Below are 99016 nucleotides of genomic sequence, written 5' to 3'. Positions count from 1 at the left end.
TTTGTAAACCCAAGCCAACTGGTGTCTGTACTGGGTGCGACAAGCTTAGTCACTGAATCTGTTAAACAAAATGAAAAACAGAAAAAATCCAAAGCGTTAGCTCAAACTCAAGTGAATAAACGATTGCTTAATGAGCATGGTCTTTATACGCCACCCACCATGCTGGATGAAGCGGATCAGTTTGTGGTTTCACCAACCAACTGGGCAGGGATCATAGACCAAGCATTGGCGCCACCAAGAACTCGAAAAAGCTATCAGAAGTCTATGGTTTCCATCTCTGGAACCCGAGCTGTCATTGAAACGCGTTCGTCAAAAAACATTATGACGGTTGACGATCTTATGACGTTATTCGCGCTGTTTACCTTAACGGTACAGTACCATGATCATCACCAAAACGAATACCAACTCGACGCGACTCACGTTCCAAATAAGACGCCGTTGTATATCACCGATATCTTGTCTTTGAGGGGCAAAAAAGACAGTGGTCCAGCTCGTGATTCTATTCGCGATAGTATTGATCGTATTGAGTTTACGGACTTTCAGTTACATGAACTGACGGGACGTTGGTTGAGTGAGAATATGCCTGAGGGTTTCAAGAGTGACCGTTTCCGATTTCTTGCTCGCACCATCACAGCGTCAGAAGAAGCGCCTCGTGAAGGGGCTGATGGCGAGATAAAGATCAAACCCAATCTTTACATTTTGGTCTGGGAACCATCGTTTTATGAAGAACTACTCACTCGTGACTACTTTTTCTTGTTCCCACCAGAAATCCTAAAACAACATACCTTAGTGTTTCAGTTGTATTCGTATTTTCGTAGCCGTATGTCTCGTCGCCATACTGATTGTTTATTATTGTCTGAACTCAATCAGAAGCTGGCGAGAAATATCGATTGGCGCCGCTTTTCTATGGATCTTTTAAGAGAGCTGAGAAAACTGGGTGGATCCGAAGGCAAAGAAGATGAGTTTGATGTCAATCTGTGGGGCTACCATATGACGGTATCTTGTATGGATCCGGATGCGAAACTTCCAGATTATCAGATTGATATTCGTTGTGACGTTGAAGAGGTGCTCCGTTATTCACGCGCGCGCACTACTAACGCCGGTAAGCGCAATATGGCACCAACCTTACCAAACCCGTTGCGAAATGAATTAGTTACTCGAAAACAGTTAGATGAATTGTCGACCATCATTGATGGTGAATTTGAGCCGATTCAGCGTAAACCGGCTTCTCCACGCGGTAATTTAGGGCGTCGAGTTAAACAACGAAAACACTTGGTTGAGATCAATGCTGATGAGATCACGATCATTTTGTCCAAATATACCTCGCAAGAAGCTCTAGAACGCAGTGTATCGGCTTTGTCTGCTATGACTGGTCATTCGGTCAACTCGATCAAACAAGAGTGTTCTGAGCTCATGGAGAAGCTTGATTGGCTACGAGTTGGAGACGAAGTCGTTTCTTACGAAACGCTGAGTCGAGTGATTGAGCTGTATAACTCGCGACAAGAGAATAAGCACTTATCAATTGAGCGTTTGATTTCGGCTCTGGCCGTGAGAAAGAAAGTCTGCAAACAGGTCGTTGAAGGTCATTTTGATGAGGGTGTATTTAGAGTGTTGGATGAAGTCGCTATCTAGATAGTGCGACATAACATTCAGTTACACTCTGTTGCTTTTTATTGATGATTGTACGGTATGGCTGACACGGCTTTGACAATGTGCGGCGAAGTGGGCGCTAAGATATTTCGCGAATAGACAACCTTTAGACCTTTCTATCACATGCTTAGATTGGTTCATATTGTTACATTCATTCTGATATTTTTGCGAGTCCTATGGGCTCGCTTTTTTTTTGCGTGTTGATCACAATGAGTAAGGGGGCGATTGACAGCAGAATTGGATCTGGATCAAAGTCCAGTTTTTGCGGCTAATTTTTTCACTGTAGCGCCAGTTGCAGCAAATATCAAAAGCTATCAATTATTCTCAAATTTGCTTTCCAAAAATTATCGTTTTATCACATTCTTAAACTCTAACGCTTAACAGGCTAGGGCGGATTTGCTACAGATTAGGAATCCCCAGATGGGTTATTGTGGAGGTGCTAATGTCTATAAATTCTATCGATCATGATGAAATGACGGCCATTAAAACTAAGTGGGATAATGCAGACGATATCAAGGAAGAATCACGTCCTTCATCTCAAACAAAATCAGTGCAAGCGCGACGTCGCATCGAGGCATTAAGAGAGATCCGAGAAAGCGGATTAACCATAGAAGAAGCCAAGGATTTGGGGCTTATTCACTAAATGACTCGTGAATAGAGTAGAGGGTGGTACTGACCACCCTTTTTTTCATCTCAAACCAGTGTTTCATCTTAAACAACAGTGATATTTGAGTTTGGGGCTTTATCGGTGGTATATTTCGTCCCTAACTTATTTAACCAACCACAGTGCTATGTCTCATAATTTGTCATTGCTGCCACCTGATGAAAAAAACAAGATCGAGCTTGAGAAACAAGCATCGTTCGTGGTTTGGCAGATGAAAGAAGCGAAAGCGGGCCCAGAAGCGGTACGTGAGCAGATGCTCAAGATTAATGATGATGGTGAGAAAGCTTGGTTTGAGCAGTGCATAGAGAAGCACAAGCGCCTTATGGGTGTTATGTAAATCAAGCCTGTGTTTGCGATAATTGAATTGCCTTTACTAAAATTCTAGTCACATATTGGCGTTTCAAGATGAATGTTGATTAACAGACAGCTCATCTCGAAACGCTGACATGACCTAGATAAAATTTAAACTAGAGAGAACATCCCGATGGGAAGAAGTTTTGAAGTGCGCAAAGCCTCAATGGCCAAGACTCAAGGCGCAAAAATTAAAGTTTATTCTAAATACGGTAAAGAAATTTACGTATTAGCGAAGAATGGTGGCTGTGATCCAGAAATGAATCTTTCGCTTAAGCACCTAATTGCTAAAGCGAAAAGAGATCAAGTTCCTGCTCACGTTATTGACAAAGCGCTAGACAAAGCAAGCGGTGGCGGCGGTGAAGATTACCAACCAGCTCGTTACGAAGGCTTTGGTCCTGGTGGTGTTAGCGTTATCGTTGACTGTCTGACCGACAACGGTAACCGTACGTTCCAAGATGTACGCCAATGCTTTGTTAAGACCGGTGCTAAAATTGGTAGCCCTGGTACGGTAGCACACATGTTTGCTCACCAAGCTGTATTCCAGTTTAAAGGTGAAGATGAAGAATCAGTATTAGAAGCTTTAATGATGGCTGACGTTGACGTCGCGGATATCGAGCTGGAAGAGGGTGTGATCACCGTATTCGCTCCTCATACTGAGTTCTTTAAGGCGAAAACAGCGCTGAATGCTGAATACCCAGATCTCACCTTAGATGTCGAAGAAATCACTTTTGTACCATCAACGCACACGGCAATTGCTGGCGAAGATGAGGAAAAATTCCAGAAGTTCTTGGACATGCTTGACGATTGCGATGATGTTCAACAGGTGTATCACAACGCTGAACAGTAAGTATTTGCTAACTCGTTATCAAAGCCAGCTTTTAATGCTGGCTTTTTTTTTGTTCATAGAACTTTGTTCATGAAGCCTAGTCCATTAAGCTTTGTTCGATAAGCTTTGTTGAATAAAACAGAGCTAAACCAACATTAAGGAGAATTGCAGTGAAAGTGAGTTTTATCGGTTTGGGCGTGATGGGGTATCCAATGGCGGGTCATTTAGTTCAGGCCGGATTTGAGGTTTTCGTATTTAACCGCACGACGGAAAAAGCCGTTCGCTGGTCAAATGAATTTGGCGGTCGTCATTGTGTGACCATTGCTGAATGTGTACAGGATGCCGATGTCGTCGCGGTTTGTGTTGGCAATGACGACGATGTGCGTCAAATGACCACGGCAGACTCTGGAGCTATCTCTCATATGAAGTCCGGTGCCATACTCGTTGATCACACCACGACATCTGCTGAACTGGCAGAGGAGCTCTCCAAGGCAGCACAAGCGCGTGGAATCGGTTTTATGGATGCTCCGGTCTCTGGTGGGCAAGCGGGCGCTGAAAACGGGGGTCTTACCATCATGTGTGGCGGTGATGAGGCAACCTTTGAACAGCTTCAACCAGTATTTGCTGCCTATGGTAAATCGTCCGTGCTAATGGGTGCTGTGGGACAGGGACAGCGAGCTAAGATGGTTAATCAGATCTGTATAGCCGGTGTATTAACGGGGCTATCGGAAGGGTTATTACTTGCGCAAAAAAGTGGGCTAAATATCCCGGCGTTAGTGGATTGCCTTAAAAATGGCGCAGCGGGCTCTTGGCAGATGGAAAATCGAGCCAACACGATGGCGCAAGATAAATTTGATTTTGGTTTTGCCATCGATTGGATGATTAAAGATCTCGGTTTTTGTATCGATGAGGCGAGTCGCCAAGGGCTGCAATTACCTTTGACAGAGCAAAGTTTAGAGCGTTACAAACAACTGTCACAGCAAGGAGAGTCGCGTTCTGACACTTCCGTATTGTTGAAAGCGATCCGAGCGGACGCTGACAAATAACAAAGTTTAGACCATTGCTGACATTTACACTGTAAAGCACGGTTGGAGAGTGGTGAGTTATAACGACTGACCACTCTTATCGTGTTTGTGCTTTTGACTAAACTAGCGGCAACTATAACTTGGGTTGGTTTGCTCCAAGCCAGTGGTCGCTAAGCATCTTTTTCCAATTAGTATCGATTTCATAGAAAGTCTCAATACACGCTTGCTGTCTCTCTTCTCTAAGCTCGGATTCTATCTCGTTTAGTAACTCTGAGTGAGCTTCAGGATCGCTACCATAGACTAAGCAAAGAGTACTAAAATACCTTTGTAGGTCAAAGCTATGCTCTCCAATGTATTCATACGATTGGTAGTAGTTCGGTCTCCCCTCAGACTCTAGTGCAAACATATCTGCCGCATTGATCGCAGCCAAATCGCCATACTCGATATAATTGAGCATTATGATGGCGGCAAAGTTATCGACAGCATCCTCTTCCTTACCAAGCACAGGCAGGCGGTGGTCAGCGATATAAGCATGACCGACTTCGTGCAAAAGCGTATGAAGTAGGGTGTCTAATGCCCCTTGTTCAGCATCAGTTTGCGCTCTCTCTGCGTACTCAAGGAAGTAATTGAGCGATTCAATATAGAAAGAGTAGGGGATCAATACTTGATGTTGATCGGTATCATAAAGTGGTCCTTCATCCCCACCAAAAATAATACGCAATGGTTGATGAAAGCGAAAATAGCGATCGGCTAAGTCTCTCACGGATTCGGAGACACCACTGCTGGTGATCGCTTCTTGCGCTTGCTTATCAATGGTAGTGACGGCGACTTGATAGTCGATCTGTATTTGATCTTGGTTGGCGAAGGAAAATGCAGACCAAAGGGCAGTTAATATCAACCTCTTAGAGAGTCCCACTTTAAAACGCTTGATCCTATTGGGTATGCGTAACACCTGCACCATAGTGGTTCTCCATTGTTACTGCGCTTGAATAAGTATAAGACGCAAGCAAGCCATCTTTATGATTTATTCAAAAACAGGGCTTGCTAATGGAGGTTTGCGAGGTTGTCGAAGATTTATCAAGTCAAATTTTCTCACCGTCTATACTGATTACTGTATTAGCGATATACCCACACTACTTCTGAATTCTTCACCTTGAGGTAGCTTGGGTATAAGTCTTTGTTTTATTAAGCAAAGAGTCACGCTGTTTTTGCCTTTCAAACATAATGACCAGCAGCTTCAACGTTAACGTTAAGGAGACAAGCGATGCCCAACTCTAAGGATTTTGATGGCAATATTTCTATGTATGAAGACTTTCAGAGGCAGATCTATGGAGGGGAATTTCCCAAAGAGGGGGTTTGCGCCAGAGCGGCAAAAGCTCAGGTTGAGGCTCATATGTGGACTGATGCCAATCCGATGTTAAACCTGTCCAGTTTTGTCACGACCTTCGTTGAACCTGAGTTGAAAGAGTTAGAAATGGCTCATTCTCATGTCAATTACGTTGACCATGACATGTATCCTAAGAGCTATGATTTAGAGCAGAAAATGGTCAGTATGCTGCACGACCTTTGGAATGGTCCAAAAGATTGTGAGCCGTACGGTGCGGCGACCATCGGTAGCTCAGAGGCTTGTATGTTGGCAGGGCTGGCTCATAAGTGGAATTGGCGAGAACAACGTCAGGCTGAGGGCAAAGATGGCTCAAGACCGAACGTGGTGACTGGCGGTAATGTGCAAATTGTCTGGAAGAAGTTTATGAAGTACTTCGATGTAGAGCCGCGCATTGTTCCTTTAGAGCCGGGCAATTACTGTTTAACGGCAGAACATTTAGAGCAATACGTCGATGAAAACACCATTTGTGTGGTTGCCATTGCGGGGCAGACATTTACTGGCGAAGATGACGACATTCAAGGTATTCATGATTGGTTAGATGAGTATGAGAAACAGACGGGTCAATCGATACCTATGCATATTGATGGGGCTTCCGGCGGATTTGTGAACCCCTTTCTCTATCCAGACTACGAGTGGGACTTTAGGTTGCCACGGGTACAATCCATTAATGCGTCGGGGCATAAGTTTGGTTTAGTGAACCCGGGATTAGGTTGGGTTGTATTTCGTGATAGATCGATTTTCAACGAAGAGTTGGTGTTTTATGTCAACTATTTGGGTGGGGAGTCACCGACGGCAACGCTGAACTTCAGTCGCAATGCCGCACCCATCATAGCGCAAGCCTACCAATTCTTACGTTATGGGTTCCATGGCTACAAACGCATAATGGAACTCACGATGGAGAACACCCTGCATTTGCGCCAACGACTGATTGATAGTGGCTATTTTGCGGTAATGAATCAGACGCAGCGGATCCCTGTAGTAGCGTTGACTTTGAGTGATAAAGCAACCAAGTTTAACGGGTTTGACGTCTCTTATAAGGTTCGTGAAAAGGGTTGGGTGTTATCGGCTTATTCTATGCCGCCTAATGCGGAAAGTGTGGTGTCACTGCGTATTGTGGTTCGCCCCCATTTGAATCGAACGGCAATAAACGATCTCGCTGAGGATATTATTGCAGCTTGTGATTATCTTGAGCAGCATGGTGGTACCGCCACGCCTCCTGCTCTGCATGGACACCATAAACACTCGCATAAGTGTTAACCTCATAACGGTAAATTGAGTCCAAAAGGAAGCGAGTTCGCTTCCTTTTTCTGTGACGGTTGAAGTCACTACGATAAGGTACCTGCGGCAGATTCCCCATACTGGGGTGATTTACACGAAAGCATGATCAAGGGCTTTATCACAACCGTCGTTCCATAATGAAATTAGTCAGCGTCTCCCCTCGGGTTTCGACTTGTTGTTGTTTAACCACCTGAAAGCCAAAGTGTTGATAGAAGGGCTTGGCGGTTAAGCTAACGGCGGAGTATAAGCGAGCGATATTTTGGTTATCGGCTTGCGTGAGAATTTGTTGCATCAGCGCTCGACCTACTCCGACCGATTGATGATCCGCATGACAGAAAAAATGATCAATATAACCATCCGCTTGAAGATCAGCAAAACCGACGATCTTATCACCAATTAACGCGATAAATGGATTCATTCCATCCACGCGTTTTTGCCAGATTGCGGGGTCAATCTCATCTGGCGCCCAAGCTCTCACTTGTGTAAGTGAATAGTCACGGCTGTTAATGCGACGAATCGTCTGCTGTTTCAGTTGCCAGAGCGCACGGGCATCACAGTGCTGGTACTTTCTTATCTTGATCATACTTTTTTGTTTATCCTATCGCCCACGCCATCAAGTTGTCGATGATAGATTGTTTATCAACGTCTGTGTCAGCAGGGGATGCGGCGTTGTACCTGTGAGCAATACAATATCAACCGATGGCAGCGTGGGTAAGCTATCAATAATAGTGACTTGCCTATTCACGCTTAACTTACCCATCGCACCGACCCCCAACCCTTGAGCGACGATAGCTCGTTGTGCGGAAGCGGTATTGCAACAGGCGACAAGATGATGGTCAATCCCTTGCTTCGACAGGCTATCAATGGCCGCAGCATGATACTTACAGTCGTTTTGGAACAGAACCAGTGGCAGGGGGCGGGTTTGAATATCAAACGCTTCATTGGCAATCCAAACCCCCTTGTCGCTATCTAGCCAATAACCCTCTTCGCTATCTGGAGCTCTAGTCACGATTGCCGCATCAAGTTGACCAGCGTCTAGCGCCTCTCTTAAATTGGCACTGGGTTCACTGAATATCTGGATGGAACAAGTCGGTTCTGCGGCAATAATATTTTCAATAACACGCGGAAGAATGGTGTCGTTATAATCTTCAGGGCAACCAAGGCGCAGCGAGGTTTTATCTTGATAGCGCTTGATTTGACTGAGCGTCGTATCGTGCAACGCAACCAACTGCTCTGCGCGCGCCTTAAGTGCCAGTCCAGATTCACTCAGAATGACATTTCGACCCTCTCGTTCAAACAACTTGGTATGGGTTTCACTCTCCAACTTTTTCATCTGCGCACTAAATGCAGATTGTGTGCGGTTAATCTGCTTGGCCGCACGGGTAAAGCTGCCGGTTTCTGAAAATGCTAGGAAGCTACGTAGTGCCTCAATATCCATAAATTGCCATCCATCGATTGTGTAAATGGGTTCCATCAAATCTTTGCGCTAGTCGTCAATAGAATCATTGCTTATGCTAAAAATCAATTCATTACGACGATGACAGCGGAGGTAACCATGAAGTTATTTATCGGCAACCAGAACTATTCCAGTTGGTCACTACGAGCTTGGCTTATTTTTTCACAGCACAACTTATCGGTAGAGGTGTGCAAACTGAAATTGTTCACCGATGAGTTTTATCAGCAACTTGAGTCGATTACACCCACAGCCAAAGTGCCGACCTTGGTGGATGGCAATACCCCGATTTGGGACTCATTGGCGATTTTAGAATATGTCAGTGAGCAGCACCTACAAGGGAAAGGATGGCCTGAAGATCCGAGTCAACGAGCCAAGGCTCGTTCTCTTGCTAGTGAAATGCATTCAGGCTTTTTCGCCTTGCGCGATGAGTTGCCGATGAATTGCAGAGCAAAGCGCGTGGTGAGCCTCTCTGCTAATGCAGAAAAAGAGATTGCCCGTATTGACGCAATTTGGTCTGAGCAGATGGCGGAAAATGGTGCCGGTTGGTTGTTTGGAGATTGGTCGATTGCTGATGCGATGTACGCCCCGGTCGCATTACGATTCCAAACCTATGACATCCCCTTATCCTCGTTAGCAAAGCAGTACCAACAAAAAGTCCTCAGCAGCCCCGCGATACAAACCTGGCTTGAGCAAGCGAGTTTGGAGACAGACATTGTTGAAGAGGATGAAGCGGGCATCGAGCGAGCCTAGCGAATGGATCAACATCGCTTTTATTCGCCAAAAAGTCGCATAAATCGCCAATATAAAAAACACGCAGACAACTTCTGGAAAATCGTTAACTAATTTTGAGAAATGTGTAAGTTTCAGCGGTCTCTATTCACTAACATGCTGGTATTCAAGATTGGGTGTGAGTGAGGTTATGATGAAGTCGTTGTTTTCTTTGGTGGTGGGTTTGTTGCTATTAGCGGGCTGTGCGACGCCGGATCAATACCAAGCCGATCTGCACCAGTCTGAGCATTATTACAACTACATTCAGCCAGATTTTGATCACTATTTGGCGGCAACCGAAGACTGGCTACTGGAGAATCGTGCCTTTATTTCGCAAGATAAAGCGAGAGAGATGCAGATGAACATGCCATTTCAGATGGGCAGTCCAGATTCAGACAAAGCCATTTTATTGGTTCATGGATTAGGTGATTCACCGTTTAGTTTCCGCGATGTGGCGCAGAGCCTAGTGACTCAAGGTTTCTATGTGCAAACGCTCTTACTGCCTGGGCATGGCAGCAATCCTGCTCACATGGCGCACGCCACCTATTCTGACTGGCAACTGCTGGTGCACCATTATGCGACTATGCTTAGGGGTAACCATCAACAGGTTTGGCTAGGAGGATTCTCGACCGGAGGCAATCTTGTCACCATTCATGCGATGGAGGAGGGAAACATTGATGGGTTGATGCTGTTTTCTCCTGGTTTCCAGACCGTGACCCCTGTCTTAGAAAAACTCACACCGTTTGTTTCCCTGTTTACCGATGGTTGGACGGCGCCTGAACGTAACTTTGCCAAGTACAACTCAGCGCCGATTGTTGCAGCGTTGGCTTACTCAGAGAGTGCCAAAGTATTGCGAGATAAACTTAAGCATAATACCTTGACGATGCCGACCTTGATGGTTGTGAGTGAAGCGGACAGTGTGATTGATGCTAAGGCGCTAGCGAACTATTTCGAAAACCATTTTATTAACCCGAACAGCCAGATGATTTGGTATGGTTCTGAGCAGGCTGTACAAGGGATGGAGAACGTGGCGGTTTACTCTATGAAGCGTGACGATTTACACATCAGTACCGCTTCGCATATGAGCTCGTTGTTTGCGCCTGAGAATCGCTACTATGGTCAACATGCGGAGAAGTTAATCTGCGAAAATAGCTTTAGTGAATCAGATAGAGATGCGTGTGAACGCGGAGAACCGGTTTGGTTTTCAGCTTGGGGATATACCGAAGACAACAAGGTCCACGCAAGGTTAACCTGGAATCCTTACTTCAAACAGCTACAATCGACCATGGCAACTATGGTTCAATGATGTTCTACCAGACAAGCACATCAGCCGATAACAAGAGAGCTCGTATGACCGAACGCTTACATATTGACACGATATCGACACTGCATAAAAGCTTGGGGCTTGGACGCCCTCTGCACCCATTAGTGAGCGTGATTCATCAGAAAGAGGTGAGCGCTAAGGTGTACGGTCAAGCGGCGAATCTCACCTTTGGGGTTTATCTGCTTTCTCTTAAAGATGGCGCCAGTTGCACCTTTGGTTACGGTCAGACAACCTATGACTTCGACGATGGCACCATGACGTTTATCTCGCCTAATCAAGAGGTGAGGGTGGAATCGATAGAATCACCAGCGAACAGTATAGGATGGACTATCGCCATTCATCCCGATCTGATCCGAAAGACCGATTTAGGGGTAAAGATAGACCAATACACTTTCTTCAATTACGAAAGCAATGAAGCGCTCCATCTTTCCGAGCGAGAAATCGCTATGGTCAGTGACATTGCTCGCAATATCGAAGTGGAGTGTGATCAAAACATGGACAGCCATACTCAAAGCTTGATTTGCTCCAATATCGAACTGCTACTTCGTTACTGCTCTCGATTTTACGACCGTCAATTTATGGTGCGCGCCAATCTCAATGATGAGTACATCAACAAACTCAACCACTTCTTACATCAATACTATCAAAGCGATAAGCCCACTGAGCGAGGCATTCCAAGTGTGCAGTATTGTGGTCAACAACTAGGATTATCGCCTTATTATCTGAGTGATTTACTGAAGCAGCAGACCGGAAAAAATGCTCTTGAGCATATTCACTTGTTTTTGATCGAAAAAGCTAAAGGTCAAATGCTGAGCAGCAAGCAAAGTATCACCCAAATTGCCTACGATCTTGGGTTTGAGTACCCACAGCACTTTTCCAAGTTATTTAAAGCCAAGGTGGGCGTGACACCTCGAGAATATCGCACCAAACACTAAGTAGTGCTGAACTACGATTTCTCTTCTTGTCGGTGATGAAAGGGGCGCTGTGCAGACTCGACATCAAACCGAGAGACACAAATGTCATCATGCCAGTAATCATTGCTCCAACCTGCTTTTTGTTTTAAGTGTTGCAGGAATTGCTGCGGCTCGGGCAGCTTTTCCCAGACTTGGGGTAACAACAGTGCGCTTTTGCTGCCATGTTGAAGCACTAAGCCGCATTGGTGGGTTTGTAGGTAATCAAGCAACATGGCTTCTGACTCAATGGGTAAGCTTGTAGGCGGCGTGAGTACCGAGACTTCGATGGTTAACTCATCGGCTTGCTCTGCGACAAGGGGAGTGAAGCGTTGATCTTGACAGGCCGCGCCTAAGGCTTTTCTTTGTACTTCTTGCACCAGTGGCATCTGAGTCATTGTGGTGCCGATGCAGCCTTGCAGTTTACCGGCGACGGTGAGTGTGACATAACAGGCACCCGGTACCGTTAAGCGCGTGGGGTAGTCGCTAAGCGTCAGTGGCTCAATAGGGGCACCTGATAAATAGTGTTCAAGTGTGTGTGTGACGATATCCAACAGCACCGAGAGATCGAAGTCGGTGAGTTTTCTATTGTCCGATAAGGTAACTGGCATAACCTACGACCTTTTCTAAGGATAATTGCTTGTGTTGACTAGTGTTTATGTTAACTAGTGCTTGTGTCGAATTAGACGCAACGCTGTATTGAAACGGGTACTTCTCCAAAGCCCTCTTGAGGAAAAAGATTCTCAATGAGGTCGCGGAGGGGCTGAGGTTCATTACTGTTATGCGTCTAGGTGTATAGCTACAGTATAGATGGCAATACGGCAAGCGTGAGGTGAGTAAGCGCATTACCCACCATCAAGCCGCAAAAAATAATAATTTACATTGTAAAGCGACGAAAGGTGCGGCTACACCATTGAGTGAAGACCAATCATATTGCCTTCGGTATCCGACACTAGGCTGATAAATCCATGTTCGCCAATCGACATTTTCGGGTTATGTATTTCACCACCCTGAACCTTGGCTCGCGCTTGCTGCACCGCACAATCCTGACACGCAAAATAGACCAGAGTGCTATTGCCTCCGGCGCTAACATTGGTCATTTTGGCTAATGCGCCAGCTGCGCCATAGTGATCCATTGAGCTGGGAAAGCCCCACATTTCCAATTCGGTGTCATTTGGCGTTGCAATGGCTTCTAATTGAACCTCAAAGACGGCTTCATAAAAGGCTTTCGCTCTTGGCATATCATCAACGTAGATTTCAAACCAAGCAACAGGATTGATTTCCATGGCTCTCTCCTTGCAATCGTGTGTGGTTAACATGAGACTGTAATGAGCATAGTCAATGTTGGTGCGGGTTGTCGTGTGACCATAATTAAACTCGCTAAATTTGCTCCAATAGCAGTGATAGTTCGTAAACGATAACAAACAGAGGAGCAACTTATGGCAGAAAGAGAAACCAACCTACCGACGCACAGACTCGCGAGGTTTAGTAAGTTTGCTTCATTGGCCACCCGAGTTGCAGGCAATGTCGCCGCCGAGGGGGCGAAACAGATGCTACAAGGTCAACGTCCCAGCGCGAAAGATCTATTACTGACACCACAAAATATTACTCGCCTCACCGACCAATTGGCGCATTTGCGGGGAGCGGCAATGAAGCTGGGTCAGATGTTGTCTATGGACGCTGGTGATATATTGCAGCCAGAACTGGCGGAGATATTGGCGCGTTTGCGTTCTGATGCTGATCCATTGCCTGCCAAGCAACTCAACCAAGTGATGGAGCAAGCACTGGGTCCGAATTGGAAGTCCACGTTTGCGGCGTTTACCTTTAAACCATTAGCCAGCGCGTCGATAGGGCAGGTACACCAAGCCTACAATGATGATGGCGCAAAAATGGCGGTCAAGGTGCAATATCCGGGCATTCGCAAAAGCATTGATAGCGATGTGAATAATGTCGGCACCTTACTCAGAGTGGTGGGTTTGATTCCAGAATCTGTCGATTACAAGGGATTGTTGGAAGAGGCCAAGAAACAGTTGCATGATGAAGCCGATTATTGCCGCGAAGCTCAGTTTGCCGAGCGCTATCATCAAGCGCTTCACTCTCATCCCCACTTTGTGGTGCCGAAAATCTACCATGAGTGTTCCAGTGAATCCGTGTTAGCGATGGCGTTTGTTGAAGGCTATGCCATTGAGCAGGTCGAACATGCCGATCAAGCGACGAAAGATTTCGTTATGCATAACCTGTTGGATTTACTGTTTAGAGAACTGTTTGAATTCAAGATGGTGCAAACCGATCCTAACTTTGCCAACTACGTGTACCTAGAGCAGGAAAAGCAGATTGGACTGCTGGATTTTGGTGCGACTCGAGAATACAGCGAGCGATTCAGTGGCGGTTATCGGCAAGCTTTTATCGCCGCAATAAAGGGGGATGAAGTTGGGCTCAATCGAGCCTTGGAACAGATCGGCTTTTTTAGTGAATCCATCATGCCATCGCAGCGTCAAGCTGTGCTTGATTTAGTTAAAACCGCTTGCGAACCGATGTTGGTGGATGAAGCCTACGATTTTCGAGCCAGTGGCTTAGCGCTCAGATTACGTGAAGCAGGAACTGTATTGAGCATGGAGCAGGACTATTGGCACACGCCTCCCGCTGATGCACTGTTTTTACACCGTAAGATTGGCGGAATGTACCTGCTTGCAGCAAGGTTGGGCGCTAGAGTGAATATTCGCCAGTTGGTGCTGCCGTATTTAGATTGAGAGCAATGAAATGACGGGAGCCTTTCAAATGAAAAGCTCCCGTTGTTTACTAGAGATGACTTGCTTGAAATAGCGACTTGCTAGCCATTACTACTCGCCAGTTTGAACTTCTGGTTACTCTGCAGTTTACTTATGCTCACCTCAATAACGAGCAGAGCAATAACTAGTGCGTAAACGGTCGGGCTTGAGTAGTCCCAATCGATGACGCCACTGAGAATATCTGGAAAAACAAAGAGCAGACCGGATATTGCTAGTATCGCGGCTGGGATCAGAGCCATCAAAGCTGCGATAGGCGTACCACCCGGTATTTTGAACGGTCTTACAATTTCGGGTTCTTTTTGACGTAAGCGTAAGAAAGAGACAAAGAAGAAAATATAGGCAACAAAGCACAAAACATTGGCAAAAGAGAACAACGCCCAGAAGAGATCGTCCGCACTGCCAGAGACCATACCTAGTAACACAAGAGCAATGGTGGCAATAATGCCGGTGAGCATGTTAGCGCCATAAGGTGCACCCGCTTTGTTGGTTTTCGCAAAGATGGCTGGCATTTCGTTGTCATTAGCCGCTTCTGCCGCAGCTCGAGAAACCGCCATAACCCAAGGAGTAAGATAGGTAAACAGTCCAAGAGTTGCCAACAGAGACAGTGCAATGGTGACAAATTGACCAAAGGCAGAGTCTCCGTACAGAATTTTTAGCGTTTGAACTAGACCGGCAACGAGTGAGAGTTGATCTTCAGGGATGGCAATCAGCATGGCGAAAGCTGCTAATCCATAGAGCACGATGATGATAGCCAATGAAATGAAAATCCCTAACGGAATATTGCGCTCCGGGCGTTGAATATTAGGTCCCATGCAGGCAATGATCTCAACACCAAGGAACATATAGATCAACGTTGGAGCATAGGTGAAGGTATCTTCCATCGACGGCGTCATGGTGTCGAGATTAATCTCGTTCACTATTAGGGGCTGATCTTGTGTCAGCAAGTAGCCGCCGATCACAAAGGCTAACAAGATCGCTACCTTAGAGAAGCTGCCAATAGCGTTGATGATTTTTCCAAAATCGAGCGATGCATTAGCAACAAAAATCGTTGCCCAAACCATGACAATCGCGATACTGCATATGCCCCAAGTCGACATCTCTGGCCAAAATAGCTCTGCCAGCATACCGCCACAGATCAAAAAGATTGATGGCATCCAGAAAGGTACGTTGATCCAGTAATACCAACTGACTCGCGCGGCATTGCGTTTCCCCATCCCTCTTAGCACCCACTCATAGATACTGGTGCCGGGATAGGCTGCACTGAGTTCACAGACGATAAGCGCGTAAGGAACAACAAAGAGTCCAATGACCAGTAACCACCAGCCAAATACGCTGGGACCAATCCCTGCTGCTGGCGCGAGTGCATCGATACCCAGTAGACCTGACAACATGAAGGCGACGACGCTAAATAGCCCTAATTTTTGTTTATTTTCCATAATATTCATCCCAATTGAATTGGAGAAGCTGCCCGTCATTGGGCAAAATCTTGATACTTGCGTTTAGTGATTTAGTGATTCATTTGATGGCAGGGATCTGCTGAGTGATGCAATGGATATTGCCCCCACCGAGCAAGATGTCTCGACCCGGTACACCAACGACCTGATAAGAGGGGAAAATCTCTTGCAGAGTCTGTTGAGCTTGTGCATCTTGCTTGTCATCAAGTAGCGGAAAAATAATGCGTTGATTGGTAATCAAAAAATTCGCGTAACTGCCGGCAAGCCTTGTACCTACCTGTCGATCAATTTCATCGATGTGATCAAACCCTTGTGCTTCATTTTCAGTGATATACAAAGGACCAGGCGTTTGTAATTTGTGAATGATAAGAGAGCGACCTTTGGCATCCTTGGTTTGGCTTAATACTTCATAGGCTTTTTGGGAAATTTTATACTGTGGGTCACGAGTATCATCCGTCCAAGATAAAACGACTTCACCAGGGCGTGCAACGTGAATCAGGTTGTCAACGTGACCATTAGTATCTTCGTCGGCATACAGCCCTAAAGGCAGCCAAATCACCTTGTCGATATTAAGGTGTTGCTTTAAATGCGCCTCAATCTCGAGTTTACTCATCTCTGGGTTGCGGCTTGGATGCAGCAGACACTCTTCGGTGGTAAATAAAGTACCTTCACCATCAACATGAATCGACCCGCCCTCAAGGACTAGAGGCGCGCGATAATAGTCATCATGGTTGATATTCGCTACTTTACGGGCAACGGCATCGTCAGCATCCCAAGGCGAAAATGCACCCGCTAAGAAGCCTCCCCATGCGTTAAATTGCCAATCGACGGCTCGACGGTTGCCTTTGTCATCAACAACATAGCTGGGACCACTGTCTCTCAGCCAAGAGTCATCAGTGGTCATTTCTATCACGCGAATGTGGCTAGAGAGGCGACGACGCGCATTGTCATACTGGCGTGCCGAAACAATCATGGTAACAGGCGTAACCTCAGCAATGGCTTCCGCCACGTTGACAAATGCCGTTTGCGCGGGCTTTGCCCCCCAGTGCCAGGTGTCAGTTCGTTCCGGCCAGACAAGCCAAACTGCATCCTGTGTCTCATGCTCCCCTGGCATTCTAAAGTGGTCTTGTTTTGGGGTGGTGGTTAATTTCTTTGACATAACTTGTCTCCTATCAGTATTGAACCTTGTTGATTGCGTTTGCTGTTGATTGCGTTTACAGCGTTTGTGCTGATAGGCTGCCATCGAGTGTCGCTAAGCGTTGGTAGGCTTTGGGAACTCGATCTCTAAATAGACCCCAACCGCGACGTTCAAAGTCGATGGAATCTAAATCAAAGCTATAAACTATCACTCCGCTTGTCGTGCGATCCATTTCTGCAACTTTGGCGCCGGTGTGATCGGTAATGAACGAAGTGCCATAGAAAGTCATTTCGCTTTCTATCAACTGTGCTTGTTCGCTTCCGATGCGATTTGATGCAATAACAGGTACCATATTGGCCGCGGAATGCCCTTGCATGACGCGTTGCCAGTGCGGTTGAGAATCAAGTTCTGGTTGACGAGGCTCACTGCCGATAGCGGTTGGGTAGAGAAGCAATTCAGCTCCTTGCAACACCATGTCACGGGCGGCTTCTGGGAACCATTGATCCCAACAAATACCCACTCCGATTTTGGCGTACTTGGTTTGCCAAACTTTAAAGCCAGTATCACCTGGTGAGAAATAGAACTTCTCTTGGTAGGCATCGGCATCGGGGATATGCGTTTTACGATACACACCAAGAACTTCGCCGCTCGCATCAATGATGGCGATAGAATTAAAACTCGCCTGTCCAGCACGTTCAAAAAAACTCACCGGGATCACAACATCGAGCTCTTGGGCAAGTTGTGAAAAGTGCTGAATTGCAGGGTTGTCAGTGACGGATGTTGCTAATTTCATATGCGCTTGGTCTATCTCGATACAAAAATAGGGTGTTTCGAAAAGTTCTTGTAATAGAATGATTTGCGCCCCTTTCCCTGCGGCTTCACGCACCATTTCATCTGCTCGTTGAATGTTTTCCTCTTGTTCCCAACTACAGCTCATTTGTGTTGCAGCAACGGTTACTCTCTTGGTCATACTTATTCCTTTGTTGACGCTTTCTTAATGGATAAGAAAAACTATATCGCTCTCGAGCATTATCACGTAATGGGTTATTATCATGTTTGCATGAGATTTTTTCATAATTCAGGCGGGTAAAGGAATGTCAGTCGATTTTGACCACTTAAAAATTTTGGTTGCGCTAGATGAAGAGCGCAATATTACGCGTGCAGCCAAACGCTTGTATGTCAGTCAATCAGCTGCCAGTCACAACTTAGCGAAGCTACGGGAACGTTTAAATGACCCATTATTTATACGCACGGCTTCAGGGATGGAACCGACGCCATTCGTGCAACAAATGCTGCCGATCTTGCGCCAAGGCATTGCGACAATAGAGCGCTCATTGCAAGTGCAGATGAATTTCAATCCGGCGATAGATTCACAAACGTTTTATATTGGTGCGTGTGATTACTTTGAATTTTTTGCCATGCCGCAACTAGCAAATAAATTTAGTCACCAAGCGCCCAATGTTCGCATCTCGGTGGATATCAACTCTGAGGACGTCAAAATGGAGCGAGTGGAAAGTGGTCGACTGGATCTGTATGTTGGGGTTGATAATGTTCAGTATGTTTCCAGTAACTTTAATCGTCGCCCTTGGTTAAGTGATCCTTTTGTCGGTGTGATTGCCGATCACAAGGATATCCCTGATCGCCTTGGTTTAAGAGAGTTTGTTAGTCAACCACAAGTTCATCTGCCCATCGTGGGTAGTGCTTATGATGCGATTGATGATTGGTTGCAAAAACAGAGGATGCATCGAACTATTCAGTTTGTTGCACAAAGCTACTCGGTTTGCGCCAGAATCAGTGCCAGTTCGGGGTTGCTTTTTTGTGTGCCATTGCGTATTGCCACACAATTGATTGAGATGTTACCGCTCAAGATAGTTGAGTTGCCGGAGGGGATCCCTGAGTTGTCGTTAAGTATTCTCAGCCACAAACTCTATGACCATCAACCTGGTATCAATTGGCTCACTCAAGAGATCTTAAAATTGGATTAGAGTGGTGGCATGTTGTAGATTGTGGCGCAAAAAAAAAGCAGTCGATACCTTGTACCGACTGCTTTTTTTATAAATATTCGACGACTACGCTTTAGCGCTAAAGGTCACTTGATACTCACCAATACCTTGGTATTTGATGCTTGTTGGCTTATCAAATGCCACTTCAACGATGCCACAGTAAGAGCCTGTGATAACCGCTTCGCCAGCGCTGAAGCTAGTGCCACGGCGAGTCATAAAGTCGATTAACCAGTAAACTGGGTTTTGTGCCAGTTCATTTGGGTGCTTGCCGTCGAAGGTCTGAACATCGTCACCTTGTGAAACAGTAATGGCGATAGTTGCAGCGGCATACGCTTTGTCACGCGCGATTTCTGGACCGATAAATAGACCTTGGTTGACTAGGCAATCCGCCAGTTTTTCAAAGAACTCGGCGTCGCTGTTTTCAGCAAAACGTGATTGCATTAGCTCAAGAGCCATATGGCAAGAACCGATCGCGGCATCGATCTCTGCTGGTGTATAACCTTCCGCGCGTGCAGGAAGATCTTGTCCAAGAACAAAAGCAATTTCTGGTTCGATACGAGCAACACCGTTGTCAGCAAATAGCTCACAAGTTTCACCTTTATTCACGGTATCTGCGAAGATAGGTGCAACCACGTATTTGTTTTCAGCAAGCGGTTGTAAACACTTCCATCCACCTACTTTATCGCTACGCAGCTCAATCATTGCAGAGTGCACATTAAGCGCATCTTCAATAGTGATAGGGCGAATGTCTTCATTTAGGCGTGCAGCCTTAGTACCCGCCACACGGCGGCTTAGCAGCTCAGAAGCTGCCTCTGTGTAATTGATAGTCATATTGTATTATCTTAATGGTTGGCCTAGGGAGATATTATAGTAATTACGGCAAGGTAGAAAGTAGCAGGCGAGCAAACCGAGAGTTAGAGTATGAACTTTGTATTGCAAGTCATGACGTTAAAACTCTCGATTCATCGTTTCTAAGCAATGAGCCAGCACTTTTTCTTGTTCTGGTTCGAGGTGACGCGTTAACTCTTGAACCAAGCTGAGATGGAGTTGATTGTGGTGACGGTGGATCGCTTGCCCTTGCTCGGTCAAGCTCACCACGATGGCGCGTCTATCGTTGGGATGAGCGCCTCGTTCAATCAATTCTGCTTGTACTAACTTGTCGATTTGTACCGTGAGTGTGCCAGTGGTGATCCCGAGCTTCTCTGCGAGTTCTTTCATGCGCATAGCGCCGTGCGACCCCAATACTTCGATGGTGTGAACCTGAGCCAGTGAGTAGCCAGTTTCTTTGACGACAGATTGCTCCCAAGAGGACATCTTGTCATAAAATTCAGTCAGTAATTGGTTGAGCTTTTCTATATTTTGCATAGGCTTGAGGCGTAAACTTCCAACGTTAGATGATGAATCTTATCAAATTTAGCCAGCATTTTCTTATAGTCTTGATGGGTAAGCGAATCGCGACTGTCGATACTAATGGCTGCACTGTAGTGATCGCTGCTGACTTTCCAGATATGCAGGTCGGTGATCGTTCCATGGGGCTGGATAGTTTCAACGATGGCCTCTCGATAGGCTTTATCGATGCTTTCATCCAATAAAATTGGGCTGGTTTGCTTGATTAGGTTGAACGTCCATTTACTGATCACCACAGCGCCCACCATGCCCATAATGGCATCGAGCCAATGCCAACCATAAAATTTACCAAACAGCAGAGCAATAATTGCCAATACCGAAGTCAAGGCATCAGCGAGGACATGCATATATGCGGCTTTTAGGTTGTGATCTTGGTGATGATGATGGTCATGATCATGGTTGTGAGCGTGACCGTGATGATGGGAATGACCGTGATCATCGTGATGTCCAAGTAAAAACATACTGGCGACATTGACACTGAGTCCAATAATGGCGACCAATATCGCTTCGTTAAATTGAATCACTTGTGGATTCAGCAAGCGGTGCACCGACTCAACAAACATCAGAATCGCGACAATACCCAGTGCGATAGCGCTGGTGTATCCGCCCAGTACACTTACTTTTCCGGTGCCAAAAGAGAAGCGGTCACTGTCGCTGTATCTTCTGGCATAGTGATAGGCAAACAGCGTAATACAAAACGCCGCGGCGTGTGTCCCCATATGCCATCCATCAGCAAGCAGAGCCATTGAGCCGTAAACCGTACCGGCAACGATTTCGATCACCATCGTCACGACGGTGAGCAAAAGAACATAGAGCGTGCGCTTTTCGCCCTGCTTGTTGTAGGCGGTAAAGTTATGATTGTGGGAAGTTTGGACCATCGGGTTACAATCCTTTGTTTGATAATCAAAATATTTGACTGTAAATTTAGTTTGATTATCAAATTAAGTCAACCAACTATTTCGTATGTGCCTTGGGTTCGCATGTGCCTTGGGTTAAGAGCATCATGGGAACAGCATAAATGGAGTGTTAATTATGGCGTTGGTTGGCTAGCTAGTTAGTCGATCAGTAGATTAGTGACTTTTTTGATGGAAGTTGCGCTACACTGAGCGGTCTCGTGTTGATGGTAACAGCGGTATCAATATCTTAAGGTCGTTGGGATACCAAGTTATTTTCTATCAGCAGCGAGTGATCTCATGCTCGCTCTCATATTTTGCAAGGTTGGTAATGTAATGATGCCCCATTTATCCCTATCTCAAGTCCCCATCGGACTTAGATTTATTCTGCTCTCCGCCATGGGTTTTGCTTTTATGTCTGCCTGTGTGAAATACGTCAGCCAATATGGGATCCCGGTTTTTGAAATTGTCGCAGCGCGGGCTTTAGTGTCGTTGGTGATCAGTTATATGGATGTAAAGCGCAAGGGGATCTCTATTTGGGGGCACAATAAGCCATTACTGTTTGCTCGGGGCGCGGTTGGCAGCGCTGCCTTGATGTGTGTCTACTACTCCATTACCACTTTGCCTTTAGCGGAAGCGACCATTTTGCAGTATGTCCATCCGGTCTTTACCGCGCTATTGGGACTTCTTGTACTGAAAGAAACCATTCAGCGTTCCACCATGCTCTGTATTGCACTGTGTCTTGTCGGTTTGTTTGTTATGGTTCAGCCAACCATGAGTAGTCATGTTGGTGAAGCGTTACCGCTGTTCAGTGTCATGATTGCTTTGCTCGGTGCATTAGGAAGCTCTATCGCCTATGTTATTGTGAGAAAGCTGAGTCAAACCGAAGACAGTTCCGTGATTATTTTCTATTTTCCGCTGGTAGCGTTTCCCATCTCTATGATTTTGATCTGGGATGAGTTTGTTTGGCCAAGCTTGTTTATGGTCGTGATGTTGATTTTGGTGGGTATCTTTACTCAAGTTGGTCAATATGGACTGACCAAAGCGATGCAAACCCAAGCGGCGGGTTCCGCTTCTGCGTACTCTTATATTCAAATTGTCTTTTCAGCGTTACTTGGGGTTTGGGTATTTAACGAAATTCCGTCACTTTGGACTTACGTGGGTGGGGGATTGATTGTTACAGGCGCTCTGATTAATGTCTTTGGACCCAAGCTGCTTTTTAAGCGTCGTGATCAGGTTTAACAAAGCTCGCTAGCTCAATGAAAACGTCGGATGACAATAGAGAACAGAACCAAAGCGGCTCTGTTCTGAGCATTGGTTTCTCGTGATAGGGTTATAACTCAATAAATATCTCATCAATAGGAAGACGGGCTTTCGGTAAGCCGTGGTTGTAGTCTTCTTCTTGTTTTGGATAGCCCATCGCCAAGGCGACCTCACAAACGTAGCCGTCCAGTTCTTGTTCGAACTCTTTGCTAATCAATTCTGCATCTACGCCTTCCATCGGTGTCGAACCTATTTCAAGACGCGCTAGGGTGTGCAGCGCATTACCCAGCGCCAAATAGAGTTGTGCTTTGGTCCAGTGACCATTAAAGCCATCCTCATCGGTATTGAGCTCAGCGAATGAGTAGCCGCCGTTCAGCATGTTGTCGTACATATCGGCAGGTAAGTGACCAGACTCGACCTCAATATCCACACAGTGCCCGTATCGCTCTTTAGTAAACTTGGGATCATAGGCAAACAAAATAACATGCGAAGCTTCGAGTGCATGGTGTTGATTAAACTGAAATTTAATCGCAAAGGTGTCATGAAATCGCTGCTTCGCCTCCTCACTTTCTAACAGGATAAATTTCCAAGGCTGAGAGTTAATGGAGGAAGCAGACATGCGTATCGCTTCTTTAATGATGGCGATTTTCTCTGAGGTGATGCGCTTGCTTGAGTCGTACTGTTTAACGGTATAGCGAAAGTTAAGATCTTTGATGATGTCGTGCATGGTCGTATCCTTGATTTTTGTTGATAAAAATCGGCTTGTCGCATTGGAATTTGGATACTTTTTACCTTAGTTGATATCTCTTAGATCACCAACTTGTGGTGTAACAAAGAAGGATGTTTATCTGGAGCAGTATAACTGGCACGAAAAAAATGTTGAACATGAAAGCTGATGCACTAGGTTACAGATTGATGCACGAGGTCAACAGTGCACGAACAACGCCGCGGTGACGCGGAAGGAATACTGTATGAAACGACTACCATTTATTGTCGCAATTTTTGTTTCGGGTTTTGCTCTCGCACAAAATGGCGGGGCGCCAGATACCCGCTGCCTGTTAGATGATACGACAATCATAAAAACGCACCTACAGACCTGTCGTAAAGGAACCACCATTGTCAAGTGATATTGGTCAGTACAGGAACGTATGCGTAATGACGCCCAATGCAGTTGATTGGGCGTTTTGTTATTTAGAGTGACAGAATAGTCAGAACAGACTGTTATCGCTTAGTCAGATGAAGTAGGAGTCATAACTATTAGCTCTTTCTTTAATCAAACTTTCCTTAATCAAACGACAGCTGAATGGTTGCTGAAGCCTCATACTCACCAACGATGACCTCATCATTGGTGGTTTTAGTCGGGTAGGCTTCCAATTCAAAGGTATATTGTTCTTGGGCTACACCTACATTGGAGTAAATATCGTGATTGACTTCATTCATCGTCGTTGGATTAAGAATCGTACCAGTCCCATTGCGCTGCTTGACCACAACGCCTAGATTGTCATTGTGACTACTGCCTGCGCGATAGTTGGCTTTAATAACATGCGGATAGTTGCTATTGGCAGGTGTGGCAAACAAAGCCATTTTAACTGAGTTGTCAGCTTTAAAGTCACATACATAAGTTAAGTCGAATGAGGTTGCGGAGTAGTTATTTGGTATGGCTCCAGCGTGGTCAAAGTTATTGCCCCTAGTTGGTAGGAGTTGAACAACATGGTTTTCGACCTCCGGTACACACGTATGACTAAGCGCATCAACATCGATGTCAATTGACAGTTGCATCCAATAATCATTGGGGTTATTTACCGTAATAGGATCGACATGTTCCGATACCGTAGCGTAGATGGTGGCAATGGGCTGATTAGTCATGGTGATTTGGTTGATGACGGGCTTAAGTAGGGCAATCGTCACTTCACCTGTCATTGCGGTCTCAACCTGGAAAGGCTGGAATCCTTGATACCAGCGAGTCGCAGCATCGCCTGCAAAGCCTAGATTTTGCCCCGGTTTGCAAAGATGGTCGGTGGTTTTGTAGTTTGTATGTTTTGTGGATTGCACATCTAGGATATTCTTGGTTACCGCGCTCGCAGTTGTTCCTGCTGTAATTAAGTCAATCTCTACTTTAAGGGCGATGTAGGGGTTAATTTGGAAAAAACCTGAATCTGTAGTGCCATCAGGAAATGTCACGGTCGTTCGTGGGTATGGCACATTGGCACGAAAATGGAGATAGTCTGGGTTGGTTTGCCCATAACAACGGCAGAATACTAATCCGGTGTTAACCTCTCCTCCCGCTTTGGTGTAGCTAATAGTATTAAGAACAGTACCCATGATATTTTGTTGTGCTGTTAGCGTTCCAGTAAATAGAGAAGGGGTAAAAGAAGGCTCTGTCTCGTAGATACACTGACCAATTTCCAACGCTGCAACCTGTGCTTGGCTAAAGGCGGTGTTATAAGATGCTTGGGGTTTTGTTGACCATGCAAGGCTGATGATGAACACGATGAACAAACTAAGGCTAGCAATATATTTGTGCACGGGGGCAGCACCTGTTTGGTTACTATTCATTAATTGATACTGTATATTCATTTCGGCCACCATAGTCGTTGATCGCTAAGAAGCTTAATTCCTTAAGTTGCGTCTGCTGGGATACCGGCAGTATCACCTCAGATTGAGGTGAAAAAATCGCCAAATTATCCATTGTCGCTTTGGGTAAGTCAGGTAATTGATGGACCTTTGTTACGGCAAAATAGTATGGCGTTGGGTTTTCAAGAACGATGCCTTTTGCTGTACGTCTAGCCGTGATGTTTTTTTCAGCCGAAGGTCTGTCTTTCTTCAGGCTTTCTGGACGATAAAACAGCTTTACCTTGGTAGTGATGGCAATGGCAATAGCGTTGTTCATCTGGTTATCACTGGCTATCGGAGGGATTTCTTGCACATTGATATAAAACAGTGACTCTTGATCCTTAGACAAAGGGGCAATGTTGATAAACTTCACCTGCTGAACAGATTGACCACCGATTTTGAACAAGGCGGGGTAAATGGCGAAATAACTCTCCTGCGCCGAATGAGTATAGTTTTCGACCCAAACCTGACCGCCGTAATCTCTTTCTTCACTATTGGTGACTTGCACCTCCATACTCTTTGCCGTTTCATGATAAACAAAACGAGTCCCATCAAGACTGAATGCGGCCCATAACGGCAAGGGTATAAATAGCAGTAGGGTCAGTAGTTTACTTACAATAGACATTTTGGATCGGTTCTCCATATTGGTATGGGGTGAGGGTGCTGAGTTCGAATTGACAGCTCTGATTAGCATGACTGCTGGTTAACGTTGAGACTTTATTTTCTGCGGTTAAGCTGAATTGCACCAAGCCATTGTTGGCAACAAAAGTCATATACTTTCCAGACTCCGTCAGCAATTGCGTACCAAAAGGAATCGCTTGATTGTGTTGATCAACAAGCTTGAACATATAACGTTCAACTTTAGTGTATGGGTACTGCAAATGGTGTATGGAGTATTTAGTCGGTACTAGACGCTGAATACTGTTGTCTAACTCAATCGTTTCTTCAATGTCACTGGTGTTGACGGTGACTTTATTGGGTCGGTTCGCCGACAGGGTAATCACGGCATGACCACTGCTGTTGGTTGAGGTGCGTGAGTTAACTTTTACGTCTTTGATTGCTTCAATATCGGCGACGGCGACCGTCGTGCCTCGGTTGTTGGTAAGTGTGACGCTCTTGTCATTCCATAATCCGACCATCGATCCGGCGATACTCGCAGAGACAGTATGGCGGTCTTGGGTTTTGCTCACCGTACCACTCACGGTTGCAAGGTCACCTCGATAACTGGCTCTCGCCGTCGCCGTTTGTAGAGCTTCCTCTTGAGTACTCGTGGCACTCAATCCATAACTGGTTTTATCGTCAAGCTGATGCGAGAAATTCAGGTTGTTGACAAAGGATTCTGTACTGTCGGTGTAATAAAAACTATTGGACAAGAACTGGCGAACGCCTAAAGGCATACCCAAGTTAAATGAGATGCTGTTGTCGTTACTATACTGGTTTTCTTGTCTCGATAACGCCAGTGAATACGATATGCTGCCCCAATGTGAGCTGAGTGTTAGGTCATAACCAGTATCGCGATGACCGCTACCCCAGTAGTCTTGAGTCCATCCTGTCGCATTTAAGGAAAATAGGTCAAAGTGATTGTTGACGACCAGCTCATAGCGGTTTTTATTGCGCGTATTGTCAAAGGAGTAGCTAGGGGTATAGTTACTGAAGTCAACATAGTGCTTATCGTTGTAGTGATAACCCACAATACGCAAGTCAGTAACCGAATTGACTCTTTTTGCGTATTGTAACGACAGAGATAGACCGTTTAGCCACGAATCTTGACGGTGGTTGTAGGCGTTGGAAACACGGTTTTTTAATGAGATAGCCCCGATTTCTCCCAACGATTTGGTGATGCCTAGCCCTATCGCTTGATAGTTTTTATTAAGCAGTCCGCTACTGGTCAAGCCCAAATCATCTAAACCAATTTCATAGTTCATATTGAGAAATAGAGAGTCGTTAAAATCTAGGTTCTTTTTTGAACCGATAGAGAATGCATAACTGCTGATGCCGGGGCGAATCATGTCGGGCAGGGTTGTCATTGGGTAGATTTTAGTTTGAGTTTCGCCGTTGTCCTCGGTGATCACAAGTTTAATATCGCCGTTGCCGTTGGGTATGTAATTGGTGAATTCAAACGGACCGGGAGAGACTGTCACTTCAGTCAGCAAGAGATCATTTTGGTAGACACTTAAACGAGCGGTGGTTTGTGCTACTCCGGTCAGCACTGGCGCATAGATGTTTTGTGTCCAGTCTCTAATGCTGCTATCCGTTTGTAGTGTCAGACCGTAGAACTCAAAACTGTTAAACGTAGAAGGTTGAGCGTACAAAGTACCTGCATATAATTCACTGTTGTGTGAATACAATGAACGATAAAGCTGGGTGGAGGTACTTTCGATATTGGTGTTGTCTGTATGAGCAGACAATCGATTAAGCAGAACCCAAGGACCTAAATTTAATTGGGTTTTTGCGCTGCCATAGGCGACAGCATCTCGGTCACTATTTTTATACCAATTGAATTGATAATCCAGTTTAAAACCTGGCTCACCATAATCATATTTTACATCACGATTTCGATTATTATTGAGGTATAGTTGAGGAATAGAAATATATACAGAGCTGCGTTCTGGCTTATACTCGACAGTTGAGTAGCCGATTTCTTCTATCGCATAGCACTTGTGAACACTATTGTACCACTCCTTCATTAGTGCGTAATTGACGTTGGCTTTTTCTAACCACTTTGGGTCTACACACAGGGCCTGGCTAATAATGTTTAGTTTCGTGATGCCTTCAAAAACAGGAGTGCTATTAATATAGACTTGGTAATAATCTTCGACCTCTGGAATTGATTTGTTGCTAAGTCGATTAAATAATGACGGGTCAACCTGATTGACACCGCGAATAAAGTTGAGATTTAAACCCGAACTATGATTAGCGAGATCTATTTTAGCGATATTGATGGTGTTGACATCAGATTCACTTGTCAACTTTTCGTTATTTGCCAATACAGATAAGGCAAAGGGATAGACAATCAATAACAGCAATGCTCGCATTTTGGACACCAATATGGAATAAAGTCATTAACTAGAGGAAGACAATTAAAGCGAGGCTTTGCTTAAGCAAAGCCTCGATATAGAGAATGGTTATTTATAAATAACCGCAAAGGAGACGTCACTCTTAACGCTACCTGCTGTTGCGTTTACAACAGGATCACCATTGCCATCATCACCCGATGTATTGAGCATTTGAGCTGTGAATTCAGGTGCGAATCCAGTCGCTGGTACAGTGCCTAATGAAACAACACCAGTGTTTTGACTAATTGCTGTCGCGCCGTAAGCAAGACCAATGTGTACGCCTGTTGCGCTGCCTGTCGTATTCGCTAGACCTTTGTCACCTAAACCATTTGAACCAAATACCCAATCAATCTCTGCATCCATTCCTGTAAGTGCGTCACAAGTACCACCTGATTTTGGCTCAATGGTAAAGTTCACAGCTGGTGCCATAAGATCGGAAGGTGCCATAGTGCCTAGGTCGATTCTGTCCGACTCAACACCGTCTTGAACAGGGGTAAGGTCACAAGTCGCATCAGTTACTGCGCCGTAAAAATAGACAGTACCTGTATTTGCTTGAACTGACAGACTGCCAAGCATAATCGCGACCGCACTAGCACTAACGAGTAATTTATTTTTCATATTTTTCTTCCTAATTAAATAAAGGTTTTTCATGTTTCACATCAATAACAAACCATTTTGCTATTGAATGTTTGTGAACGGTAAATAATTTTGTACAACGTGAACAACAAATGATGCATACCAAGAAATAAAACTAGTCGTTATCAATAAATGACCAATAGATAGTGCAGTTGGTTATTTATAGCTATGTTTTTGTAATTATCACCGTGTCACTCAATATTTATAACTCATGCAAAATTGCATTTATGTAGGATTAAATAGACAAATTGGAGGTTTGATAATATTTGCTATTTTTGGAGGTGTTTATTTGTAGGAATAGGTGGAAAAGTAGATTTGGTTTCTATTTTATATTGACTATCTATGGCGAGGTTTATAATCATTGCCCACACGTTGATGGTCACTTTGAGATATATCTCTTTGGTTTTATTATATGAATGATAAATTTATGTTACTTATGTTAACATTTTTTGTTAGCACCAATTTGCTTGCGTCGGAATTAGCGGTTGATAGCCAAGATAATATTGACGATGCGATGTTTGATATTGAAGAGGATAAAGTGACTTTAGATCCGAAAAAATGGCGCTATATCACTCAACTAAAAATTGGTAAATCTGATGTGGCTAATCAGAAATATGGTGGTGACTACGGCAGTAGTGTCGGTTTTCGTTTTGGCGCAGCGTTATCCAAGCAGTTAGTGGTGGGTCTTGAATATAATAATACCGATGTTGTGGATTCGGCACGCCACAGTTTGAGCTATATGGGACCAAACATCACCTATCATCACTGGTTAAATGATGCCGTCAGTGCTTATGTTGGTACTGGGGTCGGCGTTAAGTTAACGGATAATTTTTCCCAAGATTCTGAACAAGAAACAATACGTGATGCTTTTCCCTATTTAGATATTGGTTTTCATTATCAATTATCTGAGCGTTGGCGTATTGGTGCGGGCTATCGAAATGCGTTTCGAGTCACTCAAGCGAATGACTCCTTAAATGATGTTTATATGTCATTGAGCTTTATTACAGCGGTGAATCAGCCAGAACCTAGCCCAGTTATTGTCCCAGCGCCATGTCCTGTTTGTGAGGAGGCTCCAATCCCAGAGCCAGAACGAGAACTGATGACCTTGGCTATTTCTTATTTCGATTTGAATGAAAGCCAACTGCCGCCAATCGAAGAGCAAAAAGTTAACAGCATCATTCGTACCATAGACAGTGAAAATGGCATAGAAAAAGTACGAGCCAATGTAAACACTGATGGCTCTGGTATTGCTGAGTCCAATGAAATCCTCTCCGAGCAAAGAGGAAACTATACACATGAACTCATAAAACGTGCCACGACTCTCGATGATGATGACATCATTATTCATACCCAAGTCAATGACCACTCCGAACGATTCTCTCGCTGCATGTTAATTGAAACAGGTCAGAAAAGAGCGGACTGCCTGCAACAAGATAGAAAATTAGAACTAATTCTTTACCCCCAAGAATAAACACAAACAAAACAAGGAAAATAATATGAAAAAAAAATATAGCATTGCAGCGATGGTGGCTGCACCACTGATGCTAAATAGTTATGCATTCGCCAGTGCTTCTGCCGATTGGCTAGATGAAGTTGATCATCATATTGACTCAGTGCGCTGGGAGCGCAACTTTAGCGTAGACAACAACGTTAACGTAGACAACGATTCCGATCCGGCTTCAAGAACCATCAACAACGGGCTTCGTCCAGACCTTGATGTAGAGGGCATGTGGTGGACAGGCTGGGAGGATATTGTTGGTACGACCGAGCTTTATGAGGCACAAACTTGTGCAACATTGATGGCCAGAAGCACCCCGACATTAATGCTGAAAGATGATCTTGCAGAAGACTGTGTTGAGGTCGTATTTTATGAATCGTTTGATACTGAGCGTGGTACAGGATTCCAGCCAATCTCAAGTAAAAAAACGACGCCAACGGTGGCGATCCCTTATGGTTCGTTGAAAAAATTTAACAGCTACGGTAGTGGTCCAATGTTGTTGAAATATAATTCTATTTGGGCACAAGCAGGGGCAGACCTACAAGGTTATGTGTTGTCACTGTCAACTCCATACGGAAGCGCACGAGTTGATACCAAAGGCGGTATACCACTTGCTGCAGGTAACTACAAACTGGCATTTAAAGTTAAAGCGAGTACTCATTCAGCTTTAGCTAAATTTGCTGGCGTTAGTACTCATATCTCTGGCGATTATATAGACATTCGACAAAATGATTATGTGCAGGCTTTTTGGAATAATACCCACTGGAGTACGGTCATTATTCCGTTCAGCTTAGTTGGTGAAGACGAGGTAAGGCTTTCATTTGAAGATATCTTCAATGGTGTACAAAACCGAGGCAGCATTATCGATGATATCGTTGTATATAAACTAGACGGCACGATACAATAATTTAATTAGATTATTTTAAAAAATACGACCAGCTAGGCTTTTCACGCTAGCTGGTATTTGATTTGCGTTGTTTAGGTGGGAAGATAGAGACAACTTTAATTTATTGGATATTAAGGTTGATTATAAGAAGATACAATATGAATGCCTCTAAAAAAGACAACGAATTTTCATATCGCACAATTGTAATAACTAACAATGAGCTATTTTATTGTGGAATAAGGTATTTGTTAGAAAAGCTATCGAATATTAGAGGTGTGGATTATGTTAATGCCTCTAAATTAGATACTGCAGAAATTTCAAAAAGTGATTTTATTATCTTAGATTGGGATAGCAGTAAACACCCTATCAATGAACTTCGTAAGTGTGTTGCGCTTTCCAAAAGGGTTCTGGTGTTTAGTCAACAGAGCTATGCCTTTATTGGTACTCTGTGTATCAAGTACAAAGCGGCTGGCTACATGTGCAAGCATAACACTATGATCCAGATAAATAAGGTGGTAAATCAACTGCTGCAAGGTGGTTGCCATTTTGAGGTGACGCAAACCAAATTGTCTCTGTTAAGTAAAATGGAATATCTCGTCGCAGAAAGCATATGTGAAGGCTTAACGAATAGAGAAATTGCTAATAAATTGAATATCAGCGACAAAACCGTTAGCACCTATAAAATGAGGATTTACAATAAACTGCAGATAAAATCTAATAATTTACTTTATGAGTATATTAAATGGTACTAATCATTAGAGGATTCTAATGATTAGATAACATCAAGTGATGAATTACTTTTCGACCTCTTTTAATAAACTTGCGTAGACGCCATTTAACGCAAGTAACTTATTATGATTTCCTTGCTCGACAATCTCACCGCGTTCAAGAACTAATATATTGTCTGAGTGACGAATAGTACTTAATCTATGCGCAATCGCGATGACGGTTTTTTCACTAAATAAACGCTGCATCGCTTTTTGAATCAAGTCTTCGGTGATGGAGTCCACCGAGCTGGTGGCTTCATCTAACATCATCACCTGCCCACCTTGAGCGACCGCTCGGGCAAATGAGATCAGTTGAGTCTGTCCCGCCGAGAGGTTAGAGCCGTTTTTATCCAATTGAAACTGATAACCTTGCGCCAGTTGTTCAATAAACCGATCGGCATACACATAACGGGCAGCTTGTTCAACATCAGCTGAAGTCATGTCGGGTTTACCCAGTGAGATATTAAAACTGACGCTGTTCTCGAACAAAAACACATCCTGCATCATCAGAGAAAACAGCGGCATCGTGTCTTGGCTAGAGAGCTGCGATAACTCAATCCCGTTCAGCAAAATGCTGCCTTCATAGCCTTGGTAGGTTTTGCTGATCAGCCTTAATAGGGTCGACTTTCCTGAGCCGGTTGAGCCGACTAAGGCAATTTGATGACCTTTTTTAAGGGTAAAAGAGACATTCTTGAGCACGTAAGGTGTGTCGCTGCGATAGCGAAAGCTGACATTGATAAACTCCAGCGATTGGAAGGTTTTGAGAGACTCGCTGACTTGTTGCGACGGCAGTAGGTTCAATCCTTGTTCTTCAATGGGTTCGACAAACAACTCCTCAACATGATCAAACGCGGCAAAGGAACTCTGGATGGTGGCGATCTGTGAGGTAAAATCACGCAGCGGCACGAATACCTTTTCTAGTGTATTAATAAAGGCGATAAGGACACCAAGCGTCAGGGTGTTTTGCAGGACTTGTTCTGAGCCATACCAGATCATGATCGCGATAGTGACCGAGGTAATTCCAGAGATAAACGCAAACAAGATAGCGTCGTATTTGTTGACCTTCATTTGTGCTTTCAGAAATTGATCATTAAAGCCTTTGTATTTGCGCTCAACCTCTTGTTCCGCACGATATAGCTGTACCGTTTTGACGCCCAGAAGCAGTTCTTGTAGATAACCAATCCCTTTCGCCAGTGCCGAGCGGGTGATCTTATACATCGCCCTGAGTTTATTGCGAATATAGGCGGTGATCCACATCACTGGCGGCATAACGATAAGCACGATCAGGGTCAGTTGCCAATCGATGAAGAACATCATAATCAGTAGCGCAACGGTGGTCAGTGAGTCTTTCACCAAGCCCACGATGTTTTGCACGAACGACTCGCCAATGGTCTCAAGATCTGTGGTCAGCCTTGAGAGCGTAATACCATGCGGACGATGGTCAAAATAACTGCGAGGCAGTTTAAGCACACGAGCAAAAAGCGCTGAACGCATATCGGTGATGGTATGTTGCCCGGTTTTTCTTAGGTTATAGGAATAGATGGCATCAACCACATAATTGACCGCCAACACTAACACCAGATAACCGATATCTAACCATAAACCTTGCTCGATGCCTTGGGTTAGATGGACGTCAATAATTTGAATCACCAGCCAAGGAAACAGTAGACTGCTGGCGATGGAGAGCGGCAGCATCGCGATACCGGTCCAAGCCCACGTTTTGTACTTGCTGGCAAAATGGAAAAAGTGTTTTAAGTATTGAATGTCAGCCGCTTTTAACATGCTTGCGCCTCGGTTTCATTTTGCTGTAGTTGCCAAGTATTTCGGTAGTAAGAGCAGGTTTCTAGGAGTGTTTGGTGATCGCCCGATGCGATGATTTTCCCTTGATCCAACACCATGATTTCATCCATATACTCCAACGCACTGACGCGATGTGATACCACCAACATGGATTGATGGGTCAATTGAGCAAACAGATTTTGCAGAATTTTTCGCTCTGTTTCGTAGTCGACGGCAGACAGCACGTTGTCCATGATAATAATATCGCTGGACTCGAGTAGCGCTCTGGCGATGCTTAAGCGCTGTTTCTGACCACCTGAGAGCATGATCCCTTTTTCACCCACAAGGGTGTGCTCTTGTTGTTCAAATCGTGCGACATCGTCTGCCAGTTGGCTTAACGCTAAGATCTCTGGCACCTTCTGTTTGGCGCTGGTGGACTCTGCGCTTCCAAACAGCACATTGTTTTCGATGCTGTCTGAGAAAAGGTAAGGGTCTTGCGTAATGGTGCGGATAAAGCGGCGAATATCTTGTCTGGAGAAACTCGTAATGTCGCGATCGCCAAGAAACACGCTATTGCTGGGGATATCAAGATGATGGTTTAAGCAGTTCACCAAGGTGGATTTCCCCGAACCTATTGCCCCGAGCAGCCCTAATTTCTTCCCTGCTGGAAGCGCAAAACTGATGTTATCAAGGATCGGATTGTCATCGCCTGGGTAGTAGAAAGTCAGGTTTTGTACTTTAAGGGTTTGCTTACGCAGTTGTGAGACTTCTTGTTCGGAGAGTTGTACGTCGTGCTTTTCAGGCAGAGATTCATTGAGGATGACCTGAACGCTATCGATGCCCACCATCCCACGCTGATAGAGCGAGGCAACACGCCCAAGTTGCATCAGAGGGAAAGCGAGTAATACCGAGTAGGAAAGAAAGGCCGTGATCTCACCCAGCGTTAATTCTTGGTTGAGCAGCATATAGCCCCCGAGTCCCAGTATCAGAATCTTCATGAGATTATTGGCGTAATCCAGCACTGGCATAATAAAGGTTTGGATCTTGGTGATGCGCATACGACAGCGCAGCAGCAGTTGGTTGAGCTTGTTGATTTCTTCTTCAACCCAAGGTGACATCTGCTGGTTTTTAATCACATCAATACCGGACAGGTAGTTCATCAGTTGTGACGATAGGTTTTGTAATCTCTGAAGATGTTCGATGTGCAGAGCTTTCATGCGCACGAAACCGAGTCGAAAAATAATAAACGCAATGGTAATTGGAATCACCGAGTAGAGGGTCAATTCAGGGGAGATGCGCCACATCCAGAGCGGCGTTAACGAAAGGGCAAAGAGAATGTTGACCACTTGCAAAAAGCCGACACCGAACAGCAAGCGAATACCGGTGAGATCATTATTGAGTATTGATATCAGTTTGCCCGAAGTGAATCGCTGATGAAAATTATTGGGCAGGGCATTGAGCTTGGCGAGTAAGTCATTTTTTAATACCGCTTCGGTGATGCGTCCCGGATTGAGGGCGTATACCCGCGAAAAAATGCGAGTCACAATCATCAATATCGACATCACGATCACGATCCAAACATATTGCTTAAGCTGACCGTGTCCCGATGAACTGACATCATCGACCAGATCAATCGCCAACTGGATATAGTGAGGGATCTCGACCTGCAGCCAGTTCACCGCAAAGATAAACAGTGTGGCTAATAGATAGGATTTTTGATTCAGACGCAAATAGTGAACAATAAACTGAAACTTGGTCATGATACCCCTTGAGAATTGACCGAGAAATAAACACGGAATCAAACGCGGTAGAGTGGTTTGCCCAGTGTGCTAACGGGTTAGTGTACATGGGATAAAGGTAGAACACATTGATTCTAGGCTAAAAAAGCCGCTAGAGTCAGCGGCTATAAAGGTCAATGCGTTGCTCGTCGTGTTAAGCGTCAATGTTGACCATGGATATGTCGAAATTCTTGCTTGATGGCATGGAGCATGTTGATGGCATTGTCGGCGGGCGCCTGAATGATTTTGGTGACCGGAAACGCGCCGGTTTGCTCGATTTTTATCTCGGTATCAGAGAGCAATTCAATCGTGGTTCTATCAAACTCAAAATTGCATAAGTTCACATCCATAATGGCACTCGCCCACTCGATTGCCTGTGGATTTTTATGGGTGTAAAGATTGGTTAGCACGCCGGAGCTTCCGTCCGGCATCGGCAGCAATTGATCAACAATGCCGTCGTCATCGCTATCCCAGATAAGCAGTTCTAGTTCCCCCTCTCCATCACTGAATGCATTGATGGGATAACCACTTTCATCTAGGGTAAGCAGCACTTTGGTGTGGTTTTGTACGCTGGGCGTCGTCGCTGGAGTATCGGGGGTCGCAATAGAGTCAAGAAACTGGGAAAAGGAGTATTGTAGGTAGGCGGTAACTTCTTCATTGTCATTAATATTGATGCCACTCGGCGCATCGGAGTGGGCGGTATTAATGGAGATTTCCGGCATGTCTGATAAGAAGGTTTCAAACAGTTGGATTGCTTTTTCTCGTTCGCTAAGTGTTGCAGTGACTTTACTCATATTTTTAGCCTTATCATTTGTTAAGGGGTAAAAAGACGGTGAATAAAAAGACGACAATTACTAGGGGATGATTTTGTAGAAGAGTGTTGTTCATACAGTAGCAAAGCTAGATAGAGATTCAATGCTTAAACTGGGTCAAAATTTGTTGTTGGCAGGCGTTTATATTGATTTGAGAACTATCGCGCAAAAAGAAAAAACGCCAATCAAAAAGATTGGCGCTTTGCAGATGTTGTGACTAGCGAGGTGAATTATTTCGCTGTTACAGAGAATGCGTCAACGCGAACTTCTGTTTGCTTACCGATGTCACCACCTGTTGCGATTTTAGACGCGTCAGTGATGTGTAGGCGAGTGTAGATAGTTGCTGTTGTGTTGCTACCGCTGTTGAAGTCAACAGACGCTTGACGGAATGAAGACTTAAGCTCACCTTTAGGAGCGTCAGCAAGATCACGTACGTGAATTGCTTTTTCGCCTAGAACTTTACCATCAGCACCACGCGCACCCGCGATGACGTCAGAGATAGAATCTTGACCTTTCTTATCCATTAGATAGAAAGACATCACGTAGTCAGTGTTTGGTTTTAGACCCGTAATTGTTTGCTCAAGCGCAGGCTGAGCAGTGAAGTCGTCGCCAGCGTTTCTGAAACGCATACGAGCAGAACCTTCCGTTTCAAATGCACTGTCTTTAGAACTACCAACATCGCCTTTACCAGCTTTGTTGTCTTCAACTTGAACCCATACCTTGCTGTTACCTTTGTTGGCACGGAACTCAGTTAGTTGAGGATCAACAACTAGGTTGCTTGCTTGTACTGCGCCAGCGAAAAGAGTAGAAATTGCTAGACCTAGATACACTTTTTTCATTTGAATCACCCTTACATTTTGATGGTATGTCCTTTACGGAATGTCTACATACTAATGGTATTGTATGATTTAACCTGATTTGGTAACGAGAAATGTGAACTGGGTAGGCGTTTTAATTTCACATAGTGACCTAGGTTAAATTTTCCAAAGTCTATTTGTATCAGACGAAGAGAAATATGAGGCTTGTCAACGAGCTAGGCTAATGATGAAACGGCTAATAGGATAGTTTAGACTGGGTGTTGTGCAAAAGTTGAGCATTAAAAAATGGTATAAAAAAACCCAAAGAGCAGGCTCTTTGGGTTTAGAAAGCTTCAAGCTAGTCAGCGAATCGCCAACCGATCGAATAGTCAAAAGCCTATTAGATACCTAGAGCTTGACCACCACCGATTTGTAGAGTTTCAGCAGTGATAAATGACGCATCTTCGCTGACTAGGAAAGAGATAACAGAAGCGACTTCTTCTGGTTGACCTAGACGACCTAGCATGATGCTGTCAGCCCAAGAAGCAAATACTTCTGGCTTAGTTGCTTTGATTTGTGCGTGGAACGGAGTATCGATAGTACCTGGAGATACAGCGTTAACACGGATTTTAGCTGGAGCAAGTTCTTTAGCAAGTGCACGAGTTAGCGTGTGAACGGCTGCTTTAGAAGTACCGTAGATACCTGCACCTGGGCCACCTGCGTTCCATGCTGCATTAGAAGTGAAGTTGATGATAGACGCGTTGTCTGACTTCTTAAGGAACGGGATTGCAGCGCGAGATACGAAGAATGCGCTGTCTAGGTTAAGTGCCATTACGAAGCGGAAGAACTCAGTTGTCATTTCTTCGATTGGGCTACGACCACCTAGGCCACCAGCGTTGTTAACAACAACGTCGATCTTACCGTATTTTTCACCGATAGCGTTGATGTTTGCAGTTACAGCGTGCTCGTCTGTTACGTCAAAACCGTAGTACTCAGCTTCGATACCCGCTTCTTTAAGCTCAGCAACGCGCGCTGCGCCGGTCTCGTCTTCGATACCGTTTAGAATAACAGTGTAGCCGTCTTTACCTAGACGTTTAGCAACCTGGAAACCGATGCCGCCGGTTGCACCAGAGATAAATGCAATTTTATTAGCCATGATAATATACTCTTTGAGTGAAATGGATGAATCTATTAACCATCGATTGAGTGCCGGTATAAGACGGCACGATATCTACTTATTCACGATGTCTATCTATTACTGTAATGAGCAAGTGCCTTACAACAGGCAAATGCTGGAATAGGCGAAGATAGCCGTGACAATCGTTAATAAAACATACGGTATTTTTGTATTACAAATAGATTTTAAGGGCTTTAGCACCAGAGTGCAAACCGATTTATGCGCTTGGCGACCCAGCAAATTCTCAATTCGCGGGTCAGCTCTCATTTTCCAATGATAAACTTGAGGGTATCGTCACGTTAAATCCACCACATAAGTGGGCGGTTAACTGGCTGCTCGCACATTCCCTTTTCGTAAATCATTTAACACCGATGCTTTGGGTCCATCCGCGATAATGGTCCCTTTTTCCATCACAATGACCCTGTCTACGACATCCAACATTGAGGTTTTGTGGGTGATTAATATCAGGGTTTCACTACTTTTTAGCTGTTTCAGCTGTGTTTTAATGTGTAACTCAGAACGGTTGTCCATCGCACTGGTCGGTTCATCCATAATAAGAATAGGCGGTCTTGCCAGCATCGCCCGAGCCACGGCGACCGCTTGGCGCTGTCCTCCAGATAGCATTGCGCCCCCTTCACCTACTTGGCGTTCTAAACCCGCGGGATCTTGTTGCGTAAACACCGTTACCCCCGCGCGGTTGGCGGCATCAAGTACATCGCGATCATCGATTAATGGACGACCAAGGGTAATGTTGTCGCGGATAGAGCCGTAAAAAAGGTTACAGTCTTGCGGAACACAACCGATGTTGCGTCTGATATCCACATGGTGGAGCTGATCGATATCGGTTTCATCAATGCGCACATGCCCCTCGGTTGGCTTGTAAAGCCCCATAATCAGGCGTTCCAGTGTGGTTTTTCCTGACCCAATGCGACCAATAATCGCGACTTTTTCACCGGGATTAATGGTCATCGTGAGATCGCGGATTGAGGCGACGGGTGAGTCTGGGTAGTGAAAGGTCACTTTATCTAGCTCAATTTTTCCCTGCATCACGGGACGGTGAATATAACGTTTGCCCTCTTCTTGTTCATCGGGCATTGCCATGACTTGTTCAATGATGGACATGGAGGATTTGGCTTGATTGTAGCGTGTTGAAAGCAGCGAAAGCTGAACCAAAGGTCCAATGGCACGACCGCTCAGCATGGTGGCAGCAATCAATCCACCCATGGTAAGCATGCCGTCAGAAATCAGATATACCCCAAGAATGACCATGGACACATTACACGCTTGCTGCACAAAGCCAGCGGTATTTTGAATACCATCGGTAATTCGTTTGCTCTTGATGTTCCAGTTTGCCATGTGCGCCACGGCTTCTTCCCAGCGGAATTGGTATTGGCTTTGGGCACCGAAAATCTTCACGGTTTCCAGCCCGGCTAAACTCTCGATTAAGTTGGCGTATTTTTGCGAGGCCAGTCGTGAGCCTTCATCAATGGTTTTGCGCAGCGGTCCTTGAATCAACAGGGAGTAAATCACCAGAATGACAACGCCGACAATCGGAATGATGACCAGATTCCCAGCCATCAACCAGATCAAAACCAAGAACAGGATGGCAAAAGGTAAATCAATCAGCGAAGCGACCGTAGCGGAGGTAAAGAATTCGCGAATGGATTCAAACTCTTGCAGATGGCGAGCAAAAGCCCCAACTGATGGGGGACGCGCTTCCATACGAATGCCCATCACCTTGCTGAACAGTTTAGAAGAAATCAATATGTCGGACTTTTTCCCCGCCACATCAATAAAGTAGCTGCGCATCATCTTTAGCACTAAGTCAAAGAAGAACACCACGAAAATCCCCGCGGCAAGCACCCACAGTGTTTCAAAAGCGAGGTTAGGCACCACTTTGTCGTAGACTAAGCGAGTGAATAGAGGCGCGGCAACTGCAAACACATTGATCAAGATTGAAGCGATCAATACGTCTCGGTAAATTCGTTTAGATTGCCACAAGGTGCTCCAGAACCAGTGACCGTCACGAGTTTTGAGAACCTCAGGGGAGCGCTCGTCATAGCGGAATTGCTTTTTCACCAAGAAATAGCGCCCGAGAAACTGTTCGCTGATTTCTTCGACAGGCACTGAAATCGGCACCATTCCAGATTCGAGAGTGATGATCTCCGCTTCGTTTTTCTCTTTATCTATGCTGCTGAGGACACAGGCATCTCCCCCTTTAAGCAGCAAAATGACCGGAAAAACCATGCTGGGGATTTTATCGATGCTGGCGCGATTTTCTTTGGCGACCAGTCCAGCTCTCTCGGCGGAACGAGGCAGCAAAAAGGGCGTTAGCTTTCCATCCGAGAGAGGGAGACCATTGATTAACGCTTCAGGCGAGTTAGCTAAACCATAGTAGCGACTAATATAGATCAGCGAATTCAGTATTGGGTCCTTCATACACCGGCCACCTTGTTATTTATCTACGATAAAGCCTTGGAAAATATCAACGAAATGCTCCGAGAGCAGATCGAGTTGCGTCTGAGTTTCTACGCGAGAGGCAATGGTAGTAATGCTTAAATTATGTGCCGTTCTTGAAACGGAACTTAGGGTGAACTTCTGTTTTTCATCGTCTAAATGGTGCGTATAGAGATAATCAAGCTTCACATAATCGGGTCTAAATTCATTTAGATAGGCAAGAGATTTGAAATGACGACCGTAATTGTCGACACCAAATTTAGCGCCCGCGCTGCGAAGTGCATGACAGAAAAGGGCGGTATTGTCTGGGTTATCGACGAAGCAGATCTCTGGGATCTCAAAGTGCAGCTTGTGGGTGATGCGACGATGTTTATTGAGAACGCTACTTATCCAGCGAATAAAGCTCGGCTGTTCTAGGCTACTGGCTGCAATGTTGATCGCGATAGGGTCAGCGGTGTCATCGCGTTCCAGTACCTTGATCACCGACTGGATCACGTGTTCATCAAAGAGTTGGCTAGCACCTAACTGTTCAAGCGCCAACAGGTATTGGTTCGCGGTATAGCGCTGTTCGCCGGTATCAATCGAAGAGAACACCTCTTTATGAAAGATATCACCGCTTTTGCTATTTGCGGCTTGAAATCGGAACTGTACCCAATCGTTATTGATGGCTTCTTCAACCACCATTCGCCATTGCTGTTTACCGAGAGTTGTCGCATGCGTTTGCGACGAAATATAGCCGTAATCAATTTCAGGGTTGGATTTGGCTTCCGTCAATGCGTTGTCGAGAGTCGACAGCATTTGCGAGCTATCTTTGTGTTCTTGGCTATAGACCACGCCAAGCGAGGCTTGTGCTTTACTCAGACCCGTTGGGTCAGAGCTCATGTCTTGAATGCAGCTAACGATCGCGCTGGCGACCATCTTAAGCTCGTCTTGATCAATATTGGGGAAGATAAAGCCAAATTCGTTCGAGGAGATCCGCGCGATGGTGCAGTTCGGAATATTGATGGTAACGGAAAGCAAATCCGACAGCTCTTTTACCAACTCATCACCGGCGTGGTAACCCTGATCTTTATAAGCCTCTTTGACAAACTGTGCATCAAGAATGGCTAAGCCACCTAATGAGGATTCGGATAACCACTGTTCAAGTTGGGCGGTAAAGTAGGCGCGATTACCCAATTGAGAAACCGAATCCATATACGCTCTTTCACGTAGCTGTTGAGCCTCTTTGGCTTGTAAAGAAAAGGAAATTTCAAGGTGCTTACTCATGCTATTGATTCCGTCAACGACGGCGATGAGGTCTTTGGTGTTGGGGCGTTCTAAAGGCTGACCAAATTGTTTGTTGGCGACTTGATCCATTTTTTTCACAATGGCATTGAGCGGCTTGAGGGCGCGTCGCAATATCCAAGAAATGGCAACCAGTCCCAGCAATAGAATGGCGACGAACACCAAAGCCAAGTTTTTGAACGCATGCCAAAGCTGAGAATAGGCGCTACCGGGATGACTGATGATTTCGATTTGAGCCAGTTGCAACCAACCGCTAGTGACGACTCTGGAATCCATTATCGGTTTAAACAGTTCCAAATGAGAAAACCAACTGGGCACATCATTGGGTGCAATAGGGTATCGGCGGATGATCTCTTGGTTGTTATCCAAAAAGACCAAGCGAACCGTTGAATAGGTGCTGCCATCAAATAGAGCATTAATGACGGACTCTACCGCGACAGGGTCTTTGTCTTGCAAGTAAGGAGCAAGAGCAAGACCGACCGTGTTGATGGTGTTATTCACTTCTGAGCGCTGCTGCTGCTCTAAAAAGTTTCTCGTGGTGTTAAATTCAATAACAAACACCGAGACTAAAAGCATAATAAATACGGCAATCATACCGACTACAAGCTGTCTAAATAGTGTCATAGTGATTTACTCGTCCTGATTAATCCTAATTCTCGCCAAAGCTACTTGTGATTAACGCTATTTTTAATCAACGCTATTTCTCATCAAAGTCATCTATCATCAAAGCTACTTTTCTACGAAGTTATTGATTCCGTGTTGTGACTCCATCTCAATCCATGGTTGGAATCCTCAATCTAAAGAGATTTTTGGCTTTCTAAGATGTAGATTTCTCTCTCTGTCTCGCAAGTCGTTCCATAATTTGAGTCTTGATGATTTACCCGCTAGCTGTCCTTGACTGGTTTTCATTACCCAAAGGTTTTGACCGTTAAAACTGTATATCGGCAGTAGATCGGGCCTTTGCGTTGCGGGCTTTATCTCTGCGATCAGGTTATCCAAAATCAATGGTTGCGACGTCGGCGTTGGATAGTAAGCCAGCACCATATGAAACTGGTTCAGCCTAATCGCTTTTACATAAATCAAGCGCAGCTTTTTATCTGGAACACCTAGCTCTATCAAGGAGAAATATTTTGCGATAGTAAAGTCTTCGCAATCGCCTCCGCGACTACCGATAAACTCTAAAGGTGTTGCCCAATAGTCTGTTTGTCCCCAAAAATCGATGTCATCTACAAAGGTCATCTGATTAAAAAAATCGTTTACTCTGGTGATCTTTTGTCGCTCCGGTAACTGACTGACTTCGCTGAGTTCATCTCGCCAATAGGTGACACGTTTGCCAGCTTGTTCCCCATAGGTTTTGGTGACGACTGAAATCCAACGCAATTCCTGATGGCTGTATGCCGCTACACCGCCAGAGAAAGTGATCAGGGCGGAGAACAGAAATACCATCCAACGGGGACAGCGAAAATGACACAATGTAACGATGTTTAATACCAAGGGAACTACTCTTTTAATGCATTGCTCTGAGCGCTAATAATCGGTTTAAGTAGATAATCTAACACGGTTCGTTTACCGGTTATAATATCCACAGAGGCGGTCATTCCCGGGATAATGGGCAGCTCCTCATCGTGTCCAAAATTGGTTTCATCAGTACGAACTCGCACAATATAAAAACTGTTGCCCTCTTCATCTTGGGTGGTATCGGCACTGATGTGCTCCAATACGCCATTAAGCCCACCGTACTTGGTAAAATCGTAGGCACTGAACTTTACGATGGCGTGTAAGTCTGGGCGTAAAAAGGCGATATCTTGCGGAGCAATCTTGGCTTCGACCAATAAGGTGTCTTCCGTCGGGACGATTTCAACAATATCCATCCCCGGCTGGATAACACCGCCGACGGTATTGACGTTAAGGGTTTTCACTGTCCCCGTGACTGGCGAGAGCACCACCGTGCGATTGACACGGTCTTCAAGACCCACTGCAGACTCGGTCATGGAGGAGAGTTGATCTTGGGATTGATTGAGTTTTTCTTGATTCTCCGAGCGGAATTGTTGCGCGGCGTCGATACGGCTCAGTTTTGCTTCTTGAATCGCCGATCTCAGAGCTGGGATTTTCAACTCGGTCGAAGTGAGTTCACGACGAGTATCATTGACTTGTCGTTGCAGCTTTAGCAGCTCAATTTTGGGTACTACGCCTTCATCCGCGAGCGGTTTAGTAATGTTGTATTCGTCTCTTGCCAGATTGTAGCCTTGTCTTAGACTTCGCACTCGGGATTGGATCTCAATCAATTCTTGTTGTTTCTGTCTCACTTGTTGATCGATAACCGAAAGTTGGTTCTTGAGCTTATTAAGATCTTGTCGATATTCAGCCCGCTGTCTGGCAGCCAGTTGCGGATAGTCAGCTTCAAAGGAGGGGGGGAAAGCCAACTTATCGAATTTGAGTACCACCGATTGTTGCCAGTCGTCTTGACTGACGTCCTCGTTAATGACCACACTGGTCATGGAAGCGGACAGTTGCAGTACATTCGCGGTTAGGTTGAGAACCTGCTGCTCACGTTCTCGAAAGTCGGAGCGGAAACGAGTGTCATCAATTAACAGCAGTTGTTGCCCTTGGGTAACGGCATCGCCTTCCTTGACCAGAATTTCTTTTACCAAGCCACCTTCAAGGTTTTGGATCACTTGCACCTGAGAAGAGGGGATCACTTTACCTTGACCGACAGTGACCTTATCGATTTCTGCCCAATAAGCCCAGACGCCAGCACATACAAAAAACAGCACCATTACCCATAGCATAATACGGGCGCTTGTCGGTGTATTCAGTAGTAGAGCGGCTGTTTTGTCGTCGATATAGTCAAGTTCGGCGTCAGACACTTTTTTCAGTTCTTTTTTATCCATGATTTGTCCGCTATCCCTGCTCTGTTTTAAAACCTAATACGTAGCACTAGTAGCACTTAAACACTTGCCGTTGTTATCTGAATATAAAGGCATGCTAGGGTTCGCCAAGTTACACTTAATTCGTTGATCATTCGCATAGTTATAAGACTAGGAGAGTTGAGGCTAAAAGCTACTAATCCTGTGTAATTAGTTTAATTGCCTCAAGATGTTAGCCGTTATCGTTGCTTCAGCTAACGTTGCATCCGCTTTATGACAGCAAGGCTAGAGAGCGGTTTTGTTATGGTTGACTCGGAATGACTTGAGTTATCAGAGATTAAAGCGCAGAATTTGTTAAAAAAATCGAGGAATGGATATGGCACTTGAAGATATTCGCCGTGAATACAGCCAAGGCGGATTACGCCGAAAGGATCTCAATCACGATCCCATCAAACAATTTAACCTCTGGTTAGAACAAGCGATTAAAGCCAAGTTGATGGATCCCACCGCAATGACGGTGGCAACCGTAGACCAAGCGGGACAGCCATTTCAACGTATTGTGTTGCTTAAACACCTAGATGAAAACGGCTTTGTGTTTTACACCAATCTGGGCAGCCGTAAAGCCCAGCATATTGAGCACAACAGCAAGGTCAGCCTGCACTTTCCTTGGCACAATCTTGAGCGTCAAGTGCATGTCACCGGCGTGGCAGAGAAAATGAGTGCGGTGGAAAATATGAAGTACTTTGTCTCTCGCCCTAAAGAGAGCCAATTAGCAGCGATGGCAAGTAAACAGAGTAGCCGTTTGTCAACGCGTGGTGTGCTTGAAGGTAAATATCTGGAGCTAAAACAGAAGTTTGCCAAAGGCGATATCCCAGTCCCATCGTTTTGGGGTGGTTACCGAATTCGCCCTGAATCGATTGAGTTTTGGCAAGGGGGTGAACACCGACTGCATGACCGCTTCTTGTTCAGTAAGCAGCAAGATGGCGAAAGCCAATGGCAGATTGACCGCTTAGCGCCTTAAGTGATGTTCACTGAGTTTTGGTTCAAAATACAATCACCGTAATACTACAACACTTGATCATGCTTTCAGGATGCTTGATCAAGTGTTGATCTCGATCGTTAAGGGATCATTGCTATATTGGGTCGTTAATCGTGTTATTGAGCCTTAAAGTGTGCGTAGTTGCCTCTGTTCTCTTATCTTGATCATGCTTCCATATAGAAAGTATGGGAAGAATGACTTCCTTGATCATGCTTTCATACCGGATAGAGAAAATACGATAACTGATTGAATTTATGAGGATCACACTGTGCGCGATGAGAGTAACGGCGCAGAAGTAGAGCCATAATGTTTCAGCAGAAAAGAAAAAGTGCCGCTTAGAATAAGCGGCACAAAAGTTATAATCTAAATATCGTGAGTTTATAAGGCAGGAGCTTGGGTTTCAGGCTCAATCACTTCCACTTCTTTGATCACAAAGTCTGCAAAGTCGACATCTTGATCTTGCAGTAACTCTATCTGACTGATTGAACGATAGATCCCCCATTTAGGACGTACAAAGTTGCCTGAGTTGGCATCTGAACCGGAACGCCACATCTCTAGGTTTTGTTCTGTGACCGTGATGATCGGCGTGTCTTCACCCAACTTTGTTAGGGTGACATGCAGCTTACCGTCTTCGTTATAATCCACTCGCACAAAAGCCTCAAGCCATTGATCCTCGATATCGCTGTTCCAGTCGACGCTAGAATCCTCTGTGGAGTTATATAAGGCGTTATTGGTCGTTCCGCTTTTGTCGCTGTTGTAATGAACATGGCGGATTTCTAGGTTATCAACGCCACTTTTGGTATTGGCTGTGAATGTCAGTATAGGTTGGCTGTCGTTCACCCAGCTTTCACTGCCACTATGCTTGACGGCTTTGAGTTGGAATAGGTGAGTGAAGTTAGAGGTAAGATTGAAGTCACCGTTTACGCGGAATTTCCAGCTATATTCAAAGATCTTACCCAGCGTGCCTTTTAGCTTGTCGTCAGAGTTACCATAGACTTTGATTTCGTTGCGCTGGCGGTCGTCGTTCTCTAGCTTATCTCTGTCAATGTCTTCATGGGTATGGATGTAGAATTTGAAGTAATCAAACCCTGAGTCTATATCAGAAAATTCAATGATGTGGCTCTCTGTCGGATGGTTAACATCATAGAGATCCGGCGCTTCAATCGAGCCCGTACCATAAACACTCTCAATCGTTTCATAGGCATCGAAGCCATCGGAAACATTGGCGTTCAGTGGCGTGGAACTGAGTGCTTGAAAGTAGCTGCTATCATCAATAGGGTAATCGCCACTTCCTTCGCCACCACCTGAATTATTGCCACCAGAATCGCTGCCACCGCAGCCCGATAATAGCGCGATAGCAATACTGCTCGCCAGCCAGTGCTTGGGTTTTATTTTATTTGTTAGAAAAGTAGGGTACGTCATTGATCGACTCCAGATTGTAGGTCGCGCAGAGGGAACGACTTATGTTTTTTTATTGGGTATCAGTATAAAAAAAAGGAGCAAATAGATATCTGCTCCTCTTCAAAGATTAATCACTTAACTTACTACTTTTAAAGTAATAATTTCTAAGCTGTTACTTCTTATCAACAGCCGTTTCTAGGCTGTAGAAGTGAGCTTCACCTTTACCGTTTTTAAACTGGTTGTAGATACCTGCTTTGAAGTAGCTCACCATGTCCTTCCAGTAAGTCAGGTCATGTTCCGCTTTCACAACGCCATCTAGTTTGATCACGAGTTTGTTGTTACCCGCGATCACGTCGAACTTCGTTGGTTCATCAGTCTTGATTGGACCAAGATCTAGCTTAACGTAAGCTTTCTTACACTCAGGCGTGCCTTTGTTACCGCTCTTAGAACCACAGTTTACCGTGTTGTTCTTGATGATTGCCCAGTAGTGGTCTTGTTTACCGCTGCGGTCTGCATCGTAAACGATACGTAGTAGAGGGTGCGGGATGTAACCTTCACCGTGGCTGCCTTTCTTACCGTCGAAGAAAGTACCCTTGTTGTGGATCTGAAGGAAAGTCATCTCATCACGCTTCTTCTCACTGTTTGCAACAGATTCGCGTGGGTTGATTGGCATGACTTCTGCCGTCATGCGGTAGTAAGTGTCTGCTTCACCTGTTTTGAAGTGCTCAAGAACACGGACTTCGTTACGGTTTTTATAACCTTCCATTGCGAATACAAGGGCTTCAGAACCTTTGTCCACGTAGAAGAATTCGTTTGAATAACCCGCAAACTTACCGTCTTCAATGACGTCTTTCTTGTTACCAGATTTACCCGCTGGATCAGAAAGTTGCAGTTTAGAAATGTCTAGGATTTGTGAGAACTGTGCATAATCTGCAGGAACACCACGTTCGCCAGTTGGCGCTTTGTAGTCTGCGCCGATTGCAGAAGTTGCGAATAATGCACCCGTTAGCGCGGTTGCTAGCATGCTGACCTTAAGAGGTTTCATAGAATAAGTATCCCAAAAAAAATGACAAATTTGTCAGTGACGTTACGATGGGCGCATTATAACGTGCGGTTAAGGGTTTAAATATAATCATACAATTAACTTTTGAACTAGATCTCGCTGTAGTACAAAAATGACAGAACAAAATGAGAAAACCGAGATATTGCGACCAATATCTCGGTTTTATTGTGGAATATGACGCTGATCGTTTGGTTACGCGCCATGCTATTGATAGTTTTATTTGTCGGACTTTAAGGTCAATCGTACATCAATTTGTCCGCTTTCTCTTGGTTGAACTCTTTGACGGCTTTTCGGGCTAATTGTCTAAATGGCAGGGCTTTGACCAACTCTTCAAAAGGCTGAATAGCAAACGCCCAAAATACCGAACCATCAAACACCAACACAATTAATGCGCAAAGCGGGATAGAAATCACCCACTGTCCAGTAAAGTTGATTTTGAAGACCGCGGTGGTTTTGCCTAGTGCTCTCAACACATGCCCGTGAACCGTGTTGTAGCCGCGAATAATGGGTGTAAAGATATAAAGGGGAGCGATGACCGCCAGTGCTTGATATGTCGCAGGGTCCATAACTGGGTAAATGTCTTCAATGACTAAGCTCAATCCAAAAAATGCGACAGAACAAGCAATAGAAATACCGACTGCAACATCAATGCTGGTGTCGATATCTTTAGCAAGAGTATCCATCTTGCGAGAACCGATAGCTTGGCTAATGCTGATTGCCGAAGAGTGCGCCCATGCGGTAATAAATTGTGTGCCCGCTCTAAACCACGGCCAAACCAGTGTTATAGCAACATAAGCATTGATATTAAGTTGCGAATAGAGCAACTGATAAATGGTGGCACCGATAGAAAGAATAGTGACATTGGCGGCGACAGGGAATATTTCAATAAAGTGCAAACGGATATTGGTACGCATTGCTGACCAATCCGATTGCCATTGTAAAATCACTGTTTCATCTTTGCGTAGGCACCAACTTAAAAATAGCAAGCGCAAGGTAATAGCAGCGATGCTACCCAAAGCCGCCCCTTGCACGCCCATCCCCGCAAAGTGCCATGTCGATGACAAGTTGACGCCGTGAATTAACGCATAAGAAAGCGCCGCGTTAAAAGGCATTTCTAATAGATAGCCTTTAAACGGAACCTTAGTGCGACCTAAACTGTTAAACAGCGCGGTCATCACCTGAGTTATCGCCGTATAGATCACCAGATATTTTGAGATATCAAGGTAATGACTGATTTCGCTGTGTAGCGAAGTATTATCGGTAATAGCGAGTAGCAGCGGTTGTTCAAACAGCGTCAGCAATACCCAAAACAGTGCCGCGACCGACAAGTTGATGATCATGCCCGCATAGTAAGCTTTGGAAACCGACTCGGCTTTGCCCGAACCGACGGCGCGGCTCAGCACTAATTGAGTTCCGTTTGCCAGCGCCATTTGAATACCCAGAATAAACGCCACTACAGTGGTAGCAATGCCCATCGAAGCCAATGGGATCTCTCCCAACGGTGACACCAATAAGGTATCGATCATTAGCATCGATTGCATCAACAGCGCATTCAACGCCAACGGCCAAGCGAGGGAGAGATTCTTTCTAATGTACGATTGTGCAGGCACGGTAAAACCTTAGTATTTAGACAGCAATATTAAATAGCGGTATCACCCAGAGACACAAAGCAGCCTTAATGGGCTGGATGGAAAGCGTTGCAGTGAGCTTGGGTTGAATGACAAATCAATGGTTTGGGTAACTGGCGTTACTGGGGTATTGATTTGGTGGTGGATTATAATACAAATGACGATAGGTCGGGTAGCGAAGTGTTATTTTTGCTAGTAATCGATTGAGGTAAAAAATGCCAGTCAGTATGAACTGACTGGCATTTTTATTATTTACCTTGAGAAGCGATTTTAGAACAATTCAGAATCGATATCGTCAAAGTATGAGTAAGTAGCCGTTGAGCCGTTGTCACCAACATACCACGCCATTAGCGTTGGAGTGCCATCAGCTGCTTGTGCAAACATCGCAGCACCACTAGCTTCTGTATACACAGTGTCATCAATTGTTACTGTGATTGGGTATTTGCCATCAGCATCTACACCGTCCCATGAGATTGTCACATCAATCCAAGTATCTTTAGAGTAGCTAGCAAGCTCTACTTGAGAACCAGATGCATCTCTGAACTTGATTGCGCTGCTAGTGAAAACAACCTCAGTAAAACGATTACCAGATGATGCTGATGCAGAACTACCTAGATATAGGTATGTTGCACTGTCATAGCCTTCAGTTGGAATGTATACGCTAGTTGTCACTGAGCCAGCATCTGCTGCGCCTGCTGAGAATGCACGAGCAACAACAGGTTTTGCAGAACCATCTTCGTCAGACAACCTCAGCGAGTTGCTAGCACTGTTTGCAAAATCATCACTGATAGTTGCAAAGGTTGTAGAGTTGTTAGCTGTTGTCGAGTAAGCAGAGTTAGCCTCTTCGATTAGAGCGCCTACTGTGTAAGAATCGAAGTTGTCAGTTACACCCTCTGGGTCTGTTGGCTCAGAACCGTCATCTTCAGTTGCGTTTTGGTCGCTGCTAGCTGTTGCTTCTGCTGAACTGTCGCTATATGTTTCGCCAGTACCGAAAACATAGCCTTCTGCGTAGTCATCAAAGTTGTCTTCGTGTACTACAGCGGTACCTGCGATATCTGAATAAATGTGGAAGTCATCGACATAAACTGGCGTATCTGTAGCAGTCTTATTGCCGTTTGTACCAATCTTAAATTCGATGGCAGCAACGTTTGCACCGCTGTTATTGAAGTCAAGTTCACCAAGTTCTTGTTTACCAACAGTCAGGTTAAACTTAGAAGTGTTTGAGTCCCAAGTGACAACAACATTTACCCACTCACCTGTCGTAAAGTTACCATCAATTGAAGTGAGACTACCGCCTTGACGAATTTGAACACCACTAGATTTCAGACCAATATCAACAGCAGTATTCGAGGATGATGTTGTGTTGTCATATAGCGTTGCATAGAAAGTCTGGTCTTCGTCTGTATTGTATAGGACGTTGAAAGACAGTTTACCCTGCGCAAGTTCGTCACTAAGTGTGTAGCGAATCTTACCTGAGTTTTCGGTCGATGTATCTTTAATCAGAACCGATTTGCCGTCAGTACCTTCGCCTGGTTTTGCTTCAATATCACCAACGAGGTCTTCTGCTTCAGCACTTTCTGGGTCTAAGCCATTTGCACCAGTCACATCGAATTCTGCTGTAGTACAGCTGCTTAACGTTAGGGTGTTGTTTGCAGCATCGAATTCACACGTTACTTCTTGGTCTTCGTAGTCGAAAGTCACTTCACCGATATCGGTATCAGAGTCATCGCCTTCAATAGAGTAGCTACTAGTAGTGTAGTAACTTGTCTCGTAAATTTTTACCATATCGCTGTCACTATCAAAGTGGTAAGCAACGATATCAGCAATAGCAGTCGTCGATAGACCACTTGTTGAACCGGCAGATTGGATATTCCATAAAGTATCTTCAACTGAATATACTACTGGATCAGGCGTTACTACTTCATCCGAAGACTTAGTTCCATCACCACACCCCACAAGTGCTACTGCACCTAATGAAGCAATCATCAAATTCGATAATTTCATAATCTATTTTTCCCTATTTATTGGCTACCCCAAAATTCAATAACATCAATTGTATGATTATTTCGATTGGTTACGAGGGGTAAATGATCACATCATGATTGACGTCACGCTGACATTGTTTTGACGAATAGATTTTGTGACTCACTTCATGATTATTGCTGTGGTGGACAATAGACAGAGAAAACAGGTATATACGGCAGTGGAGTGTCCCATAAACAACCGGTTGAAAAATGTACATTTTTTTGTAGCTTTGTCAGGTATATATGTCCGACAATTCCTAAATCTAACTGGTTATAAATTGACCGTTATGTATGACGAATAGATTGAACTTTAATCCGCAATACCAAGACTGTACATCAGGCTGTTCAGAGTTTGGCAGTGATACATACCGGATGTTCGTTTACAGGCTAAACTTGCTATGTACGCTTGTATATAACGACTTGATACTAAAAGGAGTTACTAATGTGGCAAGGACTACAGCAGGCAATGACCGATGGGTTTTATCAACAACCTCTCAATACGATTAAGTCCAACATCTTTACAATGTATCAGGTGGATGAAGCCCAGCTGCTCGCCCAATTGATCCCATTGGCGACCGCCACCAATGATGAGCAGCAAAGCATTTTGTCTCGTTCTCAATCACTGATCCAAACGATACGCAGCGACAAAAAAGCGATGCAGGCGATGGATGCCTTGCTGTTGGAATACAGCTTAGACACTGAAGAGGGCATACTTCTAATGTGTTTAGCTGAGGCGATGTTGCGTATTCCTGACGTTTCTACCGCCCATGCATTCATTGCCGATAAGTTGTGTCACGCCAATTGGCAACAGCATATGGGTCAATCGTCTTCAGTGTTAGTGAATGCCGCAACGTGGGGGTTGATGTTAACGGGAGGCGTGTTGCAACCTCAGCAGAAAAGCAACCTTGCCTCGGAACACAGTTGGAAAGCATTGGTCTCCAAATTAGGCAAACCTGTGGTTTATCAAGCAGTACAACAAGCGATGAAACTGATGGGGCAGCAGTTCGTATTGGGACAAACCATCGCTCAAGCTAAACAGAAAGCACGAAGCAATATAACTGACAAGCAATCGTACTCCTTTGATATGCTTGGTGAGGCGGCATTGACCGAGCAAGATGCGCAGCGATATTTCAAGGCTTACGCTTCTGCTATCGAAGAGATTGCAGCACTACAAAACGATCCTGCGCTCTCTGCCCCGTCTATCTCTATTAAACTGTCAGCGCTGCACCCCAGATATGAAGCGACTCATCGTGATCAAGTGCTTACTGAGTTGTATCAACGCTTGCTGTCATTGGTGGAACAAGCGCGACAACATGATGTCGCGGTCACCATTGATGCAGAAGAAGCCGATAGGCTAGAGATTTCCCTCGATCTGTTTGAAAAAGTTTTTCTAAATACGGTGTGTAAAGGGTGGGGAAAATTTGGTGTTGTCGTTCAGGCTTATTCAAAACGCGCGATGCCCGTTTTAGCTTGGTTGACGGCGTTGGCAAAACAGCAGCAAACCGTGATTCCCGTTCGACTTGTGAAGGGGGCTTATTGGGATAGCGAAATTAAGTGGGCGCAACAGGGCGGTTATCGGGGTTATCCCGTGTTTACTCGTAAAGAAAGTACCGATGTTTCCTATTTGGTTTGTGCACGTTTTTTGTTTAGTGATGTGGTGCAAGGCGCACTTTACCCTCAGTTCGCCACGCATAATGCCCATACGATCAGTGCCTTGAGTGTTATGGCGACCCATAATGAATTTGAGTTTCAACGCTTGCATGGCATGGGCGAGGCGCTCTATCACCATCTTGGCGTTCAATCTAAACAGAGAGTGCGTATTTACGCGCCGGTCGGTCGGCACAAAGAGTTGTTGCCATATTTGGTGCGCCGTTTACTCGAAAATGGAGCCAACAGCAGTTTTGTGCATCAAGTAATGGACAAGCAGTGTGCGATTGAGTCCCTAGTTCGTCATCCGGTGGATCAACTTAATGCTATCGACCCATGGCACAATCCGATCACGCCGCTCCCTAAAGATATTTATCTCAATCGAAGTAACTCAACAGGCATTAACCTCAATGTCGCCTCCGAGGTTGTCGGGTTTATTGAAGAAGTGAATACTTACAAGCCCGGAGAGTGGTATGGCTTTAGTTTGATTAATGGACAAGCAAAGATGGACGATGAATACAGGGTTGAAAACGCGGTATTTGCGCCTTATCAAACCGAGCTTAAGATTGGTATTCAGTATCCAAGTTCCCTTGATCATGTTTCCGAAGCTATCAAAGTCGCCAGCGACAACTTTGTTGCTTGGTCACAATTACAACCTGCTGAACGAGCGCAATACTTAACCCAATTTGCCGACAAGCTAGAGCAGAAAATGCCACTATTTGCTGCCCTGTGCCATCACGAAGCAGGCAAGACAGTTCAAGATAGTATTGATGAAGTCAGAGAAGCGATCGATTTTTGTCGCTACTATGCGCTGCAAAGTGAAAAGCTAGGGAAACAGGCGGGACCAGATTGGCAAATGCAAACAATGGAAGTGACCTATCAAGGCTCCGGTGTATGGGCTTGTATTAGTCCTTGGAATTTCCCTTTAGCGATCTTTATTGGTCAGATTGCGGGGGCGCTGGTGGCGGGTAATTGTGTGGTTGCCAAGCCTGCACAGCAGACCTCATTGATCGCCACGAAAGCCATACAACTATTGCTCTCTTGTGGGATTCCTAGTGGCGTGATTCAGTTAGTGCTTGGAGGAGTCGATATTGGTCATGCTCTCACCACTCACCCAAGTATCGCGGGCGTTGCATTTACCGGATCAACTCAGACAGCAAAAATCATTGCCCAAACGTTAGCGCAAAGATCGGTTTCCCCCGTTCCTTTTATCGCGGAAACTGGCGGACAAAATGTGATGATTGCCGACTCTACCGCACAACCCGAGCAACTGGTTAAAGATGTGATTCGCTCGGCATTTGCCAGCGCAGGGCAGAGGTGTTCGGCTTTGCGCGTACTCTTGATCCAACAAGATATCGCCGATGAAGTGATTGAGCAGATCAAAGGCGCGATGGCGCAACTAAATCTGGGTTTGCCGTATTTAGCCTCAACGGATGTTGGACCTGTGATCGACCAGACCGCTAAAACAAAATTGGAACAACATATTGAAAAAATGCGCATTGATGCGACGTTGATTTACCAATGTCCGTTATTGGATTGGCATCAGCAAGGTCATTTTATTGCACCAACATTATTGGAAATCAATGATTTAAATCAGTTAACCGAGGAGCAGTTTGGGCCAATATTACATCTTTTGCGTTTTAAAGCAGCGGATTTAGAGTCCGTCATTGAGCGAGTCAATCAATTGGGCTTTGGGTTGACCTTGGGTATTCATAGTCGCAATGAGACCACTTATCGCTGGATTGAACGTAAAGCTAGAGTCGGTAATTGCTATATCAATCGCGATCAAGTGGGGGCGGTAGTGGGGGTTCAGCCGTTTGGCGGCATGGGTTTATCGGGCACAGGACCTAAGGCGGGAGGTCCCAATTATCTTTACCGATTTACCCGACCTAGTGTGTCGATGAGGTAGATGATAATGATAGATGAGGTAGATGATAATGAAAGAAGCATTGGATTTTTCTCAACTTGCCAATCGTTGGCGATCTTGTCATGTTTTGAAACGATGTGAGTGTTTACTTTCGCTTGCCAGTCGTATGCGCAAAGATAGTATTCACAAAGAAGATAACTTACAATCGCGCCTCATCCAATATCAGGCACGTTGTACGGCGAGTCTGATCTCCGATTCGCAGCCACTCGATGGTCCAACGGGAGAAAGCAATGAATTGTATTTTGTCCCCAAAGGCTTGGTGGTGTTGCTTGTTGATAGCGAACAATGTGACATGTCACTTGATGAGCATAAACAGCAACAACTCGAAGCCGCGGCCTTGGCGATGTTAAGTGCGGCTTTAACCGCGGGTAATAGTGTGTTGTTTGTCATTAATGACCAAGCACTTTGCTCTGTGGTGGAGTCCATCAACCAGTGGTATTGTTTAGCACAACCGCTTGTTTCTGCGTTACCTATTTCTGCGTTACCGATTGTTGCTACGTTACCTACAGCGCAACTCTCTAACCAGCAATTGGCGCAAGCGTCGGTGGTGGGGTTTGTGGGGAGTCAATCGGCGTGTTGGCAACTTAATAGGCAGTTGTCACTGCTTGAGGGACCGATTATCAGTTTGGTCGCTGAGACCGATCTAGACAACATACCCAGCGCCTACAGCCCTCATTTAGCGTTACAGTTTATGGTGGAAAAAACACGCACCATTAATCTTGCCGCTGTGGGAGGTAACGCCAGTTTATTACAGAGTGGAAACTAAATGGGACACCTTTTTTGTCGCCCTTTTGCCATTCAGTCCTCTGTATTAAACGTCGATAATTTCGCCCGATAAACTCGTTATTGGTTAATAAACTATTTTTGGCGCATAAGCCTCGGTTGCGAATACTGTTTTTTTTTGTTGCGAGTAGCGGAGTGTTAAATGACGCTACTTTAGACATTGAGCCATACTATGACTTTGGATGACGTCATAGGTTTTTTATATTAAGGAAGTAATAATGATTGAAAATAGCTTTGCTATTACCACCACATTTATCGCCTATTTAGTGATGATGTTGGCTATCGGTATCTATGCCTATAAACGCACGTTAAGTTCTAGCGATTATTTTTTAGGTGGGCGTTCACTTGGACCTTGGCCTGCGGCACTTTCTGCGGGTGCATCGGATATGAGTGGTTGGTTACTGCTAGGATTACCGGGCTATGCTTATGCAGCAGGCATTGAGGCTTTATGGCTTGCGGGTGGTCTACTGCTCGGCACTTGGCTTAACTGGTTGCTGTGTGCTAAGCGTCTAAGAACTTACAGTATCACTACCGACTCGTTGACCCTACCTGAGTACCTTTCTCGTCGTTTCAACGACAATTCAAACATGATTCAGGTGATCTCAGCCTTCTTTATTCTGCTGTTTTTCCTTTTCTATACCAGTTCAGGTCTGGTCGCGGGCGGCAAATTGTTTGAGACGGTTTTCGGTCTGGACTATTCGACGGCAGTGATTGTTGGCACCATTTGTGTGGTCTCCTATACCTTATTTGGTGGATTTCTAGCGGTTTCTTGGACCGACTTGGTACAAGGTCTATTGATGGCCGCCGCGTTGCTGATTGTCCCTATTGCTGCTATGCAAGGTGGGTTTGATCAACTGACTCAAGACATGCGAGCGATTAATCCTGAACTGCTGACTCTGTTCCGTGATGCCAAAGGGCAGCCGTTAACGGCGGTGGCGATTATCTCATTGGTGGCTTGGGGCTTGGGCTATTTTGGTCAGCCGCATATTTTGGCGAGATTTAAGGCAGCGCGCAGCAACAAAGATCTGACGACCGCAAGACGTATCGCGGTAGTTTGGACTGGTTTGTCGATGTTTGGCGCTATGTTAGTGGGCGTTGTGGGGCTGATCTATATCACTAATACCGGTGGCGATGTGGCGGTTGACGGCGAGAAAGTGTTTATGCTTCTGGTCAATGCCATGTTCCATCCAGTGATTGCAGGTATCTTACTTGCGGCGATTTTGGCGGCGATCATGAGTACCGCTGACTCTCAACTCTTAGTGTCTTCATCGGCACTGGCGGAAGATTTTTATAAGCAAATTATCAACAAAGATGCGACTTCAAAGCAAGTTGTGATGGTGGGTCGTTTAGGCGTGATCGCGATTTCAATCGTGGCGCTGGCATTAGCGATGACGCCAGATAGTTCGGTTTTGGGTCTTGTGTCTTATGCTTGGGCTGGTTTCGGTGCTGCATTTGGTCCAGCGGTATTGCTTAGCCTATATTGGTCAAACATGAACCGAAATGGCGCGATTGCGGGTATTTTGCTTGGTGGCGTCACCATCGTGGTGTGGAAACAACTGAGTGGCGGTATCTTTGATGTTTATGAGATTGTACCGGGTTTTATTCTATCGACGATAGCGATTGTTGCGGTGAGCTTAATCACGGGTGGGGCCGATAATAAGGTGACTGCTCAGTACGGCACTTTCACCAAGAACTTAGCTGAATTAGATTAACGTGATGAGTCGTTGATTGATATTGAAAAGGACCAAATATGGTCCTTTTTTTGTTTTTGCCAGTTATTAATTTTCACTAAACCCAACTTACCGATTTAAATATTACTAATAGCGAAAGAGCTTAAATACAGTAAGGGTAACGCGGGAGCGATGAGTTTAGCTTGGGATCTCTTCCCAACCACAGGGAACGTTATGCACCAAATCCTCAAGTCTGTTCGGAGTCGGCAATCTTTGCTCAGATTGGATTGACATTTTCATGGCTATCTGTTGCTCAAATAACTGCCAATGACGCACCAAGGCTTGGTCGAGGTTTTGATCCGTTTCTAATGCAAGGGTCTCTTTAAGTAGCGGCACCATCGAGGTTGCACCATGCGCGTACAGCATGGTTTGCCACTTAAGTTCATGCATAACAAATGGATTGTTCGGTTGGGCTTGATTGTAACTATCAACCAAGTTCTGCACGATACTCTCTATTTCACCTTTGCTATCAATGAAATAATCTAAAAATTTATTCTCTTGGCGCATCGCGTCCACCATTAATTGGATCGGCTGACGGAGTACGATCAGTTGCGCTAACATTTCGACTGCAAATCGGTACAGTTTGACGTTGGCAGGGGTGCCTTCAGGGAGTTGCCCTAACATATGCAGCATATACTTTTGCATATAGGCATGCAGGTGATCGCTGACGCTATACCAGATCTGCTCTTTGCTGCCAAAGTGATGGCGGATAAGGCTATGAGACACACCTGCTCGCTCACTGATGTTGCGAATCGTGACTCGTTCGAAGCCTAATTCACAGAACATATCCGCGGCGGCGGTTAATATCAGAATTTTTGTCTCTTCTGCTGCAGTTGCACTGCGGCGACCTTTGCGTTTTTCCACACGTTACCTTTTTAGTTTGCACCCTGTCATTGAGCGAGAGTGAGTTGACCTGATGTCTAGCGAAATCATCGCAGTGGCATGATTGGCGAAATTGTTTTTCGACTCCTTGAAATGACCAAACCTCTTGATGTTACCAATAAGCTGCGTTGGGCATTCTATTCAATTTATGGGCTTATCGCCAAAAAAGGAATCGAATCTCTCTTTATTGGGCGGTTTTTCACACTTTTAGTGCTTATATACCCAAGTTACCTCTGACCCTCGCATCTTGAGGTGACTTGGGTATATTGCCCCGACTCGATCAATACATAGTGGTTTTTTATCACGACACTCATCTCTTTATAACTAAAGGTGAAGCGTATATGTAAAAAAATATATTGTACAAGTGTGCAATATCTATTGAGGAAATATAAATTATAATTATACTGCACAACTGTAAAGTATAATTTTTGGGATTACTGTCGATGAATACGACCTATCAAAGTCGAATCCGCAATGGTCTGCTAGTGTTACTACCACTACTCAGCACCATCGCCTTATCAGGATGCAACAAAGCTCAATCAGAGGTGACCGAGTTAGTCATCAAGCCAGTTAAAGTGGTTCAAGTGCCAGAGCTGACGTTCGCTCCAGTGAATAGTTATCTGGCGCAGGTAGATGCGACAGATCGTGCGCAACTGTCTTTTCAGGTAGCTGGGCAGATTTCTGCGGTTGATGTGAAAATGGGTGAAACGGTGCAAGCTGGCGAAGTGCTGGCAACACTTGACCCAACGGATTATCAAGTGGCGCTGGATGCTCGTCAGGCGGAGTTCAATCTTGCTAAATCACAATTTGAGCGTGCTAAGCGATTGTTTGATCAAAAACTGATCAGTGCTGATGAGTTCGACCGTCGTGAAACCCAGTATAAAGCCGCTACTGCCTCTCTGCATCAAGCGGAGTCTGATCTTGGCTATACCCAGATTATTGCTCCATTCGACGGTACCGTCTCAATGACTTATCAAAAATCCTTTGAAGTGGTCACGGCGAAACAGCCGATCCTTAATCTGATTAGCAGCCAAGACTTGGATGTGACCTTTTCGATTCCTGTCCCTGTTGTGAAGTCAATGACATTGGATCAACTCAACAAGCAGCACTTTTTTGTCACTCTGGACAGTCATCGCAAGCAACCGATTGAAGCCAAGTTTAAAGAAATTGCGTTGCAACCGGATTTAGACACCAACAGCTATCAAGTGTCGGTCACCATCAATAAACCGACCAACATTAATATTTTGGCGGGAATGTCGGGGCAGGTGCATATCGAATCCGAATCTCGTTCATATAATTTTGCTTTACCGCAAGGCGCATGGATCAATCAGCAGCAGGCTCAGGCATTAGTTTGGCGCTTTGATGCTGAAAACAGTCAAGTGCATCAAATTGAGGTCACTCTAAACGAGAACGGCGAAGTGGTCGCTGGTCTAAACAGTGGCGATCAAATTGTGGTCGCTGGCGCTAACAATCTAGTGGAAGGTCAGCGCGTTAAGTTATGGACTCGTGAGGGTGGCATCTAATGAAAAAGTCACTGTTAACTCTTTCCATGACCGCTATGCTGCTGCAAGGCTGTTTCTCAGAAACCACCATGCGTGAACTGCCGCCATTTCAGGTTGAAGCTTTGCAGGTTCAGCCGCCAATAGAAAGTCAATATCGTGAATTTCGTGGTCAGGTGGTGACGGCTGAGCAGACTGAACTTTCTTTTCGTATCCAAGGCGAAATTTCTCACCTAGTGGTTAAACCGGGTCAATCGGTTAACAAGGGTCAGGTTGTCGCCAAGTTGGTTGATGAAAAACTGCAACAGCAATATGCCGATGCTCAGGCTCAATATGAACTTGCCACCAAGCAGCTTCGTCGTGGTACGGAGCTTTATAAGCGTGAAATGGTCTCTAGCTCTGAACTGGATGAACTCACCTCAAGCAAAGAGCTGGCGAGTGCTCAATTGCGAAATATTTCTCATCAAATTGAATATGCCAGCTTACGTGCGCCTTTTGATGGGGTGATTGGCGATGTACAAAAAGAGCGCTTCGAGAACGTAAGCCCAGGAGAGCCTGTGGTGTCTATCTATCAAGATGACAAGGTGTATGTGCAGATCTCGCTTTCGGATCATATTTTGGCGTCGTTAACACCCAGTAATCGCGAATCCAGTTATCTACCAAAGGCGTACTTTTCTGGCGTTGAACAGCCCTTTGTTATGCGTTATCTCGAACACTCTAGCGAGCCTGATAGTCAATCACAGACCTATGAGTTGTGGCTAGAAATGCCGCAACCTGACCGCAAAATCTTACCGGGAACCAGTGTGTCGATTAAGGTTGATATGGTCGCCGCAGGGTTGTCGACCCTACAGGGCTATCAATTGCCAATGACTGCATTACAGGCGGGCAGTAAAGCCGGGGAGTTTTACATTTGGAAGCACCAAGATGGTATGGCTAAAAAGGTCATGGTGCATGTTGATCAAGTGAACAGCAATGGCGTCATTGTTGATGCAGGCGTCGCGCAAGGTGATGTGTTGATTCATTCTAATTTAAGAAAGCTCAGAGATGGGCAAGCCGTAGCCCTGAAGGGAAATAACTAGTATGAGCTTAACCGAATATTCAATTAAAAACCGCGTTATCAGCTGGCTGTTCGTGGTGATTCTTACTTTAGGTGGTATTCAATCATTTTTGGATTTAGGCCGTCTAGAAGACCCCGCTTTTACCATCAAAGATGCCATGGTGGTGTCGACCTATCCCGGCGCGACCTCAACAGAGGTCGAGGAAGAGCTGACCTATCCTCTGGAAAAAGAGATCCGTAAACTGCCCTATATCGATAAGATTACCTCGACCTCTTCAAACGGTCTGTCACAGATTACAGTCAGTATGAAGATGGACTACGGTCCTGACGAGCTGCCACAGATTTGGGATGAGATGCGTCGTAAGATCAATGATTTGACTCCAACGCTGCCATCGGGGGTTAACTCGGTACAGATCATCGATGACTTTGGTGATGTTTTCGGCATCATGCTGATGCTTACCGGTGATGGTTATGATTATGTGGAGCTGAAGCGCTATGCCGATTACCTCAGCCGAGAACTCGAATTGGTTGAGGGTGTGGGCAAAGTCTCCATTGCGGGTGCGCAGCAAGAGATGTTGTTTGTCGAGCTTTCGCTAGCGCGATTGTCTGCTCTGAATCTTGATATGAACACAGTGGTTGGGCTACTGAATCAGCAAAACAGTGTCCAGTCTTCCGGTGAATTGATGATCAATGGTGAGAGCCTGACGATTCGACCGAATGGCAATTTAGACTCGGTAGAATCATTAGAAAATCTAATCATTCATGGTCGGGATACCGGTAATCTTATCCGCCTTAAAGATGTCGCACAGATCTCTAAAGGAGTACAAGAAAAACCGGGTAACGTGATTACCTACAACGGTAAGCAAGCCATTAACCTTGCTGTCTCCTTTACTTCTGGCGTTAACGTTGTTGAGGTGGGTCAGGCAATTGATGCCCAGCTTTCAGAGTTGGAAAGCATTAAGCCTGCCGGTATCAATCTGGACTATTTCTACAATCAATCTGCGGAAGTGGATAAGTCGGTCAAAGACTTTGTCGTTAGTCTTGCACAAGCCGTAGGTATTGTCATTGTGGTCCTACTGTTTGCCATGGGTATGCGCAGCGGCATCATCATTGGTTCAGTATTACTGTTGACGGTATTCGGTACTTTCATTTTGATGAATATCAATGGTATCGAGCTACACCGCATCTCACTTGGCGCACTGATTATTGCCCTTGGTATGTTGGTTGATAATGCCATCGTGATCGTTGAAGGTATCGTGGTCGGGCTGAAACAAGGCAAAACCAAGTTGCAAGCATCCATGGCGATTGCTAAGCAGACTCAGTGGCCATTATTAGGGGCAACGGTGATTGCGATTACCGCGTTTGCGCCCATCGGTTTGTCTCAGGATGCAACCGGTGAGTTTATGGGTTCACTGTTCTGGGTACTGTGCTATTCCTTGTTTTTAAGTTGGGTCACCGCACTGACACTGACTCCATTCCTTGCCGACTTATTACTCAAAGATGGTGAGAAAAATGCTGAGCAGCAAGCGGACGAAGATCCGTATAAAGGCTTGTTATTTGTGGTGTTTGGTAAGCTTCTTCAGCTTGCAATGCGCTTTAGATGGCTAACGGTCGCTGCGATGGTGGGTCTTCTGGTATCAGCGGTGATGGCGTTTGGTTTAGTGAAGCAGTCTTTCTTCCCGCCATCTAATACGCCGATGTTCTATGTCGACGTTTGGATGCCGGAAGGTACCGATATCCGCACTACCATTAAGCAAACTGAGCAAGTGGAGCAGTTTATCCGCAACCAAGAGAATGTGGACTTTGTTTCAACCACGGTTGGGCAAGGTATGCAGCGCTTTATGTTGACCTATCAACCGGAGAAAAGCTATGAGGCTTATGCTCAGTTGCAGGTACGAACAACCAGTCGCGATAACATGTTTGAGTTGCTTAATAAGCTCGATAGCAGTCTACCGGTTGAGTTCACTGCGCCGACGTTTCAGTTTCGTTTAATGGAGTTTGGTCCATCGCCAGCGTCAAAGATCGAAGCTCGGATTATTGGTCCCGACCCTCAAGTGTTGCGCAATATCGCCGTGCAGGTGGAAGATGTTTTGTTGGCTGATGAGGGAGCGCGTAATGTTCGTCATGATTGGCGTGAGCGTACCAAAACATTAGTGCCACAGTTCAATGAATCAAAAGCACGTCGTTTAGGTATCTCGAAACAAGATCTGTCGAACACCTTGCAACTTGCTTTTGGCGGCAACACCATTGGTGTGTTCCGCGATGGTACACAGATGCTGCCTATCGTCACTCGTCTCACTGAGACCGAGCGTGTCGATTATGCATCGCTGCAAAATATCTCTATTTGGAGCCCAATGTTGCAAACCTATGTCCCGGTTGAGCAGGTAGTGGATGCGATTGATCTTGAGTGGCAAGAGCCGATTATTCAGCGTCGAGATAGGAAGCGTACACTGACTATTTTGGCGGATCATGATGTACTTGGTAACGAAACGGCAGCCAGTTTATTTGCCCGTGTGAGACCCCAAGTAGAAGCTCTGCCTCTGCCGCAAGGTTACTCGATTGAATGGGGTGGTGAGTACGAGTCGTCTAAAGACGCTCAAGAGTCCATGTTTAAGTCATTACCTATGGGTTACCTGTTGATGTTTATCATCACCATGCTGCTGTTTAACTCATTTAAGAAGCCGCTAGTGATTTGGTTGACGGTTCCCCTGTCTATCATTGGTGTTGCGTTTGGTTTACTGGCTTCCAATATGCCATTTAGTTTTACTGCGTTACTCGGCTTATTGAGTCTCAGCGGGATGATTTTGAAAAATGGCATTGTGTTGATGGATCAGATCAACCTTGAGTTGGATTCGGGCAAAGATCAGTATCAAGCCATTCTTGACAGCGCGATCAGTAGGGTAAGACCCGTAAGTATGGCGGCACTCACTACGATTCTTGGTATGATTCCACTGGTTTTTGATGCCTTCTTTGGTTCACTGGCGGTGACTATTATGGCGGGATTGGGATTTGCAACGGTATTAACCCTTGTCGTTGTGCCGGTATTGTTTACGATATTTTTTAACATTAAACCGACCCGATAGACCTGAGACACTTTATGATTCAAGCCCGTATTTTGCGGGCTTGACTGTTTTTGGCGCTTTCACTGGTCGGAGGTTTCGATAGTTGTCACAAAATTGACACTGTTTGACCTTGAACAGCAGACTAGCAGGGGACTGTTCTGTATAGTATTTGTCCAACTCGAAGCAGAAAAACAAATGTTAATTAAACGTTGATTTCATCTCCAACTGTTTTTGGAACTGCTCGCACACTTTGGTTATTGATGATTTTGTTTGTAGCTAAAGTTTTTACACAATACGGATTGTACTTTTTTGAGGGATTTATAGATGCCAGTTCATCACTGCCAAGCTTGTCAGAAAGACACAGCTCATAAAGCGATTATGCGCCGCACAGTTAATCATTCAGATTCAACCCTGCAAAGTTTCCAGCAAATAGTGTCTCAGCTATTGAGTGGTAGTGGTTATTACAAACTTGAGCGTCAACTTTATTGCCGAGTTTGTAATAAGCAAAATCAATCGGTTGCAACCAATATTGGACAGCAGGCTTCTCCCGCCTAAACATTGAGCTCAAGCGGTAGCCGTTTTTGGGTTATCAGTTGTAAAACGACGCGCGTTTTCTTACATTAGTGGCTTGCCGTCAAGGAAGAACAGTGTAAGTGGTAAAATCATGGCTCAATTTGCATTAGATAAGATAGATCGAGAAATTCTGCGTATTCTCAGCTACAAGGGGCGCATTCCGATCGTCGAATTAGCCAAACTGGTGAACCTCACGACGTCCCCTTGTTCAGACCGAGTGAAGCGTCTGGAAAAAGAGGGACTCATTCTTGGTTATCATGCTGAGCTGAATCCTGAAAAATTGGGACTGGATGTCCAAGTCTTTATCCATATCCGCTTAGATCAAAGCAGTTTCTCCATCTTTGAAAAGTTTGCCAAAGCGGTAGAACTTATGCCGGAAATCGAAGAGTGTTATTCTCTGTCTGGCGATTTCGATACCATGATTAAAGTGCGAACCAAAGATATGAAATCGTATCAATCTTTTATGGCGACTAAGTTGGGCACCTTGCCTGGCGTGATTCAAACCCGCAGTGAAGTAGTCATCGAAGAACATAAAACCGGCTTTGGTGTGAATCCAGAGATACTCGATATTCTGGATATTTGAGTCTATATTGCACGTTCCTTCTATCGTTTAGCCCAATGTTTGCCTGCTGAGAGTGGGCACTCTCGCCGTATCATCCCCTTGTAACACTTCATTGAGTTTTATCTGCAATACTCAGGTATATATCCGTCATCGTTACTTTTGTCATACAGACTTTTTTGTCCAATCAAACTGCTGAAAATATCATTCTTGAGACGTCCCTATTGTGCGACTGGATAGCGTTTTTGAGACTGGTTTAATTTAATTCTTCATCGAGTTCTCACTCCGGCTAATTGTCTGATATTTAGTTTAAATCTAAATTAGAAAACCGAACTTCCCTCCCTATACTATTTCAATAGCTTAAAGCCAATTAAATAGTCAATGGATCGAGTTTTCCAGATCAGGCGACCATAGTGACGCAGTTTGTGTAAAGGAGCACCGTATGGGTATTGCAGCTGTTTTAGGATTAGCCAACGTTTCGGGTACGTTAGTTCTTGATCAACAAGGACGCTTAGTGGTTCTTGCCGAAGGACTGGAACCCCGAGTAGGGGACGCAGTGCTTGAAGTGCTCAACAATGAACCCGACGCTAATCTTGTCGGCATCACCGTTATTCAACCGAATGGGCAAACTCAGTCTGCCACCATTGACGCGACATTGGCGCAGGAAGCAGCGGACATCATTGCTCAGATTGAGGCGGGCGATGACCCTACGCAAAATGCTGACCAAGCCACCGCCGCGGGTGAAGTCGCCGCTCAAGGCTCGTCGGCGACAACCACTGCCACGCTGTCACCTGTGCTCACTCAGGTCCTTGCTCAGACCTTTTTCGAAACCGTCGGTCTATCGAGCGAACTGCTCACCCCGACTCAAACTAATACCTTAATCGATATCATTACCAATGCGGCTCCTAACACTCAATTTGAATCTCGCAATTATCTCGAAGAGTCGCAAGATGGTGAGCTTAACTTGACCTATCCCACCGACGATGACGGAGATGCGTTGACCATTACCGTCACTGAACTGCCGGAGCTCGGTACCGTAACGCTGGCGGATGGTACGCCAGTGGTGGTTGGTCAGGTGCTAACGCAACAAGAATTTGAATCGTTGCAATACGATGCGCCACTGGAGTATACCGAAGGCGATAATGTTGGTCAGTTTGTTTATAGCGTTGACGATGGCAGCGGTGATGACAACGCGATTCAAACCGGTGGTGTCATACTCAGTATTACGCCTATTAATGATATTCCGGTTATTGATGAGGTCGGCTCAGGTGAAGTGACCGAAGCTGGCGTGGATGAAGAGGGCAATCCGGTCGCGACCGGTTTTATTGTTGCCAGTGATGATGATACTGATGCGGTACTTTCCTACTCGGTTGAAGACGGTAGCAGTGATTACGGTTCATTAACCGTGGATGAAGAAACCGGTGAATGGACATTCACATTGGACAACGACGCCGATGCGACGCAAGCGCTGAAAGAGGGAGAGCAAGCCGAAATCAACTTTACCGTGGTGGTGACGGATGACCAAGGAACCGCTGTTACCGAGACGCTAACCATTACCATCGAGGGCAGCAACGATCTGCCGACGATTCTCGATAGCAGTGATCTTGCAGATACCGTGGTGGAAGCTGGACATCTTGATGACGGTACTGAGGTTGCAGGAACGCCAACGGCGACAGGGACTCTGGCTGGTCAAGATGTTGATGCAGACTCGGTTCTGACATTTTCTACTACAGATGGCGACAGTGATTACGGCGAACTTGTCGTTGATTCGAATGGCGAATGGACCTTTACCTTAGACAACAATGCCACGCCAACTCAGGCATTGATGGAAGGAGAGTCTGTCGAGCTACCATTTACCGTAGCAGTAACCGACGAATTGGGTGCGACCAGCACTAGAACCTTGACCATCACGATAGAGGGCACCAATGACAAGCCAGTGTTTACGGATGCCAGTGAGCTGACCGGAGCCGTGACAGAAGCTGGAACGGAACAGCAAGGTACGTCGGTTGCGAACGGTACTTTGGTGGCGTCAGATGTCGATAATAACGCGACGCAAACCTACACCCTTGATGATGAAGGCAGCACAGATTATGGCACCATGGTGCTGCAACCGGATGGTCAGTGGACCTTTACTTTAGATAATGATTTACCTGCGACACAAGCCTTAGTCGAGGGGCAAGTGGAGCAGTTGACTTTCCCTGTCACGGTGACCGACGAGTTTGGTGCCACAGACAATGAAACCATCACCATTACCATTACTGGCAGCAATGATGCCGCGATTGTATCGGGTTTAGATTCAGGCAGTGTGGTCGAAGATAGCGGCGTAAACGATGAAGGCTTGCTGACCGAGCAAGGGCAGTTAACCATCACAGATGTGGACGCTGGAGAGGCGACATTTAACCCAGACTCCGTCACGCCGATCAATGATGATGAGGATTTTGCCCCAGTCGGTACACTCACCATTGATGAAAGCGGCGCGTGGGATTATCAGATTGATAACAGCGATCCCTCAGTGCAATCCTTACCAGAAGGTGTGACTCGCACCGAGACGTTCCAAGTTCTAACCGAAGATGGTACGCCTCATAATATTGTGATTACCATTACTGGCGTAAACGATATTCCTACCATCGTCAGCGGTGCTAATGATTCCGTTACCGAAGATGCCGACGTTGATTTAGATGATGCCGGCAATTTGGTTGCCACCAATACGCTAGTGATTGATGACGCCGACAGCGGTGAAGAAGCATTTAACGCTGGGACGGGCGCGCCTGTCGGTAACACCTTTGGTTCATTGAGTATCAATGCTGATGGCGAATGGACCTACACCGTCGATAACAGTCTAGCGCAAATCCAAGCGCTAGATGTCGACACCAGTCTGACCGAATCTTTTGTGGTGACGTCTGTGGATGGCACCGAACACACTATTTCTGTTGAAGTCTTCGGTACTGAAGACCCAAGTATTATCAGCAGTTATGAACCGGGTCTGGTGATTGAAGATACCGCGGGTATTCTCACCGATAGCGGTGATCTGGATATTGCCGATTTGGATGCAGGCGAAGCGCTGTTTAATGACAGTCTGGTTGAGCCGCAAGCGAATGGCGATGCACAAATGCCGTTAGGCACCTTGACCATCACCGAAAACGGTCAATGGTCTTATCAAGTCGACAACAGTCTCACCGGCGTTCAAGAATTGGGCGATGGCGATACCCGCGATGAAGTATTCCGTGTTTATTCGATTGATGGCAGCGTCTATCAAGATATCGTAGTGACCATTCAAGGTGTTGACGGTGTCCCAACCATTGTCAGCGGGGCAGCGGGTGAGGTCACAGAAGACGTCAATCCTGATGCTGACGATAAGCTAGTCGCCAGCGACACCTTGGTAATCAGCGATGAAGATGCGGGTGAAGCGGTCTTTAATGCCGGTAACGCCGCGCCAGTGGGCAGCACCTTGGGTTCTCTGACGATTACCGCCGCTGGTGTGTGGACGTATGAAGTCGACAACTCCTTAGCCGCGATCCAAGCGTTAGATGTGGGCGATACCTTAGAAGAATCCTTTGTTGTGACGTCCGCAGACGGCACCGAACATACCATTACCGTCGTGGTCAATGGCGCGGAAGATGAAACCTTTATCACCGACTACCAACCGGATGAAGTGACAGAAGATACCGATATTCAGGCAGGCGAATTGGTTGGTGGCGGCAGTTTAACCATCACGGATAAAGACGCCGATGAAGATGCGTTTGATATTAACAGCGTCGTGCCATTAACCAATGATGACGGTCAACTGCCACTGGGTAGCTTGACCATCACCGCCAACGGTGACTGGACCTATAAAGTGGTCAACAGCCTTGATGGCGTGCAAGAGTTGGGCGAGGGCGATACGCGAGTTGAGCGTTTTGAAGTGAGCTCGATTGATGGCACTGCAAGCCAGATTATTGAAGTCACTATCAACGGTACCGATGACGACCCCGTGATTGGCGGTGACGGTATTGGTGCGGTGATGGAAGACGCCGATGTGATGGCGGGTGATCTGCTGAAAGACAGCGGTCAATTGACCATTGATGATCCCGATGCAGGAGAGTCACTGTTCGATCCGAACTCAGTGACATCGCTGGATGACGAGGATGACTTTAGCCCAGTCGGTACACTCACCATTGATGAAACGGGCGCATGGGATTATCAGATTGATAACGAAGATCCGGCGGTTCAATCCTTACCAGAGGGCGAGACTCGCACCGAAACGTTCCAAGTATTAACCGAAGATGGCACGCCTCATAATATTGTGATCACCATTACCGGCACCAATGATTTACCTATCATTGAGGGTAATTCAATGGGTGCGGTTACAGAGGATGACCCTGAGCAGATCGATGATGAAGGGAACCTGTACTTTGAAAGTCAGGCGACCATTTCCGATGTCGATACGGATGAGGGCGCGTTTATTCCAGATAGTGTCACAGCTGACAGCGACAATTTTGATGATGGCACGCTGACGATTGACGAAGAAGGTAATTGGAAGTTCACCATACCCAATGACAGCGATAATGTGCAGGGATTGGCTGAGGGAGAAACAGTCACGCAATCCTTTACCGTGCTGACCGATGATGGCACCGAACACACCATTAATGTGGTGATTACCGGTACCAATGATGCGTCGGTATTGATCAGTGATCCAGACGAAGCGCTGGGATACGTCAAAGAGAGCGATACCCTTGTCGAGTTGACCGACAACGGAACACTGCAACTGTCAGATGTGGATGGCGTTGACGAACAAGTGTTCCAAACGACACCAAGTTCTATCACCTCAACCAGTACGCTCGACGGGGCAACGGAAGCGCTGGGCAATCTAACTATCAATGAGATAGGCGAATGGGACTACACCATTGCCAATGACTATGTGGAATATCTCGCTGAAGGTGAAACCGCACAAGAAGTGTTCACAGTTCAATCGGCGGATGGCACACCTCATACCGTCACTATTACGATTGAGGGGACCAATGACCTGCCGGTGATTGTCGGCGGCACGAGCGCAGAAGGCACAGAAGATCAAGGGTTAGACGGCAGCAATATTAAGCTGCAAGGCACCGTAGTGATCGACGATGCTGATGCCAATCAAAATACATTCCAAGCGGGCACGGGCACAGCCTCGGGTGACAATAGCTTGGGCGGTACCCTCACCATTGATGCCGCGGGCAACTGGAGCTATTTGGTTGATAATAGCCAAGATGCGGTACAGTCTCTTGATGTTGGCGACTCGGTGACAGAAACCTTTACCGTACTGAGCTTTGATGGCACACCTATCGATATTCAAGTCACCGTTAATGGTGCGGAAGATGAAACCTTCATCACAGATTATCAACCGGATGAAGTCACGGAAGATAGTGAGGTGGTCGCTGGCGAATTGGTTGGTGGCGGTAGCTTAACCATCAGTGACAACGATGCTGATGAGGATGTGTTTGATACCACTAGTGTGACGCCGCTTGCGAATGATGACGGTCAGTTGCCTCTGGGTAACTTGACCATCACCGCCGACGGTGACTGGACTTACAAAGTGGTCAACAGCCTTGACGGCGTGCAAGAGTTGGGCGAGGGCGATACGCGCGTAGAGCGCTTTGAAGTGAGCTCCATTGATGGTACTGCGACCCAAATCATTGAAGTCACCATTAACGGTACCGATGACGAACCTGTAATAGAAGGTAATGACGTTGGTGGCGTGATTGAAGACACCGATGTGATGGCGGGGGATCTGCTGAAAGACAACGGTCAATTGACCATTGATGATCCCGATGCAGGAGAGTCAGTGTTCGATCCGAACTCAGTAACGCCGCTGGATGACGAGGATGACTTCAGTCCAGTCGGTACACTCACCATTGATGAAACGGGCGCGTGGGATTATCAGATTGATAATAATGATCCGTCAGTGCAAGCCTTGCCAGAGGGCGAGACTCGCACCGAAACGTTCCAAATATTAACCGAAGATGGTACGCCTCATAATATTGTCATCACCATTACCGGTGTAAACGATATTCCCACCATCGTCAGCGGTGCCAGCGATTCCGTGACCGAAGATGCTGAGGTGGATCTGGATGATGATGGTAACTTGGTTGCCACCAATACTTTAGTGATCGATGACGCCGATAGCGGTGAAGAAGCGTTTAATGCTGGGACGGGCGTGCCTGTCGGCAGCACTTTAGGTTCATTGAGCATTGATGCCGATGGCGAATGGACTTACACCGTCGATAACAGCCTAGCGCAAATCCAAGCGCTGGACGTCGATACCAGTCTGACCGAATCGTTTGTGGTGACGTCTGTGGATGGCACTGAACATACTATTTCTGTCGAAGTCTTCGGTACGGAAGATCCAAGTATTATCAGCAGCTATGAACCGGGTCTTGTTGTCGAAGATACTGCCGGTATTCTGACCGACAGCGGTGATCTGGATATTGCCGATTTGGATGCAGGCGAAGCGCTGTTCGATGACAGTCTGGTTGAACCGCAAGCCAATGGCGATAATCAAATGCCTTTAGGTTCATTAACCATCACTGAAGATGGTCAGTGGAGCTATCAGGTCGATAACAGCCTCACCGGCGTTCAAGAATTGGGTGAAGGTGATACCCGAGAGGAAGTGTTCCGCGTTTACTCCATTGATGGCAGCGCCTATCAAGATATCGTAGTGACCATCCAAGGTGTGGATGGCGTTCCAACCATTGTTAGTGGCGAAGCGGGTGAGGTCACCGAAGATGTGTCACCTGATAACAATGGCAATCTCGTTGCCAGCGATACGCTGGTGATCAGCGACGAAGATGCGGGTGAAGCGGTCTTTAATGTCGGTACCGCCGCGCCAGTGGGCAGCACTTTAGGTTCACTGACGATCACCGCCGCCGGTGTGTGGACGTATGAAGTCGACAATTCCCTAGCCGCGGTCCAAGCGTTGGATGTGGGCGATACCCTAGAAGAATCCTTTGTTGTGACATCCGCTGACGGCACCGAACATACCATTACCGTTGTGGTCAATGGTGCGGAAGATGAAACCTTTATCACCGGCTATCAGCCAGATGAAGTCACAGAAGATACCGATGTTCAGGCAGGCGAACTGGTCGGTAGCGGCAGCTTAACCATTGCAGACAAAGACGCCGATGAAGATGTGTTTGATACCACTAGCGTGACGCCGCTTGCGAATGATGACGGTCAGTTACCACTGGGTAACTTGACCATCACCGCCGACGGTGATTGGACTTACAAAGTGGTTAACACCCTTGACGGCGTGCAAGAGTTGGGCGCGGGCGATACGCGCGTAGAGCGCTTTGAAGTGAGTTCCATTGATGGCACCGCAAGCCAAATTATTGAAGTCACCATTAACGGTACCGATGACGATCCCGTGATTGGCGGTGACGGCATTGGAGCGGTGATTGAAGATACCGATGTGATGGCAGGTGATCTGCTGAAAGACAGCGGTCAATTAACCATTGATGACCCTGATGCCGGTGAGTCGCTGTTCGACCCTGATTCAGTCACACCATTGAATGACGATGATGACTTTAGCCCAGTGGGCACACTGACTATCGATGAAACGGGCGCGTGGGATTATCAGATTGATAATAATGATCCGTCGGTGCAAGCCTTGCCGGAAGGCGAAACCCGCACCGAAACGTTCCAAGTGTTCACCGAAGATGGTACGCCTCATAATATTGTGATTACCATTACTGGTGTAAACGATATTCCCACCATCGTCAGCGGTGCCAGCGATTCCGTGACCGAAGATGCTGAGGTGGATCTGGATGATGACGGTAACTTGGTTGCCACCAATACTTTAGTGATCGATGACGCCGATAGCGGTGAAGAAGCGTTTAATGCTGGGACGGGCGTGCCTGTCGGCAGCACTTTAGGTTCATTGAGCATTGATGCCGATGGCGAATGGACTTACACCGTCGATAACAGCCTAGCGCAAATTCAAGCGCTGGACGTCGATACCAGTCTGACCGAATCGTTTGTGGTGACGTCTGTGGATGGCACTGAACATACTATTTCTGTCGAAGTCTTCGGTACGGAAGATCCAAGTATTATCAGCAGCTATGAACCGGGTCTTGTTGTCGAAGATACTGCCGGTATTCTGACCGACAGCGGTGATCTGGATATTGCCGATTTGGATGCAGGCGAAGCGCTGTTCGATGACAGTCTGGTTGAACCGCAAGCCAATGGCGATAATCAAATGCCTTTAGGTTCATTAACCATCACTGAAGATGGTCAGTGGAGCTATCAGGTCGATAACAGCCTCACCGGCGTTCAAGAATTGGGTGAAGGTGATACCCGAGAGGAAGTGTTCCGCGTTTACTCCATTGATGGCAGCGCCTATCAAGATATCGTAGTGACCATCCAAGGTGTGGATGGCGTTCCAACCATTGTTAGTGGCGAAGCGGGTGAGGTCACCGAAGATGTGTCACCTGATAACAATGGCAACCTAGTCGCCACCGATACGCTGGTGATCAGCGATGAAGATGCGGGTGAAGCGGTCTTCAATGCCGGTACCGCCGCGCCAGTGGGCAGCACTTTAGGTTCACTGACAATTACCGCCGCTGGTGTGTGGACGTATGAAGTTGATAACAGCTTAGCCGCGGTCCAAGCGTTGGATGTGGGCGATACCTTAGAAGAATCTTTTGTTGTCACCTCCGCAGATGGCACCGAACACACCATTACCGTCGTGGTCAATGGCGCAGAAGATGAAACCTTTATCACCGGCTATCAGCCAGATGAAGTCACAGAAGATACTGATGTTCAGGCAGGCGAACTGGTCGGTAGCGGCAGCTTAACTATTGCAGACAAAGACGCCGATGAAGATGTGTTTGATACCACTAGCGTGACGCCGCTTGCGAATGATGACGGTCAGTTGCCTCTGGGTAACTTGACCATCACCGCAGACGGTGACTGGACTTACAAAGTGGTCAACAGCCTTGACGGCGTGCAAGAGTTGGGCGAGGGCGATACGCGCGTAGAGCGCTTTGAAGTGAGCTCGATTGATGGTACTGCGACCCAAATCATTGAAGTGACCATTAACGGTACCGATGACGAACCTGTAATAGAAGGTAATGACGTTGGTGGCGTGATTGAAGACACCGATGTGATGGCGGGGGATCTGCTGAAAGACAACGGTCAATTGACCATTGATGATCCCGATGCAGGTGAGTCGCTGTTCGATCCTACCTCAGTGACACCGCTGAATGACGAGGATGACTTTAGCCCAGTCGGTACACTCACAATTGATGAAACGGGCGCGTGGGATTATCAGATTGATAATAATGATCCGTCGGTGCAAGCCTTGCCAGAGGGCGAGACCCGCACCGAAACGTTCCAAGTATTAACCGAAGATGGTACGCCTCACAATATTGTGATTACCATTACTGGTGTAAACGATATTCCCACCATCGTCAGCGGTGCCAGCGATTCCGTGACCGAAGATGCTGAGGTGGATCTGGATGATGCGGGCAATCTGGTTGCTACTAATACCTTAGTGATTGATGATGCCGATAGCGGTGAAGAAGCGTTTAATGCGGGCTCGGCGACACCAATAGGCAGTGTGCTTGGTTCGTTAACAATTGATGCCGATGGCGAATGGACTTACACCGTCGATAACAGCCTAGCGCAAATCCAAGCGCTGGACGTCGATACCAGTCTGACCGAATCGTTTGTGGTGACGTCTGTGGATGGCACTGAACATACTATTTCTGTCGAAGTCTTCGGTACGGAAGATCCAAGTATTATCAGCAGCTATGAACCGGGTCTTGTTGTCGAAGATACTGCCGGTATTCTGACCGACAGCGGTGATCTGGATATTGCCGATTTGGATGCAGGCGAAGCGCTGTTTAATGACAGTCTGGTTGAACCGCAAGCCAATGGCGATAATCAAATGCCTTTAGGTTCATTAACCATCACTGAAGATGGTCAGTGGAGCTATCAGGTCGATAACAGCCTCACCGGCGTTCAAGAATTGGGTGAAGGTGATACCCGAGAGGAAGTGTTCCGCGTTTACTCCATTGATGGCAGCGCCTATCAAGATATCGTAGTGACCATCCAAGGTGTGGATGGCGTTCCAACCATTGTTAGTGGCGAAGCGGGTGAAGTCACCGAAGATGTGTCACCTGATAACAATGGCAATCTAGTTGCCAGCGATACGCTGGTGATCAGCGACGAAGATGCGGGTGAAGCGGTCTTTAATGTCGGTACCGCCGCGCCAGTGGGCAGCACTTTAGGTTCACTGACGATCACCGCCGCCGGTGTGTGGACGTATGAAGTCGACAATTCCCTAGCCGCGGTCCAAGCGTTGGATGTGGGCGATACCCTAGAAGAATCCTTTGTTGTGACATCCGCTGACGGCACCGAACACACCATTACCGTTGTGGTCAATGGTGCGGAAGATGAAACCTTTATCACCGGCTATCAGCCAGATGAAGTCACAGAAGATACCGATGTTCAGGCAGGCGAACTGGTCGGTAGCGGCAGCTTAACCATTGCAGACAAAGACGCCGATGAAGATGTGTTTGATACCACTAGCGTGACGCCGCTTGCGAATGATGACGGTCAGTTACCACTGGGTAACTTGACCATCACCGCCGACGGTGATTGGACTTACAAAGTGGTTAACACCCTTGACGGCGTGCAAGAGTTGGGCGAGGGCGATACGCGCGTAGAGCGCTTTGAAGTTAGCTCCATTGATGGTACTGCGACCCAAATCATTGAAGTCACCATTAACGGTACCGATGACGATCCCGTGATTGGCGGTGACGGCATTGGAGCGGTGATTGAAGATACCGATGTGATGGCAGGTGATCTGCTGAAAGACAGCGGTCAATTAACCATTGATGACCCTGATGCCGGTGAGTCGCTGTTCGACCCTGATTCAGTCACACCATTGAATGACGAGGATGACTTTAGCCCAGTGGGCACACTGACTATCGATGAAACGGGCGCGTGGGATTATCAGATTGATAATAATGATCCGTCAGTGCAAGCCTTGCCAGAGGGCGAAACCCGCACCGAAACGTTCCAAATATTAACCGAAGATGGTACGCCTCATAATATTGTGATTACTATCACCGGTACCAATGATTTACCGGTTATTGATGGCAACTCCTATGGTCTGATGACCGAAGATGAATCTTCGCAAATCGACAGCGATGGTAATCTATTCTTCAATAGCCAAGCGACGATCTCCGATGTTGATACCGGTGAGGGTGCCTTTATTCCCGCCAGCGTGACACCGGCAGTGGGTAACTTTACTGACGGTATGCTCACCATCGACGCTGACGGCAACTGGAGCTATAAGATCCCTAACAGCAGCAGTAATGTTCAGGGCTTAGCTGAGGGGGAAACGGTGACGCAAACCTTCACCGTGACCACGGATAACAACACGACCCATACCATTTCGGTCGATATTGTCGGTGTTAACGATGCGTCAGTGCTCACTAACCCAACAGCCGCACAAGGCTATGTGCTTGAAAATGAAACTCCAGTTGAATTGCGTGATGACGGCACGCTTATCCTCAGCGATGCGGATGGCGCTGACGAGCAAGTATTCCAAACCGATCCCGATACCATCACGTCAACCAGTACCCTTCAAGGTGCCACTGAGGCGCTAGGTATCTTAACTATTAACCCTGCGGGCGAGTGGAACTACTCGATTCCAAATGGCTTTGTTGAATACTTGGCTGAAGGTGAAACGGCGCAAGAAGCGTTCACGGTATTGTCAGCAGACGGCACGCCACATGTGGTGACTATCACGATCGAAGGTACCAATGATGTACCAGAAATCATTAGTGGTGTCAGCGTAGAAGGCACAGAAGACCAAGACCTCGATGGCAGTAATATCAAGCTGCAAGGTACGGCGGTCATCGATGATGCGGATAGCAATCAAAATACTTTCCAAGCCGGTTCTGGAACGGCGTCAGGTGACAATACCTTAGGTGGCACTCTGACTATCGATGCCGCAGGTAACTGGACCTATTTGGTCGACAATAGTCAAGATGCCGTTCAGTCGCTTGATGTCGGCGATAGTGTAACCGAAACCTTTACCGTATTGAGCTTTGATGGTACGCCAATAGACATTGAAGTGACGGTCAATGGTGCCGAAGATGAAACCTTTATCACTGATTATGCACCGGATTCGGTGTATGAAGATGATGATAACGCTGACGGCGAGCTAGTTGGAGGCGGCACACTCACCATTACTGATAAAGATGCTGATGAAGATGCGTTTGATATCAATAGTGTTGTTGAGTTGGATAACGACCAAGGTCAACCGCCTCTTGGTGAACTCACTATTACAGCTGACGGCACTTGGACCTATAAAGTGGTCAACAGCGTTGAGGGTGTACAAGCGCTAGAAAATGGTGAAACGCGTGTTGAGCGTTTCCAAGTAAGTTCTATCGACGGCAGCAAAACACAAATCATTGAAGTGACCATTGTTGGTACTGATGATGAACCGGTTATTGGCGGTGATGATCTAGGTGCGGTGACCGAAGACTTTGAGGTCACCACTGAGAATCTAGTGGATCTGCTTAGCGATAATGGTCAGATTACCGTTGATGATGCCGACGCAGGACAATCACTATTCCAGACAGTAGTTACCAAGGTAGACGACGGCAATGGCTTCACTCCAGTAGGGACGTTGACCATCAATGCGCAAGGTGCGTGGGAATATGAGGTCGATAATAACGATCCATCGGTACAGTCACTGGGTGAAGGGGAAACCCGCACCGAGACGTTCCAAGTACTGACCGAAGACGGTTCCCCTCATAATATTGTGATCACCATTACCGGTGTGAACGATATTCCAACCATCGTCAGCGGCGCGAGCGATTCAGTGACCGAAGATGCCAACGTTGATTTGGACAATAATGGCAATCTGGTTGCTAGCAACACCTTAGTCATTGATGACGCCGATAGCGATGAAGAAGCGTTTAACGCGGGCACGGCGACGCCAGTAGGCAGCACGCTTGGTTCGTTAACGATTGATGCCGATGGCGAATGGACTTACACCGTCGATAACAGCCTTGCGCAAATTCAAGCGCTGGATGTCGATACCAGTCTGACCGAATCGTTTGTGGTCACCTCTGTGGATGGCACTGAACACACCATTTCGGTGCAAGTCTTCGGTACGGAAGATCCAAGCGTTATCAGCAACTATGAACCGGGTCTGGTGACTGAAGATACCGCCGGTATTCTGACCGACAGCGGCGATCTGGATATCGCTGACCTCGATGCAGGCGAAGCGCTGTTTGACGACAGTCGTGTTGAGCCGCAAGCCAATGGCGATAATCAAATGCCACTGGGCACCTTAACCATTACCGATGAAGGTGGCTGGAGCTATCAAGTCGACAACAGCCTCGCTGGCGTTCAAGAGTTGGGTGATGGCGATACCCGAGAGGAAGTGTTCCGCGTGTACTCGATTGATGGCACCGTCTATCAAGATATCGTGGTCACCATTCAAGGTGTTGACGGAGCCCCAACCATTGTCAGTGGTGAATCTGGTGCGGTGACAGAAGATGTCAATCCTGATGGCAATGACAACCTCGTTGCCAGCGATACGTTGGTGATCAGCGATGAAGATGCCGGTGAAACCACCTTTACGGCAGGCAACGCGACACCAGTTGGCAGCACGTTGGGTTCATTGAGCATTACCGCCGCGGGTGTATGGACGTATGAAGTCGACAATACCTTAGCCGCGATCCAAGCATTGGATGTCGGCGATACCCTAGATGAATCCTTTGTCGTCACTTCTGCTGACGGCACCCAACACACCATTACCGTGACGGTGAATGGTGCCGAAGATGAAACCTTTATCACTAATTATGCGCCGGATGCAGTCACGGAAGATAGTGATGTGCAGGCAGGCGAATTAGTCGGTGGCGGCAGCTTAACCATCGCGGACAAAGACGCCGATGAAGATGCCTTTGATATTACCAGCGTGGTGCCATTAACCAATGATGACGGTCAGTTGCCACTGGGTAATTTGACCATTACCGCCGACGGTGACTGGACTTACAAAGTGGTCAACAGCCTTGACGGCGTACAAGAGTTGGGTGCGGGCGATACACGCATTGAGCGCTTTGAAGTTAGCTCGATTGATGGCACCGCAAGCCAGATTATTGAAGTTACGATTAACGGTACCGATGATGACCCTGTGATTGGCGGTGACGGCATTGGTGCAGTAATTGAAGACACCGATGTGATGACAGGTGATCGACTGAAAGACAGCGGTCAATTGACCATTGATGATCCCGATACGGGTGAGTCACTGTTCGACCCTGATTCAGTCACACCACTGGATGACGATGATAACTTTAGCCCAGCCGGGACACTGACTATTGATGAAACGGGGGCGTGGAGTTATCAAATTGATAACGAAGACCTCTCAGTTCAATCCTTGCCAGAAGGCGAGACTCGCACCGAGACGTTCCAAGTGCTGACCGAAGACGGCTCGCCACATAATATTGTTATTACCATTACCGGGACCAATGACCTGCCGATTATTGGCGGTGTTTCCTATGCCGCTCTTGAAGAAGATAAGAGCGCGCAATTTGATGATGACGACAACCTCTCTTTCTCTGCTCAAGCGACTATCTCGGATGTTGATGTTGGTGAAGGGGCGTTTATCCCCGCCAGTGTCACACCTGCGGTTGGTAACTTTGTTGATGGCAGTTTAGTCATTGATGCTGCGGGCAACTGGACCTACACCATTCCCAACGAAAGCAGCAATGTTCAGCAGTTGAATGCTGGTGAAACGGTGCGTCAAAGCTTTACGGTGCTGACGGATAACAACACCACACATACTATTATCGTCGATATTACTGGTGTTAATGACAGTTCCGTGTTGATCAGTGATCCGACTGAAGCGGAAGGCTACGTGCTAGAAGACGACAGTCAGGTGGAACTCACGGACAGCGGCACCCTGATTCTTGATGATCCGGATGGCGTGGAAGAAGAGGTGTTCCAAACCGATCCCGATACCTTCACTTCAACCAGTACCCTAGTCGGTTCAAGCGGAGAAGCACTAGGCTCACTAGACATTAATGAGCAGGGTGAATGGGATTATTCGATTCCAAATGGCTATGTCGATTATCTTGGTGACGGTGAGTTCGCCACCGAAACCTTTACCGTGCTATCACAAGATGGCACACAACATACCGTGACCATCACCATTGAGGGCACCAATGATCTGCCGGTCGTGACCGGTGGTAATAGTGGTGAGGGAACCGAGGATGCTGGCCTTGACGGTGACGATATTAAAGTTGAGGGCACATTAGCCATCAGCGATCCGGACCAAGGCGAGAATACCTTTAAAGCGGGTGATGCCGTGGCAGACGCGGGCAATACCTTAGGCGGCACCTTGGAAATTGACGCCAATGGCGATTGGACCTACTTGGTTGATAATACACAACCGGCGATTCAATCGCTTGATGATGGCGACTTTATCACGGAAACCTTTACGGTATTGAGCGCTGATGATACGCCGATTGAGATCACCGTTAAGGTTAATGGTGTCAATGACCCAACCGTGATTAGTGCCCCAGTTCAAGGCAGCGTGACTGAGGATGACACCAGTCCAAACCTTGAGTATATCGGCAACCTAACCGTGACCGATGTCGATACCGGTGAAAATAAATTCGATATTGGTCGAGTGGATACGCTGAACAATAGCTTGGGCGTCGCTTCATTCGGTAGCGTCACCATCACCGATACAGGAACGTGGACTTACACTATCGACAACAGCTTGTCCCAAGTGCAGGAGTTGGGTGACGGAGACAGCTTTATTGAGTACTTCCGAGTCTACTCTATTGACGGTAGCGCCTCAGAAATTGTGGAAGTGAAAGTCAATGGTATCAATGATAGCGCGACCATTGAGGGCAACTCACTCGGCCAAGTGGCTGAGGATATCACTCTTGATAGTAACGGTGTCAATCTTAAAGCAACCGGCTTCCTTGCTGTTGAGGACGTTGATAGCGGAGAAGATATCTTCTCTACCTCGGTGAGCAAAACAGCCGATGCCACCGATGGCATGCCTTTGGGTAACCTAACCATAACCTCCGATGGCATTTGGACCTACACCGTCGATAATAGCAACACGACGATCCAAGCATTAGCCGTCGGTGAGACCCGTACCGAACGATTCTTAGTCACTTCGATAGATGGCACTGCCACCGAAGAAGTGGTGATTACCGTTCATGGTACTAATGATATTCCTACCATTTCTGTGATTAATGCCGGTTCTCCGGTGTATGAAAACTCGAGCGATACACCAGCCACCAGTGGTGACCTCGACCCAATCGATGTCGATACTTCCGATGTGCATACTTGGTCGGTGATCGGCAGCAACACTGGGCTCTATGGCTCGTTTGACCTCGACTCAGGTAATGGTACTTGGGATTACTACTTAGTGAATGATTCGGTTGAGTTTTTGCAACAAGGTCAAAAGGTCTACGAATACTTCCCTGTGGTGGTGGATGATGGCAATGGCGGTTTAGCCTATGACACTGTGCGTATCGAGATTATTGGTACTAATGACGAGCCAGAAATCTCGGGTGATAGCACCGGCTTGGTTATCGAAGATGGCGGTGCTCTAAAAGTGACCACTGGCAACCTCGAAGTTGCGGACGATGACTTGCTCGATCATGGCAATCATATTTGGAGTGTCGATGGCGGCGGTGAAGGCAGTTACGGCACACTGACTATCAACAGTGATGGTCAGTGGACCTATACCTTGGATGATAGTAAATCTAACTTTATGGAAGAAGGGGTTATCTATAGTGACGGACCATTTACCGTGACCGTTGATGACAACTTTGGTGGTACCGATACCTTTGAAGTCAATATTAATATCGAAGGTAATAATGATGCGCCGAATATAAGTGATGTCAGTCAGATCCGACTAACCGAAGATCGCAATTCTTTCCGAGAAGGTCTATTAAGCGACCAAGATCCGGATGAGAATGAAGAGCACACTTGGGTTATTCTCGATGCCAATGGTGATGAATTGGCGGTAGAAAACGGTGTTGGCGTTGGTATATACGGCAACATGTCAATTGTTGTTGATGATAGCGACGGTACTGTCAGTTGGCGTTATGACTTGCAAGTGACCGACGAACAAACGGACGCAACGCAAGCTCTAGAAAGGGGGCAGCGAAAGTTTGAGACTTTCGTTATCCAAGTCACCGATAAGTATGGCGCGGTGGATACTCAAGAGCTAGAGGTTCGTGTCACCGGCACCAATGATACACCAATCATAGAAGGTGATATTAGCGGCGATGTGACCGAAGAGACGGCGCTTGAGACGTCAGGTACCTTGCAGCCCGGAGATGTGGATCTGATAGATACCCACAGTTGGTCGCTGGATACCAATACTGGCGATTACGGCACGATGGCATTGGTCACTGACCCAGATACTGGTGAGGCGACGTGGACTTACACCCTAAATAACGATAACCCAGCGGTTCAAGCCCTACACCCTGATGATGACCCATTGACGGAGACATTCGTTGTTAAAGTTGTGGATGACTCCCGTGTTGGTCAGGAAAACGCGGATCAGGTCGATACCCAAGTCATTACCATCAATATTCACGGTGACAACGACACGCCAACCCTGTCCGGTGAGACATTTGGTAGCGTGATCGAGCCGCAACATAAGAACGCGACTCCAGAAGTGTCAGTTTCTGGTGAATTGGTTGTCTCGGATATTGATGATAGAGATATCGAAAGAGACGCATTAGGCGAGCCGGATGGTCACTGGTTTGAATTGACAGTGGATAATGGCGATCCTAACACCGATAACACCAATGAGCTGAGCACTAACTACGGAACACTTTCGGTCGATTCCGAAACCAAAATATGGACATTTGTACTCGACAACGAAAGTGACGACACCAAAGCGATACCCGCGGGTAGCACAGTCTATGAGACATTCACCGTGGTCGTCACTGATGAACTGGGTGCGAGTAGCACCATAGACGTTCAAGTTGCTATTGCGGGAAGCAATACCCATCCTCAGATTCAGAGTGCGGGAACCTATGAAGTGATTGAAGATGGGGCAGCACTACAAGGTCAGCTAGTCAAAGGTAATCCAACCGATGAGGAAATAGCGCAAGGCGATATTGGCTCGGGCGATCTAGACATTGATGATGAGGCATTGTGGCAGGTTTCAAGCAACGGCAAGTACGGTATTTTTGAAATCAATGACGCTGGCGATAGCTGGACCTATACCCTGTTTACACCAGATGATGTTAGCGATGATCCGACTCGCAGTGCGGCTTATAACGCGGTCAACGCGCTTTCAGAGGGCGAAGTCTTGCCCGAGCAAGATTCGGTGACATTGCGCGTGACCGATGAGTTTGGTGTGACGACAACCCAGACCATCAATATCGACATTATCGGTGCCAACGATATGCCAATCATAGGTGGCTACAATACCACCTTTGCGGAAGATAACCTCGACCAAGGTATTTTCTCTTCTACCGGCCAGTTGACTGATGGTGATGTAGACGCAAATGACATCCATGTTTGGAGCTTGGTGGATACAGACGCCAGTATGGGCGACTACGGCACCTTTGTTCTTCAGGCTGATGGTACATGGACCTACAATGTCGATCCCACTAAATTTGACGAGATTCAAAATCTGAATCCAACCGACTCCGATGGCGCTCAAGCGCAACAGCTGACCGATACTTTTGAGGTTCAGGTGACGGATATGGGCGGTGCTGGCATTACTAAAACTCAAACATTTACCGTCACCATTAGTGCCGATAATGATCGCCCAGAGGTGGTTGGTGTCACTCAAGGCAGCTACGTTGAGGACAGCAATACTCCGGTGTTTGGTGTCGCGACCTTATTTGATCGCGATAACAATGATCAGGCGGAGTTCTTGGTGGATGATGTAACGGGAGAAACCACTTATACCGGACTATATGGTGAACTCAGTATTGAAGCTGACGGTCAATGGACCTATACGCCGAACGCTGACAATCTACAAAGTTTGGCAGAAGGGCAGCAAGCGCAAGATACCTTTATCGTGCTGGCGCAAGATACTAATGGTGCCACCATCACCCAAGAGATCGTCGTCGATATCACTGGTAACAACGATGTGCCGACGATAGATGGCACAAACACAGGCACCGTGTTTGAAGATGGCGATCAGTTTGACCCAGATGGCAATTTGGATCTAACGGTGGCAGAAGGTCAACTGTTTGCCTCGGATATCGACCAAGATAGTCCAACCCGCAGTTGGAGTATTGTCGGAGGGACAAACGGAGACAGTGACGCAACGGGCGTCGGTGAATACGGTACCCTAACTCTGGATAATAACGGCAAGTGGGTTTATGTCCTAGACAACGACAATAGTGATGTACAGGCGCTAGACACAGACTCTGTACCACTTGAAGAGACGTTCTATGTTGTGGTGAGCGACAATATCACGGATATAGAAACCAACACGCCGGGATTCTCCGATCCACAACCCATCACCATTCAGATCTTTGGTCAAAACGAACCGGGCAGCGGTGGAGGTAATGGAGGCGGAAATACCACCCTCGTGGTGATCGATGTTAAAGAAGACACCAACCAAACAGAGACGCAAACCGTTCCTTCTGATATTACCTCTATTACGCCAGTGCAGGGCGGTTTCTTTGGAGATATTACGTTTGAACCTGTTGATCCGCTGGATCCGGATGGACAGCAGTATTGGACCTATACCCTAGACAATGACAACCCAATCGTTCAGGCGCTTGAAGAGGGTGAAACCATACAAGAGGTATGGCGCATTGGTACAGAAAATGACGGCTTCTATGAAGTGACGGTCACTATTGAAGGTACCGCCGATGCACCAGAAATCTTTGTTGGTGATCAAGAGCTGATGGAAGGGGATGTGATTGGTGAGGTCATTGAGGATAGCGCACCTTATACATCAGGACGCTTAAGTGTTGAAGATGCTGACGCCAACGAGCAGTTCGTATGGACCTTGGTTGACGATGGTGATGATGCACCCGCGTCGATTAACTCTCCGCTTGGAACGATGACAATTGATCCGAATACCGGGGAGTGGACCTATGAGTTAAGCGATGATGTGCAGTTAGCACCCGGTCAAGTGGTCTATGACTATTTTGTCGTCACGGCAACCGATACCGATCCGCTTGGTACACCTGCCGAAACAGCGGATACCAAACAGGACAGCCATCAAATCCAGATCAAGATCGTTGGTACCTCGGATAATATTGATAATCCAAACACCAATGACACTCCTCTGATTGTCGCGAAAGTATTCGACAATGAACTTGAAGATGAAAATGACTCTGGTTCAGGCACAACCGCGCCAGTAATCGGCACACTGTCGCTGGATGATCTACAAGATGAGAATGGTGACGATATCGAATCCAATCTGGGTAGTAACATTAATTGGACCTTACTAAGCGGCAGCAGCCCATACGGTACAATGGTGGTGAATGATAATGGTGACTATACCTTTACCCTCGACAACAGCAGTGCCGCCGTGCAGCGTTTAGCGGAAGGCGAGCATGTTCAAGAGGTGTTTGAGGTCTATGCCATTGATGAGTTTGGTAAAACCGTCGTTGATGATGATGGTCTGCCGCAGACACTGGAGATTATCGTTGATATTGAAGGCTTCAACGATGTGCCAACGGTCTCTACCTTTGTCGATAGCATCGTCGCCGACACTGACGATACCGATCCTCAAACGATTTCTGGTTCTTTAGAATCTAAAGCGAACGATATCGACAACGATAGTGTCCTTGAGTGGGACAACCTAACAGTGGTCGATGTCCCTGAATCGGATTACGGCACCTTAACCGTGAACCCAGATGGCAGCTATGAATTCGTGTTGGATAGAGTGCATGGGGTCAATAATGACGAGTTGCATCCAGACATTATTGCTCTTAACGAAAACGAGCCTTTAACCCTCAAATGGACCATAGACGTTACCGATAATAAATCGGCACCGGTGGAACAAGAGATTGAAATTACCATCTTTGGTAGCAACGAATTACCAGTGATCACCACATCACTAAGCGAAACCGTGTCCGAGTCTGACGCCGATGACAACACCACACCATATGATGAATCGACGCCAGATATCATGCAGTCAATTTCTCTATCTGATCTGGATAGTGCAGGCGACATGGGTGATAACGTCACCCTAGATCCTAAGAACTTGTTGGGAACTTATGGTGTATTCCAAGTCGACCCTGTAACTGAAACTTGGTCGTACACCTTGTATAACGACCCGCATACTCAAGCGCTGGCTGAAGGTGTGTCGGTGATGGAAACCTTTGTGATTCGTGCCACCGATGAGTTTGGTGGTGAAGCGATGGCATCAGTGGATGTCACAATTACGGGTAGCAATGATGCGCCAAGCATTGAAGGAACGGTCACTGGTACGGTTGTGGATACGCCAGATGCTACCGCAAGCGGTCAGTTGGTGGTAGCCGACGTTGACAACGGCGATACTCATACCTTCTCTTGGCCGGCACCCGCGGATCTTCCTGATGGCGTTAAGAGCTTCAACGTCGATGCCAATGGCGTTTGGACCTTCACATTAGATACCGATGCGGAAGTGGTGAAGAACTTGCCGAAAGGTGAAACCACCACATTGACGGTCAATGTGACCGCAACAGATCTGGGTGGCACTGGCATTGAGAGTGAAGAAAAAGCGATAGTCGTGACCGTGGTCGGCACCAATGATGCACCAGAAATCCAAGATATTGGTGTGCAGGATGTGATTGAAGATACCTTGGTGACACTATCCGGCACCTTTGATAGTGGCGACCCAGACAACGAAATCAATCCAGTAAGCCAGAGTCGCGTAGACGGTGAAGACGCCGATCAACAGACATGGCAAGTGGTTTCTGGTGACAGTCGAGGCTCGTTGCAAGTCAACGCTTCAACGGGCGCTTGGACCTTTGAGTTAGTGGACACATTCGATTACCTTGCTGAAGGTGAAACCCTTGATACGCCGTTGCAATACGTGGTTCAGGTTACGGATGAGTTTGGTTTGTCCGACCAACGTACCATTGAGTTCCAAGTGACGGGCACTAACGATCAGCCAACCATAGATGCGATCAACACCACGGCAACCGGCACTGTCTATGAAGATCCAAGTAATAGCGAAACCGATATCGCCGAAGGCACGGTCACAGTCGATGACCTTGATACCACCGACACCCACAGCTTTAGCCTTGATGGTGATAGTATCGTGACCAGTGTTCAAGGGGATTACGGTACCTTGATTCTGGTCTCCAATACCGATGACAGTGTGAGTTGGCGTTACACCCTAGACCAAACCGATGCGGATATTCTGGGCGATGGTCCGGTGCAAGAGACCTTTACTCTGCATATCGACAGTTTAGTGAGTGGGGTTAGCCAAAACGATACCTTGACGCAAGATATTGTCGTCACTATCGAGGGCGATAACGATGCGCCAGTGATCAACACTTCCGCTCCGAATCTAGCAGGCAGCGTTACCGAAGATGTCGCGATTCCGGCGACAGGGACGATTTCTGCGACAGACAGTGAGATGGATGACCTGACCTTTAGCTTCACCCCAACCGTGGCTAATCCGCAATCCCAATACGGTGCCTTTGCGATTACCGATAGTGGCGATTGGACTTACAACATCGATCCAACCGCGAGCCAAACCTTGGCGGAAGGGCAGCAAGTGGTGGAGTATTTCGAGATTGAAGTCACGGATGGTAAGTCGGTTGATACTGAAACCGTAGCGGTGACAATTAATGGTAAAAACGATGCGCCAGTAGTTGAATTAGCGACTGCCACCGCAACGGTTTATGAAGATCTGCAAGGAGGTTCAGATACCGCATCAGGCAGCGTCACCATCTCTGACGCGGACGTGACCGATAGCCACAGATTCAGCTTAACCAGTACAGGTAGCACGACCAGCATTGCAGGAACATACGGCACCTTGACGCTGGTGGCTGGAGCAACGCCGGATACGGTTCGCTGGGAGTATACGCTGGATCAAGATCTTGCGGATTCTCTGGGTGATATCCAAGTGATGGATAACTTCGACTTGTATATTGAAAGTGAAGCAAACAGCGTATTGCAAGGTGATATCATTTCTCAAGCTATCGTTGTCACCATCGACGGCAATAACGATACGCCAGTGGTCACTACAGCGCTAGGAGAAAACGAAGGGGCGCTGGTTGAAGACACCGGTCCACTATCGGCAACCGGCAGCTTGAGTGCGCAAGACAGTGAGTCAGAGGCGGTGACCTTTAGCTTTACGCCAACGGTCGACAACCCACAATCCCAGTACGGTGTGTTTAGCGTAACTTCGGGTGGCGCCTGGACCTATACCTTAGACTCTGCGCTGAGTCAGGCGCTCAACAGTGGCAGCATCACCGAAACGTTTGAAGTCGCAGTGACTGATGGCACCAATACCACATCGGAAATGGTTACCGTTACATTGCAAGGTAATAATGATGCGCCAATCATTACCACCGCCGTATCGCAACTTCAGGGCAGCGTAACTGAGGATCTCAATACCGCTCAAAGTGCGACCGGAACGTTAACGGCTACTGATCCTGAGTCACAAACCGTGACCTATAGCTTTAACGATACCCAATCCCAATATGGTGAGTTTAGTGTGACCAGTGGTGGTGTATGGACTTACACCTTAGACAGCAACAGTCAAATGCTGAATGTGGACGGGGACTCGGAATCCTTTGTGGTCGATGTCACCGACGGTGTCAATCAGACTACTGAGACCATCACCATTACCTTCAATGGCTCCAATGATCTGCCGGTGATTTCGGGTGTGTTCCTTGGCGATGTGCAAGAGGGCGTCAAAGAGACGGTCGCGGGTACATTGACGGCAACTGATGTCGACGGTCCAAGCGCCAATATCAGTCGTGTATTGAATGGCGGTGTGCTGGGCGGTGACGGTAAGTACACCAAGTCGAGCTCTTATGGCACATTGACCTTTGACCCGATGGCCGGCACTTGGATTTATCTGCTGATCGCCAGCGATAGCCTACCAAGTTTGGGTACGACGGTGTTCGACACCTTTACCGTGGACGTAGCCGATGGCAGTGGAACCGTGGTTCCACAAGAGATTCGTATCGAGATTGCCGGTAACAATGTGGTGCGTGATACCGATGACATGAGTGACCTGATCCCAGCGACCACGGAGGATGAGTGGTTATTTGGTAACGACATCCCTGAAACCGGCGGCATAACAAACGATACGACGGAACAAGATGTGTTCCAGTGGCAAGCGGGTGCACTCGGTAGCTCAGGGGACGATGTCGTCAAAGATTTTGATGTTCGCAACCCAAGTGATGCAGCGGCGCAACACGATGTTATTGACTTGAGTGCGGTGAGCTTTGATTCCGACGCCTTACTGACGGAACAGATTCTGCTCAGCGAAGTCGATGGCAGTACGGTGATTGATATCGTGACTGATAGTGTGTCTCAGACCATTACCTTAGAGAATGTTCTGCTGACCGACTTGCTCGATGTTAGTGCCACCGACTTGGCTAATATGAGTCCGGCCAATATGCTGGTGAATCTGCATCAAAGCGGGCAGTTGATGTTGCCAGATGTCATTCGCATTGGTACTTCCGGCGATGATGACGGTGATGCAACCGCAGCGTTTGCAGGAACAGCGGGCAGTGACATTATCTATGGCGCGGGTGGTAACGATATCTTGGTGGGTAACGAGGGCAATGACCTGTTCTTATTCACAGAAGCTGCGGCAGGGACAGAAATGTCACCAGCGCTACAGACGGTGAACGACTTCTCCGTCGGCGGAGACTTGCTGGATATCTCCGACCTACTGCCCGAGCACGATGACCTGAGTGAGCTCTTAAGTCACATCGAAATTGAGGTGAATGATGACGAGTCTGGAATGGGCAACTCTTCTACCGTAATTACCGTGTCGAATGGCGATGACCATACGGAAATCACCCTTGAAGGTGTGGGCTCCAGCGAGCTAGGCATTATAGGCGGCGCGGACGGTCTCGATCAGAGCCAGTTGCTAAACCAACTGAGTGAAGTGATGAACGTGATTAAGGTCGATCCGTAGGGAGTTAGGGAGCTAGGGAGTGTTGAGGGTTGTATTATGCAGCCCTCATTACTCACCTCACACGAGAGCCCACATCAAATACATACAGTCATATCGAATCCATCTACTGACAACATTCCCCAGTTTGGCAGCATTCATCACCCTCACGCCATTACCCATCAAACAGGTGATTCCCACCTTTAATGCCACGCGCCATTTCCTCACTTACATCATGATTCACCCACGCGCCATTTCTCTTACTCCCATCACTTCTCTTAGTCCAATTACTTCTGTTACTTCAGTCATTTCTCTTACTTCAGTCATTTCTTTTATTTCCGTCATTTCTGCGGAGGCAGAAATCTACCCAAGTCGCGCACAAAAACTAAACCGCGACCCTAGCCCGCGCAAACTGGCTCGATAAATTCGCTTTAGGCATGGACATGGATACCAAAGAAACCGTTCGGAAAGGATAACTGCCCAATAGCGACCCATTAAACAGAGACTTGAAACTATCGACTCTTTCGATATGCGCTCGGTGTCATTTTTTCGGTTGTTTTAAACGTTCGGCTAAATGATGAAATACTGTTAAAGCCAGCAACATCACTGATTTCTGTGAGGGAGTAATCAGTAGTGGATAATAACTTTTTAGCTAAATTCATTCTAATCTGTAGTTTTATTTCACTATAACTAGTTCCTTCAGATTCTAGTCGCCTGAATAGCGTTGACTTACTCATGCCAACATGGTGTGTTATATAATCCAGCGTGGGCATTTGCTGATTTTCAGTTAAAAATAAATTAATGGTGTTTGTGACAATCTCTGTATTTTCTTTTTTATCTGTATACACAGAGTTGTCTTGATTCAGTATTCTGTCTAAATAGGGATTGTACTTGCTGTTTTCAGTGTTGAATTCCTTGATTGAAAACCGAATGATGCTTTGCAAGTTATTGGTGAGTCCAAAGTCATTTCCGGTAAGTCTTTTGAAATTTTCACTATCTCTTATGCCATATTTATTAAACCAAATATGAATATGTTCTCTTTTAATGTCAAATATCTCATGAACTAAATGAAGTAATATATAAAAGGCAGATTGAGGTGAGGTAAAGGACTCTTGCTTATTTATGAATTCATGATAAAGATAGAAGTAATTATTATCATGACTGATATCAAAGTGGTGAGTGCTAGAGTAGATAGCGCTTTCTGCTTTAAAACGGTATAAAAAATCATAGAGTGTTTTTGAGTTGTAAATTTTCAGCAATCTATTGCGATGATTATCATCAACAAAACAATAGCCGTCTATTTTGTTTTCAAATAAAGATAATTCGTCTTCCTTTAAAAAACCAGTTTCATCGCAAAGTTTTAATAGCTTAATAAAAGAGTAAGAATTAATATACGAATCACAGTATATATTTCTAGTGCTTAACCCTATTTCTTTATCAATATCTTCTTTTGATGCTTTCCCAGACGTGATCAGTCCAGAAAGGTAATATTCAACCACATGCTTATCATATAAAATTTTCATAATAAGTCCCACCTGTAATGAATTTTAATTATTCAAGCTTTGTAATTTTACGTAACCCCATTGTAACACCATGTAACGCGGGGGATAGTAAATAAATGACAACATGTAAGAAATATTAATTTGTCACACAAAATAAAGTTGTGAGTTCAGTCACCATAATATACCGATGAACGATTATAACAAAAAGTTGAATTATTTTGTACAAGTTTGTTAATCGAATGGTGTTATAAATTCCAGTGAAATAACAACTGATGTCAGATGATTATTTTAATTAAAATGACACGCAACAATTACCAATTAATAACTTGGAATTAAACATAATTAAACTAGGGGTATCATTATGAAAAATGTTAAACAAACTATTCTTGCTATAACAATAGGGAGTTTATTTGTCAGTGGCACTGCAACAGCAAATGAATTATTCGACTTTACTGGCTATGCACGAGCAGGAATAAGCACAACTTCGGACGGTGGTGAGCAAGGTTGCTTTGGTTCGGGTGCTGACGGTCATTATGCCGGTCGTTTAGGCGATGAGTGTGAGACCTATATGGAACTCGGCTTTGGTAAAGGCTTTGAACTGGACGGAGATAAATCGGTATACGTGAATTCTCGTTTGTCTTATGAGACCGCGCAAGGGGCTCAATTTAATGATTACCAATCTGGCACTGAACCCGGTTCACCATCCTCTGCTTCAGATATTGCCCTAAGAGAAATCAATGTCGTCGCTAACGGTTATCTCGATTTTGCACCGGAAGCGTCTATTTGGGCTGGTAAGCGATTCTATAAACGCAGAGATGTAGGATTGTTGGACTTGTTCTATCTCAACAATTCAGGCTATGGCGCTGGACTGGAAAATGTCTCTACTGGGTTAGGTGATTTTTCCGCTGCATGGATGGTAGCCGATCAGGACGCCTTTGCTGGAAAAGCAAACGCTTCGGGTTTCCGAGTCGTTCAGGTGAATAAATTAGATCTACGTCTCGACAATATCGAACTTTCTGATAATGCAAAACTGGGTCTAGCCATGATCTATGGAAGTGGTGACTTGAACAACTCTCAGGATGTGGCAAAAGAGCCCAGTGATAGTGGTTTCTTTTTGAGTGCATATGCTGATTACTCAGTATTTGAAGGCACACATACCGCGGTTATTCAATATTCTAACGATGCGATGGCTGATTCTGCATGGTCAAATGCCAGTGGCAGCAAAGTGGAAACTTATGCGACTTGGGAAGGCAATTTAGACCACTCGTTGAGATTTATTGCCTATGGTAATCAACCTATTTCAGAAACATTAAAGTTTGATTACTCACTGCTCTATGCGCAAGCAGAAACGCTTTCCAGTGTGAATGTCTCTGAAGATAAACCGTATCGATTGAGCATGGTTATCTCCCCTTACTACCAGTGGGATGATGTTCATGCTACACGTTTAGAACTGGGTTATAGCCAGCAAAAAGAGAGCTACAACGTCGAAGATCAGGACCTTTATAAAATTATGTTGGTACAGGAGTTCAGCCCTCAACTCACCGATACCTTGACGCCTATGTTGCGTGCTTATGCTGGCAGTTTTTTTGGTAACGTCGCTGAAAATGAAAGAGGCGCTAACAATGACGGCGAAGACGGCAATATCAGATTTGGCGTTCAAATGACGGCTTCATGGTGATTGATATGTTTAAATTTAATAAATATATAGCGGGCATTGCGATAACGGCTATAGCGTCGATATCCCTGACTGCCTGTAATGGGTCTGAAAACTCCGGAGCAAGGGACAACAATGTTGATATTAGCACTGACGCTGAGTTTTTAGAGTTTCCAAATGGCTTTTTATGGGGGAGTGCAACATCAGCCTATCAGGTAGAAGGCGCATGGGATGTTGGTGGTAGAGGTTATACCAACTGGGATCTCTATACTCAGCAATTGAATATGGCTAATGGTGAAACCGGTAATGTCGCGATTGACCAGTATCATCGCTACAAAGACGATATCAAGTTAATGGCGGAAGCCGGACTTAAATCGTATCGATTTTCTATTGCTTGGTCGCGGATATATCCAACAGGAATGCCGTTTGTGACCGATGAACTTGGACAGCCTGTTTTAGACAGCAGCGGTAATCTGCAACCTATTCCGCCTAATGCCGAGGGTGTCGCTCATTATAGCGATCTAATTGATGAACTCATTAAGAACGATATAGAACCGGTCGTTACACTATTCCATTGGGATATTCCCGTTGGATTGTGGGCTGCCGGCAGTTTCAATAATCGCTTTGTTGTTGATATGTTTGCCGCATATTCTGAAGCGGTATTTAGAAACTATGGTGATCGGGTTAGCAAGTGGATCACCATGAATGAACCCTTTGTCAATGCAACAATGATTGAAGGAATCATGGCGGTCATGATGGAGGAGATGGCAGCGGGTGGAGAGACGAGTCTCGACGCTATGATGGCGATGATGAAAGATCTGCCACTTCAAAGGCTATATGGCTTGCAAATGAGCTACATTCACCATTATTTATTAGCTCATGCGAGAGCGGTAGAAATTCAGCGCAATCTTGAAGCATCTGGGGACATCATCGAGGGGGATATTGGTATTTCGTTTGATTTGGGAGTTGCAAAACCGGTGAGTGATTCTGATGCCGATAAGCAAGCAACCGCTTTATATAATGCACTTAAAAATGACTGGTTCGTCTTTCCGATCACAAGAGGTTATTATCCGGCAGAGCCTTTAGCGCGATTACGAGCCGATGGCTATGATTTTAATTTTTCAGAACAAGTATTAGCTGATGATCTGGCTTATATCGTGGAGCAAGGCTTAGATTTTACGGGAGTTAATTACTATACCCGAGTGGCTGTTTCAGCAGATGTCACTGATGGGGATTTTGGAGGGAATGCCTCTCCTATGAATGGTAATCTCTGGGATGCAGCGTATGTGCATTATGTTACAGAATATCCCAATTCGGAAAATGGGATTTATGATCCACAAGGTTTCTACGAAACTTTAATGTATATCGATAATGAAATAGGGGGTAAACCAGTCCTGATTACCGAAAATGGTGGGGGTTATCGGGTTGAGGATAAGTTAACTAATGATGGAAAGGTTCATGATACTTTGCGAACTCGCTTTATTAAAGGTCATATAAAAGCGACATGGCAAGCCATTAATGATGGTGCAAATGTTATTGGTTATACCGCTTGGTCGTTATTTGATAACTTTGAATGGTTTAATGGATATAATGGTCGCTTCGGTATGATTTATATTGATTATGAAAATGACCTGAAACGCTATCCTAAAGACAGTTATTACTGGTACGCCGACACCATTGAGAAAAACGGAGTCGACAACGATTAAAGTTAAATAACCTTGCCCTCTTGTTAATTATGGTTAACAAGAGGGCTATTTTATTATGGTGATATTATGAAAAAAGTCATTATTCTCTCTGCTTTATTGGTTGTGTTAACCGGATGCAATAACGATGATAAAGACACTTCGATAGACTCAAATTTTCAGGCTACAACAACCGTAACAACAGAATATGGAACGATACAAGGTATCGATGATTTAGACGGGAGCGTTCTTTCATGGCTTGGTGTGGGTTATGCCAAACCACCCGTGGGGGATTTAAGATGGAAGGCTCCACAAGAGCCGGATGAATTTCATGATGTGATAGAGACAAAACAGTTTCGTGATGTCGCATTACAACTTGCAGGCAGCGAGGTAATCGGTAGCGAAGACAGCTTATACCTTAATATTTGGCGACCAAATAGTGATGAAGCAAACCTCCCCGTCTTACTGTTTGTTCATGGTGGTGGTAACGTAACGGGTTCCGCGCAAGAATTTATAGGTAATAAATTAGCACTACAGACCAATAGTGTTGTTATCTCAATCAGTTATCGTCTAGGCGCGTTAGGTTGGTTTAGGCATCCTCTTTTAAATAGCAATAGTAATAGCAACAACAATAGTAATGAGCTTGATCAGTCCGGTAACTTTGGCTTACTGGATATTATAGAGTCGCTTGAATGGACCAATAGAAATATTACTTATTTTGGTGGCGATCCGGAAAATATCACATTAGCAGGTCAATCGGCAGGCGGGACGAATGTCTTAGCGGCTTTGATTTCTCCGTTGTCTCAAGGCTTGTTTGAAAAATTAATGGTGCTTTCTGGTGGCATGACCCTTTCTACCGTCGAGCAGGGTAATGATAGAACGATTGAAGCCATCACAAAGTTAGTGATAGAGAATGGTGAAGCAGATAGCGACGAAGACGCATTAGTCTGGATTGAGCAACATGATGATACCTTGAGCTATCTAAAACAGCAGCCAGCCGAAAAATTGCCTGGGTTATATAACAGTGCCTCTCTTTCGATGGATGGAACCGCTTACCTTTTCCAAGATGGCGTCGTTGTACCTGAAACGGGTTACGATGTCATTGAGTCTGGAGACTACAATCAGGTGCCCGTGATATTAGGAAGTGATAAGCATGAGTACTCAATGTTTGCTCTGCTCTCCGATCCTGCTGTTTTTACCGCTTTTGTCACCGGAACCTTGTTTAATAGCGAGAACAGCGCTCTATTGGATTCTTATCTGAAAGCGTCAAAATATGGCAGCATGGTTTATTCAGCCTACAATGCGGAAAAGAATGCCAGAAAGTTGGTCAGTTATGACGGTCAACCGCCTGTTTATGGTTTCAGGTTTAGCTGGGGAGAGCAGCCTGATGTTGTAAAAGAGCCATTTAACTCGCTGTATTTTAGCGCCAGACACGGAGCGGATATGGATTTCATCACAGGACACTTCTCTGAAGCGGTAAACGCTTCGCTGGGAGGAGCGCTCTATTTTGAAGAAAACGAACTGGGACGAGAAAACCTGTCAAAAGCGATGATGGATTATATCGGCGCATTTCTACATTCTGGTTCACCTAATAACGGCAATAACCCTCACTGGTTGAGTTGGGGAAAACAGCATGAACAGCTATTAAACTTGGACGCTGATCTGAACCAAACTGTCATTAATATGACTTCCGAGGTTTACAGCAAAGATGAAGTTCTATCGTTAATGCAAAGTGAGCTTTCAGAAGATGAAATGAATAATATGATCGATATTCATTTTAAAAATAAGAATATATGGAATCTATGGGAGTAACCGTCAGCTTATAGCCGTTAAGTTAAGGGTGGTCATCATTCGTTGACTACCCAGCAACTTAGGTAACATTAAGGTTGATGACCATCAAAATCGCATTCTAGATGGAAACGCGATAAGTGCAATGAATGACAAGCTAATGTTTTAGCAGAAGATTGTTTTATCAAACTATTGTTTTATCAAACTAATGTTTTAGATGACTCAATACAGTCTGCAAAACAGTGTCTATTCATTGCACTTCATTATCGGTTTAAATCGTTAGCTTACCTTGTTCTGCTCCGCCTTACAGACTGCCGCGGTAAATACTACGTCGGTAGAACTGTTAAGCGCCGTCTCGGCAGAATCTTGAATCACACCAATGATAAAGCCAACCGCAACAACCTGCATTGCCACGTCATTGGAGATACCAAATAGACCACAAGCCAGTGGGATAAGCAGCAATGAACCGCCTGCCACACCCGATGCGCCACATGCCGATACCGCTGCAACGATGCTAAGCAGTAGTGCGGTCAGGAGATCGATTTCGATACCGACTGTGTGTACCGCTGCTAAGGTTAGTACCGTAATCGTGATCGCCGCACCTGCCATGTTAATGGTGGCACCTAATGGGATCGAGACAGAGTAAGTGTCTTCATCAAGCTTAAGCTTTTCACACAGTGCCATATTCACCGGGATGTTGGCAGCACTTGAACGCGTGAAGAAAGCCGTTACGCCACTTTCGCGTAGACATTGCAGCACCAGTGGGTACGGATTCTGTTTGATTTTGACATAAACAATCAGAGGGTTAACCACTAACGCGATAAATGCCATTGCGGTCAGAAGTACGAGAAGTAGCTGCCCATAGCTGGCAAGAGCCGAAAAGCCAGTGGTAGCAAATGTGTTGGCAACCAGACCAAAGATACCAAACGGAGCTAAACGAATAATGAAACGCACGATCTGTGAAACGCCGTGACTCAAATCTTCAAATACCGCTTTAGTGGTGTCAGATGCGTGGTGAAGCGCAAGACCAAGACCAATTGCCCATGCCAAAATGCCAATATAGTTCGCATTCATAATGGCGTGTATCGGGTTATCCACCAGTTGGAACATCAGCGTATGCAATACTTCGCCAATACCTTGTGGTGGAGTTCGACCTTCTGCGCCAGCTACCAAAGTGAGTTCGGTTGGGAATAGGAAGCTAAGGGCGACGGCAGTCAATGCCGCAGAGAAAGTCCCTATTAAATAGAGGATAACGATAGGACGCATATGCGTGGTTTGGTTTTTTTTCTGGTTAGCAATCGAAGCCGCGACCAAAATAAAGACCAAGATCGGTGCTACCGCTTTTAGCGCGCCGACAAATAGACTCCCCAACATGCTGACGCTCTGTGCAGCGCTTGGAGAAGCGAGGGCAACA

At 46.1% G+C, this 99016-nt stretch carries 61 protein-coding genes and 1 pseudogene (1 of these 62 only partly in view); 30 read left to right on the top strand and 32 right to left on the bottom strand.

The annotated features are described in order from the left end of the window. The 5 genes from L9Q39_RS20025 to L9Q39_RS20005 all read left to right on the top strand — a co-directional run. On the top strand, nucleotides 1-1632 hold a 1632-nt coding region (locus L9Q39_RS20025; RefSeq protein ID WP_237487015.1), incomplete at its 5' end, for a replication initiator protein RctB domain-containing protein. Nucleotides 1633-2092: 460 nt separating this feature from the next. Continuing rightward, nucleotides 2093-2293 (top strand): PA3496 family putative envelope integrity protein, encoded by a 201-nt coding sequence (locus L9Q39_RS20020; RefSeq protein ID WP_237487014.1) that lies wholly within the window; start codon nucleotides 2093-2095, stop codon nucleotides 2291-2293. A gap of 148 nt (nucleotides 2294-2441) precedes the next feature. Beyond that, nucleotides 2442-2651 (top strand): DUF3283 family protein, encoded by a 210-nt coding sequence (locus L9Q39_RS20015; RefSeq protein ID WP_237487013.1) that lies wholly within the window; start codon nucleotides 2442-2444, stop codon nucleotides 2649-2651. 147 nt (nucleotides 2652-2798) lie between these two features. Continuing rightward, nucleotides 2799-3515 carry a YebC/PmpR family DNA-binding transcriptional regulator gene (locus L9Q39_RS20010; RefSeq protein WP_237487011.1) on the top strand — a complete coding sequence of 239 codons (717 nt, stop codon included), beginning with the start codon at nucleotides 2799-2801 and terminating at the stop codon, nucleotides 3513-3515. 149 nt (nucleotides 3516-3664) lie between these two features. After that, nucleotides 3665-4540 (top strand): NAD(P)-dependent oxidoreductase, encoded by an 876-nt coding sequence (locus tag L9Q39_RS20005; protein WP_237487009.1) that lies wholly within the window; start codon nucleotides 3665-3667, stop codon nucleotides 4538-4540. A 112-nt stretch (nucleotides 4541-4652) separates the two neighbouring features. Here the strand turns inward: L9Q39_RS20005 and L9Q39_RS20000 are convergent, their stop codons facing one another. Continuing rightward, the gene (locus L9Q39_RS20000) at nucleotides 4653-5480 is read right to left on the bottom strand and encodes a DUF4344 domain-containing metallopeptidase (RefSeq protein WP_237487007.1); all 828 of its coding nucleotides are present in this window, start codon (nucleotides 5478-5480) and stop codon (nucleotides 4653-4655) included. Between the two features lie 303 nt (nucleotides 5481-5783). Between L9Q39_RS20000 and gad the strand changes: the two genes are divergently transcribed. Next, nucleotides 5784-7163 carry a glutamate decarboxylase gene (gene gad / locus L9Q39_RS19995; protein ID WP_237487006.1) on the top strand — a complete coding sequence of 460 codons (1380 nt, stop codon included), beginning with the start codon at nucleotides 5784-5786 and terminating at the stop codon, nucleotides 7161-7163. A gap of 139 nt (nucleotides 7164-7302) precedes the next feature. On the opposite strand, the gene L9Q39_RS19990 is transcribed toward gad, so the two are convergent. Next, nucleotides 7303-7767 (bottom strand): GNAT family N-acetyltransferase, encoded by a 465-nt coding sequence (locus L9Q39_RS19990; RefSeq protein WP_237487004.1) that lies wholly within the window; start codon nucleotides 7765-7767, stop codon nucleotides 7303-7305. Between the two features lie 30 nt (nucleotides 7768-7797). After that, nucleotides 7798-8622: a LysR family transcriptional regulator gene (locus L9Q39_RS19985; protein WP_237487002.1), complete on the bottom strand. Its 825-nt coding sequence runs from the start codon at nucleotides 8620-8622 to the stop codon at nucleotides 7798-7800. Between the two features lie 117 nt (nucleotides 8623-8739). Between L9Q39_RS19985 and L9Q39_RS19980 the strand changes: the two genes are divergently transcribed. The 3 genes from L9Q39_RS19980 to L9Q39_RS19970 all read left to right on the top strand — a co-directional run bounded on the left by L9Q39_RS19980 (nucleotide 8740) and on the right by L9Q39_RS19970 (nucleotide 11667). Beyond that, a complete protein-coding gene (locus tag L9Q39_RS19980; protein ID WP_237487000.1) occupies nucleotides 8740-9390 on the top strand; it encodes a glutathione S-transferase family protein in 651 nt (216 codons plus the stop codon). Nucleotides 9391-9559: 169 nt separating this feature from the next. Next, entirely contained in the window at nucleotides 9560-10714 is a 1155-nt protein-coding gene (locus tag L9Q39_RS19975; RefSeq protein ID WP_237486998.1) for an alpha/beta hydrolase, read from the top strand. A gap of 44 nt (nucleotides 10715-10758) precedes the next feature. Then, nucleotides 10759-11667: a helix-turn-helix domain-containing protein gene (locus L9Q39_RS19970; protein WP_237486997.1), complete on the top strand. Its 909-nt coding sequence runs from the start codon at nucleotides 10759-10761 to the stop codon at nucleotides 11665-11667. 11 nt (nucleotides 11668-11678) lie between these two features. Here L9Q39_RS19970 and amrA read toward each other — a convergent pair whose 3' ends face one another. Next, on the bottom strand, nucleotides 11679-12293 hold the full coding sequence (gene amrA / locus L9Q39_RS19965) for an AmmeMemoRadiSam system protein A (protein WP_237486995.1): 615 nt from the start codon (nucleotides 12291-12293) through the stop codon (nucleotides 11679-11681). A gap of 294 nt (nucleotides 12294-12587) precedes the next feature. Next, on the bottom strand, nucleotides 12588-12968 hold the full coding sequence (locus L9Q39_RS19960) for a VOC family protein (RefSeq protein WP_237486993.1): 381 nt from the start codon (nucleotides 12966-12968) through the stop codon (nucleotides 12588-12590). A gap of 153 nt (nucleotides 12969-13121) precedes the next feature. Here L9Q39_RS19960 and L9Q39_RS19955 point away from each other — a divergent pair, with 153 nt between their 5' ends. Beyond that, nucleotides 13122-14432: an ABC1 kinase family protein gene (locus tag L9Q39_RS19955; protein WP_237486991.1), complete on the top strand. Its 1311-nt coding sequence runs from the start codon at nucleotides 13122-13124 to the stop codon at nucleotides 14430-14432. A gap of 80 nt (nucleotides 14433-14512) precedes the next feature. Here the strand turns inward: L9Q39_RS19955 and L9Q39_RS19950 are convergent, their stop codons facing one another. The 3 genes from L9Q39_RS19950 to aguB all read right to left on the bottom strand — a co-directional run bounded on the left by L9Q39_RS19950 (nucleotide 14513) and on the right by aguB (nucleotide 18033). Next, nucleotides 14513-15907: an APC family permease gene (locus L9Q39_RS19950; RefSeq protein WP_237486989.1), complete on the bottom strand. Its 1395-nt coding sequence runs from the start codon at nucleotides 15905-15907 to the stop codon at nucleotides 14513-14515. A 79-nt stretch (nucleotides 15908-15986) separates the two neighbouring features. Next, a complete protein-coding gene (gene aguA / locus L9Q39_RS19945; RefSeq protein ID WP_237486987.1) occupies nucleotides 15987-17084 on the bottom strand; it encodes an agmatine deiminase in 1098 nt (365 codons plus the stop codon). Between the two features lie 55 nt (nucleotides 17085-17139). Then, nucleotides 17140-18033: an N-carbamoylputrescine amidase gene (aguB, locus tag L9Q39_RS19940; RefSeq protein ID WP_237486985.1), complete on the bottom strand. Its 894-nt coding sequence runs from the start codon at nucleotides 18031-18033 to the stop codon at nucleotides 17140-17142. Between the two features lie 124 nt (nucleotides 18034-18157). Between aguB and L9Q39_RS19935 the strand changes: the two genes are divergently transcribed. Beyond that, nucleotides 18158-19048: a LysR family transcriptional regulator gene (locus L9Q39_RS19935; protein WP_237486982.1), complete on the top strand. Its 891-nt coding sequence runs from the start codon at nucleotides 18158-18160 to the stop codon at nucleotides 19046-19048. A gap of 84 nt (nucleotides 19049-19132) precedes the next feature. Here the strand turns inward: L9Q39_RS19935 and L9Q39_RS19930 are convergent, their stop codons facing one another. The 3 genes and pseudogenes from L9Q39_RS19930 to dmeF all read right to left on the bottom strand — a co-directional run bounded on the left by L9Q39_RS19930 (nucleotide 19133) and on the right by dmeF (nucleotide 21351). Then, nucleotides 19133-19897 carry a hydratase gene (locus L9Q39_RS19930; protein ID WP_237486980.1) on the bottom strand — a complete coding sequence of 255 codons (765 nt, stop codon included), beginning with the start codon at nucleotides 19895-19897 and terminating at the stop codon, nucleotides 19133-19135. 117 nt (nucleotides 19898-20014) lie between these two features. After that, nucleotides 20015-20431: a MarR family winged helix-turn-helix transcriptional regulator gene (locus L9Q39_RS19925; protein WP_237486978.1), complete on the bottom strand. Its 417-nt coding sequence runs from the start codon at nucleotides 20429-20431 to the stop codon at nucleotides 20015-20017. After that, a pseudogene (gene dmeF, locus L9Q39_RS19920) lies at nucleotides 20394-21351 on the bottom strand (CDF family Co(II)/Ni(II) efflux transporter DmeF). Before dmeF ends, L9Q39_RS19925 begins: the two are co-directional and overlap by 38 nt. 354 nt (nucleotides 21352-21705) lie before the next feature. Here dmeF and L9Q39_RS19915 point away from each other — a divergent pair. Beyond that, nucleotides 21706-22608, top strand: coding sequence for a DMT family transporter (locus tag L9Q39_RS19915; protein ID WP_237487100.1), 903 nt, complete (start codon nucleotides 21706-21708; stop codon nucleotides 22606-22608). 91 nt (nucleotides 22609-22699) lie between these two features. Here the strand turns inward: L9Q39_RS19915 and L9Q39_RS19910 are convergent, their stop codons facing one another. Then, nucleotides 22700-23356, bottom strand: a complete 657-nt coding sequence (locus L9Q39_RS19910) for a nitroreductase family protein (protein ID WP_237486974.1) — start codon at nucleotides 23354-23356, stop codon at nucleotides 22700-22702. A 244-nt stretch (nucleotides 23357-23600) separates the two neighbouring features. On the opposite strand from L9Q39_RS19910, the gene L9Q39_RS19905 reads away from it, so the two are divergent. After that, complete coding sequence (locus tag L9Q39_RS19905; protein WP_237486972.1) at nucleotides 23601-23756, top strand: BRCT domain-containing protein; 156 nt, start codon at nucleotides 23601-23603, stop codon at nucleotides 23754-23756. 157 nt (nucleotides 23757-23913) lie between these two features. Here the strand turns inward: L9Q39_RS19905 and L9Q39_RS19900 are convergent, their stop codons facing one another. The 4 genes from L9Q39_RS19900 to L9Q39_RS19885 all read right to left on the bottom strand — a co-directional run bounded on the left by L9Q39_RS19900 (nucleotide 23914) and on the right by L9Q39_RS19885 (nucleotide 28916). Next, the gene (locus L9Q39_RS19900) at nucleotides 23914-25206 is read right to left on the bottom strand and encodes a fimbrial protein (RefSeq protein ID WP_237486970.1); all 1293 of its coding nucleotides are present in this window, start codon (nucleotides 25204-25206) and stop codon (nucleotides 23914-23916) included. Further along, nucleotides 25178-25867 carry a fimbria/pilus periplasmic chaperone gene (locus tag L9Q39_RS19895; protein ID WP_237486968.1) on the bottom strand — a complete coding sequence of 230 codons (690 nt, stop codon included), beginning with the start codon at nucleotides 25865-25867 and terminating at the stop codon, nucleotides 25178-25180. The genes L9Q39_RS19900 and L9Q39_RS19895 overlap by 29 nt, the downstream gene beginning before the upstream one ends. Continuing rightward, nucleotides 25851-28277 (bottom strand): fimbria/pilus outer membrane usher protein, encoded by a 2427-nt coding sequence (locus tag L9Q39_RS19890; RefSeq protein WP_237486966.1) that lies wholly within the window; start codon nucleotides 28275-28277, stop codon nucleotides 25851-25853. The genes L9Q39_RS19895 and L9Q39_RS19890 overlap by 17 nt, the downstream gene beginning before the upstream one ends. Nucleotides 28278-28367: 90 nt before the next feature. After that, the gene (locus L9Q39_RS19885; RefSeq protein WP_237486964.1) at nucleotides 28368-28916 is read right to left on the bottom strand and encodes a fimbrial protein; all 549 of its coding nucleotides are present in this window, start codon (nucleotides 28914-28916) and stop codon (nucleotides 28368-28370) included. A gap of 445 nt (nucleotides 28917-29361) precedes the next feature. On the opposite strand from L9Q39_RS19885, the gene L9Q39_RS19880 reads away from it, so the two are divergent. The 3 genes from L9Q39_RS19880 (at nucleotide 29362) to L9Q39_RS19870 (ending at nucleotide 32070) form a co-directional block, all read left to right on the top strand. After that, on the top strand, nucleotides 29362-30405 hold the full coding sequence (locus L9Q39_RS19880; RefSeq protein WP_237486962.1) for an outer membrane beta-barrel protein: 1044 nt from the start codon (nucleotides 29362-29364) through the stop codon (nucleotides 30403-30405). Between the two features lie 25 nt (nucleotides 30406-30430). Beyond that, entirely contained in the window at nucleotides 30431-31339 is a 909-nt protein-coding gene (locus L9Q39_RS19875) for a hypothetical protein (protein ID WP_237486960.1), read from the top strand. Between the two features lie 137 nt (nucleotides 31340-31476). Then, nucleotides 31477-32070, top strand: a complete 594-nt coding sequence (locus tag L9Q39_RS19870; RefSeq protein ID WP_237486957.1) for a response regulator transcription factor — start codon at nucleotides 31477-31479, stop codon at nucleotides 32068-32070. Nucleotides 32071-32112: 42 nt separating this feature from the next. On the opposite strand, the gene L9Q39_RS19865 is transcribed toward L9Q39_RS19870, so the two are convergent. The 9 genes from L9Q39_RS19865 to L9Q39_RS19825 all read right to left on the bottom strand — a co-directional run bounded on the left by L9Q39_RS19865 (nucleotide 32113) and on the right by L9Q39_RS19825 (nucleotide 45060). Then, complete coding sequence (locus L9Q39_RS19865; protein WP_237486955.1) at nucleotides 32113-33867, bottom strand: ABC transporter ATP-binding protein; 1755 nt, start codon at nucleotides 33865-33867, stop codon at nucleotides 32113-32115. Further along, nucleotides 33861-35624: an ABC transporter ATP-binding protein gene (locus L9Q39_RS19860; RefSeq protein ID WP_237486953.1), complete on the bottom strand. Its 1764-nt coding sequence runs from the start codon at nucleotides 35622-35624 to the stop codon at nucleotides 33861-33863. Before L9Q39_RS19860 ends, L9Q39_RS19865 begins: the two co-directional genes overlap by 7 nt. Before the next feature lie 179 nt (nucleotides 35625-35803). After that, nucleotides 35804-36436 carry a hypothetical protein gene (locus tag L9Q39_RS19855; protein WP_237486951.1) on the bottom strand — a complete coding sequence of 211 codons (633 nt, stop codon included), beginning with the start codon at nucleotides 36434-36436 and terminating at the stop codon, nucleotides 35804-35806. A 248-nt stretch (nucleotides 36437-36684) separates the two neighbouring features. Further along, complete coding sequence (locus tag L9Q39_RS19850; protein ID WP_237486949.1) at nucleotides 36685-37293, bottom strand: hypothetical protein; 609 nt, start codon at nucleotides 37291-37293, stop codon at nucleotides 36685-36687. Nucleotides 37294-37651: 358 nt separating this feature from the next. Further along, nucleotides 37652-38407, bottom strand: coding sequence for an SDR family NAD(P)-dependent oxidoreductase (locus L9Q39_RS19845; RefSeq protein ID WP_237486947.1), 756 nt, complete (start codon nucleotides 38405-38407; stop codon nucleotides 37652-37654). A 345-nt stretch (nucleotides 38408-38752) separates the two neighbouring features. Then, nucleotides 38753-40867 (bottom strand): type I secretion system permease/ATPase, encoded by a 2115-nt coding sequence (locus tag L9Q39_RS19840; RefSeq protein WP_237486945.1) that lies wholly within the window; start codon nucleotides 40865-40867, stop codon nucleotides 38753-38755. 15 nt (nucleotides 40868-40882) lie between these two features. Further along, entirely contained in the window at nucleotides 40883-42793 is a 1911-nt protein-coding gene (locus L9Q39_RS19835) for an EAL domain-containing protein (protein ID WP_237486943.1), read from the bottom strand. 168 nt (nucleotides 42794-42961) lie between these two features. Beyond that, the gene (locus tag L9Q39_RS19830) at nucleotides 42962-43615 is read right to left on the bottom strand and encodes a transglutaminase-like cysteine peptidase (protein ID WP_237487098.1); all 654 of its coding nucleotides are present in this window, start codon (nucleotides 43613-43615) and stop codon (nucleotides 42962-42964) included. 53 nt (nucleotides 43616-43668) lie between these two features. Continuing rightward, nucleotides 43669-45060: an HlyD family type I secretion periplasmic adaptor subunit gene (locus tag L9Q39_RS19825; RefSeq protein ID WP_237486942.1), complete on the bottom strand. Its 1392-nt coding sequence runs from the start codon at nucleotides 45058-45060 to the stop codon at nucleotides 43669-43671. Between the two features lie 352 nt (nucleotides 45061-45412). On the opposite strand from L9Q39_RS19825, the gene pdxH reads away from it, so the two are divergent. After that, a complete protein-coding gene (gene pdxH, locus L9Q39_RS19820) occupies nucleotides 45413-46057 on the top strand; it encodes a pyridoxamine 5'-phosphate oxidase (RefSeq protein WP_237486940.1) in 645 nt (214 codons plus the stop codon). Nucleotides 46058-46453: 396 nt separating this feature from the next. Here pdxH and L9Q39_RS19815 read toward each other — a convergent pair whose 3' ends face one another. From L9Q39_RS19815 to L9Q39_RS19800, 4 genes are all read right to left on the bottom strand, one after another. Beyond that, the gene (locus L9Q39_RS19815) at nucleotides 46454-47497 is read right to left on the bottom strand and encodes a hypothetical protein (RefSeq protein WP_237486939.1); all 1044 of its coding nucleotides are present in this window, start codon (nucleotides 47495-47497) and stop codon (nucleotides 46454-46456) included. Between the two features lie 151 nt (nucleotides 47498-47648). Further along, entirely contained in the window at nucleotides 47649-48521 is an 873-nt protein-coding gene (locus L9Q39_RS19810; protein WP_237486937.1) for a polysaccharide lyase family 7 protein, read from the bottom strand. A 254-nt stretch (nucleotides 48522-48775) separates the two neighbouring features. Next, nucleotides 48776-50080: an MATE family efflux transporter gene (locus L9Q39_RS19805; protein ID WP_237487097.1), complete on the bottom strand. Its 1305-nt coding sequence runs from the start codon at nucleotides 50078-50080 to the stop codon at nucleotides 48776-48778. Between the two features lie 357 nt (nucleotides 50081-50437). Then, the gene (locus L9Q39_RS19800; RefSeq protein ID WP_237486935.1) at nucleotides 50438-52171 is read right to left on the bottom strand and encodes an autotransporter outer membrane beta-barrel domain-containing protein; all 1734 of its coding nucleotides are present in this window, start codon (nucleotides 52169-52171) and stop codon (nucleotides 50438-50440) included. Between the two features lie 462 nt (nucleotides 52172-52633). On the opposite strand from L9Q39_RS19800, the gene putA reads away from it, so the two are divergent. From putA to putP, 3 genes are all read left to right on the top strand, one after another. Next, complete coding sequence (putA, locus tag L9Q39_RS19795) at nucleotides 52634-55747, top strand: bifunctional proline dehydrogenase/L-glutamate gamma-semialdehyde dehydrogenase PutA (protein ID WP_237486933.1); 3114 nt, start codon at nucleotides 52634-52636, stop codon at nucleotides 55745-55747. A gap of 28 nt (nucleotides 55748-55775) precedes the next feature. Beyond that, on the top strand, nucleotides 55776-56531 hold the full coding sequence (locus tag L9Q39_RS19790; RefSeq protein ID WP_237486932.1) for a hypothetical protein: 756 nt from the start codon (nucleotides 55776-55778) through the stop codon (nucleotides 56529-56531). Nucleotides 56532-56769: 238 nt separating this feature from the next. After that, nucleotides 56770-58260, top strand: coding sequence for a sodium/proline symporter PutP (gene putP / locus L9Q39_RS19785; RefSeq protein WP_237487095.1), 1491 nt, complete (start codon nucleotides 56770-56772; stop codon nucleotides 58258-58260). Nucleotides 58261-58416: 156 nt separating this feature from the next. Here the strand turns inward: putP and L9Q39_RS19780 are convergent, their stop codons facing one another. After that, nucleotides 58417-59142, bottom strand: coding sequence for a TetR/AcrR family transcriptional regulator (locus L9Q39_RS19780; RefSeq protein WP_237486931.1), 726 nt, complete (start codon nucleotides 59140-59142; stop codon nucleotides 58417-58419). Between the two features lie 461 nt (nucleotides 59143-59603). Between L9Q39_RS19780 and L9Q39_RS19775 the strand changes: the two genes are divergently transcribed. The 7 genes from L9Q39_RS19775 (at nucleotide 59604) to L9Q39_RS19745 (ending at nucleotide 91400) form a co-directional block, all read left to right on the top strand. Beyond that, a complete protein-coding gene (locus L9Q39_RS19775) occupies nucleotides 59604-60683 on the top strand; it encodes an efflux RND transporter periplasmic adaptor subunit (protein WP_237486930.1) in 1080 nt (359 codons plus the stop codon). Beyond that, the gene (locus L9Q39_RS19770; protein WP_237486929.1) at nucleotides 60683-61738 is read left to right on the top strand and encodes an efflux RND transporter periplasmic adaptor subunit; all 1056 of its coding nucleotides are present in this window, start codon (nucleotides 60683-60685) and stop codon (nucleotides 61736-61738) included. Before L9Q39_RS19775 ends, L9Q39_RS19770 begins: the two co-directional genes overlap by 1 nt. Nucleotide 61739: 1 nt before the next feature. Further along, nucleotides 61740-64799, top strand: a complete 3060-nt coding sequence (locus L9Q39_RS19765; RefSeq protein ID WP_237486928.1) for an efflux RND transporter permease subunit — start codon at nucleotides 61740-61742, stop codon at nucleotides 64797-64799. Between the two features lie 303 nt (nucleotides 64800-65102). Next, nucleotides 65103-65333, top strand: coding sequence for a hypothetical protein (locus L9Q39_RS19760; RefSeq protein WP_237486927.1), 231 nt, complete (start codon nucleotides 65103-65105; stop codon nucleotides 65331-65333). Between the two features lie 109 nt (nucleotides 65334-65442). Further along, nucleotides 65443-65934, top strand: a complete 492-nt coding sequence (locus L9Q39_RS19755; protein ID WP_237486926.1) for an Lrp/AsnC family transcriptional regulator — start codon at nucleotides 65443-65445, stop codon at nucleotides 65932-65934. Between the two features lie 418 nt (nucleotides 65935-66352). Beyond that, nucleotides 66353-91000 (top strand): VCBS domain-containing protein, encoded by a 24648-nt coding sequence (locus L9Q39_RS19750; RefSeq protein WP_237486925.1) that lies wholly within the window; start codon nucleotides 66353-66355, stop codon nucleotides 90998-91000. A 124-nt stretch (nucleotides 91001-91124) separates the two neighbouring features. Beyond that, nucleotides 91125-91400, top strand: coding sequence for a hypothetical protein (locus L9Q39_RS19745; RefSeq protein ID WP_237486924.1), 276 nt, complete (start codon nucleotides 91125-91127; stop codon nucleotides 91398-91400). Nucleotides 91401-91488: 88 nt separating this feature from the next. Here the strand turns inward: L9Q39_RS19745 and L9Q39_RS19740 are convergent, their stop codons facing one another. Continuing rightward, nucleotides 91489-92499, bottom strand: a complete 1011-nt coding sequence (locus tag L9Q39_RS19740) for a helix-turn-helix transcriptional regulator (RefSeq protein WP_237486922.1) — start codon at nucleotides 92497-92499, stop codon at nucleotides 91489-91491. Nucleotides 92500-92839: 340 nt separating this feature from the next. On the opposite strand from L9Q39_RS19740, the gene L9Q39_RS19735 reads away from it, so the two are divergent. From L9Q39_RS19735 to L9Q39_RS19725, 3 genes are all read left to right on the top strand, one after another. Beyond that, the gene (locus L9Q39_RS19735) at nucleotides 92840-94156 is read left to right on the top strand and encodes a carbohydrate porin (RefSeq protein ID WP_237486919.1); all 1317 of its coding nucleotides are present in this window, start codon (nucleotides 92840-92842) and stop codon (nucleotides 94154-94156) included. 5 nt (nucleotides 94157-94161) lie between these two features. Then, nucleotides 94162-95838: a glycoside hydrolase family 1 protein gene (locus L9Q39_RS19730; protein WP_237486917.1), complete on the top strand. Its 1677-nt coding sequence runs from the start codon at nucleotides 94162-94164 to the stop codon at nucleotides 95836-95838. Nucleotides 95839-95904: 66 nt separating this feature from the next. After that, on the top strand, nucleotides 95905-97626 hold the full coding sequence (locus L9Q39_RS19725; protein ID WP_237486915.1) for a carboxylesterase family protein: 1722 nt from the start codon (nucleotides 95905-95907) through the stop codon (nucleotides 97624-97626). 255 nt (nucleotides 97627-97881) lie between these two features. Here L9Q39_RS19725 and sstT read toward each other — a convergent pair whose 3' ends face one another. Further along, nucleotides 97882-99016 carry the 3' portion of a serine/threonine transporter SstT gene (sstT, locus tag L9Q39_RS19720; protein WP_237486913.1) on the bottom strand. It continues 83 nt past the right edge of the window, so 1135 of the gene's 1218 nt are visible here — the last part of the coding sequence; the start codon falls outside the window, past its right edge — the gene reads right to left on this strand; the stop codon is at nucleotides 97882-97884.

Source organism: Vibrio hippocampi, assembly GCF_921292975.1.
Lineage (GTDB): Bacteria > Pseudomonadota > Gammaproteobacteria > Enterobacterales > Vibrionaceae > Vibrio > Vibrio hippocampi.
This window is presented reverse-complemented; position numbering and strand designations above follow the sequence as displayed.

Coding starts and splice junctions, on each gene's coding strand:
- L9Q39_RS20020 (WP_237487014.1), top strand. CDS start 2,093: ATGTCTATAAATTCTATCGATCATGATGAAATGACGGCCATTAAAACT.
- L9Q39_RS20015 (WP_237487013.1), top strand. CDS start 2,442: ATGTCTCATAATTTGTCATTGCTGCCACCTGATGAAAAAAACAAGATC.
- L9Q39_RS20010 (WP_237487011.1), top strand. CDS start 2,799: ATGGGAAGAAGTTTTGAAGTGCGCAAAGCCTCAATGGCCAAGACTCAA.
- L9Q39_RS20000 (WP_237487007.1), bottom strand. CDS start 5,480: ATGGTGCAGGTGTTACGCATACCCAATAGGATCAAGCGTTTTAAAGTG.
- gad (WP_237487006.1), top strand. CDS start 5,784: ATGCCCAACTCTAAGGATTTTGATGGCAATATTTCTATGTATGAAGAC.
- L9Q39_RS19990 (WP_237487004.1), bottom strand. CDS start 7,767: ATGATCAAGATAAGAAAGTACCAGCACTGTGATGCCCGTGCGCTCTGG.
- L9Q39_RS19985 (WP_237487002.1), bottom strand. CDS start 8,622: ATGGATATTGAGGCACTACGTAGCTTCCTAGCATTTTCAGAAACCGGC.
- L9Q39_RS19980 (WP_237487000.1), top strand. CDS start 8,740: ATGAAGTTATTTATCGGCAACCAGAACTATTCCAGTTGGTCACTACGA.
- L9Q39_RS19975 (WP_237486998.1), top strand. CDS start 9,560: ATGATGAAGTCGTTGTTTTCTTTGGTGGTGGGTTTGTTGCTATTAGCG.
- L9Q39_RS19970 (WP_237486997.1), top strand. CDS start 10,759: ATGACCGAACGCTTACATATTGACACGATATCGACACTGCATAAAAGC.
- amrA (WP_237486995.1), bottom strand. CDS start 12,293: ATGCCAGTTACCTTATCGGACAATAGAAAACTCACCGACTTCGATCTC.
- L9Q39_RS19960 (WP_237486993.1), bottom strand. CDS start 12,968: ATGGAAATCAATCCTGTTGCTTGGTTTGAAATCTACGTTGATGATATG.
- L9Q39_RS19955 (WP_237486991.1), top strand. CDS start 13,122: ATGGCAGAAAGAGAAACCAACCTACCGACGCACAGACTCGCGAGGTTT.
- L9Q39_RS19950 (WP_237486989.1), bottom strand. CDS start 15,907: ATGGAAAATAAACAAAAATTAGGGCTATTTAGCGTCGTCGCCTTCATG.
- aguA (WP_237486987.1), bottom strand. CDS start 17,084: ATGTCAAAGAAATTAACCACCACCCCAAAACAAGACCACTTTAGAATG.
- aguB (WP_237486985.1), bottom strand. CDS start 18,033: ATGACCAAGAGAGTAACCGTTGCTGCAACACAAATGAGCTGTAGTTGG.
- L9Q39_RS19935 (WP_237486982.1), top strand. CDS start 18,158: ATGTCAGTCGATTTTGACCACTTAAAAATTTTGGTTGCGCTAGATGAA.
- L9Q39_RS19930 (WP_237486980.1), bottom strand. CDS start 19,897: ATGACTATCAATTACACAGAGGCAGCTTCTGAGCTGCTAAGCCGCCGT.
- L9Q39_RS19925 (WP_237486978.1), bottom strand. CDS start 20,431: ATGCAAAATATAGAAAAGCTCAACCAATTACTGACTGAATTTTATGAC.
- L9Q39_RS19915 (WP_237487100.1), top strand. CDS start 21,706: ATGCCCCATTTATCCCTATCTCAAGTCCCCATCGGACTTAGATTTATT.
- L9Q39_RS19910 (WP_237486974.1), bottom strand. CDS start 23,356: ATGCACGACATCATCAAAGATCTTAACTTTCGCTATACCGTTAAACAG.
- L9Q39_RS19905 (WP_237486972.1), top strand. CDS start 23,601: ATGAAACGACTACCATTTATTGTCGCAATTTTTGTTTCGGGTTTTGCT.
- L9Q39_RS19900 (WP_237486970.1), bottom strand. CDS start 25,206: ATGAATATACAGTATCAATTAATGAATAGTAACCAAACAGGTGCTGCC.
- L9Q39_RS19895 (WP_237486968.1), bottom strand. CDS start 25,867: ATGTCTATTGTAAGTAAACTACTGACCCTACTGCTATTTATACCCTTG.
- L9Q39_RS19890 (WP_237486966.1), bottom strand. CDS start 28,277: ATGCGAGCATTGCTGTTATTGATTGTCTATCCCTTTGCCTTATCTGTA.
- L9Q39_RS19885 (WP_237486964.1), bottom strand. CDS start 28,916: ATGAAAAATAAATTACTCGTTAGTGCTAGTGCGGTCGCGATTATGCTT.
- L9Q39_RS19880 (WP_237486962.1), top strand. CDS start 29,362: ATGTTACTTATGTTAACATTTTTTGTTAGCACCAATTTGCTTGCGTCG.
- L9Q39_RS19875 (WP_237486960.1), top strand. CDS start 30,431: ATGAAAAAAAAATATAGCATTGCAGCGATGGTGGCTGCACCACTGATG.
- L9Q39_RS19870 (WP_237486957.1), top strand. CDS start 31,477: ATGAATGCCTCTAAAAAAGACAACGAATTTTCATATCGCACAATTGTA.
- L9Q39_RS19865 (WP_237486955.1), bottom strand. CDS start 33,867: ATGTTAAAAGCGGCTGACATTCAATACTTAAAACACTTTTTCCATTTT.
- L9Q39_RS19860 (WP_237486953.1), bottom strand. CDS start 35,624: ATGACCAAGTTTCAGTTTATTGTTCACTATTTGCGTCTGAATCAAAAA.
- L9Q39_RS19855 (WP_237486951.1), bottom strand. CDS start 36,436: ATGAGTAAAGTCACTGCAACACTTAGCGAACGAGAAAAAGCAATCCAA.
- L9Q39_RS19850 (WP_237486949.1), bottom strand. CDS start 37,293: ATGAAAAAAGTGTATCTAGGTCTAGCAATTTCTACTCTTTTCGCTGGC.
- L9Q39_RS19845 (WP_237486947.1), bottom strand. CDS start 38,407: ATGGCTAATAAAATTGCATTTATCTCTGGTGCAACCGGCGGCATCGGT.
- L9Q39_RS19840 (WP_237486945.1), bottom strand. CDS start 40,867: ATGAAGGACCCAATACTGAATTCGCTGATCTATATTAGTCGCTACTAT.
- L9Q39_RS19835 (WP_237486943.1), bottom strand. CDS start 42,793: ATGACACTATTTAGACAGCTTGTAGTCGGTATGATTGCCGTATTTATT.
- L9Q39_RS19830 (WP_237487098.1), bottom strand. CDS start 43,615: ATGGTATTTCTGTTCTCCGCCCTGATCACTTTCTCTGGCGGTGTAGCG.
- L9Q39_RS19825 (WP_237486942.1), bottom strand. CDS start 45,060: ATGGATAAAAAAGAACTGAAAAAAGTGTCTGACGCCGAACTTGACTAT.
- pdxH (WP_237486940.1), top strand. CDS start 45,413: ATGGCACTTGAAGATATTCGCCGTGAATACAGCCAAGGCGGATTACGC.
- L9Q39_RS19815 (WP_237486939.1), bottom strand. CDS start 47,497: ATGACGTACCCTACTTTTCTAACAAATAAAATAAAACCCAAGCACTGG.
- L9Q39_RS19810 (WP_237486937.1), bottom strand. CDS start 48,521: ATGAAACCTCTTAAGGTCAGCATGCTAGCAACCGCGCTAACGGGTGCA.
- L9Q39_RS19805 (WP_237487097.1), bottom strand. CDS start 50,080: ATGCAATCGATGCTAATGATCGATACCTTATTGGTGTCACCGTTGGGA.
- L9Q39_RS19800 (WP_237486935.1), bottom strand. CDS start 52,171: ATGAAATTATCGAATTTGATGATTGCTTCATTAGGTGCAGTAGCACTT.
- putA (WP_237486933.1), top strand. CDS start 52,634: ATGTGGCAAGGACTACAGCAGGCAATGACCGATGGGTTTTATCAACAA.
- L9Q39_RS19790 (WP_237486932.1), top strand. CDS start 55,776: ATGAAAGAAGCATTGGATTTTTCTCAACTTGCCAATCGTTGGCGATCT.
- L9Q39_RS19775 (WP_237486930.1), top strand. CDS start 59,604: ATGAATACGACCTATCAAAGTCGAATCCGCAATGGTCTGCTAGTGTTA.
- L9Q39_RS19770 (WP_237486929.1), top strand. CDS start 60,683: ATGAAAAAGTCACTGTTAACTCTTTCCATGACCGCTATGCTGCTGCAA.
- L9Q39_RS19765 (WP_237486928.1), top strand. CDS start 61,740: ATGAGCTTAACCGAATATTCAATTAAAAACCGCGTTATCAGCTGGCTG.
- L9Q39_RS19760 (WP_237486927.1), top strand. CDS start 65,103: ATGCCAGTTCATCACTGCCAAGCTTGTCAGAAAGACACAGCTCATAAA.
- L9Q39_RS19755 (WP_237486926.1), top strand. CDS start 65,443: ATGGCTCAATTTGCATTAGATAAGATAGATCGAGAAATTCTGCGTATT.
- L9Q39_RS19750 (WP_237486925.1), top strand. CDS start 66,353: ATGGGTATTGCAGCTGTTTTAGGATTAGCCAACGTTTCGGGTACGTTA.
- L9Q39_RS19740 (WP_237486922.1), bottom strand. CDS start 92,499: ATGAAAATTTTATATGATAAGCATGTGGTTGAATATTACCTTTCTGGA.
- L9Q39_RS19735 (WP_237486919.1), top strand. CDS start 92,840: ATGAAAAATGTTAAACAAACTATTCTTGCTATAACAATAGGGAGTTTA.
- L9Q39_RS19730 (WP_237486917.1), top strand. CDS start 94,162: ATGTTTAAATTTAATAAATATATAGCGGGCATTGCGATAACGGCTATA.
- L9Q39_RS19725 (WP_237486915.1), top strand. CDS start 95,905: ATGAAAAAAGTCATTATTCTCTCTGCTTTATTGGTTGTGTTAACCGGA.